117 protein-coding genes and 1 tRNA gene (2 of these 118 running past the window's edge) are annotated in these 111,425 nt (G+C 69.9%); 79 read left to right on the top strand and 39 right to left on the bottom strand.

What is annotated here, in order from left to right:
- On the top strand, positions 1-1,073 hold the final stretch of the coding sequence (gene topA, locus G9U51_RS06305) for a type I DNA topoisomerase (protein ID WP_166194806.1). It extends 1,657 nt beyond the left edge of the window; the window shows 1,073 of its 2,730 coding nt (coding positions 1,658-2,730); its start codon lies beyond the left edge, outside the window; its stop codon occupies positions 1,071-1,073.
- A 113-nt stretch (positions 1,074-1,186) separates the two neighbouring features.
- The gene (locus tag G9U51_RS06300) at positions 1,187-1,888 is read left to right on the top strand and encodes a hypothetical protein (protein ID WP_166194803.1); all 702 of its coding nucleotides are present in this window, start codon (positions 1,187-1,189) and stop codon (positions 1,886-1,888) included.
- Between the two features lie 54 nt (positions 1,889-1,942).
- Here G9U51_RS06300 and G9U51_RS06295 read toward each other — a convergent pair whose 3' ends face one another.
- A complete protein-coding gene (locus G9U51_RS06295; protein ID WP_166194800.1) occupies positions 1,943-3,286 on the bottom strand; it encodes a serine hydrolase domain-containing protein in 1,344 nt (447 codons plus the stop codon).
- Positions 3,287-3,408: 122 nt separating this feature from the next.
- Between G9U51_RS06295 and G9U51_RS06290 the strand changes: the two genes are divergently transcribed.
- Genes G9U51_RS06290 through G9U51_RS06275 form a run of 4 tightly spaced genes read left to right on the top strand, consistent with a single transcriptional unit; the run spans position 3,409 to position 7,683 of the window.
- Positions 3,409-4,251: a hypothetical protein gene (locus G9U51_RS06290; protein WP_166194797.1), complete on the top strand. Its 843-nt coding sequence runs from the start codon at positions 3,409-3,411 to the stop codon at positions 4,249-4,251.
- A gap of 32 nt (positions 4,252-4,283) precedes the next feature.
- Positions 4,284-4,922: a dTMP kinase gene (gene tmk, locus G9U51_RS06285; protein ID WP_166194794.1), complete on the top strand. Its 639-nt coding sequence runs from the start codon at positions 4,284-4,286 to the stop codon at positions 4,920-4,922.
- Complete coding sequence (locus tag G9U51_RS06280) at positions 4,919-6,070, top strand: DNA polymerase III subunit delta' (RefSeq protein WP_166194791.1); 1,152 nt, start codon at positions 4,919-4,921, stop codon at positions 6,068-6,070. The genes tmk and G9U51_RS06280 overlap by 4 nt, the downstream gene beginning before the upstream one ends.
- A gap of 11 nt (positions 6,071-6,081) precedes the next feature.
- On the top strand, positions 6,082-7,683 hold the full coding sequence (locus G9U51_RS06275; protein WP_166194788.1) for an alpha/beta hydrolase: 1,602 nt from the start codon (positions 6,082-6,084) through the stop codon (positions 7,681-7,683).
- Here the strand turns inward: G9U51_RS06275 and G9U51_RS06270 are convergent.
- The gene (locus G9U51_RS06270; protein WP_166194785.1) at positions 7,680-8,075 is read right to left on the bottom strand and encodes an NUDIX hydrolase; all 396 of its coding nucleotides are present in this window, start codon (positions 8,073-8,075) and stop codon (positions 7,680-7,682) included. The two genes, G9U51_RS06275 and G9U51_RS06270, sit on opposite strands and share 4 nt — an antisense overlap.
- 85 nt (positions 8,076-8,160) lie before the next feature.
- Here G9U51_RS06270 and G9U51_RS06265 point away from each other — a divergent pair.
- The 3 genes from G9U51_RS06265 to G9U51_RS06255 all read left to right on the top strand — a co-directional run bounded on the left by G9U51_RS06265 (position 8,161) and on the right by G9U51_RS06255 (position 8,999).
- Positions 8,161-8,237, top strand: a tRNA-Thr gene (locus tag G9U51_RS06265).
- 127 nt (positions 8,238-8,364) lie between these two features.
- Positions 8,365-8,580, top strand: a complete 216-nt coding sequence (locus G9U51_RS06260; RefSeq protein ID WP_166194782.1) for a type II toxin-antitoxin system VapB family antitoxin — start codon at positions 8,365-8,367, stop codon at positions 8,578-8,580.
- 173 nt (positions 8,581-8,753) lie between these two features.
- Entirely contained in the window at positions 8,754-8,999 is a 246-nt protein-coding gene (locus tag G9U51_RS06255) for a DUF433 domain-containing protein (RefSeq protein WP_166194779.1), read from the top strand.
- Between the two features lie 22 nt (positions 9,000-9,021).
- On the opposite strand, the gene G9U51_RS06250 is transcribed toward G9U51_RS06255, so the two are convergent.
- Both G9U51_RS06250 and G9U51_RS06245 read right to left on the bottom strand, forming a co-directional pair.
- Positions 9,022-9,789 (bottom strand): SDR family NAD(P)-dependent oxidoreductase, encoded by a 768-nt coding sequence (locus G9U51_RS06250; RefSeq protein WP_207948060.1) that lies wholly within the window; start codon positions 9,787-9,789, stop codon positions 9,022-9,024.
- Positions 9,786-10,358, bottom strand: coding sequence for an MFS transporter (locus tag G9U51_RS06245; protein WP_166194776.1), 573 nt, complete (start codon positions 10,356-10,358; stop codon positions 9,786-9,788). Before G9U51_RS06245 ends, G9U51_RS06250 begins: the two co-directional genes overlap by 4 nt.
- Before the next feature lie 171 nt (positions 10,359-10,529).
- Here G9U51_RS06245 and G9U51_RS06240 point away from each other — a divergent pair, with 171 nt between their 5' ends.
- Complete coding sequence (locus G9U51_RS06240; RefSeq protein WP_166194772.1) at positions 10,530-10,829, top strand: ArsR/SmtB family transcription factor; 300 nt, start codon at positions 10,530-10,532, stop codon at positions 10,827-10,829.
- Between the two features lie 212 nt (positions 10,830-11,041).
- On the opposite strand, the gene G9U51_RS06235 is transcribed toward G9U51_RS06240, so the two are convergent.
- Entirely contained in the window at positions 11,042-11,740 is a 699-nt protein-coding gene (locus tag G9U51_RS06235) for a DUF429 domain-containing protein (RefSeq protein WP_166194767.1), read from the bottom strand.
- Between the two features lie 122 nt (positions 11,741-11,862).
- On the opposite strand from G9U51_RS06235, the gene G9U51_RS06230 reads away from it, so the two are divergent.
- Positions 11,863-12,072: a hypothetical protein gene (locus tag G9U51_RS06230; protein ID WP_166194762.1), complete on the top strand. Its 210-nt coding sequence runs from the start codon at positions 11,863-11,865 to the stop codon at positions 12,070-12,072.
- Positions 12,073-12,086: 14 nt separating this feature from the next.
- Here G9U51_RS06230 and G9U51_RS06225 read toward each other — a convergent pair whose 3' ends face one another.
- A complete protein-coding gene (locus tag G9U51_RS06225; RefSeq protein WP_166194759.1) occupies positions 12,087-12,920 on the bottom strand; it encodes an alpha/beta fold hydrolase in 834 nt (277 codons plus the stop codon).
- Between the two features lie 97 nt (positions 12,921-13,017).
- Between G9U51_RS06225 and G9U51_RS06220 the strand changes: the two genes are divergently transcribed.
- The gene (locus tag G9U51_RS06220) at positions 13,018-14,334 is read left to right on the top strand and encodes an MFS transporter (RefSeq protein WP_166194756.1); all 1,317 of its coding nucleotides are present in this window, start codon (positions 13,018-13,020) and stop codon (positions 14,332-14,334) included.
- A 6-nt stretch (positions 14,335-14,340) separates the two neighbouring features.
- Here G9U51_RS06220 and G9U51_RS06215 read toward each other — a convergent pair whose 3' ends face one another.
- The 3 genes from G9U51_RS06215 to G9U51_RS17305 all read right to left on the bottom strand — a co-directional run bounded on the left by G9U51_RS06215 (position 14,341) and on the right by G9U51_RS17305 (position 17,302).
- Positions 14,341-14,655 (bottom strand): GNAT family N-acetyltransferase, encoded by a 315-nt coding sequence (locus G9U51_RS06215; protein WP_166194753.1) that lies wholly within the window; start codon positions 14,653-14,655, stop codon positions 14,341-14,343.
- Positions 14,656-14,762: 107 nt separating this feature from the next.
- Entirely contained in the window at positions 14,763-15,707 is a 945-nt protein-coding gene (locus G9U51_RS06210; protein ID WP_166194750.1) for a pirin family protein, read from the bottom strand.
- Positions 15,704-17,302 carry an isochorismatase family protein gene (locus G9U51_RS17305; RefSeq protein WP_235945556.1) on the bottom strand — a complete coding sequence of 533 codons (1,599 nt, stop codon included), beginning with the start codon at positions 17,300-17,302 and terminating at the stop codon, positions 15,704-15,706. Before G9U51_RS17305 ends, G9U51_RS06210 begins: the two co-directional genes overlap by 4 nt.
- Before the next feature lie 75 nt (positions 17,303-17,377).
- Between G9U51_RS17305 and G9U51_RS06195 the strand changes: the two genes are divergently transcribed.
- From G9U51_RS06195 to G9U51_RS06150, 10 genes are all read left to right on the top strand, one after another.
- Entirely contained in the window at positions 17,378-18,046 is a 669-nt protein-coding gene (locus G9U51_RS06195; protein WP_328823351.1) for a GntR family transcriptional regulator, read from the top strand.
- 68 nt (positions 18,047-18,114) lie between these two features.
- The gene (dacB, locus tag G9U51_RS06190; protein ID WP_166194747.1) at positions 18,115-19,521 is read left to right on the top strand and encodes a D-alanyl-D-alanine carboxypeptidase/D-alanyl-D-alanine endopeptidase; all 1,407 of its coding nucleotides are present in this window, start codon (positions 18,115-18,117) and stop codon (positions 19,519-19,521) included.
- A 22-nt stretch (positions 19,522-19,543) separates the two neighbouring features.
- On the top strand, positions 19,544-20,590 hold the full coding sequence (locus G9U51_RS06185) for a zinc-dependent metalloprotease (RefSeq protein ID WP_166194744.1): 1,047 nt from the start codon (positions 19,544-19,546) through the stop codon (positions 20,588-20,590).
- Positions 20,590-21,555, top strand: a complete 966-nt coding sequence (gene tilS / locus G9U51_RS06180; RefSeq protein WP_166194741.1) for a tRNA lysidine(34) synthetase TilS — start codon at positions 20,590-20,592, stop codon at positions 21,553-21,555. Before G9U51_RS06185 ends, tilS begins: the two co-directional genes overlap by 1 nt.
- 4 nt (positions 21,556-21,559) lie before the next feature.
- The gene (hpt, locus tag G9U51_RS06175) at positions 21,560-22,111 is read left to right on the top strand and encodes a hypoxanthine phosphoribosyltransferase (protein WP_166194738.1); all 552 of its coding nucleotides are present in this window, start codon (positions 21,560-21,562) and stop codon (positions 22,109-22,111) included.
- Positions 22,112-22,457: 346 nt separating this feature from the next.
- On the top strand, positions 22,458-24,491 hold the full coding sequence (gene ftsH, locus G9U51_RS06170; protein WP_171715543.1) for an ATP-dependent zinc metalloprotease FtsH: 2,034 nt from the start codon (positions 22,458-22,460) through the stop codon (positions 24,489-24,491).
- Entirely contained in the window at positions 24,469-25,056 is a 588-nt protein-coding gene (gene folE / locus G9U51_RS06165) for a GTP cyclohydrolase I FolE (RefSeq protein ID WP_166194732.1), read from the top strand. The genes ftsH and folE overlap by 23 nt, the downstream gene beginning before the upstream one ends.
- Positions 25,053-25,895 (top strand): dihydropteroate synthase, encoded by an 843-nt coding sequence (gene folP, locus G9U51_RS06160; protein WP_166194729.1) that lies wholly within the window; start codon positions 25,053-25,055, stop codon positions 25,893-25,895. Before folE ends, folP begins: the two co-directional genes overlap by 4 nt.
- Positions 25,892-26,773: a 2-amino-4-hydroxy-6-hydroxymethyldihydropteridine diphosphokinase gene (gene folK, locus G9U51_RS06155; protein ID WP_166194726.1), complete on the top strand. Its 882-nt coding sequence runs from the start codon at positions 25,892-25,894 to the stop codon at positions 26,771-26,773. The genes folP and folK overlap by 4 nt, the downstream gene beginning before the upstream one ends.
- Positions 26,770-27,258 carry a DUF3180 domain-containing protein gene (locus G9U51_RS06150; RefSeq protein ID WP_166194723.1) on the top strand — a complete coding sequence of 163 codons (489 nt, stop codon included), beginning with the start codon at positions 26,770-26,772 and terminating at the stop codon, positions 27,256-27,258. The genes folK and G9U51_RS06150 overlap by 4 nt, the downstream gene beginning before the upstream one ends.
- Here the strand turns inward: G9U51_RS06150 and G9U51_RS06145 are convergent.
- Together G9U51_RS06145 and G9U51_RS06140 are read right to left on the bottom strand one after the other, a co-directional pair.
- On the bottom strand, positions 27,252-28,322 hold the full coding sequence (locus G9U51_RS06145; protein WP_166194720.1) for a class I SAM-dependent methyltransferase: 1,071 nt from the start codon (positions 28,320-28,322) through the stop codon (positions 27,252-27,254). The two genes, G9U51_RS06150 and G9U51_RS06145, sit on opposite strands and share 7 nt — an antisense overlap.
- A 93-nt stretch (positions 28,323-28,415) precedes the next feature.
- A complete protein-coding gene (locus G9U51_RS06140) occupies positions 28,416-29,576 on the bottom strand; it encodes an NADH-quinone oxidoreductase subunit D (RefSeq protein WP_166194717.1) in 1,161 nt (386 codons plus the stop codon).
- A gap of 28 nt (positions 29,577-29,604) precedes the next feature.
- Between G9U51_RS06140 and G9U51_RS06135 the strand changes: the two genes are divergently transcribed.
- A complete protein-coding gene (locus tag G9U51_RS06135; protein WP_166194714.1) occupies positions 29,605-30,525 on the top strand; it encodes a hypothetical protein in 921 nt (306 codons plus the stop codon).
- Here G9U51_RS06135 and G9U51_RS06130 read toward each other — a convergent pair.
- Positions 30,515-31,462, bottom strand: coding sequence for an SAM-dependent methyltransferase (locus G9U51_RS06130; RefSeq protein ID WP_235945555.1), 948 nt, complete (start codon positions 31,460-31,462; stop codon positions 30,515-30,517). The two genes, G9U51_RS06135 and G9U51_RS06130, sit on opposite strands and share 11 nt — an antisense overlap.
- On the opposite strand from G9U51_RS06130, the gene G9U51_RS06125 reads away from it, so the two are divergent.
- From G9U51_RS06125 to G9U51_RS06105, 5 genes are all read left to right on the top strand, one after another.
- The gene (locus G9U51_RS06125; protein ID WP_166194711.1) at positions 31,461-32,327 is read left to right on the top strand and encodes a Rossmann-like and DUF2520 domain-containing protein; all 867 of its coding nucleotides are present in this window, start codon (positions 31,461-31,463) and stop codon (positions 32,325-32,327) included. The two genes, G9U51_RS06130 and G9U51_RS06125, sit on opposite strands and share 2 nt — an antisense overlap.
- Positions 32,328-32,338: 11 nt before the next feature.
- A complete protein-coding gene (panC, locus tag G9U51_RS06120; protein ID WP_328823349.1) occupies positions 32,339-33,217 on the top strand; it encodes a pantoate--beta-alanine ligase in 879 nt (292 codons plus the stop codon).
- Positions 33,214-34,089, top strand: a complete 876-nt coding sequence (locus G9U51_RS06115) for a DNA-3-methyladenine glycosylase family protein (protein WP_166193948.1) — start codon at positions 33,214-33,216, stop codon at positions 34,087-34,089. The genes panC and G9U51_RS06115 overlap by 4 nt, the downstream gene beginning before the upstream one ends.
- 10 nt (positions 34,090-34,099) lie before the next feature.
- The gene (locus tag G9U51_RS06110) at positions 34,100-34,270 is read left to right on the top strand and encodes a hypothetical protein (protein ID WP_207948107.1); all 171 of its coding nucleotides are present in this window, start codon (positions 34,100-34,102) and stop codon (positions 34,268-34,270) included.
- A gap of 74 nt (positions 34,271-34,344) precedes the next feature.
- A complete protein-coding gene (locus tag G9U51_RS06105; protein WP_166194704.1) occupies positions 34,345-34,680 on the top strand; it encodes a histone-like nucleoid-structuring protein Lsr2 in 336 nt (111 codons plus the stop codon).
- Positions 34,681-34,683: 3 nt separating this feature from the next.
- Here G9U51_RS06105 and ligD read toward each other — a convergent pair whose 3' ends face one another.
- Together ligD and G9U51_RS06095 are read right to left on the bottom strand one after the other, a co-directional pair.
- Positions 34,684-35,586: a non-homologous end-joining DNA ligase gene (gene ligD / locus G9U51_RS06100; protein WP_166194701.1), complete on the bottom strand. Its 903-nt coding sequence runs from the start codon at positions 35,584-35,586 to the stop codon at positions 34,684-34,686.
- Positions 35,583-36,530 carry an ATP-dependent DNA ligase gene (locus G9U51_RS06095; RefSeq protein WP_166194698.1) on the bottom strand — a complete coding sequence of 316 codons (948 nt, stop codon included), beginning with the start codon at positions 36,528-36,530 and terminating at the stop codon, positions 35,583-35,585. Before G9U51_RS06095 ends, ligD begins: the two co-directional genes overlap by 4 nt.
- A gap of 17 nt (positions 36,531-36,547) precedes the next feature.
- Here G9U51_RS06095 and ku point away from each other — a divergent pair, with 17 nt between their 5' ends.
- Both ku and G9U51_RS06085 read left to right on the top strand, forming a co-directional pair.
- Positions 36,548-37,345 carry a non-homologous end joining protein Ku gene (ku, locus tag G9U51_RS06090; protein ID WP_166194695.1) on the top strand — a complete coding sequence of 266 codons (798 nt, stop codon included), beginning with the start codon at positions 36,548-36,550 and terminating at the stop codon, positions 37,343-37,345.
- Between the two features lie 10 nt (positions 37,346-37,355).
- Complete coding sequence (locus tag G9U51_RS06085; RefSeq protein WP_166194692.1) at positions 37,356-37,871, top strand: arsenate-mycothiol transferase ArsC; 516 nt, start codon at positions 37,356-37,358, stop codon at positions 37,869-37,871.
- 10 nt (positions 37,872-37,881) lie between these two features.
- Here the strand turns inward: G9U51_RS06085 and G9U51_RS06080 are convergent, their stop codons facing one another.
- A complete protein-coding gene (locus tag G9U51_RS06080; protein ID WP_166194689.1) occupies positions 37,882-38,964 on the bottom strand; it encodes a hypothetical protein in 1,083 nt (360 codons plus the stop codon).
- A 162-nt stretch (positions 38,965-39,126) separates the two neighbouring features.
- On the opposite strand from G9U51_RS06080, the gene G9U51_RS06075 reads away from it, so the two are divergent.
- Complete coding sequence (locus G9U51_RS06075) at positions 39,127-41,691, top strand: ATP-dependent Clp protease ATP-binding subunit (RefSeq protein WP_166194686.1); 2,565 nt, start codon at positions 39,127-39,129, stop codon at positions 41,689-41,691.
- A 71-nt stretch (positions 41,692-41,762) separates the two neighbouring features.
- The gene (locus G9U51_RS06070) at positions 41,763-42,260 is read left to right on the top strand and encodes an amino-acid N-acetyltransferase (protein ID WP_328823348.1); all 498 of its coding nucleotides are present in this window, start codon (positions 41,763-41,765) and stop codon (positions 42,258-42,260) included.
- Here G9U51_RS06070 and G9U51_RS06065 read toward each other — a convergent pair.
- The 5 genes from G9U51_RS06065 to G9U51_RS06045 all read right to left on the bottom strand — a co-directional run bounded on the left by G9U51_RS06065 (position 42,257) and on the right by G9U51_RS06045 (position 46,876).
- Complete coding sequence (locus G9U51_RS06065; protein ID WP_166194683.1) at positions 42,257-42,610, bottom strand: MGMT family protein; 354 nt, start codon at positions 42,608-42,610, stop codon at positions 42,257-42,259. The genes G9U51_RS06070 and G9U51_RS06065 overlap by 4 nt on opposite strands.
- Before the next feature lie 10 nt (positions 42,611-42,620).
- On the bottom strand, positions 42,621-43,502 hold the full coding sequence (locus G9U51_RS17300; RefSeq protein ID WP_166194680.1) for an ABC transporter ATP-binding protein: 882 nt from the start codon (positions 43,500-43,502) through the stop codon (positions 42,621-42,623).
- Positions 43,499-44,173, bottom strand: a complete 675-nt coding sequence (locus G9U51_RS17295) for an ABC transporter permease (protein WP_328823347.1) — start codon at positions 44,171-44,173, stop codon at positions 43,499-43,501. The genes G9U51_RS17300 and G9U51_RS17295 overlap by 4 nt, the downstream gene beginning before the upstream one ends.
- A gap of 128 nt (positions 44,174-44,301) precedes the next feature.
- Positions 44,302-45,978, bottom strand: coding sequence for a peptide-N4-asparagine amidase (locus G9U51_RS17290; protein ID WP_166194677.1), 1,677 nt, complete (start codon positions 45,976-45,978; stop codon positions 44,302-44,304).
- Positions 45,979-46,069: 91 nt separating this feature from the next.
- A complete protein-coding gene (locus G9U51_RS06045) occupies positions 46,070-46,876 on the bottom strand; it encodes an ABC transporter permease (RefSeq protein WP_328823346.1) in 807 nt (268 codons plus the stop codon).
- A gap of 52 nt (positions 46,877-46,928) precedes the next feature.
- Here G9U51_RS06045 and G9U51_RS06040 point away from each other — a divergent pair, with 52 nt between their 5' ends.
- On the top strand, positions 46,929-47,453 hold the full coding sequence (locus G9U51_RS06040) for a gluconokinase (protein ID WP_166194671.1): 525 nt from the start codon (positions 46,929-46,931) through the stop codon (positions 47,451-47,453).
- Here G9U51_RS06040 and G9U51_RS06035 read toward each other — a convergent pair.
- Both G9U51_RS06035 and disA read right to left on the bottom strand, forming a co-directional pair.
- Positions 47,450-48,322: an HhH-GPD family protein gene (locus G9U51_RS06035; protein WP_328823345.1), complete on the bottom strand. Its 873-nt coding sequence runs from the start codon at positions 48,320-48,322 to the stop codon at positions 47,450-47,452. The genes G9U51_RS06040 and G9U51_RS06035 overlap by 4 nt on opposite strands.
- Complete coding sequence (gene disA, locus G9U51_RS06030; protein WP_166194668.1) at positions 48,319-49,395, bottom strand: DNA integrity scanning diadenylate cyclase DisA; 1,077 nt, start codon at positions 49,393-49,395, stop codon at positions 48,319-48,321. Before disA ends, G9U51_RS06035 begins: the two co-directional genes overlap by 4 nt.
- 848 nt (positions 49,396-50,243) lie before the next feature.
- Between disA and G9U51_RS06025 the strand changes: the two genes are divergently transcribed.
- Positions 50,244-51,920, top strand: coding sequence for an HNH endonuclease signature motif containing protein (locus G9U51_RS06025; protein WP_166194665.1), 1,677 nt, complete (start codon positions 50,244-50,246; stop codon positions 51,918-51,920).
- Positions 51,921-51,944: 24 nt separating this feature from the next.
- Here the strand turns inward: G9U51_RS06025 and radA are convergent, their stop codons facing one another.
- Positions 51,945-53,351 (bottom strand): DNA repair protein RadA, encoded by a 1,407-nt coding sequence (radA, locus tag G9U51_RS06020; protein WP_166194662.1) that lies wholly within the window; start codon positions 53,349-53,351, stop codon positions 51,945-51,947.
- 52 nt (positions 53,352-53,403) lie between these two features.
- On the bottom strand, positions 53,404-54,201 hold the full coding sequence (locus tag G9U51_RS06015) for a hypothetical protein (RefSeq protein WP_166194659.1): 798 nt from the start codon (positions 54,199-54,201) through the stop codon (positions 53,404-53,406).
- Between the two features lie 30 nt (positions 54,202-54,231).
- Between G9U51_RS06015 and G9U51_RS06010 the strand changes: the two genes are divergently transcribed.
- The 14 genes from G9U51_RS06010 (at position 54,232) to G9U51_RS05945 (ending at position 65,915) form a co-directional block, all read left to right on the top strand.
- Positions 54,232-55,158, top strand: a complete 927-nt coding sequence (locus tag G9U51_RS06010) for a Ppx/GppA phosphatase family protein (protein ID WP_166194656.1) — start codon at positions 54,232-54,234, stop codon at positions 55,156-55,158.
- A 6-nt stretch (positions 55,159-55,164) separates the two neighbouring features.
- Entirely contained in the window at positions 55,165-55,959 is a 795-nt protein-coding gene (locus tag G9U51_RS06005) for a sugar phosphate isomerase/epimerase family protein (RefSeq protein WP_166194940.1), read from the top strand.
- A 75-nt stretch (positions 55,960-56,034) separates the two neighbouring features.
- Complete coding sequence (locus G9U51_RS06000) at positions 56,035-57,582, top strand: circularly permuted type 2 ATP-grasp protein (protein ID WP_166194937.1); 1,548 nt, start codon at positions 56,035-56,037, stop codon at positions 57,580-57,582.
- Positions 57,582-58,508, top strand: a complete 927-nt coding sequence (locus G9U51_RS05995; protein WP_166194650.1) for an alpha-E domain-containing protein — start codon at positions 57,582-57,584, stop codon at positions 58,506-58,508. The genes G9U51_RS06000 and G9U51_RS05995 overlap by 1 nt, the downstream gene beginning before the upstream one ends.
- Positions 58,505-59,287 (top strand): transglutaminase family protein, encoded by a 783-nt coding sequence (locus G9U51_RS05990; protein ID WP_328823344.1) that lies wholly within the window; start codon positions 58,505-58,507, stop codon positions 59,285-59,287. Before G9U51_RS05995 ends, G9U51_RS05990 begins: the two co-directional genes overlap by 4 nt.
- Positions 59,288-59,309: 22 nt before the next feature.
- The gene (locus G9U51_RS05985; protein WP_456238025.1) at positions 59,310-60,263 is read left to right on the top strand and encodes a proline dehydrogenase family protein; all 954 of its coding nucleotides are present in this window, start codon (positions 59,310-59,312) and stop codon (positions 60,261-60,263) included.
- Between the two features lie 7 nt (positions 60,264-60,270).
- A complete protein-coding gene (gene proC / locus G9U51_RS05980; protein WP_166194646.1) occupies positions 60,271-61,089 on the top strand; it encodes a pyrroline-5-carboxylate reductase in 819 nt (272 codons plus the stop codon).
- 83 nt (positions 61,090-61,172) lie between these two features.
- Positions 61,173-61,715: a GNAT family N-acetyltransferase gene (locus G9U51_RS05975; protein WP_166194643.1), complete on the top strand. Its 543-nt coding sequence runs from the start codon at positions 61,173-61,175 to the stop codon at positions 61,713-61,715.
- Between the two features lie 93 nt (positions 61,716-61,808).
- Complete coding sequence (locus tag G9U51_RS05970; RefSeq protein WP_166194931.1) at positions 61,809-62,936, top strand: acetoin utilization protein AcuC; 1,128 nt, start codon at positions 61,809-61,811, stop codon at positions 62,934-62,936.
- A gap of 132 nt (positions 62,937-63,068) precedes the next feature.
- Complete coding sequence (locus tag G9U51_RS05965) at positions 63,069-63,269, top strand: helix-turn-helix domain-containing protein (RefSeq protein ID WP_166194640.1); 201 nt, start codon at positions 63,069-63,071, stop codon at positions 63,267-63,269.
- A gap of 99 nt (positions 63,270-63,368) precedes the next feature.
- Positions 63,369-63,467, top strand: a complete 99-nt coding sequence (locus tag G9U51_RS05960; protein WP_003792170.1) for a 30S ribosomal protein bS22 — start codon at positions 63,369-63,371, stop codon at positions 63,465-63,467.
- A gap of 102 nt (positions 63,468-63,569) precedes the next feature.
- Positions 63,570-64,553 carry an NAD-dependent epimerase/dehydratase family protein gene (locus tag G9U51_RS05955; RefSeq protein ID WP_166194637.1) on the top strand — a complete coding sequence of 328 codons (984 nt, stop codon included), beginning with the start codon at positions 63,570-63,572 and terminating at the stop codon, positions 64,551-64,553.
- Positions 64,546-65,646: a lysophospholipid acyltransferase family protein gene (locus G9U51_RS05950; protein WP_328823342.1), complete on the top strand. Its 1,101-nt coding sequence runs from the start codon at positions 64,546-64,548 to the stop codon at positions 65,644-65,646. The genes G9U51_RS05955 and G9U51_RS05950 overlap by 8 nt, the downstream gene beginning before the upstream one ends.
- A complete protein-coding gene (locus tag G9U51_RS05945; protein WP_166194634.1) occupies positions 65,646-65,915 on the top strand; it encodes a glutaredoxin family protein in 270 nt (89 codons plus the stop codon). The genes G9U51_RS05950 and G9U51_RS05945 overlap by 1 nt, the downstream gene beginning before the upstream one ends.
- On the opposite strand, the gene G9U51_RS05940 is transcribed toward G9U51_RS05945, so the two are convergent.
- A complete protein-coding gene (locus G9U51_RS05940) occupies positions 65,848-67,050 on the bottom strand; it encodes an MFS transporter (RefSeq protein ID WP_166194631.1) in 1,203 nt (400 codons plus the stop codon). The genes G9U51_RS05945 and G9U51_RS05940 overlap by 68 nt on opposite strands.
- A 182-nt stretch (positions 67,051-67,232) precedes the next feature.
- Here G9U51_RS05940 and G9U51_RS05935 point away from each other — a divergent pair, with 182 nt between their 5' ends.
- The 5 genes from G9U51_RS05935 to hemB are packed head-to-tail and all read left to right on the top strand — an operon-like array spanning position 67,233 to position 72,787.
- Positions 67,233-67,895, top strand: a complete 663-nt coding sequence (locus G9U51_RS05935) for a redox-sensing transcriptional repressor Rex (protein WP_328823341.1) — start codon at positions 67,233-67,235, stop codon at positions 67,893-67,895.
- Positions 67,892-69,175, top strand: a complete 1,284-nt coding sequence (locus tag G9U51_RS05930; protein WP_166194625.1) for a glutamyl-tRNA reductase — start codon at positions 67,892-67,894, stop codon at positions 69,173-69,175. Before G9U51_RS05935 ends, G9U51_RS05930 begins: the two co-directional genes overlap by 4 nt.
- The gene (gene hemC / locus G9U51_RS05925; RefSeq protein ID WP_166194622.1) at positions 69,172-70,182 is read left to right on the top strand and encodes a hydroxymethylbilane synthase; all 1,011 of its coding nucleotides are present in this window, start codon (positions 69,172-69,174) and stop codon (positions 70,180-70,182) included. Before G9U51_RS05930 ends, hemC begins: the two co-directional genes overlap by 4 nt.
- On the top strand, positions 70,179-71,801 hold the full coding sequence (locus tag G9U51_RS05920; protein WP_166194619.1) for a bifunctional uroporphyrinogen-III C-methyltransferase/uroporphyrinogen-III synthase: 1,623 nt from the start codon (positions 70,179-70,181) through the stop codon (positions 71,799-71,801). Before hemC ends, G9U51_RS05920 begins: the two co-directional genes overlap by 4 nt.
- 5 nt (positions 71,802-71,806) lie before the next feature.
- Positions 71,807-72,787 carry a porphobilinogen synthase gene (gene hemB, locus G9U51_RS05915; RefSeq protein ID WP_166194616.1) on the top strand — a complete coding sequence of 327 codons (981 nt, stop codon included), beginning with the start codon at positions 71,807-71,809 and terminating at the stop codon, positions 72,785-72,787.
- Positions 72,788-72,815: 28 nt separating this feature from the next.
- Here hemB and G9U51_RS05910 read toward each other — a convergent pair whose 3' ends face one another.
- Positions 72,816-73,364 carry a YceI family protein gene (locus G9U51_RS05910; RefSeq protein ID WP_166194613.1) on the bottom strand — a complete coding sequence of 183 codons (549 nt, stop codon included), beginning with the start codon at positions 73,362-73,364 and terminating at the stop codon, positions 72,816-72,818.
- 97 nt (positions 73,365-73,461) lie between these two features.
- Between G9U51_RS05910 and G9U51_RS05905 the strand changes: the two genes are divergently transcribed.
- Genes G9U51_RS05905 through G9U51_RS05870 form a run of 8 tightly spaced genes read left to right on the top strand, consistent with a single transcriptional unit; the run spans position 73,462 to position 80,128 of the window.
- On the top strand, positions 73,462-73,917 hold the full coding sequence (locus G9U51_RS05905) for a MarR family winged helix-turn-helix transcriptional regulator (RefSeq protein WP_166194610.1): 456 nt from the start codon (positions 73,462-73,464) through the stop codon (positions 73,915-73,917).
- A 38-nt stretch (positions 73,918-73,955) separates the two neighbouring features.
- The gene (gene hemL, locus G9U51_RS05900) at positions 73,956-75,290 is read left to right on the top strand and encodes a glutamate-1-semialdehyde 2,1-aminomutase (protein WP_166194607.1); all 1,335 of its coding nucleotides are present in this window, start codon (positions 73,956-73,958) and stop codon (positions 75,288-75,290) included.
- The gene (locus G9U51_RS05895; protein WP_166194605.1) at positions 75,287-75,934 is read left to right on the top strand and encodes a histidine phosphatase family protein; all 648 of its coding nucleotides are present in this window, start codon (positions 75,287-75,289) and stop codon (positions 75,932-75,934) included. Before hemL ends, G9U51_RS05895 begins: the two co-directional genes overlap by 4 nt.
- Positions 75,931-76,527: a TlpA family protein disulfide reductase gene (locus tag G9U51_RS05890; protein WP_166194602.1), complete on the top strand. Its 597-nt coding sequence runs from the start codon at positions 75,931-75,933 to the stop codon at positions 76,525-76,527. Before G9U51_RS05895 ends, G9U51_RS05890 begins: the two co-directional genes overlap by 4 nt.
- Positions 76,528-77,274, top strand: a complete 747-nt coding sequence (locus tag G9U51_RS05885) for a cytochrome c biogenesis CcdA family protein (protein ID WP_328823340.1) — start codon at positions 76,528-76,530, stop codon at positions 77,272-77,274.
- On the top strand, positions 77,274-78,893 hold the full coding sequence (gene resB, locus G9U51_RS05880) for a cytochrome c biogenesis protein ResB (RefSeq protein ID WP_328823339.1): 1,620 nt from the start codon (positions 77,274-77,276) through the stop codon (positions 78,891-78,893). The genes G9U51_RS05885 and resB overlap by 1 nt, the downstream gene beginning before the upstream one ends.
- 5 nt (positions 78,894-78,898) lie before the next feature.
- Complete coding sequence (gene ccsB / locus G9U51_RS05875) at positions 78,899-79,891, top strand: c-type cytochrome biogenesis protein CcsB (protein ID WP_166194599.1); 993 nt, start codon at positions 78,899-78,901, stop codon at positions 79,889-79,891.
- Positions 79,892-79,894: 3 nt separating this feature from the next.
- Complete coding sequence (locus G9U51_RS05870; RefSeq protein ID WP_166194597.1) at positions 79,895-80,128, top strand: DUF4229 domain-containing protein; 234 nt, start codon at positions 79,895-79,897, stop codon at positions 80,126-80,128.
- A 3-nt stretch (positions 80,129-80,131) separates the two neighbouring features.
- Here the strand turns inward: G9U51_RS05870 and G9U51_RS05865 are convergent, their stop codons facing one another.
- The 3 genes from G9U51_RS05865 to menE are packed head-to-tail and all read right to left on the bottom strand — an operon-like array spanning position 80,132 to position 82,754.
- Complete coding sequence (locus tag G9U51_RS05865; RefSeq protein ID WP_166194594.1) at positions 80,132-80,707, bottom strand: hypothetical protein; 576 nt, start codon at positions 80,705-80,707, stop codon at positions 80,132-80,134.
- Between the two features lie 10 nt (positions 80,708-80,717).
- Positions 80,718-81,602: a 1,4-dihydroxy-2-naphthoate polyprenyltransferase gene (locus G9U51_RS05860; protein WP_166194592.1), complete on the bottom strand. Its 885-nt coding sequence runs from the start codon at positions 81,600-81,602 to the stop codon at positions 80,718-80,720.
- Positions 81,603-81,644: 42 nt separating this feature from the next.
- Complete coding sequence (gene menE / locus G9U51_RS05855; RefSeq protein WP_328823338.1) at positions 81,645-82,754, bottom strand: o-succinylbenzoate--CoA ligase; 1,110 nt, start codon at positions 82,752-82,754, stop codon at positions 81,645-81,647.
- A gap of 25 nt (positions 82,755-82,779) precedes the next feature.
- Between menE and G9U51_RS05850 the strand changes: the two genes are divergently transcribed.
- Together G9U51_RS05850 and G9U51_RS05845 are read left to right on the top strand one after the other, a co-directional pair.
- The gene (locus tag G9U51_RS05850) at positions 82,780-83,520 is read left to right on the top strand and encodes an SDR family NAD(P)-dependent oxidoreductase (RefSeq protein WP_166194589.1); all 741 of its coding nucleotides are present in this window, start codon (positions 82,780-82,782) and stop codon (positions 83,518-83,520) included.
- Between the two features lie 4 nt (positions 83,521-83,524).
- Positions 83,525-84,313: an inositol monophosphatase family protein gene (locus tag G9U51_RS05845; RefSeq protein WP_166194587.1), complete on the top strand. Its 789-nt coding sequence runs from the start codon at positions 83,525-83,527 to the stop codon at positions 84,311-84,313.
- A gap of 57 nt (positions 84,314-84,370) precedes the next feature.
- Here the strand turns inward: G9U51_RS05845 and G9U51_RS05840 are convergent, their stop codons facing one another.
- The gene (locus G9U51_RS05840; protein ID WP_166194585.1) at positions 84,371-85,321 is read right to left on the bottom strand and encodes a prenyltransferase/squalene oxidase repeat-containing protein; all 951 of its coding nucleotides are present in this window, start codon (positions 85,319-85,321) and stop codon (positions 84,371-84,373) included.
- 9 nt (positions 85,322-85,330) lie between these two features.
- Entirely contained in the window at positions 85,331-86,338 is a 1,008-nt protein-coding gene (locus tag G9U51_RS05835) for an o-succinylbenzoate synthase (protein ID WP_328823337.1), read from the bottom strand.
- Positions 86,339-86,392: 54 nt separating this feature from the next.
- Here G9U51_RS05835 and G9U51_RS05830 point away from each other — a divergent pair, with 54 nt between their 5' ends.
- Entirely contained in the window at positions 86,393-87,079 is a 687-nt protein-coding gene (locus G9U51_RS05830) for a lysophospholipid acyltransferase family protein (protein ID WP_166194580.1), read from the top strand.
- Positions 87,080-87,090: 11 nt separating this feature from the next.
- Entirely contained in the window at positions 87,091-88,005 is a 915-nt protein-coding gene (locus G9U51_RS05825) for a 1,4-dihydroxy-2-naphthoyl-CoA synthase (protein ID WP_166194577.1), read from the top strand.
- Between the two features lie 500 nt (positions 88,006-88,505).
- On the opposite strand, the gene G9U51_RS05820 is transcribed toward G9U51_RS05825, so the two are convergent.
- Entirely contained in the window at positions 88,506-88,991 is a 486-nt protein-coding gene (locus tag G9U51_RS05820; protein ID WP_166194574.1) for a hypothetical protein, read from the bottom strand.
- 102 nt (positions 88,992-89,093) lie between these two features.
- On the opposite strand from G9U51_RS05820, the gene G9U51_RS05815 reads away from it, so the two are divergent.
- The 5 genes from G9U51_RS05815 to G9U51_RS05795 all read left to right on the top strand — a co-directional run bounded on the left by G9U51_RS05815 (position 89,094) and on the right by G9U51_RS05795 (position 92,260).
- A complete protein-coding gene (locus G9U51_RS05815) occupies positions 89,094-89,702 on the top strand; it encodes a histidine phosphatase family protein (RefSeq protein WP_166194571.1) in 609 nt (202 codons plus the stop codon).
- An 83-nt stretch (positions 89,703-89,785) separates the two neighbouring features.
- On the top strand, positions 89,786-90,412 hold the full coding sequence (locus G9U51_RS05810; protein WP_166194568.1) for a hypothetical protein: 627 nt from the start codon (positions 89,786-89,788) through the stop codon (positions 90,410-90,412).
- A 37-nt stretch (positions 90,413-90,449) separates the two neighbouring features.
- The gene (locus tag G9U51_RS05805) at positions 90,450-91,052 is read left to right on the top strand and encodes an HAD family hydrolase (RefSeq protein WP_166194565.1); all 603 of its coding nucleotides are present in this window, start codon (positions 90,450-90,452) and stop codon (positions 91,050-91,052) included.
- Between the two features lie 73 nt (positions 91,053-91,125).
- The gene (locus G9U51_RS05800) at positions 91,126-91,509 is read left to right on the top strand and encodes a cold-shock protein (RefSeq protein WP_166194562.1); all 384 of its coding nucleotides are present in this window, start codon (positions 91,126-91,128) and stop codon (positions 91,507-91,509) included.
- 1 nt (position 91,510) lies between these two features.
- The gene (locus tag G9U51_RS05795; RefSeq protein WP_166194559.1) at positions 91,511-92,260 is read left to right on the top strand and encodes a DUF3027 domain-containing protein; all 750 of its coding nucleotides are present in this window, start codon (positions 91,511-91,513) and stop codon (positions 92,258-92,260) included.
- Between the two features lie 7 nt (positions 92,261-92,267).
- On the opposite strand, the gene zwf is transcribed toward G9U51_RS05795, so the two are convergent.
- Positions 92,268-93,701, bottom strand: coding sequence for a glucose-6-phosphate dehydrogenase (gene zwf, locus G9U51_RS05790; RefSeq protein ID WP_166194556.1), 1,434 nt, complete (start codon positions 93,699-93,701; stop codon positions 92,268-92,270).
- A 14-nt stretch (positions 93,702-93,715) separates the two neighbouring features.
- Positions 93,716-93,940, bottom strand: coding sequence for a DUF2530 domain-containing protein (locus tag G9U51_RS05785; RefSeq protein WP_328823336.1), 225 nt, complete (start codon positions 93,938-93,940; stop codon positions 93,716-93,718).
- 54 nt (positions 93,941-93,994) lie between these two features.
- Between G9U51_RS05785 and G9U51_RS05780 the strand changes: the two genes are divergently transcribed.
- A complete protein-coding gene (locus tag G9U51_RS05780) occupies positions 93,995-95,470 on the top strand; it encodes an NCS2 family permease (RefSeq protein WP_166194547.1) in 1,476 nt (491 codons plus the stop codon).
- An 11-nt stretch (positions 95,471-95,481) separates the two neighbouring features.
- Here G9U51_RS05780 and G9U51_RS05775 read toward each other — a convergent pair whose 3' ends face one another.
- The gene (locus G9U51_RS05775) at positions 95,482-95,919 is read right to left on the bottom strand and encodes an adenylyltransferase/cytidyltransferase family protein (protein ID WP_166194543.1); all 438 of its coding nucleotides are present in this window, start codon (positions 95,917-95,919) and stop codon (positions 95,482-95,484) included.
- A gap of 37 nt (positions 95,920-95,956) precedes the next feature.
- Positions 95,957-97,597, bottom strand: coding sequence for a DNA repair helicase XPB (locus tag G9U51_RS05770; protein WP_166194540.1), 1,641 nt, complete (start codon positions 97,595-97,597; stop codon positions 95,957-95,959).
- 84 nt (positions 97,598-97,681) lie between these two features.
- Between G9U51_RS05770 and G9U51_RS05765 the strand changes: the two genes are divergently transcribed.
- Together G9U51_RS05765 and G9U51_RS05760 are read left to right on the top strand one after the other, a co-directional pair.
- Positions 97,682-98,614, top strand: coding sequence for a hydroxymethylglutaryl-CoA lyase (locus G9U51_RS05765; RefSeq protein WP_207948093.1), 933 nt, complete (start codon positions 97,682-97,684; stop codon positions 98,612-98,614).
- 60 nt (positions 98,615-98,674) lie between these two features.
- Entirely contained in the window at positions 98,675-100,639 is a 1,965-nt protein-coding gene (locus G9U51_RS05760) for a M13 family metallopeptidase (protein WP_166194537.1), read from the top strand.
- Here the strand turns inward: G9U51_RS05760 and G9U51_RS05755 are convergent.
- Together G9U51_RS05755 and G9U51_RS05750 are read right to left on the bottom strand one after the other, a co-directional pair.
- Positions 100,636-100,965 (bottom strand): nucleoside triphosphate pyrophosphohydrolase family protein, encoded by a 330-nt coding sequence (locus G9U51_RS05755; RefSeq protein WP_166194534.1) that lies wholly within the window; start codon positions 100,963-100,965, stop codon positions 100,636-100,638. The genes G9U51_RS05760 and G9U51_RS05755 overlap by 4 nt on opposite strands.
- A gap of 11 nt (positions 100,966-100,976) precedes the next feature.
- A complete protein-coding gene (locus G9U51_RS05750) occupies positions 100,977-103,130 on the bottom strand; it encodes a helicase-associated domain-containing protein (protein ID WP_328823335.1) in 2,154 nt (717 codons plus the stop codon).
- 49 nt (positions 103,131-103,179) lie between these two features.
- Here G9U51_RS05750 and G9U51_RS05745 point away from each other — a divergent pair, with 49 nt between their 5' ends.
- The 4 genes from G9U51_RS05745 to G9U51_RS05730 are packed head-to-tail and all read left to right on the top strand — an operon-like array spanning position 103,180 to position 107,513.
- Complete coding sequence (locus tag G9U51_RS05745; RefSeq protein WP_166194528.1) at positions 103,180-104,112, top strand: aldose 1-epimerase family protein; 933 nt, start codon at positions 103,180-103,182, stop codon at positions 104,110-104,112.
- Complete coding sequence (gene menD, locus G9U51_RS05740) at positions 104,105-105,850, top strand: 2-succinyl-5-enolpyruvyl-6-hydroxy-3-cyclohexene-1-carboxylic-acid synthase (RefSeq protein ID WP_207948059.1); 1,746 nt, start codon at positions 104,105-104,107, stop codon at positions 105,848-105,850. Before G9U51_RS05745 ends, menD begins: the two co-directional genes overlap by 8 nt.
- The gene (locus tag G9U51_RS05735) at positions 105,847-106,464 is read left to right on the top strand and encodes an FMN-binding negative transcriptional regulator (RefSeq protein WP_166194522.1); all 618 of its coding nucleotides are present in this window, start codon (positions 105,847-105,849) and stop codon (positions 106,462-106,464) included. Before menD ends, G9U51_RS05735 begins: the two co-directional genes overlap by 4 nt.
- 32 nt (positions 106,465-106,496) lie before the next feature.
- Entirely contained in the window at positions 106,497-107,513 is a 1,017-nt protein-coding gene (locus G9U51_RS05730; RefSeq protein ID WP_166194519.1) for an NADP-dependent oxidoreductase, read from the top strand.
- Positions 107,514-107,542: 29 nt separating this feature from the next.
- On the opposite strand, the gene G9U51_RS05725 is transcribed toward G9U51_RS05730, so the two are convergent.
- A complete protein-coding gene (locus G9U51_RS05725; protein ID WP_328823334.1) occupies positions 107,543-108,985 on the bottom strand; it encodes a DEAD/DEAH box helicase in 1,443 nt (480 codons plus the stop codon).
- Positions 108,986-109,289: 304 nt separating this feature from the next.
- Here G9U51_RS05725 and G9U51_RS05720 point away from each other — a divergent pair, with 304 nt between their 5' ends.
- Both G9U51_RS05720 and G9U51_RS05715 read left to right on the top strand, forming a co-directional pair.
- Positions 109,290-109,700: a hypothetical protein gene (locus G9U51_RS05720; protein ID WP_166194513.1), complete on the top strand. Its 411-nt coding sequence runs from the start codon at positions 109,290-109,292 to the stop codon at positions 109,698-109,700.
- A protein-coding gene (locus G9U51_RS05715) for an RHS repeat-associated core domain-containing protein (RefSeq protein ID WP_166194510.1) crosses the window boundary here: on the top strand, positions 109,697-111,425 show its 5' portion. 209 nt of this gene lie beyond the right edge of the window; 1,729 of the gene's 1,938 nt are visible here — the first part of the coding sequence; the start codon lies at positions 109,697-109,699; its stop codon lies beyond the right edge, outside the window. Before G9U51_RS05720 ends, G9U51_RS05715 begins: the two co-directional genes overlap by 4 nt.

Here is a 111,425-nt window from a genome sequence, read left to right as displayed (position 1 = left end):
GCCTGGTCGACTACGACTTCACCGCCTCGATGGAGGAGGGCCTGGACCAGATCGCCGCCGGCGACGAGGACCGGGTGGCCTGGCTGACCCGGTTCTACTTCGGCGACCAGGCCAAGACCGCCGAGGGCCTGCGCGAGATGGTCGACGACCTGGGCGAGATCGACGCCCGCGGCATCTCCACCATCCCGATCGGCGAGGACATCGTCGTGCGGGTCGGCCGTTACGGTCCGTATGTCGAGGCCCTCCAGGTCGACACCTCGACCGGCGAGGTCACCGGCGACCCGAAGCGGGCCTCGATCACCGACGACATCGCCCCCGACGAGATGACGCCGGAGAAGGCCCGCGAGTTGTTGGCCGCGGCCGACGACGACGGCCGGGTGCTCGGCACCGACCCCGAGAGCGGCCACGAGATCGTCGCCAAAGCCGGCCGCTACGGCCCCTATGTCACCGAGGTGCTGCCCCAGACCGAGGACGCCGCGCCCAAGAAGGGCAAGAAGGCGGCCGGTCCGAAGCCGCGCACCGCCTCGCTCTTCAAGGACATGGACCTGTCCTCGATCGACCTGGCGACGGCGCTGCGGTTGCTGTCCCTGCCGCGCGTCGTCGGCGAGGTGACCGAGGGTGAGGGTGAGGACGCCAAGACCGTCCAGATCACCGCGCAGAACGGCCGCTACGGGCCCTACCTGAAGAAGGGTTCGGACTCGCGCTCGCTGCAGACCGAGCAGCAGATCTTCGACATCACTCTGCCCGAGGCGCTCGCGATCTATGCCGAGCCCAAGCGCCGCGGCGCGGCGGCCAAGCCGCCGTTGAAGGAGCTCGGGCAGGACCCGGTCTCGGGCAAGCCGGTGGTGGTCAAGGACGGCCGGTTCGGGCCCTATGTCACCGACGGCGAGACCAATGCGACCCTGCGCAAGGGTGACGAGCCGGAGACGATCACCCCCGAGCGCGGCTTCGAGTTGCTCGCCGAGAAGCGGGCGAAGGGCCCGACCACCCGCAAGCGGGCGGCCAAGAAGACCGCCAAGAAGACCGCGAAGAAGGCGGCCAAGAAGACGGCCTCGCGAGCGGCGAAGAAATAGCCACCTGATCTTTGCCACAATGCCGCACGTTGGGGAGATCGCGGAACCAGCCAGGGGGACGACGCCGTCATACCGTCGATCCGCTGGGAACACAAAGGGAGAATCACGTCACCATGAACACCTCGCTCATTCGCCGCGTGGCCGCTGCCGGCATCGTCGCCGCCACCACGGTCGGCATGACCGCCTGCAATTCGGACAACACCGTCACCGAGCCGTCGTCGACGTCCAGCTCGACGACCAGCTCGTCGTCCTCGTCCTCGGAGACCAGCTCGGACACCAGCTCCTCGGAGACCAGCTCGGACACGAGCTCGTCGGACACCAGCTCCGACTCGAGCTCGTCGGACACCAGCTCGGATTCGAGCTCTGACTCCAGCTCGACCGCCGACAGCGGCCCGACCGACCCGTCGGCCAAGGACGCGAGCTTCAGCTTCGGCCAGCCGGCCGTCATCGCCGACTCCTCGCAGACCTTCCGGCTGACCGTCAAGAGCCTGAAGAAGGCTCCCGACTCGGTCTACAGCAGCACCAGCCTGAAGAAGGAAGACGGCACCGTCTACTTCATCGACTACGAGGTGACCCCGCTGAAGTTCGACAAGTTCTTCAGCAACACCACGGTCAACGGTCTGTTCCTCTACCCGACCTTCGACTCCTCGCAGAAGGCCAAGCGGCTGTATGGCGACGCGCCGGGTTGCTCGAGCGAGTCCAAGGAACTCAAGGTCGGTGAGACCGGGTCGGCGTGCTACGTCTACCAGGTCACCGGCAAGGAGGCCTCGACGGTCACCTACAACAACTACACCTACCGGCTGACCTGGAAGTAGGCGTCAGCTGCACCGAGAGCCGGGCCCGCGCGATCTGCGCGGGCCCGGCTTCGTTCAGCCGAGGGCGGTGAACGGTTGCGGGTCGCGAGTGAACTTGTAGGTCGCCCAATTCAGTTGTCGCACAGCGCCGTTCGCGTCCCGGTGCACCACGAGGCGCTCGCCCCTCTCGCGGCCGGCGATGGTGCGGAACTCGTCCTCGCCGTCGCGTTCGAAGCGCGACCATGGCGCGCTGTCGGGCGCCCGGTCCAGTCGCGCACGCAGTTCGCCCTCGGCGATGACGAAGGTGAAGCCCATCCCCTCGGAGAACCAGCGGCCGGTCAGGTCGACCAGATCCGCGGGCTCCAGGGTGCCGGGCATCCACGGCTCAGGCAGGCGCGGATCGTGCTGTGCGACATACGAACCGAGTCGTATGGCGGTCGCGTCCGGTCCCAGCGCGGAGGTGTTGTTCATCAGCACCCCGGCGCTGAGGCCGGGCTCGCGAGTGGAGAAGAAGCCGGTGATCGCACCGGGGAGCCCGCCGGTGTGACCGAACCAGATGTCGTCGTCCTTGCGGACCAGCTGGAAGCCCAGGCCCCACGCCGACTGCCAGCCGGCGTCGACCGGGATATGCGGCACGAGCATCTCCTCGAGGGTGTCCGGGGACAGGATCGAGGAGTCCGGGTCGAGCAGGAAGGCGTGCCAGGCGAGCATGTCGTGCAGGGTGCTGACGATTGCTCCGGCGGCGTCGGTGGCGCCCTTGTCGAGCACCGGCTCGCGCACCGGGACGTCGCTGAAGGGCGGCACGAAATATTGCGCGGAGTGCGGCGGCTCAAGGGCAAAACCGGTGCGGCGCAAGCCGATTGGGTCGATCAGCCGAGCCTTGATCGACTCGGCCCAGGGGCGTTCGTCCAGCCGGGCGATGACCTCGCCGAGCAGGGCGTAACACAGGTTGGAGTAGTGCCAGGTGCGGTGCGGCGGCAGCACTCGGGCCGCCTGGTTCCAGCCGTCGAGCAGTTGTGCGCGGTCGGGGAAGACCAGGGTGTCCCAGACGTCGCCGACGGGTTCGCGCTGCATGCCGCTGACGTGGGCGAGCATCTGCCGGATCGTCACCGCGCCGTGCGCCACCTCGGGCAGGTGCCGGTCAATGCGGTCCTCCAGGCCGAGGCGGCCCTCGTCGCGCAGCTGCATGATCGCCACCGCGGTGAAGGTTTTGGTGTTGGACGCGACCGGAAACTGGGTGTCACCGTCGAGCGGCACCGACGGGTCGGACAGGTCGGCGCTCCCGATCGCGGTCTCCCACTCCACCCTGCCGTCACGGCGCACCCCGGCGACGAAAGCCGGTGTGCGACTTGCTCTTTGGGCCTCGAGAGAGATGCGATCGAGGGCGGTCACCACGGTGTCGGGCAGGCTCCGGCTCATGCGGTTGACCCTACGCCCGGCCGCGGAACGTCACGCGCCCGTCATGTTGCCGTTCCCTTGTGGTCGATTCGGTCGCCGACGATCGGGTGTCAGACCACCAGTGGTGACGAGGAGGCCGGTCCATGGTGCTGCCTTTCGTCGAACCACGCCCGCTCCCGGAGTCGGGGCTGCGGGCCGTGGGTGATGTCGGAATCATCCGGCTGCACTGGCGAGCCCAAACGGGTGTGTGCGGCTACGAGGTCCACGGGGTCAGCGGAGCCGCGGGGGACTGGCGTCCCAGCCCCGGCACCCTCCTGGCCACCGTGGACGAACCGCGGTTCGCCCACCGCGGGCTCGGCGCGCTCGCCCAGCGGTGGAGCTACCGGGTCCTGCCGGCCGGCGTGCTGCCCTCGCCGCTGCCGCCCCCGCAGCCGGCCGTCTCGCGCACCTCGGTGACCGTGACCGGCATACCTCTGGCGACGGTGGGCAGCTTCGATGGCAGCGGACTCGAACTCGCTTTGGCACCAACGGGTTTCGTGCACTACCAGTCGACCTTCCCGCGCGACGTCGACTTCCGGCATGGCCTCGACCGGGCCGATGTGCGGTGGAGCTATCTGCAGCCCGGGCCGGACGACGCGTGGGCCGGCCGGCGGGGCCACCGCTTCCGGTTGCGCTTCGATTTGGACGAGGTGCCCGACCACGATGTCGACCTCGCGCTCTGGCTGGTGGATCGGCACCCGAGCCGAGCGGGCTCGGCGACCGTCAGCCTCAACGGCACCCGCGTCGACACGCTCTTCTTCGACGAGCCCGCGACCGCGCAGGTCGAAGGTGCGGTCCGCCCGGGAGCCGGCGCGGGTCCGGCATACCTCGAGCACCCGATCGGCCGCGAGCACCTGCAGCTCGGCGAGAACGTCCTCGACATCGAGAAGGACCAGGGCAGCTGGATCGCGTATGACGCGCTCGGCGTCTTCGGGCGGCCCCGCTGAGCCTGTCGGTCCCGCGGCCTACCCTGTCCCGTATGCCGTCCGCCTCGCCTGCCGCTGCCCGCGGACTTTTCGTGGTCTTCGAGGGCGGCGACGGCGCAGGCAAGTCCACCCAGGTCCGGCTGCTCGCCGACTGGCTGGCGCAGCAGGGGCGCGAGGTGGTCAGCACCTTCGAGCCCGGCGGCACCGCGCTCGGCAAGGACATCCGGCAGGTGCTGCTGCACGGTGATCACGTCGATGCGCGGGCCGAGGCGTTGCTCTTCGCCGCCGACCGCGCCCACCACATCGAGACCCTGGTGCGGCCCGCCCTGAAGCGTGGCGCGGTGGTCGTGCAGGACCGCTATCTCGACTCCTCGGTGGCCTATCAGGGTGCCGGGCGCGAGCTCGACGCAGCCGAGGTGCGCGGGCTGTCGTTGTGGGCGACCCGCGACCTGCTGCCCGACCTGACCGTGCTGCTGGACGTGGATCCCGTTGTGGCACAAGGGCGTCGGCAGCGTGAGTCGGACCGTCTGGAGCGCGAGGGTGAGGACTTCCAGCGCCGGGTGCGCGAGCACTTCCGCGCCCTAGCCGCGGCCGAGCCGGAGCGCTATCTCGTGCTCGATGCCACCGAGCCGCCCGAGGTGATCGCTGCCGCGGTGCGCGACCGGTTGGCCGGCCTGGTGAGGACGACATGAGCGTCTGGGCCGATGTCGTCGGCCAGCCCGAGGTGGTCGACGAATTGCAGCGGGCCGTCGACGACCCGGCCCGGATGACCCACGCCTGGTTGCTCACCGGGCCACCGGGGTCGGGCCGGTCCACCGCCGCGCGTGCCTTCGCCGCCGCCTTGCAGTGCCCGCAGGGCGGTTGCGGAGAGTGCCGCGAGTGCCGCACCGCGCTCGACGGCAGCCACGCCGATGTGACCGTGCTGGCCACCCAGGGGTTGTCGATCCAGGTCAAGGACGCCCGCGAGCTGGCCGCTCTCGCCCAGCGCAGCCCGCAGGTCGGACAGTGGCAGGTCATCATCATCGAGGACGCCGACCGGCTGACCGAGCGCGCCGCCGATGCTCTCCTCAAGGCGCTCGAGGAGCCGGTCGCCCGCACCGTGTGGGTGCTGTGTGCGCCGTCGCTGGAGGATGTCATCGTCACCATCCGCAGCCGGTCCCGGCACGTGCGCTTGCGCATCCCGTCGGTCGAGGCGGTCGCCGAGCTGCTCCACCGCCGCGATGGCATCGAGCTCGACACCGCCCGCGTCGCGGCCCGCGCCGCTCAGTCCCATGTCGGGCTGGCCCGGCGGCTCGCCCGCGACGAGGGCGCCCGCTCTCGTCGGCGCTCCACCCTCGCGTTGCCCGCCGGGTTGCGTGGGCTGGGCGACGCGCTGCGGGCAGCCGCCGACCTGGACACCCTGGCCAAGGAGGAGTCGGCCTCCTCCACCGGCGAGCGCGACGCGGCCGAGAAGGCCCGGCTGCTCGAACAGCTCGGTGCCGATCCGGCGGCACGCACGCAGCCGCCATACATCCGCTCGCAGGTCGCCGCGCTCGAACGCGACCAGAAGACCCGGGCGACCCGGTTGTCCCGCGACGTCATCGACCGCTCGCTGGTCGACCTGCTGTCGTTCTATCGCGATGCGCTGGTCGTGCAGTGGGGCGGCCCGGTCGAGCTGGTCAACGCCGACTTGCGGATGAGCGTGCAGGATCTCGCCAACGCGCTGCCGCCCGAGGCGCTGGTGCAGGCGATGGACGCGATCGGCACCGCGCGCGAGCGCATCGAGGCCAATGTCGCGCCGCTGCTGGCCCTGGAGGCGATGATGATCTCGCTGCAGGCCGTCGGCGCACCGATGACGTAGCGTTCGGGGGTATGCCGAGCTCTTCGCGTGTCGTCACCCTCGTCGCCGCCGCCGGACTCGCCCTGGCCGGGTGTTCCGGCGGATCGGGTTCCTCGTCGAGTTCCGCTGCGTCACCTACCTCCTCGGCGACCACCTCGTCGGTGTCCAGCGGTTCGTCGCCGGCATCGTCCAGCGCGACCGGCGGCGGGCAGAGCGACCCGGCGCTGGCCCGGTTCTACGACCAGAAGCTGCAGTGGTCGCAGTGCGGTGACGTCGAGTGCGCCAAGCTGACCGTGCCGGTCGACTACGCCGCACCGACCGGAGCGACGATCCAGCTCGCGGTCGACCGGGTGAAGGCCAAGGGCGGTGCGACCAAGGGGTCGCTGGTGCTCAACCCCGGCGGCCCGGGCGGTTCGGGCTATGACTATGCGGCCGCGGTCGCCGATCCGTCGATCGCCGATCAGGTGGTCGGGCGCGATGTGCGCGAGCAGTATGACGTGATCGGTTTCGACCCGCGGGGCGTGCAGCGCTCGGCCCCGATCACCTGCGTGTCCGACAAGGACATGGACAGCTATCTCGGCGCGGACCCGACGCCGGACGACAAGGGTGAGGAGCAGGCGCTCGCCACCTCGGCCAAGCAGTTCGGGCAGGCCTGCCAGCAGCGCGCCGGGGGGTTGCTCGGGCACGTCTCGACCGTCGAGGCCGCCAAGGACATGGACGTGCTGCGCGCCGCACTCGGCGACGACAAGCTCAACTATCTCGGCAAGTCCTATGGCACCTTCCTCGGCGCGACCTATGCCGACCTGTTCCCGAAGCGGGTGGGCCGGTTCGTCCTCGACGGTGTCGTCGCGCCGAACCTCACGCCGGACCAGACCAGCCTCGGCCAGGCCAACGGCTTCGAGACCGCGACCCGGGCCTACGTCAAGGACTGTGTCGCCAAGGGCAACTGTCCGCTCGGCTCGACCGAGGACGCGGCGATGACCCGCATCCAGTCCTGGCTGAAGCAGCTCGACGCCACGCCGATGCCGGTCTCCGGTCAGGGCGGTGTCACCCAGCTGACCGAGGGCTGGGCCACCCTCGGCATCGCCGATGCGATGTATGCGATCTGGCGCTGGCCCGACCTCACCGACGCCTTCCGGCAGGCGTTCAACGGTGACGCGAAGCCGATGATGATGCTCGCCAACGAATACGCCGATCGCAATCCCGACGGGTCCTACAACGGCAACACCATGCAGGCGATCAACGCCATCTCCTGCCTGGACCGCAGCGCACCCGCCGACCTCGGCCACTACGAGCAGGAGGCGACGAGCTTCGCCAAGACCGCGCCCACGTGGGGTCGGATGCTCGCGTGGGGCGGGATCATGTGCGGCCAGTGGCCGGTCAAGGCGACCGGCGCGCCGAAGAAGATCACCGCCGCCGGGTCGGGCCCGATCGTGGTCGTCGGCACCACGCGGGACCCGGCGACGCCATACGCCCAGGCCAAGGATCTCGCCTCCCAGCTGCAGAACGGGCACCTGATCACGTATGACGGCGACGGCCACACCGCGTATGGCGGCGCCAGCCGGTGTGTCGACCAGGCCGTCGACGCCTACCTGGTGAACGGCACGGTGCCGCCGGACGGGAAGACCTGCTAGCGGACGTGCTCGCGGACGACCTCGACGGTGAGCGGCGCGAGGTCGTCCGGCAGGTCACCGGCCGGGTCCAGCCAGCGCAGTTCCTCCAGCTCGGCGGCGACCTGCTCGACCGGCACGCTCGGGTGTTCGAACACCGACGCCTCGAGCCGGTGGTCGCGCTCGTTGGCGGCCCAGGTCCGCCATACGCCGAGGTCAACCAGGCGCGCGGGGTCCAGGTCGAGCCCGAGCTCCTCCTGGCATTCGCGCACCGCGGTCTGGGCCGGCGTCTCACCCGGCTCGGGCTTGCCGCCCGGCAGCATGAACCGGTCGGTGCCGCGCTTGCGGACGGTCAGCACATGGCCCCGCGCGTCCCGCAACAGCACGGCGCTGACGACGATGACGGGGTGCTCCACAGCCAGCGAGCGTAGGCCGCCGCTCGATTCGGACGCACGCCGGGCCGTGCGTATACTCGGTGCCGCTCCGCCGCAGGTGGGGCCTGCCGCTTTAGCTCAGTTGGCCAGAGCGATTCACTCGTAATGAATAGGTCGTCGGTTCGATTCCGACAAGCGGCTCCATCAGCGCCCGCCGGTCTCGGCGGGCGTTTTCCGTATGCCGGCGTTGAAAACCAGCCTCCTCGCCGGCGATGGGGTGGGTTCCGGCACGCCTATATCGTGATTCATACACCAGTGAGAGGGGCCGACGATGGCTGTGACCAGTGTCCATCTGGACGCTGAGTTGTTGAAGCGGGCTCGAGCGCTGACCGGCGAGCGGTCGAACCGGGCAGTCTTGGATCTGGCGCTGCGCCGGCTGATTGCGTCCAAGCAGAAGGCCGCGATGGTCGAGGGCATCGCGGAGCTAGCTGATGTGCCTGCCGAGATCGACGCGCCCGTGGTTACGCCGCAGCCAGCGGCCGACTGACCGACCATCTCGTCGACAACTCGGCGTGGGCCAGGCTCACCGCCAGGGACCCGGCCGTCACCACATTGCCCAAGTGACTGACCTGCAGCACGAGAACGTCGCGCCGTCGTCGTGACCCCTGCGACGGGTGTGATTGCGGTCTGGACGTAGAACTGCCCGGTTACGATGGCAGGGTGAGTCGCTTGGACCGCATCACCTCTGACCCAGACATCTGCCATGGGCAGCCGGTCGTGCGTGGGCTGCGCTACCCGGTGCAGATGCTGCTGGAGTTGCTGTCCTCGGGCATGACGTTCGAGGAGATCCTGGGCGACTACGAGGATCTGGAACGCGACGACCTTCTGGCTGCCTTGGAGTATGGCGCTGTAACCGTGGGTGGGCACACGGCCCAGCTGGGGAATGCCGACCTTCCGGGTCATTAGCCTCCACCAAACTCGGCGCGAATTAGGCGGTGACCCCGCCGTCAATCACGATGTCCTGGCCGACAACGAAAGAGGACTCGTCCGAGGCGAGCCACAGGACTGCGTTGACGATCTCGTCCACCTGTCCGACTCGACCGATGGGCACCACCGCGGCGAGCCGTTGAGCGCGGTCCTCCTCAGTCTCGCCCGGTCGCAGCGACATTTGGGTGGCAGTGGCGCCGGGGCTCACGGCGTTGATCCGGATGCCGTCACCGATGTGGTCAAGCGCCGCGACCGCGGTGAGTGCGGACACGGCCGCCTTGCTCGCCGCGTACGCCGCTACGCCGGGCCTCCGGCCGTGCGCGCCGATGTTCGATGCAGTGTTGACGATGACGCCGTGGCCGCGGGGCCTCATGACCGTAACTTCAGCCCGCAGCGCGTGGAAGACGCCGGTCAGGTTGACCGCCACGGTGTCCTCCCAGGTGCTGGTGTCCAGGTCGCCGAGCGGGCGCGGCGCGGGGAACACACCGGCGTTGTTGTGTGCGACGTCCAGGCGGCCGTGGGTGCGCACGACCTCCTCGACCAGTGCCTCGACCTGGCCCTCGTCGGTCACGTCGACCGCGATTGCGGCAGCGCTGCCGCCGGCGGCCCTGATGACCTCGACCGTCTCATCGAGGGCCTCCTTGCTGCGCCCGGTGACGACCGCAGTCGCGCCGGCTGCGGCGAAGGCCCGGGCGGTGGCCCGGCCGATGCCCGATCCGGCGCCGGTGACCAGGACTACACGGTCGGCGAAGTCATAGGTGATGCTCATGCGAGATATCCCATCTGGTTGCGACGTCCCAACCGAGCGGAAGGGACGAGGACGGCGAGGATCAGTGCGACGGCGAGGTATGCCGCGCCGCTGAGGTGCAGGGCTGAGGCGAAGCCGTCGGACGTGTCGGCGGCACTGGGCGCCGCCGTGCGGGCGTAGGTGATTGCGGTCGCGAGCGAAGTGATCGCGGCCAGACCGAACGTGGGGCCGGCTTCCATCACAGCGTTGAGAAGGCCGCCGGCGCGTCCGGCCGTCGTACCGTCCACGTCGGCCATGCCAACGACGGTGGAGGCGGCGAACATCACGGCCGCACCGCACGGCAGGACGAGCAGCCCTGGCAGCAGGACGACGTAGTCGTCGACCGCGATCCCGGTGCCGACCAGCCAGAGACCGACGGCGGTGAGCGCCGTGCCCGCCGGGAGGCCCCAGGGCGGGATGCCCGGGAGGCGCTTCACCACGCGGCTCGTCAGCAGGCTGGCGGCGAACAGAGCCGCGCCGATTGGCACGAAACCCAGCGAGGTCTGCAACTCGTTCCAGTTCAGCACTTGCTGGAAGTGCACCGCCAGCATGAAGAAGCTCGTCGTCACCGCAGTCGAGGCCAGGAAGACCGTGGACGCGAACCGTCGGTCGGGATCGGCATTGCCACGGTTGAAGACCTTGGCATTTCCATATTTCCGGAAGTGTAGAATCTCTCGAGAGCGCGGTCAATGAACTGATGACGACAGATGGAAGTACTGGTCATGGACACCATGCACACGGACAACGCTGACGAGCTCGCGGCGATCATGCGAGCACTCGCCGACCCTGTCCGGATCCGAATCCTGCGTCTCGTCGCTGACGCTGGCGAGCTCACCTGCTCTCCGCTCGCCGAGGCACTCGACCTGCCCCAGTCGACCCTGTCGCGCCACCTCCGGGTGCTGCGGGAGAGTGGGCTCGCCTACTCGCGCCCCGACGGCGCCCACCGCTGGGTGGGTGTCAACGCGGATGCCGTCAACGCCCGGCACCCCGGGCTGCTCGCCTCGCTCCTGGCTCTCGGCTGAATCCCAGTCGGATGCTCACGCACGAAGCGGGCGTGTATGCGCGGGACGATCCGCGGAGCGTCGCTACCGTATGAGGCATCTAATTCTCGGCCACCCAGGAGAAACGCCTGAACCCGTCCATCGCCGTCATTGGCGGCCTGGCTGCCGTGATCGAGTTCAGGAAGCGCGGGTTTGCCGTATGCCGGGGTTGCCGCCCTCCGAGGTCGATCAGGTCACGCCCAGATCACCGCGCAAGGCTCGTCGCCAATGGTCTCGGGGGTGGTTGGATACGACACCGCAGTGCCGGACGCGTATCGGGCGGCTGTCCAGGAGACGACGGCTGCGTCGAGCACATCATCGACCGCGGCCATCGCTCCGGCCTCCCCGACATCCGCGGGGAGAACGATGCCGACGGCGGCGAGTAGCGCCAGTCGTTCTTGGGCTCCGGACCAGGTCGACTTCGGGTGCTCCAATGGGTGACCCGCGATGGTCGCGAACGACACCTCGGGATGCGCTTCGATCACCGTCCGGTCGGTCGCCCGGGTCCACGTGTCAACCTCGAGGATTTTAGGGCCAAGCCGGTGCGCCTGCTGTGAGATGCCTTTGCCGGTAGCGGCCAAGGAGAGGGCGGTCGCCTCAGCGTGAGTAGCTGCCTCCAGGGCAGCCCTGATGGGCGTCCCGAAGACCGATTGCCAACGCTTCCCGACCAGCGACCTCGCCAGCCGGTCCGCCTCGCGCGGGCCCGACGTCGGCAGCCCGATGGGAATGTCGATCGCCACCACCGCCAACGGAGGACCGTCAGCTTCGGCAGTGGCTACGAGCTTGTCGATGGTCACCCCGAAATACACCCGCACATCGCTGGACGCGCCCACCCACCCCTTTGTGCAGGCGTCGACGCCAAGCACGCGCGGCGAGGGGGTGGATTCCGGCACGTCTACATCATGATTCATGCGCCAGCGAGAGGGGTCACGCTGGCTGTGACCAGTGTCGATCCGAACCCTGAGTTGGTATGCCGGGGTCGGCGTCCACAGACTCGCCGCGCACAATGGCTCCCGTGATCGCCGCACTCGCCGCCAAGCTGGACCAGCCCGACCACCCGATTGGGATGGGCCGACTGTTCGTGCTCATTGTGGTCGGCTTCGCCGTGCTGTTCATGGTGACGGTGCTGATCGGGCGCGTCCGCGACCAGAAGCGCGGCCCGCAGGAGCCCTTCGGCGAGCCAGTGCTGCTGCGCGACGACAAGCGGCGCGGCCGCAAGAAGTAGCCTGCCGGGCGGCCCTACAACGCCCGCCCGAGCACCGCGTCCGCCACCTCGGTCGCGTGCGTCTCGGGGATCCAGTGCCCGGCGTCCAGTTCCACGAAGCGGTAGTCCGGGCCGACATACGACGCAGTCCGCTCCGCCGCGTCCCGGCCGAGCGCGAAATCACGCGCACCCCACACATAGGTCGTCGGCACGGTGATCGTGGCGCCTGCGCTCTCCGGCGAGGAGGTGTTGCGCAGGAACGACAACGACGCCATCGCGCGATACCAGTTGAGCGGACCGGTGAGGGAAGACGGCGAGGCGAACCGGTCGGCATACTGCCTTGCGAAAACCTCCGGCAGACCGGTGCGGGAGAAGAGCTTCGGCAGACTGCGCGCGACCTGCCGTTCGGCGATCACCGGCACCTGGAAGCCCAGCATGTAGCGGCTGCGGCGCGCCTGGTCACCGTGCCGCATCGCCCAGACCATCGCGCTCGGGTGCGGCGTCGAGCAGACCGTCACCGACGCAACCCGGTCCGGTCGCATCCCAGCAACGCCCCACGCAACCGCGCCGCCCCAGTCGTGTCCGACGATGTGGGCACGCTCGTGGCCGGCTGCGTCGATGAGTGCGACAACATCGCGGACGAGCTGGGACATGCGGTAGTTGGACCGCCCCTTCGGCATCGCACCGGGGGAGTAGCCGCGCTGGTCGGGTGCGATGGTGCGCAGCCCGGCGTCGTTGAGCCGCGGGCGCACCAGGTCCCAGCACCGCCGGTCCTGCGGGAAGCCGTGCAGCAGCACCACGAGGTCCCCGCCCTCCGGTCCGCTGTCGGTGACGTCGAAGGTGAGATCCCCGTTGCTGTAGGTCTGCATGGGCACCAGCCTGACGTATGCCGCGCGCCCGCCGTGGTCGGTATCACCCCTTCCGTGGTCCGGAGCACCGTTTCCGCCGTGAGAAAATAGTGGAGCTATGGGATCGGAGTTGCGGTATCCGCTCGGCGGTCGCCGGGCCTGGGTGGTCTGGGCGAGCGCCATCGCCGTCTACGTGCTCGCGGTCTTCCACCGCACCTCCCTCGGCGTCGCCGGACTGCTCGCGGCCGACCGGTTCCAGATCAGCGCGGCCCAGCTCGCGACCTTCGCAGTGGTCCAACTACTCGTCTACGCCGCGATGCAGGTGCCGGTCGGTGCGCTGCTCGACCAATTCGGCTCACGGGTCATGCTCGTCACCGGCGCGGCTTTGATGAGCGCCGCGCAGGCCGGTTTCGCCTTCGCGCATAGCTTCGGCGCCGGCATTCTCGCGCGCGTCTTCGTGGGCATGGGCGATGCGATGGTCTTCGTCTCGGTCCTGCGGCTGGTGGCACTGTGGTTCCCGCCCGCGCGCACCCCGATCGTCACCCAGGTGACCGGCTGGGTCGGCCAGCTCGGTGCGATCGCCGCCGCGGGTCCGCTCGCCGCCGCGCTCAAACACCTCGGCTGGGAGCACTCCTTCCTGCTCGCGTCCGGCCTCGGGGTCGTGCTCGGGGTCGTGCTGGTCCTCGTCGTGCGCGACAGTCCGTATGCCGACCCGCACCGGGCGCAGGTGCAGATCCGGGGCGTGGCGCGTGCCGTGCGAGTGGCCTGGCGCCACCCCGGGACCCAGCTCGGGCTGTGGAGTCATTTCACCGCGCAGTTCAGCACCAACGTCTTCGCGATCATGTGGGGCTACCCGTATTTGACCAGGGGACAAGGGCTTTCGGCCGACACGGCCAGCCTGCTGCTGACCTTGATGGTGGTCGCGAGCATCGTGGCGAGCCCGTTTTATGGCGTCTTCGTGACGCGCTATCCCTACTCACGCTCCAGCCTCGTGCTCGGCACGGTCGCCGCGATGGTGACCGTCTGGACCGCGGTGCTCGCCTGGCCGGGCCGTGCCCCGCTGTGGCTGCTGGTCGTGCTGGTCGCGGTGACCGCCGTCGGTGGGCCGGGCTCGATGGTCGGCTTCGACCTGGCCCGCACCTTCAACCCGCCCGCGCGCCTCGGGTCGGCCACCGGCATCGTCAATGTCGGCGGCTTCTTCGCCGCGCTGTGCACGGTGCTGCTGATCGGGGTAGTGCTCGACCAGGTGGCACCCGGTGGCCCGGCGACCTACACCGTCGACAGCTTCCGAGCTGCGTGGTGCGTGCAATATCTCGTCTGGGCGATCGGGGTCGTGCAGATCATCCGCTGGCGCCGACGGGTGCGGACCATGATCGACACCGACGAGGACACCCCGGACCACCTGCGCCGGCGCGTCAGCCGACGGGTGGCCTGAACCCGGTCAGTCCTTCGCGGTCGACTTCGGGGCGCCGTAGACCAGCTCGACATACTCCGGGTGGTGCCCGATCCAGCCCTTGATGAACGGGCAGATCGGCAGCACCTTGCGCTGGCTCTGGTTGTCGCGCACATCGTCCAGCGCGAACCGGGCGAGCTTGGACCCGATGCCCTGACCCTCGAACTTCGGGTCGACTTCGGTGTGGGTGAAGACGATCAGCTGGTCGGTCAGCTGGTACTGCGCGAAGCCGGCGACCTCGCCGTCCACCAGCGCCTCGTACCGCTTCTCGTCAGGGTTGTTGCGGGTCTCAACGTCGCTCATCGTGTTCCTCTCGTGGTCTGTTTCTCAGTCACCCGCCGGGTTCCTTTTGGCGGGTTCCTCATCGCTCTGATCTGCCTCGCAGGCTCGGCAGTTCATTCGCTTGATCGTCACCCGCCGATACGCCCCAGCCGGTTGCGGGGGCGCAGACGGATCGGTGGGATCGGCGGGGCGGGGATGCGATCGACGGCCCCGGCATACCCCGGGACCTGGCCGAAGCGGTCGCTGCCGCGCTCATACTCCTCGCGGGCGGCGACGATCTCCTCGTGGCTGCGGCCCACGAAATTCCACCACATGACGATCTCCTCCTCGAAGGGTTCGCCGCCGAGCAGCACCACGCGCGCGGGCTCGTCGCCGGCGCTCAGGTGCAGCGTCGCAGAGCCCGGGTCGACGCAGCCGAGGTCTCCCCGGCTGAGCGGCGAGCCTTCGAGGGTCACCTCGCCACTGTCGACGAGGACGGCGTGCTCGAAATCGGTGCGCACGTCCAACTCCAGCGTGGCGCCCGCCGCGAGCCGCAGTTCGGCCCCGAGCAGCGGGGTGAAGGTGCGCACCGGCGAACTGCCGACGCCAGCGAGGTCGCCGAGGAAGACCAGCGCGGTGCCGGCATCACCGGGCAGCGAAACCTCCTGCGGCGCGTGATGCTGGAAGTCGCGCAATTGCTCGCGATCGGACTCCGGCAGCGCCACCCACAACTGCACGCCGTGCAGCCGCTGGGTGTCCGGCGTGGACACCTCGGAGTGAGCGATGCCGTGGCCGCCGGTCATCAGGTTCATCTCGCCCGGGCGCACGAAGGCGTGCACCCCGGCGGAGTCGCGATGCTCGATCGCGCCCTCGAAGAGCCACGACACCGTCTGCAGCCCGGTGTGCGGATGCGGCGGCACGTCCATGCCGTCACGGGCGGCGTCGATCACCTGGGTCGGTCCGTAGTGGTCGGCGAAACACCAGGCACCGACGAACGATCGGTCCTTGTGCGGCAGGGTGCGCCGCACCTCGAGCGAGCGTATGCCGCCCAGCGGCACGGTCCGCGGGGCCAGCACCTGCACCGCGTCGGTCATGAGCCGGAGTTGTCGAACTGGACGCCCTCGGCCTGGTCCAGCTGCTGCTTCTTGGGGAAATACCAGTTCATCACCGTGCGCAGGTTGTCGGCGTCGGTGCGCGCCCAGTTGCGCATCAGCTCCGCGCCGAAGGAGATCGCGGTGATCGGCTGCGCGCCGGCCGCGACCATCCGCTCGAGCGCCCGCTCGTGCGAGGTGGTGCTGATGCCGCCGACCGCGTCGGCGACGGGATACACGTCATACCCCTCGGCGAGCATGTCCAGCGTCGGGAAGGTGAGACAGACCTCGGTCCACAGCCCGGCGATCACGACCTTCTTGCGGCCGCTGCCCTCGATCGCGGCGCGGAAATCCGCGTCCTCCCAGGCGTTCACCCCGGTGCGGTCGATCTCCTGCACCCCGGGCAACTCGTCGCGGATCACCTGCGCGGTGCCCTCGTTGACACCGAGGTCGACGCCGACCGTCGACAGGACGACCGGGACGTCGTATGCCGTCGCCAGCTTGCAGAGCGCGATGACATTGAGGTCGATGCGGTCGCGGGAGGTCGAGGTGATGGTGTGGTACTGCTCGGGCTGGTAGTCGATCAGCGCGAGCACGCAGTTGGCGGGGTTCAGCAGGTGGTCGGTGGCCTGGTCGCGGACGGGCTCTTGCTCGGTCTTGGCCATCGGCATACCTCTCGGACGGGGACGGGACGGTGCTCGCTCAACGGTGCCATCCGGCGCACCTGGCGAGCAATGGGGTTCACCCTTGGTGGGTGCGACCAGTCGTTGCTCCAGGCTGCCGACTCCCTCGACGGTCGAGGTCAAGGTCTGGCCCGGCTGCAGATAACGCTGCGGTTCGCGGCCCATGCCGACGCCGTCCGGTGTGCCGGTGAAGATCAGGTCGCCGGGATAGAGCGTGATGACCTGGGTGAGGCCTTCGATGAGCTTGGCCACCGGGAAGAGCAGGCGGGAGGTGCGGCCGTCCTGCACGGTCTCACCGTCGAGCACGCAGGTGAGCGCGACGTCGTCGCGGTCGGCGAACTCGTCCGGGGTGACCACGACCGGGCCGGTCGGCGCGAACCCGGGGTGAGACTTGGCGAGGCCGAATTGCGCTGCGGGACCACGCAATTGGCCGATCCGTTCGGACAGATCCTGACCGCCGGTGAGCCCGGCGACATAGTCCCAGGCGTGGTCCGCGCTCACCTGGTGTGCCTGCTTGCCGATGACCACGACGAGCTCGACCTCCCAGTCGGTGTGGCCACCGTCGGGCAGCGTGACCTCGCCGACCGGCCCGGTCAGGCTGCTCAGGAACTTTGGGAAGACCGGTGGCAGGTGCTCCGGCGGCTCGAAGCCGGACTCGGCCGCGTGCGCGCCGTAGTTGAGCCCGATGCCGAGGATCTGCCGGGGCGCAGGTGAGGGCGGCCCGAGCTCGTCGGTGCGGTATGCCGTGCCCTCGGCCAGCTTGGCGCCCTGGGCCCAGGCGACCACCTCGGCCCACTGGTCGTAGACGCCGGCGAGGTCGGGGCCGAACCGGCCGTCGCTGGCCTGGTGCAGATCGACGGCTCGGTCGGGCGCGGTGACGATGGCGGCGCGGCCGCGCAGGTTGGCGAGCTTCATGCCGCACACCGTGTCAGGGGATCAGTCACCAATCAAGCCAATGTTCGAATGTTGGTCTCGGTAGGGTGAGGCCTCGTGACAGTGAGCAAGCTGCGGGCGAGCGCCGCCAGCGTGTATGACGGGCTGCGCGGCGACGTGCTCGGTGGCATCTTCCGGCCGGGCGAGCGGCTGAAGTTCGCGCCGCTGTGCGAGCGCTATGGCGCGAGTGTCTCGGTGGTGCGCGAGGCGCTCAGCCGCCTCGCCGAACAGGGTCTGGTCGAGGCCGAGCCCAATGTCGGCTTCCGGGTGCGGACGGTGTCGACCGAAGACTTGCTCGACCTCACCCGCACCCGCATCGAGATCGAATCGCTCGCGCTGCGCCGCTCGATCGCCGAGGGCGACGCGCACTGGGAGGCCCGGTTGCTCGCCGCCCACCACGTGCTCGCCGCGACCCCGATCGTTGCCGCCGAAGGGCCACCGCGGATGTCGGACGAGTGGGAGACCGCCCACGCGGCCTTTCATGCCGCCTTGCTCGAGGGTGGCGCGGGTCCGTGGCTGCGCTCGGTGGCGGCGACCCTGCGCGACGCTTCGGAGTTCTACCGCCGCCTGTCCCAGGTCCGCGCGCCCGGCCGCGACGAGGCGGCCGAACACCGCGCGATCCTCGACGCGGCGCTCGCTCACGACGCCGACCTGGCGGTCGAGTTGCTGCGCGCGCACTACGACCGGACGGCGCAGATCCTGCTGGGCTCGGTCGAGTTCGGCTGAGAGCCGGTCCAGCCCGCCGGGGTAACCTGCCCGTCGAATCTGGCCGGTCATCGTGCGGGGGAGGATGTATGCCGCGAGCTCGCGTCGTCGGCGCTGCCGCGACCGCGGTCGTCCTCGCCGTCGGTGGGTATGGGGTGCTCGACGCCTACGACGTCGTGCCCGGCATCCTCACCACCGCCGACGCCCCGCAACAGCCGGTGCCGCCCCCCGGCAGCACCACAGCCGGCCCGAGTGTGGCGCCGCCGGGACCGGCCGACGCTCCGTCGATCGCGCCGGCGGCGGCCGGCGCGGTGCCGGTGCCGGCGAAGGTCGTCGCCCAGGTGAAGTCGGCGCTGGCGGCCAAGGGCTTGCCGGCCAAGACGGCCCTCGTCGTGCGGGACGGCCAGACCGGGTCAATGCTGTTGGACCGCAACGGTTCCGCGGCGTGGACGCCTGCATCGATCACCAAGCTCGTTTCGTCGTGGGCGATCGCCAAGACGCTGCCGCTGGAGCAGACGCTCACCACCAAGGTGGTCGCCGGATCGCCGGGGCGCATCACCCTGGTCGCCGGCGGCGACACGGTGCTCGCGCCGGGCAAGGGTGATCCCAACGCCATCGCCGGCCATGCCGGGGTTGCCGACCTCGCCGCCCAGATCGCCGCCGCGCTGAAACGCCAGGGCAGCACCGCGGTCACCCTCGACCTCGACACGTCCTACGCTCCCGGCCCGCTGACTGCACCTGGCTGGGCGCCGGACTACCTGCAGCTGGGGTTCACCGCGCGCATTGCCGAGCTCGGTCTGGCCACCGAGCGCGAGCGTCCTCCGACACCGGCGGTGGCCGACCCCAACCGCAGCGTGGCGAATGCCTTGGTGAAAGCCCTTGCGGCACAAGGGATTACGGCCAAAGTCGGCGGCAGCGCGACCGCCGGCAAGGACGCGACCGTGCTCGGTGCCGTGCACTCTGCGCCGATCGCCGACCTCGTCGGACTGGCCCTGCAGGACAGCGACAACGCGATGATCGAATCGCTCACCCGGCAGGCGGCGTTCAAGGCCGGCGTCAAGGGCGACAGCGCATCGGTCACCGGCTGGGTGCTCAACACCCTTAAGACCGCGGGCTTCGACACCACCGGGGTGAAGCTCTCCGACGCCAGCGGGCTGTCGCCGGGCACGACGATCCCGGCCCGGCTGATCGGTGACCTGCTCGTCACCGGGACCACCGGCAAAGACCCGGCATACGCCGAATTGCTGTCGCGGCTCGCGGTCGGCGGCTGGAATGGCACGCTCCATGACCGGATCCTGTTGCCCGCGGGGGAGGTGCGCGCCAAGACCGGCTCGCTGCCCGGGGTGGCCTCGCTCGCCGGCACCGTGGTCGACCGCAGCGGGCGGGTGCTCGTCTTCGTGATGGTGCTCAACAGCGCGTCGAACGCGAGCCAGTGGGACCTGCGCGCCTACCTCGACCGGACGGTTGCGGCGCTGCAGTCCTGCGGCTGCAGCTGAGCGACGGCATACGGTGGTGCCCATGGCCGATGAGAAGTATGTCGACTGGGAGCTCGCGAGCCGCACCGCCCGACGGCTGTTGCCGGACGGGCCCAAGGTCTCCCTCGGTGAGGCGCACGCGACCGTCGAGGACCTGCGCGATGCCGCGCGCCGGGCCCACGATCCCGTGGCAACAACCGCCCAGCTCGACACCAGCGGCCGACCCGACAGCCCGGTGCATGTGGTCGACCGGGCCCACTGGATCGACGTCAACGTCGCGTCCATGTCGGCTCTGCTCGACCCGGTCGTCGACAAGATGACCGCCAAGCGCAAGGCCGGTGCCGCCGCCCGCGCAGTGAGCGCCAAGGTCTCCGGGGCCGAGGCCGGTGCGGTGATGGGGTGGGTGTCGACCAAGGTGCTGGGGCAATACGACCTGGCGCCCGACGGTCAGCCGAGCCTGCTGCTCGTCGCGCCGAATATCGTTGCGGCAGAACGCCAATTGAAGGTCGACCCGGCCGACTTCCGGCTGTGGGTGTGCCTGCACGAGGAGACCCACCGGGTGCAGTTCACCGCGGTGCCCTGGCTGCGCGAACACCTCGTGCAGCGGGTGCGCACGCTGATGGTCGACCTGGTGCCCGAGCCGGACGAACTGCCCCAACGGCTGCAGGAGATCCTCGGCCGGCTGCCCGAGGCGCTGCGCGAGGGGGGCACCGGCCTTGCCGACCTCGTCACCACCCCGGAGCAGCGCGAACAGCTCGCCAATGTGACCGCCGTCATGTCCCTGCTCGAAGGCCACGCCGATGTCGTGATGGACGACGTCGGCCCGCAGATCGTGCCGACCGTCGAGGAGATCCGCCGCCGCTTCGACAAGCGCCGGCAGGGTGCCGGTGCGGTCGACCGGCTGCTGCGCCGACTGCTCGGCATGGAGGCCAAGATGCGGCAATACCGCGACGGCGCGAAGTTCTGCCGGACCGTGCAGGACCGCGTCGGTGTCGAGGGGTTCAACGCGGTGTGGACCTCCCCGCAGACGCTGCCGACCGCCCGGGAGATCGAGGCGCCGCTCGCCTGGATCGAGCGCGTGCACGGCTGATGGCCGGGCCGCACCCCGCCGTCGCCGCCACCCGGGTCGCGGTGCGCCCGCTGCTCGATCATCCGGTGTTGGTGGCGTGCTCGGGAGGTGCGGACTCGCTGGCGCTCGCGGCAGCGGTGGCCTTCGAGGCGCCGCGTGCAGGTGTCGTCGCCGGAGCGGTCGTGGTGGACCACGGATTGCAGAACGACTCCGCCGAAATCGCCGAAACCGCTGCGGCACAATGCCGTTCGCTCGGCTTAGCGCCGGTGACTGTGTCCCGGGTCAGCGTCGGTGGCGCCGGTGGTCCGGAGGCGGCCGCCCGGTCAGCGCGTTACGACGCGCTGCACGCGGCGTCCGCCGCTCACGACGATGCGCTCGTGCTGCTCGGTCACACCCGCGACGACCAGGCCGAGTCCGTGTTGCTCGCGATGGCGCGCGGGTCCGGCATACGGTCCCTCTCCGGTATGGCGGCCGCCGGGCCGGGCGTGCTGCGTCGCCCTTTCTTGTCGGTCACCCGGGCGCAGACCCGCGAAGCTTGTCTCCACCTCGGGTTGCAGCCGTGGGACGACCCGCACAACGAGGACCCGGCATACCGCCGGGTGCGGGTGCGAAAAGCGTTGGGGGAGTTGGAAAGTCTGCTCGGCCCGGGGCTTGTCTCCGGTCTTGCGCGCACCGCCGCGCTGGCGCGCGAGGACGCCGACCTGCTCGACGAACTCGCGGCCGACGCGGCCGACCGGCTCGGTGCACCGCCGTGGCCGGTCGACGAGCTCGCCGCCCTGCCGCGGCCCGTCCGCACCCGGGCATGGCGGCTGCTGATGAACCGCTGCGGTGCCACGACGATGGATGTCTCCTCCACCCAGGTGGGCTGGCTGGACGAACTGATCACCCGGTGGCGCGGCCAAGGGGCGATCGACGTGGCCGGCGGCCTGCGCGTCGCGCGCACCGACGGTCAGATCACGGTGAGCCGCCCGCGTCGGCTTGAATAGCCCCATGGACTCCTCGCACATGGGCGACGACCTCGACCACGTCCTGTTCACCGAAGCCCAGATCCACGCGCGGCTGGACGAACTGGCCCAGGACATCTGGCGCGACTACGAGGGCAAGGACGTGCTGCTCGTCGGCGTGCTCAAGGGCGCGATCCTGGTGATGGCCGACCTGATGCGCGCACTGCCCGGCAGCGTGCCGATGGACTGGATGGCGGTGTCGTCCTATGGCTCGGGCACCAAATCCTCCGGCGTGGTGCGCATCCTCAAGGACCTCGACACCGACATCACCGGTCGTGACGTGCTCATCGTCGAAGACATCATCGACTCCGGGCTCACGCTCAACTGGATCCGCTCCAACCTGCTCTCGCGCAACCCCGCGTCGCTCGAGATCTGCACCCTGCTGCGCAAGCCCGAGGCCGCCAAGGTGCAGATCGACTGCAAATACGTCGGCTTCGACATCCCCAACGAGTTCGTCGTCGGCTACGGCCTCGACTACGACGAGCGCTTCCGCAACCTGCGCGACATCGGAAGGCTGGCGGCTCACGTGTATTCGTAGGTCGCTAGCGCTCCCTCACGAATACCCGTGAGCCGGCCGCCATTCCTTTGGCGGCGGTTCCTCCTCCGGACCGGGCTCGCAGGCTCGCCCGCCCGGCATCGTCACCCCCGCGCCCGGCTCACGTCTACTCCTGACTCGCAGGCTCGCTCACGGGCACCCGCGCGGGGCTCGCCAGCTCGCCCGCCCGGCATACGACGTCCCGAAATGGAACACCGCTTCGAGGCGGTGCGTTCAGTTTGCGAGAATGGCTCGATGGCCGACGCCCGCCAACCCCGGTGTAGCGTCGGCGAAGCCTGACGCATCACGCCCGAGCAGGAGGATCGGGGCCTTCGTGCCCCGCACATACATGAACGCCAAACGCCTCGTCCGCAGCCCCGCACTGTGGATCTTCGTCGCCGTGATGTTCGTCTTCATGTGGTTCTCCTTCGGCAATGTCGGCGGCTACCAGCAGGTCGACACCTCGGTCGCGCAGCAGTTGATCGCCCAGGACAAGGTCGCCTCCGCCAAGCTCACGCCCGACACGATCAACCTGACGCTGAAGGACAAGCAGGATGTCGCGGGCAACAAGGGCGTCGACAAGGTCCAGGCCAACTACGTCTCCGCCCGTGGCGCGCAGATGGTCGACCTGCTCACCAAGAACCCGCCGCGTGATGGCTTCACCGACGACCCGGCCAAACAGAACATCTTCGTCTCGCTGCTGTTCACCGTGCTGCCGCTGCTGCTGGTGCTGGGCGTCTTCTGGCTGATTCTGTCCCAGATGCAAGGCGGCGGCTCGCGGGTCATGCAGTTCGGCAAGTCCAAGGCCAAGCTGCTCACCAAGGACATGCCCAAGGTGACCTTCGCCGACGTGGCCGGCGCCGACGAGGCGGTCGAGGAACTCCACGAGATCACCGAGTTCCTCACCCAGCCCAAGAAGTTCCTCGACGTGGGCGCCAAGATCCCCAAGGGCGTGCTGCTCTACGGGCCGCCCGGCACCGGCAAGACCCTGCTCGCCCGCGCGGTGGCCGGTGAGGCCGGCGTGCCGTTCTACTCCATCTCCGGCTCGGACTTCGTCGAGATGTTCGTCGGTGTCGGCGCCAGCCGCGTGCGCGACCTGTTCGAGCAGGCCAAGGCCAATGCGCCCGCGATCATCTTCGTCGACGAGATCGACGCCGTCGGCCGCCACCGCGGCGCCGGCCTCGGCGGCGGTCACGACGAGCGCGAGCAGACCCTCAACCAGTTGCTGGTCGAGATGGACGGCTTCGACGTCAAGACCAATGTCATCCTGATCGCGGCGACCAACCGCCCCGACATCCTCGACCCGGCACTCCTGCGCCCCGGCCGGTTCGACCGTCAGGTCGCAGTCGAGGCCCCGGACATGGCCGGCCGTCACCACATCCTGCAGGTGCACGCCAAGGGCAAGCCGATGGCCAACGACATCGACCTGCTCGCCGTCGCCCGCCGCACCCCGGGCTTCTCCGGTGCCGACCTGGCCAATGTGCTCAACGAGGCCGCCCTGCTGACCGCTCGCTCCGGGGCGCAGATCATCGACAACCGGGCCCTGGACGAGGCGATCGACCGCGTCATGGCCGGCCCGCAGAAGCGGACCCGGGTGATGAGCGCCAAGGAGCGCAAGATCACGGCATACCACGAGGGCGGGCACGCCCTGGTCGCCGCGGCGCTCAACTACACCGACCCGGTCAGCAAGATCACCATCCTGCCCCGCGGCCGCGCCCTCGGTTACACCATGGTGCTGCCGGTGGATGACAAATACTCCACCACCCGCAACGAGCTGCTCGACCAGCTCGCCTACGCCCTCGGCGGGCGGGTCGCCGAGGAGATCGTCTTCCACGACCCGTCGACCGGTGCGGCCAACGACATCGAGAAGGCGACCGGCCTGGCCCGGCAGATGGTCACCCAATACGGCATGAGCGAGCGCGTCGGCGCGGTGAAGCTCGGCCAGGGCAACTCCGAGGTCTTCCTCGGCCGCGACATGGGCCACGAGCGCGACTACTCCGAGACCCTCGCCGGCGTCGTCGACGAGGAGGTGCGCCGCCTGATCGAGGCCGCGCACGACGAGGCCTGGCAGGCGCTCAACGACAACCGCGATGTGCTCGACAACCTCGTGCTCGAACTGCTCGAGAAGGAAACGCTCAACGCCGAGCAGCTCGCCGAGATGTTCTCGGTGGTGCGCAAGCGGCCGCGTCGTCAGGTGTGGCTGTCGAGCGACCGCCGGTTCGTGAGCGACCGCCCGCCGGTGCTCACCCCGGCCGAGAAGCGTGCCGTCGCCAATGGCGTCGACCTGGACAAGCTGGACAAGAAGCAGCAGGCCGAGGTGCACCCGCCCGAGGCGACCATCGAGATCCCGGACGGCGGGTATGTCGACCCACCCGGCCGTTGATCTGGAGCGGGCGACCGCCGCGGTCCGCGAGCTGCTGGTCGCCCTGGGCGAAGACCCCGAGCGCGAGGGACTGGTCGACACCCCGGGCCGCGTCGCCCGGGCGTATGCCGAGATGTTCGCCGGGATGCATCAAGAGCCCGCCGACGTGCTCAACCGCACCTTCGACGTTGATCACGACGAGCTGGTGATCGTCAAGGACATCGAGCTGTACTCCACCTGCGAGCACCACCTGGTGCCCTTCCACGGCGTGGCCCATGTCGCCTACATCCCGGCCCGCGACGGCCGGGTCACCGGGCTGTCCAAGATCGCCCGCCTCGTGGACGTCTTCGCCAAGCGGCCGCAGGTGCAAGAACGGCTCACCACCCAGATCGCCGACGCTCTGGTCACCCACCTGCGGGCGCAGGGCGTGCTGGTCGTCGTGGAGTGCGAGCACCTGTGCATGTCGATGCGCGGCGTGCGCAAACCCGGCGCGACCACCGTGACCTCAGCGGTCCGCGGCCAGCTGCGCGACCCGGCCACCCGCGCCGAGACCACCAGCTTGATGATCGGCCGACGGCACGCATGAGCCGCTTGCCGCAGCGACCGGGGGATCGGCCGCTCGTCATGGGCGTCGTCAATGTCACGCCGGATTCCTTCTCCGATGGCGGGCGCTGGCTGGACCCGGCATCCGCCATCGAGCACGGGCTCGCCCTGCTGCAGGAGGGCGCCGACCTGCTCGACATCGGCGGCGAATCCACCCGCCCCGGTGCGTCCCGCCCGGCCCCGCAGGAGGAGATCGATCGGGTCGTCCCCGTCGTGCGCGGGCTGGCCGCTCTCGGCGCGGTCGTCTCGGTCGACACGATGCGCGCGCAGGTCGCGACCGCCGCGCTGGAGGCCGGTGCCGCGATCGTCAACGATGTGAGCGGTGGCCTGGCCGATGAGGCGATGGCGGCCACGGTCGCCGCCGCCGGTGTGCCCTTCGTCGCGATGCACTGGCGCGGCCACAGCAAGGACATGCAGTCGCGCACCCACTACGACGATGTCGTCCAGGACGTATGCCGGGAGCTCGCGTCCCGTCGGGACGCGCTGTTGGCCGCCGGGATCGCTGCCGACCAGTTGGTGCTGGACCCGGGACTCGGCTTCGCCAAGACCGCCGCCCAGAACTGGACGCTGCTCGGCGCCATCGACACCTTCACCGCCTTGGGCCAGCCCCTGCTGGTCGGCGCCTCGCGCAAGTCCTTCCTCGGCACGGTCGGTTCGGTCGACGGATCGGTGGTGCCGGCCGACCAGCGCGACGCGGCCACCGCGGCGGTGAGTGTGTTGCTTGCCCAGGCGGAGGTCTGGGGCATCCGGGTGCACGAAGTGCACTCGACCCGGGCGGCCTGTGATGTGATCGCCCGGGTGCGAGAGGCGGGGCGCGGATGAGCGATCACATCGGCATCACCGGGCTGGAGGTGACCACCTGCCACGGCGTGCTGCCCGAGGAGAAGACCTCGCCCCAGCGGTTCCTCGCCGATATCGACCTCGAGCTCGACCTGCAACCGGCCGGCGCCACCGACGACCTGCAGCGGTCGGTGAGCTATGCCGAGATCGCCCAGGCCGCGGAGGCGATCCTGCGCGGCGCACCCGTCGACCTGATCGAGAACCTCGCCGAGCGCATCGCCACCATGTGCCTGCAGCGCCGCGAGGTCGAGGCCGCCACGGTCACCATCCGCAAGCCACAGGCCCCGGCCGGCGTGCCCTTCCACGACGCGGCGCTCGGCGGCCCGTCGGTGACGGTGCACCGGGCGCAGGACCGCCCCGTGGTCATCGCGGCCGGGGCCAATCTCGGTGACCGGCAGGCCACCATCGAGGCGGCGGTCCGCCTGCTCGGCCAGGTCGACGGCCTGACGATCATCGGCGTCGCGCCCTTTGTCGAGACCGATCCGGTCGGCGGCCCGGAGCAGCCGGACTATCTCAACACCGTCCTCGTCGGCCGCACCCGGCTGGCGCCATGGACGCTGTTGCGACACCTGCACCGGATCGAGTCCTACTTCCGCCGCGAGCGCGAAATCCGTTGGGGCGCAAGGACACTCGACCTCGACCTGATCCAGCTCGGCGATCCTGCCGAGGGCACCGAGTGGACCGTCGACGGCGACCTCCAGCTGCCCCACCCGCGCGCGACCGAGCGGGCCTTCGTGCTGCAGCCCTGGTCACGCGTCGACCCCGGCGCGCACGCGAGCGACGTGGACGGCCAGGTGCGCCCGGTGGTCGGCATACTCGAGCAGCTCGGGACCGATGGCGTGCGGGAGGCGAGGCGATGAAAAACACCGGGGTCGCGATCAAGCACGTCGTGCTCGGCGGGCTGATCGCCTTCGTGCTGTCCTTCGGCGGCCTGCGGCTGTGGACCTCGTGGGGTCACCCGATGCCGGATGTGTCGTGGTTTGCCGTGGCCGTGCTCGTGCTGATGGCCGCGGTGATGCTCGCCGGCGGCTGGCAGATCCGCGCCTATCGCCGGCACGAGTCGGTGCGCATTCCCTCACCGCAGCTCGCCCGCCGCACCCTGGTCGCCGGGCAGGCCTGCGCGTGGGTCGGCGCGATCATGGCTGGTTGGTATGCCGGACACGCGGCGGTCGACGCCCGTCATCTGGACTCCGACCATGCCCGGTCGATGCTGCTCGTCTCCGGCGTCGCCGCGCTGGCGGCGATCGCGCTGTCGGTCGTCGGCCTGCTCACCCAGCACTGGTGCCGGATCGACGAGGACGGCCAGGACGAGGACGACGACGCGGACGCGCTGCGGACCTACTGAGTCCGGGTGAAGCGGTGCGCCGCGAACTCGTGCATGCCGGAGCGACCGTCGCCCCACTCGGGGAACTGTGACATCCGCGCCTGCCGCACCAGGCGCAGGCCGCGACCGGTGAAGATCTCCTGCACATTGTGCGGGTACTGCCGGTGGGTGAGCCGCCCGTCGGGCTCGATGGTCAGCACCTCACGGGAGGTGCGCACCATCTCATCGAAGATGTGCGCCTCGTCGGGGTGGATGTGCTCGATGACCGCCATCGTGAAGACCAGGTCGAGGCTGTCGTCCGGCAGCAGCGGCAGTTGCTCGCCCGCCGGGCCGACGTGGATCGGCACGTCCGCCAGCTGCGGGTAGGTCTCGCGCAGCAGGTCGACCGCGTGCTGGTTGATCTCGATGCCTTGCAGGTTGTGGTAGCCCTGGTCGTGCAGATAGGCCAGGTTGCGGCCGACATTGCAGCCGACCTCGAGGATGCGCGCGTCCTTGGGCAGGTCCTTGATCAACTCGTGCAGGGCCTTGCTGCGCCCGACCTGCGCGATATAGGTCTGCGGGACATTGCCGACGGGCGCCGGCTGACGCCAGAACGCGTGCAGCGTGCTCTGCCGGTCCATCCGGCGGAAGATCTCCACCCGCGACGAGGTGCCCGCGGTGTCCCAGCTCGTCATCCCGCGCGAGGTCAAGGCCTCGGCCGAATCGCCCGCGGGTTGGGCCACCGCGCTCGCAGCGCGGATCAACTCGTCCCACTGCTCGGCGGTCAGGTCGAGCGGCCGATCGGTGACGACCAGGCTGATGCTGTCATCCGGCGCCGCCGCGGCGACCGCGGCCAGCCGGGCCGGGGCCACGACGCGGACATCCTGGTATCCGTGGGCGATCAGTGCGGTCGCGATCGGCGAGTCGCCGGCGGCGACCACGACGAGCGACGCGGTCCGCTCCATGCGCGGACGGGTCACATCGAGCATCGGCTGCACCCAGGGATGCGGAGCGCTCGCGGGGGCGTCGCTGCCACGGATCAGGCGGCCACGGGCGGACCGCAGCGCGCGTTTGGCGAGGGACGTGGATGCTGTCCGAGCGGACATGGCGAGTCTCCTGATCGCAGGCTGTGACGCAGCTCATTATTTCCCGACAGGACGCTCGACGAGCGGACCTCGAGTTCTCGCGCGCGTCGGGCGCTACTTGTCGATATCGCCGACGACGAAGAACATCGAGCCGAGGATCGCGACCATGTCGGCGATCAGGGTGCCCGGCAGCAACTCGCCGAGGACCGCGACATTGTTGAAGGACGCCGAGCGCAGCTTCAGCCGCCACGGCGTCTTGTCGCCGCGCGAGACCAGGTAATAACCGTTGAACCCCAACGGATTCTCGGTGGCGACATAGTCCCAGCCCTCCGGCACCTTCAGCACCTTGGGCAGCTTGACGTTGACCGGTCCAGCGGGCAGGGCGGCGAGCCGGTCCAGGCAGGCCTGGGCCAGGTCCAGGCTCACGTGCACCTGCTCGAGCAGCACCTCCAGCCGGGCGAGGCAGTCACCGGCCGAGCGCACCACGACGCGGCCGGGGCCGCCCGGGGCGAAGAGCTCGGCATACGCCAGATAGGGACGATCGCGGCGCAGGTCGACGTCCACGCCGCTGGCGCGAGCGATCGGCCCGGACACGCCATACGCCTCGATGAGCTCGGGAGAGAGCACGCCGACACCTCGGGTGCGCGCGCGCAAGATCTCGTTGCCGACCAGCAGTGACTCCAGATCGGGCAGCCGGCGGCGGACCGCCGCGATCGAGGCGGCGACCCGGCCGAGCCAGCCGGCGGGCAAGTCGTCGCGCAGGCCGCCGACCCGGCTGAACATGTAATGCATCCGGCCACCGGAGATCTCCTCCATGACCGCCTGCAGTTCCTCGCGCTCGCGGAAGGAGTAGAAGATCGGGGTGATCGCGCCGAGCTCGAGCGGGTAGGACCCGAGGAACATCAGGTGGTTGAGCACCCGGTTGAGTTCGGCGAGCAGGGTGCGGGTCCAGGTCGCCCGCTCTGGCACGTCCATGCCGAGCATCCGCTCGACCGTCAGGGCGACGCCGATCTCGTTGGAGAACGCCGACAGCCAGTCGTGCCGGTTGGCGAGCACCATGATCTGCCGGTAGTCGCGCACCTCGAACAGCTTCTCCGCGCCCCGGTGCATATAACCGACGATCGGCTCGGCGCGGCGAATTCGCTCACCGTCCAAGGTGATTCGCAACCGCAGGACGCCGTGGGTGGCCGGATGCTGCGGCCCGATGTTGAGCACCATGTCGGCGCTCGCCAGCCCGCCGGCGCCGACGCCGACCATGACTTCGCGCGCTGACATGGCGGCCAGTCTAGGTACCCTGAACGACGTGACTGATCACATGGGGGGAAACGCGCAGGGGCCGGGCGACCCGCAGAGCCGCTATTACGACCGCTACCTGCACGACGAGTCGCGCAATGGCGGTGGGCCGGGCAAGGGCTCGAACAAGGGCCTGATCATCGGCATCGGCGCGCTCATCGCCGCCTTGATCATCGCAGGCACGGTGTATGCCGTGACCTCCGGCGGTGACGAGCCGCAGCAGGCCCAGACCACGACCGGGCCGACCACGACCGCTCAGAGCAGCACGGAGAGAACCACCACGAGCGAGAGTTCGTCCACCAGCAGTTCCTCGAGCACCACCGACCCGGCGGCCGCGTACGGTCCGGCCACCCAGCCGGGCTGGAAGACGATCGTCGGCAAGGAGGGCACCGACGACGCGGCCTTCGACGTGCCGAGCACCGGCGACTGGAATTCCGCCAAGCTGGGTTATGTCGGCTGGACACCCGACAACCCGGACGACAAGTCGGTCATTGCGCGCTATGTCGCGCGGTTCGGGGAGGGCAACTGCCCGACGCTCAGCAACGACCAGCAAGGTTTCGTCGGCTTCATCGACATTGGCAGCCGCGACCTGGTCGACGCGGCCGAAGCCGTGGTGAACAACGCCGCCAACAACATTGCGATCAAGAAGGACAAGAAGACCTACGCAGCGCGCGGCACCGCGTCGACCAAGCAGATCACCGTCGGTCCGGGCAAGATCACCGCCGTGCAGTCCGAACTCACCGCGACCGTCGGCGATCCCGACTCCAAGAAATGTGACCCGGAGAAGGTCGATGTGCGGGCGGTCGCCTTCACCTCCAACGGTCACTCGGCGCTGCTCTTCCTCGCCCGCAACGCCGGCAAGAACACCAAGAAGGCGCTGCCGAACGACATCTGGGACAAGATCACCCAGTCCGTCCGGATCAAGAAGTGACCACCGTCGTCGCCCACCAGAAGCCGCCGAGACCCCAGGGATCGGTCGCCGCCGACCACGCCGACCGAGCGGCCAGCGCAGCCAGATAGCCGGCCGGGTCGGTGCGCGCCAGGCCGTATGCCGGGGCCGCCGGCGGCGAGAGCAACTCGGCGAACATCTCGCCCTGGGTCGCGAGCCGGGTGGCGCCGAGGCTGTCCATCGCGACATGGGCGGTGATATCGGTGCTGCCGTCGAACTGCGGCGGGCACACCACGCCGGCCCGGTAGCCGGCGAGCGTGCCGCCCCAGGGCCGGTCGCCCGCGAGGTGGCCGTAGTCGATCGCGAGCACCGCACCACTGCTCACCCGGGAGACCAGTTCGCCGTATGCCGCATCGCGCGGCCGCCCGACCTCGACCACCTCGCCGTCGGGCCACCAGCGCTCCGCCCATGCTCGGTCGGCGGCCTCGGCCAGCGGCCCGTCGGAGTCGTCAATCGTCAACTGCCGCAACGCTTTTGGGGTGCGGGTGAGCACCGGGCAGGGCACCACGTCGAGCCATTCGTGCGCGACGACGAGCGTCTGCTCGAGATCGCGCAGAGGATCGGGCAGCGCCGCGCCGCCGGGTGATTCCAGCCAGGCGATGCGCTCCGGCAGGCCGCCGGGCCGCGCCACGACATCGCACCCGGTGAGCACCAGATCCGGCCGAAGGCCGGCCAGCTGCCGCAACAGTTCACCCCGCCCGGCACCCAGGTCGAGGATCGAGGTGCAGGCGAGGCGGTCGGCATACGCCGAAATGGCTTGGGCGAGAAGCGAATCCACCCCGGGCACCCCCTGCACGGAGGTCGCGAAGTGGTCGGCGGGCGCCGAGCGGCGATAGAAGCCGTCCGGCCCGTAGAGAGCCTCACCCCAGGCCTGTTCGATCGTGCGCACCGCACTAGCGTGGGCGATCATGTCGGCCATGAACAATCCACCGAGCCTGCGCGTCGCCATCATCGGGTGCGGCAAGGTCGGCTCGGTCCTCGGCGCCGCCCTCGCCGCGGCCGGCCACGAGGTGGTCGCCGTCTCGGCTACGAGCGACGCCTCGCTGGAGCGCGCGGCGACCTTGCTGCCGGGCGTTCCGGTGCTGCCGATCCCGCAGGTGGCGCGCGCCGGGGAGGTGGTGCTGATGACCGTGCCGGACGACGCGCTCGGCCCCCTCGCGGCGGGACTCGCCACCGAGGGTGCCTGGGACGGCGGCCGACTTGTGGTGCACGCCAGCGGTTTTCACGGCACGGCAGTGCTCGAGCCGGTGCTGCACGCGGGCGGCGACGTCATCGCGATGCACCCGGCGATGACCTTCGCGGGCACGCCCAAGGACCTCGAGCGGATCAGCGGCACGCCCTTCGCGGTGACCGCCTCACCCGGTGCCGAACTCGTCGGGCAGGCCCTCGCGATCGACATCGGCGGCGACCCGTTCCTGCTCGCCGAAGAGGACCGGCCGAAATATCACGCTGCCCTCAGTCACGGCTCCAACCATCTGGTCACCCTCGTCGCGCAGGCCCAGCAACTGCTGCGCGAGGTCGGCATCGACGACCCGAGCCGGCTGCTGTCGCCGCTGCTGCAGGCCAGCCTGGACAACTCACTCGAGCGCGGCGACAAGGCGCTCACCGGCCCGGTGTCGCGGGGCGATGTCGCCACCGTCGCCGCGCACCTGCGGGTGCTCGCCGGCAGCGAGGACGTCGAGATGGCCTATCGTGCGATGGCGCGCGCCACCGCGATGCGCACCGCTCGGCGGCGGGCCATGCCTGCCGAATCCGTCCAGCCGCTGCTCGAGGAGCTGTCCTAGGAGGACGCCGTATGCCGATGACCGTCGCGCACACCCGTGACGAACTGCACCAGGCCCGGGCCGCGCTCTCCGGGACGGTCGGCGTCACGATGACCATGGGCGCCCTGCACGCCGGTCACGCCGAGCTGATCAAGCGCGCGCGGGAGGACGTCGACCACGTCATCGTCACGATCTTCCTCAACCCGCTGCAGTTCGCGCCCGGCGAGGACCTGTCGCGCTATCCCCGCACCTTCGACGACGACGTCGCCCTGTGCGAGGAGTATGGCGCCGCGCTGGTCTTCGCGCCGACCCCCGATGTGGTCTATCCGGACGGTGAACCGGGCATCCGCGTGTCGGCCGGTGAACTCGGCTCGGTGCTCGAAGGCGCTTCTCGCCCAGGGCATTTCGACGGTGTGCTCACCGTGGTCGCCAAGCTGATGCATCTCACCCGGCCGGATGCCGCCTACTTCGGCCAGAAGGATGCCCAGCAATTGCTGCTGATCCGGCGGATGGTGCGCGATCTGGATTTCCCGACCCGGATCGTCCCGGTGGCGACCGTGCGCGAACCCGACGGGCTGGCCCTTTCCAGCCGCAACACCTATCTGTCGCAGTCCGATCGCGAGGTCGCGCTGTCCCTCTCGCGCGCCCTGAACGCCGGTGCCGAGATGGCCGAGGCCGGCCCCGCTGCGATCCGCCGGGCGGCCCGTGACGTGCTCGTGCGGGAGCCGCTCGTGCTCGTCGACTACCTCGTGCTCGTGCATCCGACGACGCTGCAGGAGGTGCCGGAGTGGTATCGCGGCCCGGCCCTGCTCGCGGTCGCCGGCAAGGTCGGCACCACCCGCCTCATCGACAACCTGCCGCTGGTCGTCGGTCCGGGCGGTGGACCGCGTCCGGTCGCCGACGCGGAGTGAACCGCACCGGGACCGTGCGGCTGGCGTTCACCCCGCCGCTGCTGCCCGACAACCTCTTCGGTCACCTGGTCGCGACCGGCGTGCCCGGCGTCGAGGAATGGCGTGCCGGCGCCTATCGCCGCACCGTCCGGCTCGCCCATGGGCCGGCGATCGTCGCCCTGCGGCCCGGAGCCGAGCACGTCGAGCTCAGCTACGCGATCCACCCCAGCGACGATCTCGACGAGCTCATCGCCGTATGCCGCTTCCTCCTTGACCTGGACGCTGACCCTGGGCCCATCGACACCCGCCTGGCGCAAGACCCCCTGCTGGCGCCGTTGATCGCGGCGGCGCCCGGCCGGCGGGTGCCGCGCACGGTCGACCCGGCCGAACTGCTCGTGCGGCTGGTGCTCGGCCAGCAGATTTCCACCAAGGCCGCGCGCACCCACGCCGCCCGGCTGGTGCACGCCGCCGGCGACCGGGTCGAGGACCCGGGCGGCGGGCTCACCCAGCTGTGGCCGCGCCCGGAGGCGATCGCCGCGGTGGCCGACGAGGCGCTCGCGATGCCGGTCCGCCGTCGCGCGACCGTCCGTGCGGTGGCGACCGCGCTCGCCGACGGTGGCCTGCTCGACGGAGCGCTGGCGCAGGTGCGTGCGCGGGTGCTGGCACTGCCGGGGATCGGTCCGTGGACGGTGGAGAACCTCGCGATGCGCGGTCTCGGCGATGCCGACGCCTTCCCGGCGACCGACCTCGGCGTGGCCGCCGCGCTGCGTCAGCTGCACCGGACCGCGCGCGATGCCGAGCGGTGGCGGCCCTACCGGGCGTATGCCGTGCAGCACCTGTGGGCTCTCGGTGATCACGAGGTCAACGACCTGCCGGGGCCGCACGAGGCTTAGGGTGGACTTCGTGTGGCCCGCCATTTTGACCCTGCTGCCCACGATCGGGCTGCTCTTCCTGTTCTACGTCATCATGAAGCACATCATGGAGGGCGACCGCCGCGAGCGAATTGCGCAGCGGCAATGGGAGCAGGAACATTCCGACGAAATGTCGGCGGACAAGCGCGCCGATAAATCCTGAACTCCGCGCGATATTGGCGCAATAGTTCGTGCTAATCTCGGTCGGACAGACCATTCACGAACAGGAGTCACTGCATGGCACAGCGTGTGCAAATCCAGCTGGTCGACGACCTCGATCAATCCGAGGCCGACGAGACCGTGACCTTCGGCCTCGACGGCGTCACCTACGAGATCGACTTGTCGAAGGGCAATGCGGCCCGGCTGCGCGACGACCTGGCGACCTGGGTGGCTCACGGCCGCAAGGTGAGCGGACGCCGCGGCGGCAGCGGCGCGCGCCGTGGCGCCAGCGCCGGCGGTCGCGACGATCTCAACCGGATGCGCGAATGGGGCCGTGCGAACGGTTACCAGGTGAGCGACCGCGGTCGGGTTTCGGCGAAGCTGCAAGAGGCGTACGCCGCCGCTCACAAGTAAATCCTAGGTTTCGGTCAACGAAGCCATCAGATCGCCGAGATCATCGAGGCGGTCCATCACCTCGGTGATATCGAGCTGGCGCAGGGTGTCGGGTGCTCCGGCACCCTGTTCCATTTCCTCCCAGGTGCGCGGCGCCGCCACCGTGGGCCGATCCTTCCCGCGCATCGAATACGGGCAGATCGTCGTCTTGGCCGCGGTGTTCTGGCTCCAGTCGAGCAGGATCTTGCCTTTGCGCAATGAGGTCGTCATCTTCCACACGACCCGCTCGGGTTGGGCCTTGGTCAATTCCTGAGCCAGGGTGCGCATGTCGTCACGCACCTCGTCGCTGGTCGCCGATCCCGGCAGGGCGGCATACACCTGCAGTCCTTTGGAGCCGGAGGTGACCGGCACGGTGCGGTCGTAGCCGCGGTCGGCGAGCCGCTCGCGCACCAGCAGGGCGAGCTCGGCGCATTCGGGCAGGCCGGCCGGCGCGCCCGGGTCCAGGTCGACCACCAGCCGGTCCGGATTGACCGCATCCCCGTCCTGCACCCGCCACTGCGGCACGTGGAACTCCAGCGAGGCGAGATTGGCCAGATAGGTCAGCCCGGCCAGATCGTCCACCAGGGGGTAGGTGACCGAATCGCCACCCCCTCGGCTGCCGCTGGAGGCGAAGGTGACCCGGTCGAGCCAGTCGGGTGCGCCGGAGGGCAGGTTCTTTTCGAAGAAGCTGATGCCGCCCACGCCCTCGGGCCACCGGATCCGGGTGACCGGCCGGTGCGCGAGCTGCGGCAGCAGCACCGGCGCGACGGTCGCGTAATAGTGCAGCACCTCGCCCTTGGTCGTCTCCGTGGCCGGATAGAGGATCTTGTCCAGATTGCCGATCGCCAGCCTGCGGCCGGCGACCTCGACCTGCTGCTTGTCGTTCATCCCTCCTCCTTCGGTATGCCGAGGTCGGTCGGCGTGAAGTCGGTGCGCAGGCCCTGCCAGGTCGGCTGGCGCAGCCGCCCGCCGTCGCCGCGACCCAGGTGCTCCACCTCGGCCACCAGCTCGGGGCGCACCCACCGGGTGCCGACCCGGTCCTCGCGCGGCGGTGCCTCGCGCAGCGGGCACTCGTCGGTCTCCAGCGCCTTGAGCCGGGGAAGCAACGCCGCGCCGGTCGCACCGGCCAAGCCGGAGCCGACCCGGCCCCGGAAGACCAGCCCGTCGGCGGAGGGTGAGGCGACCAGCAGCGCGCCCAGCGCGGAGCCGCCGGTCTCCGGTCGCCAGCCGACGACGATGACCGAGTCGCGCAGCCGGTGCACCGACTTGCGCCAGTCCTCGCTGCGCACGCCCGGGCGGTAGATCGAGCCGACCCGCTTGGACACCACGCCCTCCAAGCCCTGAGCAGCGGTCGCCTCCATCAGGTCCACGCCGTCGGTGAAGACCGGCGGCACCTGCACCCAGCGTGAGCCCAGGCCGGCGCCCTCGAGCAGTTCACGACGCTGCGCCCACGGGCGGGTGGTCACCTCGCGACCCATCACCCGCAGCACGTCGAAGACGATCGCGGTGACAGGCGCGGACGCGGCGAGGGCCGCCGCCACCTGCGGTCCGGTCACGTTGAACCTTTCGGCGAGCGCGCCGAACGAGGGGCGACCCGCGGTCATGACGACGATCTCGCAGTCGAGCAACAGGTCGGCATACATCGTCAGGCCGGCCGCGGGGGCGACGATCTCGGGGAAGGCGACGGTCACATCACGTTCGGTGCGGGAGGTGACCCGCACGGCGCCGTCGCGCACGTCCAGCAGGGCCCGCATGCCGTCCCATTTGACCTCGTGCCGCCAGTCCTCGCCGGTCGGCACCCGCGATGCGGGTGTGGCGAGCATCGGGCGCATGGGGCAATCTTGCCCGTATGCGAGCCATCTGGAAGGGCGCGGTGTCGTTCGGACTGGTCAACGTGCCGGTGCGGCTGTACTCGGCGACCGAGAACCACGACGTGCAATTCCGCCAGGTCCACCGCGAGGACGGCGGCCGGATCAAATACCAGCGGGTCTGCTCCATCGACGGCGAGCAGGTGTCCTATGACGACATCGCCAAGGGCTATGAGACCCCGGACGGTCAGATGGTGGTGCTCACCGACGAGGACCTGGCCGATCTGCCGATCTCCACGACCAAGGAGATCGCGGTGGACAAGTTCGTGCCGGCCGACCAGATCGACCCCCTTTATCTGGACAAGTGCTACTACCTCGAGCCGGACAAGAGCGCGATCAAGCCCTACGCGCTGCTGCGCGAGGCGCTGAGCTCCACCGACCGGATGGCGCTGGTCACCGTCAGCCTGCGCACCCGGATGACGGTCGCGGTGCTGCGCGTGCGCGACGACGTGATCGTGCTGCAGACGCTGCTGTGGCCCGACGAGGTGCGGCCGGCGGAGTTCGGCGTGCTGGACGAGGAGCCGGCCGAGCCGAACAAGAAGGAAGTGCAGATGGCGCACCTGCTCGTGGAGTCGATGGCCGGTGACTACGAGCCGGAGGATTACACCGACGACTACGAGGAAGCGGTGAAGGCGGTCGTGCAGGCCAAGCTGGAGGGCGGCGAGGTCGCGACGCCGCCGGAGGCCGCCGACGACGATGGCCAGGTCATCGACCTGCTCGCCGCGCTGCAGCAGAGCGTGGACCGCGCCAAGAAGAAGCGCGGCGAGAAGACCGGCTAGATTGCCGTCCGTGCCCTCGCTGCTGTTTGTCTGCACCGGCAACATCTGCCGGTCTGCCTTCGCCGAGAGGTATGCCGCCCGCCTGGCCGGGCCGTCGAGTCCCTGGACTTTCGTGAGCGCGGGCACGCAGGCGCTGCGCGGAGCGGCGATGGACCCCCTCATGGTGGCGGAGCTGCAGGCTCGTGGTGGCTCGGCGGACGGCTTCGTCTCGCGCCAGCTGGCCCCGGAGCTGGTGCAGGGCGCGGACCTGGTGCTCGGGATGGAGCGGCACCACCGCACGGTGGTGCTGGACGACTTCCCGGCGCGGCTGCGCTCGGTCTACACGCTGCGCCAGTTCGGGCGCGGGGCCCGCTCGACGATCGCTCGGGGCGAGGATCTGCTGACCGAGGTGGCGGCGCTGAGGCCGCCGTCGCGCTCGGGCGACGATGTTGCCGACCCCTTCCGGCGCGGCGAGCGGGCGATGGCCCAGATCGCCGAGGAGATCGCGGCGGAGCTCGACGCCTGGGTGCCGCGCCTCGTCTCCTGACCGGCCTCGATCAACCGATCCGCTGCAGCAGGCCGTGCTGCAGCATCGCGCGCACCGTCTCGCGCACGATCCGGCCCGAGTCCGGGTGGGCGCCGAAGGTCTCCTCGCACACCTGCTCCAGTTCGGGCAGCTCGGTCGCCCGCGCGGTGGTCCGCCAGATCACGTCGCCGACGCCGGCGAGCCCGAAGGGATGGTTGCCGACGAGCACCAGCACGTTGTCCTCGTCGGCGACCGCGTCGGCATACGGGCCGCGCAGATAGAGCGCGAACTCCGGCAACTCCTCGTCCGCAGGTGTCGGCAGCGGCGTCGCCGGGGGACCGGCGGGATCACTCTGCGGCGGCAGGTCCTCGGCATACACCTCGGTCGCCGTCGAGGGGTCCATCGCCCGCTCGATCAGCGCCGCCGCGTCGGCGATCTCGCGATAGCGCAGCCGGACCGCCCCGCCGGTCTCCTGCAAGTGCCGGGCCAGGGTGCGCAGGGGCGCCGGCTGCGAGGGGAGGGCGGAGGTCTGCGGGATGAGCGCGAGCAGCGAGTCCACCAGCCCGACCGGCTCGAGGCCCGGCTCGCCGCCGAAATCGTCATCCCGCTCGAGCAAGATGACGCGGCCGAGCCGCAGCTGCCCGCGCGGCACGCCCAGGCCGAGCTCGTCCGGGCTGTGCTGATGCTTGGGCCGCCCCGCGCCGCGGATCACCGACAGCGGCTTGGGGTATGGCGTCACGGCGCCGTCCGCGTCGATCGCCACGGTCTCATCGGAGACATAACCCCAGCCCCGTTCGCACAGATATCTGGCCGCGGTGGTCTTGCCGGTGCCGGAGGCGGCGACCAGCGCGGCGACCCGGCCCTCGGCGTCGGACACGCCCGCGGCGTGCAGCATCGTCAGCCGCCCCGCCTGCTGGGTGATTGCCGCGACCGTGACCTGGGTGGTGAGCTCGTAGTCAGCGTCGGCGCCGCCGCGAGTCTCGATCGTCTCGGCGGGTTCAGGCCCGACGCCGTCGAGGCACCGCGACCACTGCTCGCGCAGCCTCGGCAGATCGTCCTCCGGCGCGCGCACCTCAAGCGAGACCCCCACCGCGCTCAACCTGAGCTTCCCCATAGCGCAGGATCGTAGGGCGAAAGTAAAGATTCGGTATAGCGGTTCGGCCGGAACAACCTCGGCATCGCTCGCGTTGTCCACCTCGAAGTTCGGTCGGCCCGCGCCAGGCGTGGTCGGTCCGACTAGCATCGTGAGTGATCAGCCAGAGCAGGGAGACATCTGATGTTCGAACGGTTTACCGACCGTGCCCGGCGCGTTGTCGTGCTCGCCCAGGAAGAGGCGCGCATGCTCAACCACAACTACATCGGCACGGAACACATCCTCCTGGGTCTGATCCACGAGGGGGAGGGCGTTGCCGCCCAGGCTCTGGAGAGCCTCGGCATTTCCTTGGAGGCTGTGCGCGAGCAGGTCCAGGAGATCATCGGCCCCTCGCACCAGACCCAGTCCGGCCACATCCCGTTCACGCCCCGCGCCAAGAAGGTGCTGGAGCTGTCGTTGCGGGAGGGCCTGCAGCTCAACCACTCCTATATCGGCACCGAGCACATCCTGCTCGGCCTGATCCGTGAGGGCGAGGGTGTTGCTGCGCAGGTGCTCGTCAAGATGGGCGCCGACCTGCCGCGCGTGCGCCAGCAGGTCATCCAGCTCGTGTCCGGCTACCAGGGCGGGCAGGGCGAGAAGGCCGGCGCCGGTGTCGGCGGCCCCAACCCGGAGGCCGGGACCCCGGCCGGTTCGTTGGTCCTGGACCAGTTCGGCCGCAACCTGACCCAGGCCGCGCGCGAAGGCAAGCTCGACCCGGTGATCGGGCGCGAGAAGGAAATTGAGCGCGTCATGCAGGTCCTGTCGCGCCGCACCAAGAACAACCCGGTCCTCATCGGTGAGCCCGGCGTCGGCAAGACCGCCGTCGTCGAGGGGCTCGCGGCCGACATCGTGCGCGGTGACGTGCCCGAGACGCTGAAGGACAAGCAGCTCTACACCCTCGACCTCGGGTCGTTGGTCGCCGGCTCGCGCTACCGCGGTGACTTCGAGGAGCGCCTGAAGAAGGTGCTCAAGGAGATCCGCACCCGCGGCGACATCATCTTGTTCATCGACGAGATCCACACCCTCGTCGGTGCCGGTGCTGCCGAGGGCGCCATCGACGCCGCGTCGATCCTCAAGCCGATGCTGGCTCGTGGCGAGCTGCAGACCATCGGTGCGACGACGCTCGACGAATACCGCAAGCACATCGAGAAGGACGCCGCGCTGGAGCGCCGGTTCCAGCCGATCCAGGTGGCCGAGCCCTCGATCCCGCACGCCATCGAGATCCTCAAGGGCCTGCGCGACCGCTACGAGGCACACCACCGGGTGACGATCACCGACGCCGCGCTGGTGTCGGCGGTCAACCTGGCCGACCGCTATGTCAACGACCGGCACCTGCCGGACAAGGCGATCGACCTGGTCGACGAGGCGGGCGCGCGCCTGCGCATCCGCCGGATGACAGCTCCGGCCGATCTGCGCGAGTTCGACGAGAAGATCGCGCACGTGCGCCGGGAGAAGGAATCGGCCATCGACGGCCAGGACTTCGAGAAGGCCGCCTCGCTGCGTGACGACGAGAAGAAGCTCATCGAGGCCAAGGCCAACCGGGAGAAGGAATGGCGTGCTGGTGACCAGGACGTCGTGGCCGAGGTCGACGACGAGCTGATCGCCGAGGTGCTGGCCGCTTCGACCGGCATACCGGTCTTCCAGTTGACCGAGGAGGAGTCGGCTCGCCTGCTGCGCATGGAGGACGAGCTGCACAAGCGGATCGTCGGCAACGACGACGCCATCAAGGCGCTGTCGCAGGCCATCCGCCGCACCCGTGCTGGTCTGAAGGACCCGCGCCGTCCCGGTGGCTCGTTCATCTTCGCCGGTCCGACCGGTGTCGGTAAGACCGAGCTGGCGCGGGCGCTCGCGGAGTTCCTCTTCGGCGACGACGACGCGCTCATCACGCTCGACATGTCCGAATACGGCGAGAAGCACACGGTCTCGCGACTGTTCGGCTCCCCGCCCGGGTATGTCGGCTACGAGGAGGGCGGCCAGCTCACCGAGAAGGTGCGCCGCAAGCCGTTCTCGGTGGTGCTCTTCGATGAGATCGAGAAGGCACACCCGGACATCTTCAACAGCCTGTTGCAGATCCTGGAGGACGGTCGCCTGACCGACAGCCAGGGCCGGGTGGTCGACTTCAAGAACACCATCATCATCATGACCACCAACCTCGGCACGCGTGACATCGCCAAGGGCGTCTCGCTGGGCTTCGCGTCCGGCAACGACACGGCCACGTCATACGAGAAGATGAAGGCGAAGGTCAACGAGGAGCTGAAGCAGCACTTCCGCCCCGAGTTCCTGAACCGTGTCGATGACACCATCGTCTTCCCGCAGCTGAGCGAGGCCGAGATCGTCCAGATCGTCGACCTGATGGTGGCCAAGCTGGACGAGCGCCTGAAGGACAAGGACATGGCGATCGAGCTGACCCCGGCGGCCAAGAAGCTGCTCGCCAAGCGCGGCTATGACCCGGCCCTGGGTGCGCGCCCGCTGCGTCGCACGATCCAGCGCGAGATCGAGGACGCCCTGTCGGAGAAGATCCTGTATGGCGAGCTCGCCTCCGGCGAGATCGTCCTGGTCGACACCGACGGCGACGGCAAGGACGCGACCTTCACCTTCCGCGGCACGCCGCGCGCGACGGCTCCGGACTCCCTCGAGGCCGAGACCGCCGCGATCAGCGAGGGCGGCTCGTCCTCGGGTTCGGGTGAGGTCAACCTCGACAAGGACTGAGTCCTGCAAACGCGGGGGCCGGGTGGTGAACGCCACCCGGCCCCTTCGTCATCTGTCGATATCGTGCGCGCGTGAGCTTCCTGATCCGCCCCGCGACGGCGCATGACGTGCGGGCCATGCGCGAGATCGTCCGGCCGTATGTCGAGTCGCGCGCGATCGTGCCCAAGCCGGCGGTGTCCTATTACGAGTCGGTGCAGGAGTTCCTGGTCGCCGAGCGCGATGGCGAGCTGGTCGGCTGCGGCGCGCTGCACGTGATGTGGGAGGACGTGGCGGAGGTGCGCACGCTCGCAGTCTCGCCGGCGGTGCGCGGGCTCGGAGTGGGGCATGGGCTGCTCGCCCAGTTGCTGGACCGGGCGCGAGCCCTCGGTGTCGAGCGGGTCTTCTGCCTCACCTTCGAGACGGAGTTCTTCGCCGCGCACGGCTTCGAGGAGATGGACGGCGCGCCCGCCGAGCCCGAGGTGTATGCCGAGCTGCTGCAGTCCTACGACGAAGGTGTCGCCGAGTTCCTCGACCTGGACCGGGTGAAGCCGAACACGCTCGGCAACACCCGGATGCTGCTGACCTTCTAACCACTGACTCCCGGCAACGGCCCGAGCTCTGCCTCGGCGGCGTTCGCCACCTCGGCCAGGTCGGCGCGGAAATCCTTGATGCGACAACCCAATTCGTTGGGTTTGACGGTGATGCCCTCCTCCGCCCAGATCGCGAATCCCTCGTCGCGCAGGTGGCGCGGCAGGTCGCCATACGAGCTGGTGATCCGCCACCACGGCAGCTCGTCCTCCGGGCGGCTGGCCGCCATGATCTGGCCGACCTGGCGCGGGTTGATCAGCAGCATGCCGGCGATGTCGCCGTAGCTGACGACCCGGCCGGGCGGCACCAGCCGGGCGATCGTGTGGACCTGCTCGCGGACGACCTCGTTCATCGGGCCTCGTTCATCGCGCCGCGGAGTAAATCCGCCGCACGACGTCCTCGATGTCCGGCTCCTCGATCGACAGATCACGCACCTCCGCGCGCTCACTCGCCTGCGCCAAAACCGTTGCGGCAGTGACCTTTTCGGCGTCGAACGGGATCCTTTGCCGCGTCCCGTCGGCCAGGTCCACCACCAGCACCCGCTGGGCGCCGACCGTGCGGGACAGGCCGGCGAGCGAGCCGTCATACGCCAGACGGCCGTGGTCGACGACGAGGACGCGCTCGCAGAGGCGCTCGATGTCGCCCATGTCGTGGGTGGTGAGCAGCAGGGTGGTGCCGTGGCGGCGGCGTTCGGCGACCAGGAAGTCGCGCAGCCGCTGCTTGGACAGCACGTCGAGGCCGATCGTCGGCTCGTCCAGGATGATCAGTTGCGGCGAATGCAGCAGTGCCGCAGCGACTTCCGCGCGCATCCGCTGGCCGAGGGACAGTTGCCGGACCGGGGTCGAGAGGAACTCGCCGAGCTCGAGTTGCTCGACGAGTTCGTCGCGGCGGGCGGTGAGTTCGGTGCGGCCGAGGTGGTGGATCGCGCCGAGGATCGTGAACGACTCGGCCGTCGGCAGATCCCACCACAGCTGCGAGCGCTGGCCGAAGACCACGCCCACGCGGCGGGCGAGTTCGCGCCGCTGCTTCAGCGGGTCGAGTCCGCAAGTGCGCACGCTGCCGCTGGTCGGCACGAGGATGCCGGTGAGCATCTTGATCGTGGTCGACTTGCCAGCACCGTTGGCACCGATATAGCCGACGGTCTCGCCCGGCTCGACCCGGATGTCCAAGTGGTCGACGGCTACCAGCTTGGGCTTGCCGCGCCGCTTGAATTCCCTTGTCAGCTGGTCGGTTTCGATGATCACCCGCCACCCCCTTGATAGTGCCGCACCCCGAACCGCCAGAATGCCAGGCCGAAGATCCAGCTCCACGCCGCGAAGAGCGGTGTCGTCCAGGCGAGCCACGCGGGCAGCCAGGACGGCCCCGGCAGGCCGAGCAGGGCGAGCGTCGGGACATAGGCGGTGATCGCCATCGGGAAGATGAACCCGAAGACCACCTTCAGCGGCTTGTTCCAGACCGAGGCGGGCTGCGTCGCAGCATACCGCCCGCCGTAGACGAAGGCGTTGGTGAACTCCGCCCCGTTGACGAGGAAGAACTGCGCGCCGGCAGCCCAGACGTAGACCGCGCAGTAGATCGCGGTCGAGCAGATCATGGTCATCGCGAGCAACCCGACGGTGGCCGCGCTCCAGTGAATGTCGTTGAGCCACAGCGCGATCACCATGCTGGCGAGTCCGACCGAGGCGCGCGAGAGCCGTCGCAGGGAGATGTCGCTGGTGATCAGTTGCAGCAGCAACGGCTGGGGTCGCAGGTAGAACACGTCGAGCGTGCCCTGCCGCAGGTAGGTCGGCAGCGAGTCCAGGTGGCCGAAGAACATATCGGCCAGCGAGAAGCAGACATCGGCGATGCCGAAGACCAGCAGCACCTGGGTGAAGGTCAGCCCGCCGAGCGCCTTGACGTTGTGGAAGACCAGCCACACCTCGGCGAGTTCGACGAAGCCGACGAGGAACGAACTGCCCAGGTCGATCAGGAAGTTCGCGCGATAGCTGCGCTGGCTGCGCAGCCGTGAGCCGAGGACCGCCCGGTAGGCGGTGAGATCGGAGGTGGTCAGCGGCCCTGCTCCTCGTCGACGGTGAAGTAGCCGTTGACGGCCTCGAGCGTGTGCCGGTATGCCGAGCCGTCCGTGCGTGCGGTGTAGACCTGCTTGCTGTGGGAGCTCGCAGTGCGCTGCTCACGCGGCACGCCATACAGCCAACTCGCTTGTCCGGTAAAGGTATTCGTCGTCGTCAGACCCGGCTGGGGCCGGCCGTAGACGGTCGACTGCTCGTCCCGGTTGATGCCGATCGTGAGGTCGGTGGTGATGTCGTAGGCGTCCGGGATGCCCGGGTGCGGCAGGAAGGTGATGTAACCCTTCTTGGACCAGTCGAGCGCGGTGGTGGCGACCGAGGGCTTGCGGTTCTTCTCGGCGGAGGTGACGACCTGCTTGTCGGACCAGTTCGCGTCGAGGTCGTCCCGGCTCTCCCCATCGGTCCAGGTATGCCGGGAGGCATTGGTGAGTGTGCGCTGCACGGTGGTGGTGACCCGCCCGCGTGCGGTGTCGACCCACCCGGTCGCGGTGAAGCTGCGGCGCGCGTCCATGGTGACCGAGCCGGCGTTGTCGTTCTGGCCGGTGACCTGGGACCGGATCGCGGCGGGTGAGCCGCTCGTGCTGACCAGCTGCGCGGGGAGCGTCCGGCCGAGCGGGTCGGTCCACACCTGCATCACGGCGGCGAGGCTCCACCCGGATCCGTTGCTCGGGCCGCCCGCGACCTGGACGCGCACCTCATGGGCCTTGCCGTCGTTCAGCACCCCGACGAAGGGCGTGAGGTCGTACTCCAGCGGTGCCATGTTGAATGCGCCGGGGGAGGGGATGTTGTACCAGAGAAAGGGGTTGGACCAGCCGCCCGTGTAGACATACGCGATCGGCAGCGCGGCACCGGCGAGCTTGCCGTCGATCAGCACGTCGACCTCGCGATACGGCAGCCCGTCGGGGCAGGAGTAGCCGGTCGAGGCCGGAGCCGAGGTGTCCCAGAACTCCTCGCACCCGCCGCCGGAGCCGGTGGCGTAGACCTGCGCGGTGACGCGTTCGCTGCTGCGCGGGGCGGTGATGGTGCCGACCAGATCGCCGCTCTCGGATCGTGTGCCGGCGAGTGGCAGCACCTGATCGGCGGTGCTGGCCGCCTTGACCGGGCCCTGCGCGATGTAGAAGTCGATGGTGACCTTGACGTTGAACACACCGGTGTAGGTGTCGTTGACGACATTGCCGATCGCCATCGCGCTCGTGCCGCTCTTGGTGAGCACTGGCAGCAGGTCGGTGACGTCCTTCTCGGTGTGCCAGGTGATGCCTGCCGCGCTCGGTTCCGGCGTCGAGGTGGTGAGCACCCGCACGCCGTTGATGTCCAGGCGGCCGAGCCGGTCGTATTGCCGTCCCTTGACCGAGCCGTCGAGCTTGAGCACGGCCTTGGCGTAGCCCTTCGTGCCGCAGGTCGGCGCAGTGTAGGGCGTCTTCACCACATCGAAGTTGTCGAAACCGTGGGTGAGCACGGTGACCGAGCAGGACGGGGTGTTCGGCACCGGGACCGGCTGCTCCGCGGTGCGCGGGCTGTCCCAGGTCGGGCCGAAGGTGGCGGGCGGGTTGCTCGTCACCGGGCCAGTGTCGGCCGCGGCGGACGAGGTGACGGCGAACGGCGCGACGGCAAGCGCGAACGCGGCGGGCAGGAGTATGGCGGGGTGACGGTTCGGCATACCTGGAACGTAGTCCTCAACGAGCTATCTGGCTAAGCTCCGCGCCCGGGTCCGGTCCTCGCTGCGCTGCGGTTCCTCCCCGGGCTTTCGCTTAGCCGCCCTGTATCTCTACCTTGCGACGACCCGCCAGCGTCAACACGTGGCCGAGCACCGCGGTGACCAGCAACCACAGCAGCTGCACTCCGAGCAGCGCGTAGGCACCTGAACCGGTGACCCGGCCGGAGACGATGTCGATCGGGAACATCATCATCGACGGGAACGGCGTCGCCTGCGCGATCGCCAGCAGCCAGCCCGGGAAGAACGAGATCGGCACGAACAGCCCGGCGAAGAAGCCCGACACCACCATGTAGAGCACCTGCACGCCGCGCGTCTCCACCAGCCAGAAGCCGGTGGTGTTGAGCGCGTATGCCGTGGTCGCCGAGATGACAAAACCCAGCAGGAGCGACACCACGCCCAGGAGGTAGGGCAGGGGGGTAACCGGCATCGTCATACCGACGACGAGCGCGCCGATGGCGACCGACGGCAGCCCGCGCGGGAGCAGGGCGTAGACCGACTTGCCGACCTCGGTGGCGACCTGACCCCACTGCACGTTCATCGGCCGGGCGAAGTCGATCGCGATGTCGCCGGTCTTGATCCGGTCGGCGAAGGCGGTGCGGCCGTTGAGGTTGATCGAGCCGAGCAGTCCCTGCGACAGCCAGATGTAGGCGCTCATCTCGCCGATGTCGTATCCCTGGATCTCACCGCCCGCCGCGCGCACGGTGGCGAGCAGCATCGCGACCTTGAGGAAGCCGAAGGTGGTGTTGGCGACCAGTCCGCCGAACATCGCCAGGCGGTAGGTCGACTGCTGCCGGATGCCCGCGAGGAAGAGGCGCCAGTAGGGCGCGAGCGTCGCAGGCACAATCGGCGAAGCTACCGTGGTCGCCGGATGTCTGCAATGAAAGTGTGAGGTCATGGCCGCTGCGAACAACGTCTCCGTCCAGTCGATCATCGTGATGGGGGTGTCCGGGTCTGGCAAGACCACGCTCGCTGAGGGCATCGCCCGACGGCTGGGCTGGATGTATGCCGAGGGCGACGACTTCCACCCCGCCGCGAACGTCGCCAAGATGCGGGCCGGCATACCGCTCACCGACGAGGACCGGTGGCCATGGCTGCGGCAGATCGGGGAGTGGATCACCCAGCAGGAGAAGTCCGGCCGCAGTGCCGTCATCACGTGCTCGGCGCTCAAACGCAGCTACCGGGATCTGTTGCGGGAGAACCGTCCCGGCGTCCGGTTCCTCTACCTGGACGTGCCGCGTGAGGTGCTCGCGCAGCGGCTGGCCGAGCGCAAGGGCCACTACATGCCGGCGTCCTTGCTCGACTCGCAGCTCGACACGCTCGAAGCGCTCCAGCCGGACGAGCCGGGCGTGGTCGTGCGCGCGCACGGTTCGCCCGAGGATGCGCTCAACGATGCGCTCGCGGCGCTTGGCCTCGACTAGCCGGGCAGCGCAAAACGGCCGTCGTCGAGCGGCTCGACCAGACCGTCCTCGATGAGCCCGGCGAGGCACCGATCCCGTTGTGCCGCAACGTCCCACGCGGCGTCGAGGCTCACGCGCTCGACCGGGCCGTGAGCCTCGCGTAGCACCTGCAGCAGCCGTCCGCGCACCTGCCGATCGGTGCCCGCCCACTTCTGCCCCTTCCGCGGTGGACCGTCGTATGCCGGGGCGCCGGCGAGTTGCCAGGCACACATCGACCGCACCGGGCAGCGATCGCACGCCGGGGTCCGCGCCGTGCAGATCAACGCGCCGAGCTCCATCACCGCGACATTCCAGGTGGCTGCGTCGGTGTCGTCTTTGGGGAGGAGCTCGGCCGCCAGCTTGGTCTCGGCTGCAGTCAGGGTGGCCGCCGGCAGGGGTTCACCACTGACGAGGCGGGCTTCGACGCGCCGCACATTGGTGTCGACCACGACCGTTCGCACGCCGAACGCAAAGGCCGCCACCGCTGCCGCCGTATAGGCGCCGATGCCCGGAAGTGATTGCAGCACAACGGGATCCGATGGAACCTCACCGTCGTGCTCATCGCGTATGGCGGTCGCCGCCGCATGCAGCCGCAGCGCACGACGTGGATAGCCCAGGCGTCCCCAATGCCGCACCGCATCACCTGGAGCGGCATTCGCCAGGTCGGTCGGCGTCGGCCAGCGCGCCATCCACTCCTCCCAGACCGGCTGCACCCGAGCCACTGGAGTCTGTTGGAGCATCACCTCCGACACAAGCACACCCCAGGGCGAGCGGTCGGCGCGGCGCCACGGCAAGTCGCGCCGCGCTCCGGCATACCAGGAAAGGATCGCCTCGTGCAGCTGCTCGTTCACACGTAACGTTCGAGCAGGCTCGACTCGGCGAGGCGGGCGAGGCCCTCGCGGACGGCGCGGGCGCGCAGGTCGCCGACGCCGTCGACGGCCAGCAGTTCGTCGGGGTCGGCCGCCATCAGCTTCGGCAGCGTGCCGAACTGGCCGACCAGCCGGTCGATGATCGCGGCGGGCAGGCGGGGCACCTTGGACAGCAGGCGATAGCCCGACGGCGTCACAGCGAGGTCGAGATTGTCGCCGACGACCGGATAGCCGAGCGCGCGTGTCGGGGCGGCCAGATCGAGCAGGTCGGTGGCGCTCAGCTCGGTGAGATTGGCCATCGCTTCTTCGACCGAGGTGCCGGTGCGGTCGGCGCCGGCATAGTCGCGGATGAGCAACTCCCGGTCGTCGTCCAGGCCGGACGCGAGTTCGTCGACCTGCAGCGAGATCAACCGGCCGTCGACACCGAGCTCGACGACATAGGCGTTGATCTCGTCCGAAATTCGCCGCACCATCTCCATCCGCTGCAGCACGGCGGCAACATCGCGGACGGTGACCAGGTCCTCGATTTCCAGCGCGGAGAGGGTGCCAGTGACCTCATCGAGGCGGACCTTGTAGCGCTCGAGCGTCTGCAGCGCCTGGTTGGCGCGCGACAGGATCGCGGTCGAGTCCTCCAGCACGTGCCGCAGGTTGCCGACATAGATCGCAATGATCTGCATCGACTGGCTGACCGTGATCACCGGGTAGCCGGTCTGCTTGGCGACCCGCTCAGCGGTGCGGTGCCGGGTGCCCGACTCGCGCGTCTCGATCGAGGGGTCGGGCACGAGTTGCGTTGCGGCGCGGACGATTCGGGTGAGGTCCTGGTCGACAACGATCGCGCCGTCCATCTTGGCCAGCTCGCGCAGACGGGTCGCCGACAACTCGATGTCGAGCGGGAAACCGCCGGTCGAGATCTCGTCGACCACCCGGTCGCTGCCGAGCACGATCAGCGCGCCCGTGCGCCCACGAAGGATCCGCTCGAGCGCCTCGCGCAGCACGGTTCCGGGAGCTGCGGCGGCCAGGGTCTCGTGCAAAATCTCGTCAGGGGTGCGCTCCACGGTGGTCACTGTAGGTGACGAGCCGCCGCCATCGGTGGACTCGCCTGTCCGTCCGCTCCCTCAGCCGGTATGCCGGGTGCTCACCTGTCGCATCCGTAGGTGATTTTCGCCGCCCGACCAGTCACGTCGTCGTCTACACCCGTAGTAGAGGAATCTGGCGGTTATAGCGACCACTTTCCGCCCCTCCCGCTCGCGCAGTCGTTTTCTCGTTCCTGGCGAGTTATCGAGCGGCGACTCTTTGCCGGACGAGCGGCGAGTTTTGGTCGCCCGAGCGGGCACCAATCACCGGCCGAGCGGCGAGTTTTCGTTGCCCGAGCGGGCGCCAATCACCGGCCGTGCGGCGAGTTTTGGTCGGCTGGCGGTGGCCTCTCATGCTCTACATCCGTAGTAGAGAAATGTGGCGGTTATAGCGACCCCTCTGGTCGCGCGCTCCTACCACCTTGTCCGCCCGCCCCACCAGGGCGGCGACTCGCGCGAGCAGCGGGCCAGAACGCCGAGCCGTGTGGGTCCCCAGGGGGACTGGCCGGTGGGCCGGCCGATCCGTTAGTCGTCATCGGCAGCCTCAGTGCCTGCCTGCCGGACTGCCTGCCTGCCGATCCGGCTGCCGTGAGCTCACCTCGCGTTCGCTACACCCGTAGTAGAGGAATGTGGCGGTGATAGCGACCACTTCCCGGCCCTTCGGGCGGAGGTTCTGTCGTTCCGGAATTGGGTGCCGGTCGCGGCCGTCAAAAAGCACACACGGGACCACGCTAACCGGCACCACTGACAGCCTCGAATGTTCGCTCTCAGCGTAAATAAAACCTGTGAAAAATGCTGACAGTGTCCCACCGGGCAGCTAGAATAGAAACATGTTCGAAGCGCGTGAGAACACCCCGACGCCAGGGCCGGAACCGGCCGCCGGCGCGGACAGTGCGCGCTCGAACAACACCAACAACACCTCCGCCACTGCGCCGCACGCCATGTCGGACGCCACCTCCGCACCCGCCACCGCGGCCGCCCCGACATGTGATGGGGCGTTGTCGGCGCCGACCGCTGCGGAGTTGCGCGCCTTGATCGAGCGGTTAGCTGCCCTGGATGAGGTCAGCTTGAGTGTGTCCCCGCCCACCGACACTGCCGACCCCGCTGATCCTGGTGCTGCCGCTGATTCGGGCGCCCCGGATCTGACGGGTGCGGTGCTGGTGGAGGCGATCACGGTGTTGGAGCGGGTGAAGAACGCGTGCGCGGCCGCGCAAGCCCGCCTGGCCGTGGACTTGGACCGGGTGCAGACCGGCCGGGACCAGGCCCGCGGGCTGGATGAGCAGGTGAGCCGCCGGTCGGTGGCCGCGCAAGTCGGGTTAGCCCGGCGGTGTTCCCCATCCCAGGGGCGGCGCCTGCTCGGGGTCGCTGAGGCGTTGGTGGACCGGTTACCGGGCACGTTGGCGGCGATGACGCGTGGGGAATTGTCCGAAGACGCCGCCGCGCAGATCGCCCGGGCGACCGCGCACACTTCCCGGCACACCGCAGGAGTGGTGGATGCCCGGTTGCACGCCGAAGGGTGCACCCGGTGGGCGGCCCGGCGGGTCGGGCGACGCGCCCGGGCCCTGGTCGATGAACACGAACCCGGTGCGGCCGCACACCGGCACGCTGCGGCCGTGACCCGGCGGCGGGTCAGCGTGCGGGACCTGGGTGATGGGATGGCCGCGTTGACCGCGATCGTGCCGTTCACCGAAGCCGTCGCCGCGAAATTCGCGGTACGCGATGCCGCCGCGGCCGTGTACGCCACCCAGCCCGGGCAGGTGCCCGAAGCCATGGGTGGCACCCGGCGCACTAGGGCGCAGATCGAAGCCGACCTGTTCATCGAACGCCTCACCGGCCGGAACCCCGTCACCAGTGGGTGCGACGTGACCATCGGGGTGCTGATGACCCCCGACACGCTGGTCGGCGCGAGCAACACCCCCGCGAGGGTCGAGAACATGGGCACCCTGCCCGGGATCCTGGCCCGCAAACTCGCCGCGACCGGCACCACCCGACCCACCGCGAGGCCGCCCGGTGTCGATATGCCAGCCTCGGGCTCCCCACCTGACGATCGGGAGTACCGGGCGTCCAGGGCGTTGATCCGGCGGTTGTTCACCGACCCCGACGACCCCGACCTCGTGCGAGTCGAATCCACCTCGAGGACCTTCACCGGGCTGCTGCGCCAAGCGATCAGCCTGCGCGACGAAGTGTGCCGCACCCCCTACTGCGACGCCCCCATCCGCCACATCGACCACATCCGCCGCCACACCGACGGCGGACCCACCAGCATGGACAACGGCCAAGGCCTGTGCGCCAGCTGCAACTACCTCAAAGAACACCCCGACTGGCACACCCGACGCGACACCCAAGACGACAGCGACAGCGGCAGTCGGCGGCATACCGTCAGCACCACCACCCCGACCGGACACGCGTACACCAGCACCCCACCACCCCTGCCACTCCCCACCATCAATCCCCGGCAGCACAGCGACCTCGAACACCGCATCTTCCAGATGATTACCGCAGCCTGAAAACGCGGGCGGGCGCAACGACTTTCACGACTGCGCCGAGGTCCTCCCCTGGCTGTCGACCGGCCGACCCGGGCTGTCGATCAGCCGGACGGCGGTGGCGATGTCGGTGACCTCGCGGACCGTCATACCGGCTGGCGGGGAGCCGTCGAGGCAACCGACCGGGATGATCGCGCGGGTGAAGCCGACCCGTGCCGCTTCGGCGAGGCGACGCGAGACACCACCGACCGGGCGGACCTCCCCGGCAAGACCGACCTCGCCGACGGCGAGGGTCTGGGCAGGCAGAGGCCGGTCCAACGCAGAACCGGCCATCGCGAGCGCAAGCGCGAGATCGGCGGCCGGTTCGGCGACGCGGACGCCGCCCACGGTCGAGACATAGCAGTCCGACTGACGCACCTGCGACAACCGCGCATGCCGCTCGAGCACGGCCAGGATCATCGCCGTGCGCGACGACTCGACCCCGCTGGTGGTGCGACGCGGCGAACCGCCAGCGCCTGGCGCCACCAGCGCCTGCACCTCGGTCACCAACGGCCGCCGCCCCTCGAGGGTGACGGTGACGCAGGTGCCGGCGATGGGTTCGGGGGAGCGACTGAGGAAGAGCCCGCTGGGATCGGGCAACCCGACGATCCCCACATCGGACAGGTCGAAACAGCCGACCTCGTCAGTGGGACCGAAGCGGTTCTTCACCGCCCGCACCATCCGCAACCTCGAATGCCGCTCACCCTCGAACTGCACGACGACGTCAACGAGATGCTCCAGCACCCGCGGACCGGCGATCGAGCCGTCCTTGGTGACATGCCCCACGAGCAGCACGCTGATGCCGCGCTCCTTGGCGATCTGGATGATGCTCGCCGCCACCTCGCGGATCTGCCCGACATTGCCGGGCGCGCCCTCGATGTCAGCCGAGGCGATCGTCTGCACCGAGTCGATGATGAGCAGCGTCGGTTTGACCTGATCGACCTGCGCGAGCACGGTGGCCAGATCGGTTTCGGCCGCCAGATAGAGCGTGCGCGCCAGAGCCTCGATGCGCTCGGCCCGCAACCGCACCTGCGCCGCCGACTCCTCACCGCTGACGTAGAGCACCTGCCGGTCCTCGCGGGCCGCGCGCGCCGCCACGTCCAGCAGGAGGGTCGACTTGCCGATGCCGGGTTCACCCGCGACGAGCACGACCGCGCCGGTCACCAGACCCCCGCCCAGCACCCGATCGAACTCGCCGACCCCGGTCGGGCGTGCACTCGCCCGGGTCGCGTCGACCTCGCCGATCGGTTGCGCCGGCCGGGCCACGTGCGCGGCGGGCGTCGTGCGCGGCTTGACCTCGCCCACCTCGGCGACTGTGCCCCAGGCCTGACATTCGCCGCAGCGACCCACCCACTTGATCGCGGTCCAGCCGCACTCCGTGCAGCGGTATGCCGGGGTCGTCCGTTTGCTCGCCATGCGCGTCAACGTAGACGCCCGCACCGACAGCCATCGTCGGGCCAGGCGGTTGCTAGCGCTGAGCCCGCCTCTGGGCCGCAAGCGTTGCCGGGTGCACGAGCAGCGGCAGCAGCTTGCGGTCGCCGGATTCGCGGGCCGCGCGCACCCCGGCGAGATGCGCCTCGCACCGGCGGCGCAGTTCGGCATACGCTTTCTTGCCCATCAGCGAGACCAGCTCCGGCTTGTTGGACACATAGACCGGCTCCCGACCGACATGCGCCTCGGGGTTGCCCGAGCAGTACCAATCCAGGTCGTGCCCGCCCGGCCCCCAGCCGCGCCGGTCGTATTCGCCGATCGAAATCTCCAGGTATGACGTGTCGTCGGCCAGCTCGACCGTGCGGAAGGTCCGCCGGATCGGCAGCTGCCAACACACATCGGGCTTCATCGTGTGCGGCGGCTTCCCCTCGGCCATCGCGTGCTGGTGCAACGCACACCCGGCACCAGCGGGAAAGCCGGGCCGGTTGAGGAAGATGCACGCGCCCTCGACCACGCGGGTCTTGGTGGCGTCGTCCTCCTTCTGGGTCCAGCCGGCCTTGGAATGCCCCTCGTCGTAGAACTGCCACTCGTCCGGCCCGAGCTCGCGCGCGACATCGCGGACCAGCTTGAGGTCCTGCTTGCCGGTGAAATGCGCGCCGAGCGTGCAGCAACCGTCGTCCGGCCGGGTCTCGTAGATGCCCTGGCAGCCGGCACCGAAGATGCAGGTCCAGGAGGAGGTCAGCCAGGTGAGGTCACACCGGAAGCGCTCGTTCTCATCCTCGGGATTGTCGAACTCGACCCAGACGCGCGGCGTCTGCAGGGGTGACTCACTCACGCGCGCATTCTTGCCGATAGCCTCGGTGACATGCGGCTCGGTGTCATCGACGTGGGCTCCAACACGGTTCACCTGCTCGTGGTTGACGCTCACCGAGGCGCCCACCCGCTGCCGGCGTTCTCCCACAAGCGCGAGCTGCGGCTGTCGGAGCACACCACCGACGAGGGCCTGATCGACCCCGAGGGCGCGCGCCTGCTGGTGGAGTTCGTCGCCGAATGCCAGACCATCGCCGACGACCACGGCATCGAGGACCTGCTCGCCTTCGCGACCAGCGCCATCCGCGAGGCACCCAACGGCGACGAGGTGCTCACCGCGGTCCGCACCGAGGCCGGCGTCGATCTGCAGGTGCTCGACGGTCCGGCCGAAGCCACGCTGACCTTCCTGGCCGTCCGCCGCTGGTTCGGCTGGTCGGCCGGCCGGCTGCTGGTCGTCGACATCGGCGGTGGCTCGCTCGAACTCGCCGTCGGCATCGACGAGGAGCCCGACGCCGCCGTCAGCCTGCCCCTCGGTGCCGGCCGGCTCACCCGCTCCCTGCCCGGTGATCCGCCCGACCCGGCCGCGATCAAGGCCCTGCGCCGGTCGATCCGCTCCGATATCGCCCGCAGCCTGCGCGATCTCACCAAGGTCGGCGCGCCCGATCATGTCGTCGGCACCAGCAAGACGATCCGCTCGCTCGCCCGCGTCTGCGGCGCGGCCCCGCGCGACGAGGGTCCGTATGTCGAGCGCACCCTCGCCCGCGAGGATCTGCACGGTCTCGTGCACCGCCTCGCCGGTATGCCGGCCGCCCAGCGGGCGGAGTTGCCCGGCGTCTCCGCCTCCCGCGCGCGACAGTTGCTGGCTGGGGCGATGGTGGTCGAGGCGGCGATGGACCTGCTCGACGTCGACCAGTTGGCTCTGTGTCCATGGGCGTTGCGCGAGGGTGTCATCCTGCGCCGCCTGGACTGGCTCGAGGCCTGAACGGTGGTGGTGCGGGTGCCGGACGCTGCTGTCGCCCTGTCGACGGCCTCGGTCTATCCACTCGGGGTGGCGGGGGCTTTCGACCTGGCCGAGCGGCTCGGCTATGACGGCATCGAGGTCATGGTCTGGACCGAGACGGTCAGCCAGGAGGCCGGTGCGCTGAGCCGGTTGGTGGACCACTACGGCATACCGATCGTGTCGGTGCACGCGCCGACTTTGCTTCTGACACAACGGGTTTGGGGGCCAGACCCCTGGGTCAAGGTGGACAACTCGATCCAGCTCGCTCAGGAGGTCGGCGCCTCGACCGTGGTGGTGCACCCACCCTTTCGCTGGCAGCGCGACTATGCCGCCGAGTTCGTCGAGGGCGTCGCGCAGCGCGAAGCCGACACCGGCATCCACGTCGCGGTCGAGAACATGTTTCCCTGGCGGGCGCGTGGCCGGGAGATGCAGGCCTATCTGCCCCACTGGGACCCGGTCGGCGAGGACTACCAGCACGTCACCCTCGACCTGTCGCACACCGCCACCGCCGGCTCGGACGCCGTGCAGATGGTGCGCGATCTCGGGCCACGGTTGTCGCACCTGCATCTCGCCGACGGCCTGGGCTCCTTCAAGGACGAGCATCTGGTGCCCGGGCGGGGTGGTCAGCCGTGCGCCGAAGTGCTGGAAATGCTTGCGGCACAAGGGTTTGACGGATCCATCGTGGTCGAGGTTGGCACCCGCAAGCTCACCGACGAGCAGCGCGAGATCGACCTGGCCGAAGCGCTCGCCTTCGCCCGTCTGCACTTTGCCTCGTCGGCCTGACCCGCGGTTCGCTACGGTCAGCGTGTGAGCGCGATTTTCGACGGATATCAGCCGCGCCCCGCGACCTACGACGAGATGTTCCAGGCGCAGGAGCAGGTGCGTGGGGCGTATGCCGGTGTCCAGCGGCAGGTGCAGGGCCTCACCCTGGCCGACCTCAGCGCTCGGGCGGAATACCTCTCGCACACCTACCTCGACCAGGGCGTCACCTTCGACCTCGGTGGCGAGGAGCGCCCGTTCCCCATCGACATCGTGCCGCGGCTCATCGATAACCAGTCCTGGCAGGCCGTCGAAACCGGTGTGGCACAACGGGTTGCGGCGCTCGAGGCCTTCCTCTCCGATATCTACGGCGAGGGTCAGGTCTTCAACGACCGGGTCATCCCGCGACGGGTGGTGACGAGCAGCCCGCACTTCCTGCGCGTCGCCAAGGGCGTCGAGCCGCCCGGCAAGGTGCGGGTGCACGTGGCCGGCATCGACCTGATCCGGGACAGCGACGGCACCTTCCGGGTGCTCGAGGACAATGTCCGCATCCCGTCGGGGGTGTCCTATGTCATGACCAACCGCCGGGCGATGTCGGCCGCGCTGCCGGAAGCCTTCGCCCACCACCGGATCCGGCCGGTCTCGCAATATCCGGGCAAGCTGCTGGCGGCGCTGCGCGCGTGCGCCCCCTCCGGCGTCACCGACCCGACCGTCGTCGTGCTCACCCCGGGCGCCTACAACGCGGCCTATTTCGAGCACGCGTTGCTCGCCCGGCTGATGGGCGTCCGATTGGTGGAGGGCCGGGATCTGCTCGCGCAGGGCGGTCGGGTGATGGTGCGCACCACGCACGGCCTGTTCCCGGTGCACGTCATCTATCGCCGGGTCGACGACGACTTCCTGGATCCCGTTGCGTTCCGGCGGGATTCGGTGCTTGGCGTCCCCGGCCTGCTCAACGCGGCGCGCAGCGGCAATGTGACGATCGCCAACGCCGTGGGCAATGGCGTCGCGGACGACAAGCTGGTCTACACCTACGTGCCCGACCTCATCCGCTACTACCTCGGCCAGGAACCGATCCTGCCCAATGTCGACACCTGGCGGATGGAGGACCCCGAGCACCGCGCCCAGGTGCTCGACCGGCTGGACGAACTCGTCCTCAAACCGGTCGACGGTGCCGGCGGCAAGGGCATCGTGATCGGCCCGCGCGCCACCAAGGCCGAGCTCGCCGACCTGCGCGCCCGGCTGCTCGCCGACCCGCGCGGCTGGATCGCTCAGCCGGTCGTGCAACTGTCCACCGTGCCCACCCTGGTCGGCGACCGGCTCGCACCGCGCCATGTCGACCTGCGCCCGTTCGCGATCAACGACGGCGAGAAGGTCTGGGTGTTGCCCGGCGGCCTCACCCGCGTCGCCCTCCCGGAGGGCGAGCTCATCGTGAACTCCTCCCAGGGCGGCGGCTCCAAGGACACCTGGGTGCTTGCGGCCGAGCCGACCGACACCCAGATTCAGGTGCAAAGCGCCGCCGAGGGTGCGGTGCTGCACCCCGGCCTGCGGGCCGGGCGGATGGGTCAGGCGCAGACCCCGACCGGGATGGTGCAGTCCATGGGCGGCATGACCCAGGTCCTCGGCACCCCCTTCGGAAGCGAGCACTGATGCTGAGCCGGATCGCCGAGGCGCTGTTTTGGATCGGCCGGTATGTCGAGCGCGCGGACGCCCTCGCCCGCCTGCTGGACGTCTATCTGCAGCTGCTGGTGGAGGACCCGGTCATCGACCGCGAGGCCACCTGCCGGTCGATCTTCGCCGCGATGGGCGCCCAGCACGACGGCGTCAACGATCCGGACGCGGTGCTGCGAGTTCTGTTGTGGGACAGCACATCTCCCAGTTCCATCGCCTTCGCACTGGAGACCGCCAGGGAAAACGCCCGGCGCTCCCGTGAGGTCGTCTCGACCGAGCTGTGGGAGGGCCTCAACACCACGTACTACATGGTGAGCAACTGCCAGCTGTCCGGCCCGCGGCCCGCCGACGGCTTCCGGCTGGTGCGGGAGCGCGCCAACCTGATCACCGCGCTCGCCGACCAGACCCAAAGCCACGACGACGGGTGGCAGTTCATCGTCCTCGGCCGCAGCATCGAGCGCATCGACATGACCTCGCGGATGATCCAGATGACGACCTATGCCACCGCGCCGTCCGCGTCGTGGCTGCTCACCTTGCGTGCTTGCGGTGGTGCACACGCCTTCACCCGCACCTATCGAGCGATCGAATCGCCCCGCGCCGCAGCCGAATTCCTGCTGCAGGACCGGCTCTTCCCGCGCTCGATCGCCTACTCGCTCGGCCAGGCGGCGGCCTGCCTCGAGGTGCTCGACCCCCGCCAGCGCCGGGTGGGCTTCGGCGGCGACGCCGCGCGGATCATCGGACGCGCTCGCGCCCGGATGGACTATCTGTCGCTCACCGAGCTGTTGTCCGACCTGGCGGGGGAGATGAGCGCCCTGCAGAGCATGTGCGGTGAGGCGACCGAGGCGGTCGCCCACCGCTACTTCGAGGGCGCAGTCGCCCCCGAGTGGTTGGGAGGCCCCCTGTGAGCGTCACCCTCCGGCTGGTCCACCGGGCCGGCTATACCTACAGCGGGCCGGCGACGGCGTCATACAACGAGGCGCGCATGGTCCCGCGCAGCACGGCGGGACAGACCGTCCAGCACACGCGGCTGGAGATCACACCGACCCCCTGGCAGGAGAGCTGGACCGACTATTTCGGCACCCGCGTCACGACCTTCGAGCTGCACGAACCGCACGACGCGCTCACCGCGGTGGCGACGAGCACCGTCGAGGTGGACCGCAAGCCCGTCGACGGCCGGCGGCTCACCTGGGAGCAACTCACGGGCAGCGAGGTCACTGACGACCTCGAGGAGTTCCTGGCGATCGGCGACCGGTGCGAACCCGGGCCGGAGCTGCGCGCGGCCGCAGCCGAGCTCCGCGGGGCCAGCGCGACACCGGCGCAGTTCGTCGCAGCGGTGCTCGACCAGGTGCGCAGCGGGGCTAGGGCGAGCAAGGATCGCGCCCACGTGGTCATCGGCATGCTGCGCAGCCAGGGCGTGCCGGCCCGGTTCGTCGCCGGTTACGTCCTGCCCGACCGCGACGCCGCGATCGGCGACGTGCTCGACGGTGAGGCGCAGGCCTGGATCGAGTGGTGGGACGGCGCCTGGGTGGCGGTCGACCCCGTCAACGGTCGTGCGCCGGACGACTTCTACATTGAGGTGGCGCATGGGCGGGACTACACCGACGTGGTCCCTCTGCGGGGCATCTTCACCGGCACACCGGGCAGCAAGATGGTCGTGACCGTGGAGATCTCACGCCTGGCCTGACAACGACGGAGGCATCCCACCCGTGATCGATCCCAAGGCCGTCCTCCGGCAGAGTCTGCTCGGCGTGAGCCGCAACAAGGCGGTCCGCACGACGATCACCCAGGCGCCCGTCAGCCGCAGCGTCGTTGCCCGTTTCGTCCCCGGCGAAACCACCGACCACGCGGTCTCGGCCTGCTCGCAACTGGGGAGCGACGGACTGCTCGGCACCATCGACTTCCTCGGCGAGGACACCCTCGACCTGCAGCAGGCCCAGGCCACCCGCGATGCCTACCTCACCCTCCTCGCCGAGCTGGCCGAGTCCGGCCTGACCGAGAACGGGCGGTTCGAGGTGAGCGTCAAGCTGTCCGCGATCGGCCAGTTCCTCGGCGCCGACGGCGACCGGATCGCCCTCGACCATGCCCGCGTCATCTGCGAGGCCGCGCAGCTCGCCGGCACCACGGTCACCATCGACATGGAGGACCACACCACCACCGACCGCACCCTGGAGTCCGTGCGCGAGTTGCGCACGGACTATCCCTGGGTCGGTGCGGTGCTGCAGGCCTACCTCAAGCGCACCGAGGCCGACTGCCGTGACCTGGCCACCGAGGGCAGCCGGGTCCGGTTGTGCAAGGGCGCGTATGACGAGCCCGCGTCGGTCGCCTTCCAGGACAAGGCGGAGGTCGACCTGTCCTATGTCCGCTGCCTCAAGGTGCTGATGGAAGGCGACGGCTACCCGATGGTCGCCAGCCACGACCCGCGGATCATCGCCATCGCCGGCTCGCTCGCGACCCGCACGCTGCGCACCCCGGACACCTTCGAATACCAGATGCTCTACGGCATCCGCCCCAAGGAGCAGCGCCGCCTCGCCGCGACCGGCGCGCAGATGCGCGTCTACGTCCCGTATGGCGATGAGTGGTACGGCTACCTCATGCGCCGGATGGCCGAGCGCCCCGCCAACACCGCCTTCTTCCTGCGCGGACTCGCGACCCGGGGATGATGGTCGTATGACGACCGCGCGCGACCACTCGCCCATCGCCCTGCTCGGGGCCGGAGTGATGGGCGAAGCCCTGCTGTCCGGCCTGCTGCGCGCCGGCCACCCCGCCCGCCTGGTGACGGTGTCCGACCGCAACCCCGAGCGCACCGCCCAGCTGAAGAAGGGCTATGGCGTGCGCGTCGGCAGCACCGCCGACGCGGTGGCCGGCGCCGACACCGTCGTGATCGCGGTCAAGCCGCAGGACATGACGACGTTGCTGCGCGATGTCAGCGACCACCTGCGCCCCGGCACGCTCGTGGTCTCCCTGGCGGCCGGCATCACCACGACCTTCCTGCAGGACCGGCTGCCCGACGGCACCCCGGTCGCCCGGGTGATGCCCAACACCCCCGCCCTCGTCGACGAGGGAATGGCCGCGGTCAGTGCGGGCACGCACTGCGACGAGGCGCACGTGCAGATCGCCACCGACCTGATGCGCGCCTGCGGCCGGGTCGTCGCCGTGCCGGAGCACTACCAGGACGCGGTCACCGCGATCAGCGGCAGCGGACCGGCATACATCTTCTATGTCGTGGAGGCGATGATCGAGGCGGGCGTGCTGCTCGGGCTGCCGCGCGCCACCGCGACCGAGCTCGTGGTGCAGACGCTCTACGGCGCCGCGACGATGCTGAAGGAGACCGGCACCCACCCGACGGTGCTGCGCGAGCAGGTCTCCTCGCCCGGAGGCACCACGATGAGCGCGCTGCGCGAGCTGGACGACCACAAGGTGCGCGCGGCCTTCCTCACCGCGATGGAGGCCGCCGCCCGGCGGTCGGCCGAACTCGCGCAGGGTTGAGCCTGCTCGTTAGGGTGTGATCGCCGATCTCGGCACTGCCCCTGCCTGACGGGGTTCCAGGCATGCATGGAAAGGTGTGCAGCATGAGCGACATCACGGTTCGCCTCCTGGGCGATGAGGACTGGCAGACCTATCGGGACGTCCGCCTGGCCGCGCTCAAGGAGTCGCCCGAGGCGTTCTCCGCCTCCGCCGCCGAGGAACAGCAGTATGACGAGGAGCTGTGGCGCCGCCGCATGCAGCGCTCCACCCGGCTGGTCGCCCAGGACGGCGATGACGTCGTGGGCGTGGTGTCGGTGGGTGGCTTCGAAGCCGAGGACGCCGACGACCGGGTGGCCGAGCTGTTCGGCCTGTGGGTCAACCCCGACCTGCGCGGCAAGGGCGTCGCCTGGAAGCTCGTGCAGGCCGGCGCCGAGCAGGCCAAGGCCGACGACTACGGCCACCTCGTCTACTGGGTCGCCACCGACAACGGTCGCGCCGTGGCCTTCGCGAGCAGCTTCGGCTTCCGCCCTACCGACGCCCGGCGCACGATGAAGCACGCCAGCCCCAACGCCCCGGACGACGAGGAGATGGCGATGGTCTACCCCCTCGGCGACGACCCCGGTGCGGTGCCGAACTCGCTGCAGTAGAAGGGTTTTCGCGCGGTGACCGCCAATGGTGCGCCGGTCCAGCTGATCTGGGACCAGGCGTTCACGCGCTATGACTTCGGCGCTCACCACCCGATGAACCCGCTGCGGCTCGACCTCACCACCCGGCTGGCGCGCTCGCTCGGCGTGCTCGATCACCTGCAGGTCGTCCCGCCCGTGCTGCCCGACGACGTCGACGCCATGCTGCACCGCGTCCACACCCCCGAGTTCGTCCGGGCGGTCAAGGCGGCCTCGCTCGACCCGGCGAACGCCGACGAGTCCTACGGGCTCGGCACCGAGGACGACCCGGCCTTCCGTGGCATGCACGAATCGTCCGCGCTGATCGCCGCCGCGACCGTCCAGGCCGCCCAAGCCGTATGGCGGGGCGAGGCGGCGCATGTCGTGAACTACAGCGGCGGACTGCACCACGCGATGCGGGACAAGGCGTCCGGCTTTTGCATCTACAACGACGCGGCGCTCGGCATCGACTGGCTGCTGCGCAATGGCGCCGAGCGGGTCGCCTATCTCGACCTGGACGTGCACCACGGCGACGGGGTGGAGCGGATCTTCTGGGACGACCCGCGGGTGCTCACGATGTCGGTGCACGAGACCGGCCGGGTGCTCTTTCCCGGCACCGGTTTCCCCGGCGAGATCGGCGGTCCCGGCGCGGAGGGTATGGCGGTCAACCTCGCCCTCCCGCCGGGCACCGGCGACGCCGCCTGGCTGCGGGCCGTGCACGCGGTGATCCCGCCGGTGGTGCGCGCCTTCCAGCCGCAGATCCTGGTCACCCAGCAAGGCTGCGACAGTCACTACTCCGACCCACTCGCGCACATGGCGTTGTCGGTCGACGCACAGCGGACGGCATACGAGACGATGCACGACCTGGCCCACCAGGTCTGCGACGGCAAGTGGATCGCGCTCGGCGGTGGCGGCTACGAGCTGGTCGACGTGGTGCCCCGCGCGTGGTCCCATCTCACCGCGATCGCCGCCCATCAGCCGGTGGAGCTCACCACGCCGGTGCCGGCCGATTGGCGCGAGCACGTGCAGGAGATCGTCGGCCGGCCGGGGCCGCCTCGGATGGGCGACGGCGTCGCCGACAACGGGGTGGTCTGGTATCGCTCGTGGGCGCTCGGCGCCGACCCGGAGGACGCGGTCGACCGGGCGGTGATGGCGACCCGGGAGGCGGTCTTCCCCCACCACGGTCTCGACATCTGGTTCGACTGAAAAATCGGCGCCCGCTCGGCGTGTCGACTGGACGAGTTGCCCCCAGTACTTTCCACAGAGGCCCCACAGCCCCTAGTCTGCACCCCAGACAACATCCGTCTCAGCAAAAAAAGCCCGAAAGGCCCGGTGCCCATGGAGCAAGAGCGCCAGCTCGGCGAGGTCACGTTCATGACCGTCGCCGAGGTCGCCGCCGTGATGCGCGTGTCGAAGATGACCGTGTACCGGCTCGTGCACAGCGGGGAGTTGCCTGCCGTGCGCGTCGGGCGTTCGTTCCGGGTGCCCGAGGATGCTGTCGACACCTATCTCAAGCAGTCCTATATGGGCACCGCCTGAGCGATTTTGGGCCGGTTCGACCTCCTGCCGTAAGCTAGGAGGAGTGCCTCGTGGCGCCTCCGACCAGCATTCGATCACCAGTAAGGACACCGACGACGCATGGGTTCCGTCATCAAGAAGCGCCGCAAGCGCATGGCCAAGAAGAAGCACCGCAAGCTGCTGCGCAAGACGCGCCACCAGCGTCGCAACAAGAAGTGACGTCCACGTCGTGAACGCTTCGGCCCCGGAGTCCTCGCACTGAGGACGCCGGGGCCTGCTGCATCATAGGATCGGCGCGCTGCGGCAAGGGAGGGGCAAGCAATGGGCAAGGTGGTCCTGATCACCGGTGTGTCCCGGCTCGTCGGCGGTATGACGGCCCAGCGCCTCAGCCTCGACCCGGACATCGACCGGGTCATCGCGGTCGACGCGGTGCCGCCCACGCACTCGATCGGCAACGCCCAGTTCGTGCGTGCCGACATCCGCAACCCGATGATCGGGCGCATCATCGCCCACGAGAAGGTCGACACCGTGCTGCACCTCGGGGTGATCATGACGCCGCGGCAGGCCGGCGGCCGCACCTCCCAAAAGGACATCAACGTCATCGGGACGATGCAGTTGCTGGCCGCCTGCCAGCGTGCGGAATCCCTCCAGCGCTTGGTCGTGAAATCCTCCTCGGCTGTCTACGGCTCCTCCCCGGGGGACCCGGCGATGTTCACCGAGGAGATGCAGGCCCGGCATACCCCGGTCGGGGGGTTCGGCAAGGACTCGGCCGAGGTCGAGAACTACGTGCGGGGTTTCGCTCGCCGCCGCCCGGACGTGCAGGTGTGCACGTTGCGGATGGCCAATGTCATCGACCGCTCGCTGCGCACCCCGCTCGCCGACTACTTCTCGATGCCGGTGCTGCCGGTGCCGCTCGGCTTCGACGGCCGCTTCCAGGTGCTGCACCTCGAGGACGCGCTCGAGGCGCTGCGCACCGCCGCGCTGTCCTCGCTCGGCGGCACGATCAATGTCGCGGCGGACGGCATACTCACCGTGCGCCAGGCCGCCCGGATCGCGCGCAAGCCGTTCGTGCCGGTGCTGCCGTTCACCGCGGCTGCCGTGCAGCAGGTCGGCGCCCGGCTCGGCCTCGGCCAGTTCGACGCCAACCAGATGCCCTTCTTGTGCTTCGGCCGCGGCATGGACACCACCCGGATGCGCACCGACCTTGGCTTCGAACCCGCCATGACCACCCGCGAAGCGTTCACCGACGTCTTCGCACCGGCCGCGCGTCGCGCGGCTGTCGCGATGGGAGCACAGCGTGGCTGACCGGCCCCCCAAGAAGGTCACCTCGACCGCGACGCCGTCGGCGGCGGCCAAGCGCGCGGCGAGCGCCGCGGCCAAACGCGCCAAGAAGTCCCAGCATCCCTCCGGCGGCGGCCGCCGGTTGCAGGTGGTGCCCGATCCGCCCGAGGTCGAGCCGCAAGCCTCCGGGAGTGGCCTGCCGGTCGACCCCGAGGCTTTGGTGGCGATGCTCGTCGGCGTCTTGCGTGCGGCCGGCAGCTCGGCCGGGCTGACCGGCGAGGACCTCGAGCGACGGGTCGCTCAGGCGCTGGCCTTCCTGCGCCGCCGGATGACCGGCGACTATGTCGTCGACGAGTTCGGCTTCGACGAGGACTTCACCGAGAACGTCTGGCTGCCCCTGCTGCGGCCGCTCTACAAGCGATGGTTCCGGGTCGAGGTGCGCGGCATCGAGAACATCCCGGACACCGGCCGAGCACTCATCGTCGCCAACCACAGCGGGACGATGCCGATCGACGGGCTGATGACCCAGGTCGCGGTGCACGACACGCACCCCCAGCACCGCTTCGTGCGGATGCTGGGCGCCGACCTGGTCTTCCAGAGCCCGTTCGTCGGCGAGCTTTCGCGCAAGTCCGGCGCCACGCTGGCGGCCAACGCCGACGCCGAGCGGCTGCTCGCCCAGGACGAACTCGTCGCCGTGTGGCCCGAGGGATTCAAGGGCATCGGCAAGCCGTTCAGCGACCGTTATCGGCTGCAGCGCTTCGGTCGGGGTGGTTTCGTTTCCGCCGCGATCCGCACCGGCGCCCCGATCATCCCGTGCGCCATCGTGGGCGCCGAGGAGATCTACCCGATGATCGGCAACGCCAAGAGCATTGCGCGGATGTTCGGCTTCCCGTATTTCCCGCTCACGCCCACCTTCCCGTGGTTCGGCCCGCTCGGGCTGATCCCGTTGCCGAGCAAGTGGATCATTGAGTTCGGCGCCCCGGTCGAGACCGCGGGGCTCGGTCCGGCGGCCGCCGACGACTCGCAGCTGCTGTTCGATGTGACCGACCAGGTGCGCGAGACGATCCAGCAGTCGCTCTACGCCCTGCTGATGCAGCGCCGCTCGGTCTTCTTCTGATGCAGGTCACGCTCTACTCGCGCGAAGGCTGTCACCTGTGCGAGGAGGCGCTGGAGGTCGTGCGGGCCGAATGCACCGCGGCGGGGGTGCCGTGGCAGGTCGTCGACATTGCGGACGATCCCGTGCTGCAGCAGCGGTATGCCGAGCTGATCCCGGTCGTGCTCGTCGACGGCCGCGAGGTGGGCCACTGGCGGATCGAGGTCAGCGCGTTGCGGCGGGCGCTGCGGCCGCGGTGGTGGCAGCGTGGCGCCGCGCGCTCTCGGCGATGACGGCCGACACCACGGCCGCGCCGGCGCCACCCACCAGCACCCACGACGGGTCGAACCGCTCCGACAGCGCCGAGATCGTGGTCGGCGCGAAGAAGCCGAGATAGGTGAGGCAGTAGAACACCGCGTTGGTCATCGCCAGCTCGCCCAGGGGCGTGGTGTGCTCCACCCGCACCAGCCCGCCCACCAGGTTGAGGCCGTAGCCGGCACCGAGCACCACGCTCACCAGGATCGTCAGCCACAGCAGGTGCTGGCGCGCGACGACTGCGAGGCAGAGCAGGCCGACGACCGTCGCCGCCATGCCGAGCAGGGTCACCAGCCCGGGATGGCGGGCCTCGATCCGCCGGGCGGGTTGCTGCACGAGCACGCCGGTGCCGAGCGTCAGCGCCGCGGTCAGCCCGAGGAAGACCAGCTCCCACCCGGCCAGGTCGGCCTCGAGGAAGGACGGACCGACCAGGAAGCCGACCGTCGCGCAGGTGAAGACCCAGGGCGCCATCGGCGCGATCCGCCACCAGAACTGCCCGCTCCAGGCCGTATGCCGAGCGCGCATCGTGCCGCTGCCAGGAACCGCGACCGGTCGCGCCGGTTGGGGCGCCGACCAGACGAGCGCCCCGGCGACCAGCATCAAAGCGATGTGGACGGCATACGGCAGGACGGTGGGCGCGGGCAGGAACTGGGCGATCAGCCCGCTCGCGAGCGGCCCGGCGCCGAAGCCGGCGGACATCGACATGGCCGCGCGGCGGGCGCCGGTGCCAGTCGGCGCGTCGAAGGACAGCTCCTTGACCCAGGTGGTGGCCGGTGCCATCGAGGCGCCCATCATCAGTCCGTAGATCGCCCGGCCGACGAAGAGCGCCGCCGGACTCTGCGCGCCGGCGGCGAGGATCGCCGAGGCCACGATCGCGCCGACGACGACCGGTCGCAGCACCGCCCGGTGCCCGAATCGGCCGGACAGCCGGGCGGCGACGATCAGCGCGGGGATGAGACCGATGACGTAGGCGGCGAAGATCGCGGTGACCGTGGTCTGGCTCAACCCGTCCTCGCGGCGGTAGACCGGCAGCAGGGCGGAGAACTGGTTGGCGCCCCAGCCGATGGCGAACAACGTGAGGGCCACGCGCGTCCAGGAACGGTCGGTGGGCATCCCAACGGCATACCAGAGGGTGGGGAGCGCGGGGAATGCGGGGTGCCGTTAGCACGTTTTGCCCTCTGACGCGACTTTGTGCCGGTGTTCACAAGCGCCTACAGTGCCGGGGGTCAAGCACCCGGTGCGTCGAGTCGTTTGGTATAGGCCCCGCACCGCACGCCGAAGGAGTTCGAGCGCCCGTGTCCACTGCGCCCGCACCGCGGCGGGAGATCCCCGACGCGACCGTGGCCCGGCTACCGGTCTACCTGCGGGTGTTGCGCACTCTTCTTGCGGACGGCGTCGATGTGGTGTCTTCCGAAGAGCTCGCCGAGGCGGCGGGCGTGCGCTCCGCGGGTCTGCGCCGTGACCTGTCCTATCTCGGGTCGTATGGCGTGCGCGGTGTCGGTTACGACGTGGCGCGGCTGGCCGATGAGATCGCTCGCGAGCTCGGCCTCACCCAGGACCGGTTCGTCGCGATCGTCGGGATGGGCAACCTGGGCCACGCCCTGGCGGCCTACAGCGGCTTCGCCACCCGAGGGTTCGAGGTGCGCTGGCTGGTCGACAACGACCCCGCCATCGTCGGCACCCAGATCGCCGAGCGGTGCGTGGTCGCGCTGGAGGAGCTCACCCGGCAAGACCCCGACGGTCTCATTGTGGTCATCGCCACACCGCCGGCCCAAGCCCAGGATGTGGCCGATGCCGTCGTGGCGATGGGTGTTCGGTCCATCCTGAACTTCGCCCCGTGCGTGCTGACCGTCCCCGACGGTGTCGAGGTGCGCAAGGTGGACCTGGCGACCGAGCTGCAGATCCTGGCCTTTCACGAGCAGCGCGGCCGCGACGACCTGCGGGAGGTGAACCCATGAGCCTGATCGCCCTCGGCCTGTCCCATCGCAGCGCGCCGGTGGAGCTGCTCGAGCGCGCGTCGCTGACGCCCGAGCGCAGCGAGCTGATCGATCGTCAGCTGCGTGCGGCGGAGCATCTGCACGAGTGGATGGTGGTGTCCACCTGCAACCGGGTCGAGATCTACGGCGATGTCGCGACCTTCCACGGCTCGGTCGTGCAGATCACCGATGCCCTCGCCCAGGCGACCGGTCTCAGCGTCGACGAATTGCGCGACTCGCTTTATGTGCACTTCGAGGACCGCGCGGTCGCGCATCTGTTCTCGGTCGCCGCAGGCTTGGACTCCCTCGCCGTCGGTGAGGCACAGATCCTCGGTCAGCTGCGGACCGCGCTGCGGCTCAGCCGCGAGCACGGCCACATCGGCCCGGTGCTGGAAACCGTTGCGCAGCAAGCACTTCGGGTCGGCAAGCGGGTGCACGCCGAGACCGAGATCGACACCATCAGCCGCTCCCTCGTGCACCGCGGACTCGACGTCGCTGCCGCCGAACTCGGTGACCTGAGCCGGGTGCGTGCCGCGGTCGTGGGCGCCGGTGCGATGAGCGCCCTCGCCGCGCACACCCTGACCCGCGCCGGCATCGGCAGTCTGACGATCGTCAATCGCACGCGGGCCAACGCCGAGCGCCTGGCCGAGGCGACCGGCGCTGCCGTGCGCGACTGGGCCGAGCTCGACCTGGTGCTCAGCGAGGCACAGCTGGTGGTCACCTGCACCGGGGCGGTGGGCCATGTGCTGAGCGCCGACCAGGTGATCGCAGCGCACGGCCAGGCCCGGCAGGTCTATGTCGACCTCGCGCTGCCCCGCGACATCGAACCGGGTGCCGACGGCGTGCCCGGCGTGAGCATCGTGTCGCTCGAGCGCTTGCAGCAACTCGATGCGGGTGCGGGCGCCGAGCGCCTGGCCGGCGTCGAGGACCTGGTCACCGGTGAGGTCGCCGAATTCCTCGCCTCCCGCCGGGCCGCGACCGTCGGGCCGACGGTGGCCGCGCTGCGGGCGTATGCCGCCGACGTGGTCGCCGCCGAGCTCTCCCGCCTGGACGGGCGCACCACCTTGTCCGAGAGCGACCGGGCCCAGGTGCAGCTGGCCGTCCACCGCGTCGTGGAGAAGCTGCTGCACACCCCGACCGTGCGGATGAAGGAACTGGCGAGCGGCGACCAGGACTACGCCGCGCTCGTGCGCACCCTCTTCGACCTCGACCCGCACAGTTCGCGGGTCTCCCAGATCCCTCCGGGGGTGAGCGGCGTATGACGATCCTGCGCCTCGGCACTCGCCGGTCCGCCCTCGCCACCACCCAGTCGGGTTGGGTGGCCGATCGGCTCCGCGCGGCCGGCCACCAGGTCGAGCTGGTGGAGATCACCACCCACGGCGACGTGAGCACCGCACCGCTGGCGACGATCGGTGGCACCGGCGTCTTCGCCGCGGCCATCCGCCAGGCGCTGCTCGACGGCGAGGTGGACCTCGCCGTGCACTCGCTGAAGGACCTGCCGGTCGCACCGCACCCCGGCCTGGAGATCGCCGCGATCCCGGTGCGTGAGGACGTGCGCGACGCGCTCGTCGCCCGGGACGGGCTGACCCTCGGCGAACTTCCCGCGGACGCGGTCGTTGGCACCGGCTCGCCGCGCCGGGTCGCCGCGCTCAACGCGCTCGGCCTCGGGCTGCGGGTGCAGGACCTGCGCGGCAATGTCGACACCCGATTGCGCCGGGTCGCCGAGGGTGACCTCGACGCGGTGATCCTCGCCTGCGCCGGGCTGCGCCGCCTCGGTCTGCAGGAGCGCATCACCGAAGCGATCGACCCGCTGCAGATGCTGCCCGCACCGGGCCAGGGCGCCCTCGCCCTCGAGATCCGCAGCGACGACGATCAGGCGCGCGCGGCCGTCATACCGCTGGACGATCCGGACACCCGCGCGGCCGTGACCGCCGAACGCGCGCTGCTCGCCGGCCTCGGAGCCGGCTGCTCGGCGCCGGTCGGAGCGCTCGCGGAGATCGTGGAGGAGATGGACGGCTCGCTGCACGTCTCCCTGCGCGGCTTCGTCGGCGCGATCGACGGCAGCCTGGACCTGCGCCGGTCGGTGACCGGCCCCATCGAGCGCGCCGAGGACCTCGGCCACGAGCTCGCCCGCACCCTGCTCGAGGACGGCGCCCGCGCGGTGATCCCGCGCTCGGAAGAGCCCGAGCGACCAGCCGGAGCCAGCAGACCTGGCGGCCCCCAGAACACCTCGTCATCTGTCCACAACGACCTGGAGCAGAACCTGTGAGCACCACCACCAAGATCCCGGCCAGCATCGCCTTCATCGGGTCCGGCCCCGGCGACCCCGGGCTGTTGACCCTGCGCGCCGCCGAGCTGCTGGGTCGCGCCGATGTCGTCGTCACCGACACGGTCGCCCGCGAGGACTTCCTCGCCGCGCACGTGCGCGAGGACGTCGAGATCGTCGACGCCAGCCACGGCGACACCGGGGCGCCCCTCACGGTCGCCTCGCGCGCCAAGCTGATCGTCCGCACCGCCAAGGCGGCGGCCCGCGCCGACCGCGGCACCCTCGTCGTGCGCCTCATGGACGGCGACCCGGCGACCTTCAACGGCCTCGCCGAGGAGGCGCTCGCCTGTCACAAGGCCGGCTTCTCGTTCGAGATCGTGCCGGGCGTCAGTGCCGTCTCGGCCGTCCCGGCGTATGCCGGAGTTCCGTTGACCCAGAACGGTTCTCGCGCCATCCACGTGCTCAGTGCGGGTGACAGCAAGATCGACTGGTCGCGCTCGGCCGATGACGCGACCACGGTCGTGCTGCTCGGCGCGCTCGACTGCCTGCGTGACGGGCTGACCAAGCTGGCCGCCGCCGGCCGGTCGGAGGAGACCCAGGTCGCCCTCACCGTCTCCGGCACGACGATCCACCAGTCGACCATCACCTTCACCCTCGCCGAGGTGGCCAAGGCGACCAAGGCCATCGCCACCGACCGCCCGGTGGTGGCTGTCGTCGGCGCGCCCGTCGCCCTGCGCGAGCAGTTGTCGTGGTGGGAGCGCAAGCCGCTCTTCGGCTGGAACGTCCTGGTGCCGCGCACCAAGGACCAGGCCGGCTCGATGGTGCACCGCCTGGCCGACTTCGGTGCGACCAGCGATGTCGTGCCGACCATCTCGGTCGAGCCGCCGCGCACCCCGCAGCAGATGGAGCGGGCGATCAAGGGCCTGGTGACCGGTCGCTACGAGTGGATCGGTTTCACCTCCGCCAATGCCGTGCGCGCCGTGCGCGAGAAGTTCGTCGAATACGGCCTGGACGCTCGTGCCTTCGCGGGGCTGAAGATCGCCGCCGTCGGCGGGGTGACGGCCGAGTCGCTGCGCGAGTGGGGCCTCGAGCCCGACCTCGTGCCGAGCGGTGAGCAGTCCGCCAAGGGTCTGCTCGAGGAATGGCCGGAGTTCGATGAGGTCCTCGACCCGATCAACCGGGTCTTCCTGCCGCGCGCCGATATCGCCACCGACACCCTCGTCGCCGGCCTGCAGGAGATGGGCTGGGAGGTCGACGACGTGACGGCATACCGCACGGTGCGGGCCGCCCCGCCGGCGCCCGAGGTGCGCGAGGCGATCAAGACCGGCAAATTCGACGCGGTCTGCTTCACCTCCTCCTCGACCGTGCGCAACCTGGTCGGTATTGCTGGCAAGCCGCACGCGACGACCGTGGTCGCCTGCATCGGTCCGGCGACCGCCAAGACCGCCGAGGAGCACGGCCTGCGCGTCGACGTGATGGCGAGCGAGCCGACCGCCGAGGCGCTGGTCGAGGCGCTCGCCGACTACGGCCGCTCGCTCGCGCTCGCCGCCGAAGAGGCCGGTGAGCCGCTGCGCCGCCCGAGCGAGAAGAAGGCCACCTCGCGCCGCAAGGCGAAGGCCTGACCCGGATGTCCCTGCGTCCTGGCGCTCCGCGGCCGCGACGACTGCGGCAGAACCCTGCCGTGCGCCGCCTGGTCGCGCAGACCCGGCTGCACCCGGCGGACCTGGTGCTGCCGATGTTCGTCAAGGAGGGGCTCGCCGAGCCCGCTGCGATCGGCTCGATGCCCGGCGTCGTCCAGCACACCATGGACTCGCTCGTGGTCGCCGCGACCGAAGCCGTCGAGGCCGGCGTCGGGGGCCTGATGCTCTTCGGCGTGCCCGACAAGCGTGACGAAATCGGTTCTGGCGCAACGGATCCGGACGGCATCCTCAATGTCGCGCTGCGCCGGTTGCGCTCCAAGCTCGGCAACGACACGGTGCTGATCGGCGACCTGTGCCTGGACGAGTTCACCTCGCACGGCCACTGCGGCGTGCTCGCCGCGGACGGCTCGGTCGACAACGACGCGACCCTGCGGCGGTATGACGAGATGGCCCTCGCGCAGGCCGAGGCGGGCGCGCACATGATCGGCATGTCCGGGATGATGGACGGCCAGGTCGGCTCGGCGCGGGTCGCGCTCGATGAGGCCGGGCACCTCGACACGATGATCCTGGCGTATGCCGCCAAATACGCCTCGGCGGCCTTCGGGCCGTTCCGGGAGGCCGTGGACTCGGCGCTGCAGGGTGACCGCGCGACCTACCAACAGGACCCGGCCAATGCGACCGAATCGCTGCGCGAGGTTCTGCTGGACCTCGCGGAGGGCGCGGACATCGTGATGGTCAAGCCGGCGTTGCCCTATCTCGACATCATCGCCCGGGTCGCGCCCGAGGTGGACGTGCCGCTGGCGGCCTACCAGGTGAGCGGCGAGCTGGCGATGATCGAGGCGGCCGCCGCCAACGGCTGGATCGACCGCGACCGGATGATCCGCGAGACGCTCACCTCGATCCGGCGCGCCGGCGCGCAGATCATCGCGACCTACTACGCAACGCAGATCGCCCGCACCCTTCGCTAGAAGGGGCGGGCGATCGGGCGGGGATTGCTCAGGCCTTGACGAGCTCGATGTCGAGCAGGATCTTGACCTTGTCGCCGACGACGGCGCCGCCGCCCTCGAGCGGCATGTCGATGGTGACGCCGAAGTCCTTGCGGTTGATCTCGGTGCTGGCCTCGAAGCCCGCACGGGTGCCGCCCCACGGGTCGGAGCCGACGCCACCGAAGTCGAGGTCGAAGCTCACCGGACGGGTGATGCCCTTGATGGTGAGGTCGCCGACGAGGGTGTCGGCGGTCACCTGGGTGGCCTTGAAGGTCATCGTCGGGAACTTGTCGATCTCGAAGAAGTCGTTGGTGCGCAGGTGGTTGTCGCGGTCGGCGACACCGGTGTTGACCGACGCCATCTGCACCACGGCGTCGACCGTGGTGTCGGCGAGCTGCTCACCGGTGTTGACGGTGACGGTGAAGTCCTCGAACTTGCCGCGGACCTTGCTGACCATCAGGTGCCGGACGGTGAAGGCGATCTCGCTGTGCGCCGGGTCGGCGTTCCAGGTGCCAGCGGTCAGGCCGGGAAGGACGGAGGTCAGGGTCTGTTCGGTCATCGAAGCTCCTTGGGAAGCGGTAGTGATGTCAATTGACACCATGGCATAAGATGGTTGAATGTTCAAATATTCCGGGCGCGGCGTATCCTTGCCGGTCATGACAGGGGAGACGCCATGGCTGACTGACGCGCAGCAGATCGCTTGGCGCAACTATCTGCGCGGAGCACGCGCGCTCGAAGTCCGCCTCGACGCCGAGCTGCAGGCTCGGTCGGGCATGTCGCTCGCCGAATACGAACTGCTGTCGATGCTGTCCGAGGCGCCGAGCCGGCGGATGCGCATGAGCGCGCTCGCCGACATGGTCATCCAGTCCCGCAGCCGGGTCACCCACACCGCCAACCGGTTGCAAGAGCGTGACTGGGTGCGGCGGCAACCGTGCGCCAACGACGGCCGCGGGGTCGAGCTCGTGCTCACCGCCGCCGGTCTCGCCGCGGTGAAAGACGCCTCCGATGTGCACGTGCGCGGCGTCCAGGAGCACCTGATCGGCCAGCTGAGCGCCGAGGAGTTCGCCACCGTCGGCAACGCGATGGCGAAGGTCCGCGCGGGCCTCACCTGAGCGCGGCCCCGGCATACGGCCTTGCGACAATCGAGGGTATGACGGACCGCACCACCCAGCCCACCGCACGTTCGACCGCGCTGCTTGAGCGCGCCCGGACGGTGATCCCCGGAGGGGTCAACTCACCGGTGCGCGCGTTCCGCGCGGTCGGGGGCACACCGCGGTTCATGGCGTCGGCCACCGGACCGTGGCTGACCGACGTCGACGGCAATCGGTATGTCGACCTGATCTGCTCGTGGGGGCCGATGATCCTCGGGCATGCCCACCCGCAGGTCGAGGCCGCGGTGCGGGAGGCGGCCGGCCGGGGTTTCTCCTTCGGCACCCCGAGTGAGAACGAGGTCGCGCTCGCCGAGGAGATCGTCGCCCGCGTCGAGCCGGTGGAGCAGGTGCGGCTGGTGAGCTCGGGGACCGAGGCGACGATGTCGGCGCTGCGGCTGGCGCGCGGCGCGACCCGGCGCAACAAGGTGGTGAAATTCGCCGGCTGCTATCACGGGCATGTCGACGCCCTGCTGGCTCAGGCGGGCTCGGGGGTGGCGACCTTCGCGCTGCCGGACTCCGCGGGCGTGCCCGAGTCCAACGCACACGACACGATCGTGTTGCCCTACAACGATATTGCCGCCCTGGAGACCGCGTTCGCCGAGCACGGCGCCGAGATCGCTTGCGTCATCACCGAGGCCAGCCCCGGCAATATGGGTGTGGTCCCGCCGCAGCCCGGCTTCACCGCCGCGATCCGCCGGCTGACCCGTGAGCACGGCGCGCTGATGATCAGCGACGAGGTCATGACCGGCTTCCGCTGCAGCCGCGCCGGGTGGTTCGGCCTGGAGGGGGAGCAGGACGGCGCGCCCGATCTGTTCACCTTCGGCAAGGTGATGGGCGGCGGTTTCCCGGCGGCGGCCTTCGGCGGTCGCGCCGACCTGATGCGGTTGCTCGCGCCGGAAGGCCCGGTCTACCAGGCCGGCACCCTGTCCGGGAACCCGATCGCCACCGCCGCCGGCCTGGCCACGCTGCAGGGCTGCACCGACGAGGTCTACGCCCGCCTCGACACCGTCGCCCACGCGATCGCCGGCGGTGTAAGCGAGACCTTCACCGCGGCCGGCATACCTCATGTCATCCAGTGGGCCGGCTCGATGTTCTCGGTCTTCTTCCGCGACCAGCCGGTGCGGTCGTATGCCGACGCCCAAGCCCAGGACACCGCGGCCTTCGGGCGCTTCTTCCACGCGATGCTCGAGCAGGGCGTGCACCTGCCGCCGAGCGCGTTCGAGGCGTGGTTCGTGAGCGCCGCGCACGACGACCAAGCGGTCGAGCAGGTGCTGCGGGCGCTGCCGGCAGCGGCTCGGGCGGTCACAGCTTCGGATGCGACACTCGGCGCATGATCCGGGCGCAACAGACCGTCGTCCACCTGGTGCGGCATGGCGAGGTCGACAATCCCCGGCGCGTTCTCTACGGCCGGATGCCGGGCTTTCGGCTGTCCGCGCTCGGCCGCCAGATGGCCGCGCGCCTGGCCGACCACCTGCGCGGCAACGACATCACCCATCTGGTGTCCTCGCCGATGGAGCGCGCCCAGGAGACGATCGAGCCGCTCGCCGAGGCGCTGCACCTGCCGGTGACGCTCGACGAGCGGGTCATCGAGGCGGGCAATGACTTCGAGGGGCTGACCGTCGGCGCCGACCCCAAGCAGTTGCTGCGGCCGCGGATGTGGCCCAAGCTGATCAACCCGCTCACGCCCTCGTGGGGTGAGCCGTATGCCGAGATCGCCGCCCGGATGGGGGACGCCGTCGCCGACGCGCGGGCTGCCGCGAGCGGCCACCAGGCGGTCATCGTCAGTCACCAGTTGCCGATCTGGACCCTGCGGCAGGACCTGGAGGGCAAGCGCCTCTGGCACGACCCGCGCCGGCGGGAGTGCGCGCTGGTCTCGATCACCTCGCTGGTTTACGACGGCGACCGACTGGTCGCGGTGCAGTATGCCGAGCCGGCGGCGGACCTGCTGCCGATGGCCACCAAGGTGCCGGGCGCATGAGGCGCACCCGGATTGTCGCCACCGTCCTGGCGGCCGGCGTCGGACTCGGCGCGGTCGCCGGCTGCTCCAGCGACCCCAACTCGGTGGCGGCTCAGGCCGCCAAGGGCGACGACAAGGGCTATATCGCCGGCGATGGCACGATCGCGCAGGTGCCGCCGGACCAGCGCGGCGCTCCGGTGCAGGTCAGCGGCACACTGCTGGACGGCCGGCCTTGGTCGCTTGAGGAGGCCAAGGGCAAGGTCGTGGTGCTGAACGTGTGGGGTTCGTGGTGCGCCCCGTGCCAGACCGAGATCCCGCAGTTGCAGGCCGCTTGGGCGGGCTGGCAGCGGGCCAAGGCCCCGGTCCTGCTGATGGGCCTGGACCAAAAGGAAGGCCCGGAGTCGGGCAAAGCGCTGCTGAAGGCCAAGAAGGCGACCTATCCCTCCCTCGCCGACGACGGGGGAGCGGCGCTGCTCGGCCTGCAGGGCAAGGTCTCCAGCTATCCGACCACCCTCGTGCTCGACCGCCAGCGCCGCATCGCAGCCCGGGTGTCCGGACCGGTCACCACCGCCACCATCACCGCCCTGGTCGACGACGTGCTCAAGGGCAAATAAGTGTTGTCCTCTCCCGCATCGATCGTCATGCACGGCAGCCTTCCGCTGGCCGTGGCGCTCGCGCTCGCCGCCGGGGTGGTGTCCTTCGCCTCGCCGTGCGTGCTGCCGCTGGTGCCGGGGTTCCTGGGCTATGTCACCGGCCTCACCGATGAGCGTCGCCGCACCCGATTGGTCTGGGGCGCAACGCTTTTCGTGCTGGGGTTCAGTCTGGTGCTGGTGGGCTTCGCGGCCGCTTGGGGGTGGCTGACCACGGTGGCCTACGGCCACCGCGACCTGATGACCCGGCTCAGCGGGGTGCTGGTGATCCTGCTCGCCCTGGTGTTCCTCGGTTTCATCGGCCAGCGCGGCATCCCGGTGCGGTGGCGGCCGAAGGCGGGCCTGGTCGGTGCGCCCTTGCTCGGTGTGGCTTTCGGTCTGGGTATGACGCCGTGCATCGGCCCGGTCTACGGGGCGATCTTGAACTTGCTCAACCCGATCGGTGGCGAGGGCGGGGTGAGCCGCGGGATGACGCTGGCGGTCGCCTACAGCCTCGGCCTCGGGGTGCCGTTCGTCCTGATCGCAGCCGGCTGGTCGCGGGCCGAACGCGCCTCGCGATGGCTGCGCGAGCGGCACCGCGTCATACAACTGGTCGGCGGTGGCCTGATGCTCGCGGTGGGGGTCTTGATGGTCGCCGGCGTGTGGACCCACCTGGTGGCCTGGGTGCAGACCCAACTGGTCGGCTCCGGCGGATTCGAGACGGTGATCTAGTGACCTCGACCAAGGACGACACCAAGGCCGTGGTCACCCAGCCCAAGCTCGGCGTGCTCGGCGGGTTGCGGTGGTTCTGGCGCCAGCTGACCTCGATGCGCACCGCGCTCTTCTTGCTGCTGATGCTGTCGGTGGCCGCGGTGCCGGGCTCGATCTTCCCGCAGCGCGGCATCAGTGCCCAGCGGGTGACGACTTATCTCGACCAGCACAAGACCGCCGGCCCGATCCTGGACAAGATCGGTCTGTTCGATGTCTACACCACGCCCTGGTTCGCGGCGATCTACCTGCTGCTGGTGGTGTCGCTGCTCGGCTGCGTGATCCCCCGAATTCGCTTGCAGGCCAAGACTCTTCGCGCTCCCGTGCCGAAGGTCCCGCGGCGGTTGTCCCGGCTGGCCGGCCATGTCGAGCGGGAGGTGGCCGCCCCGCCACAGGAGGTGCTGGCTGCGGCGCGCGCGGCGTTGTCGCGGCGGCGCTACCGGCTGCGCGAGGACGCCGTCGCCGAGGGTGCACCACTCGAGCTCGCTGCCGAGGGCGGCCGGATGCGCGAGACCGGCAACCTGCTGTTCCACCTGTGCCTGATCATCGTGATCATCGCGCTCGCCCTGGGCCGCCTGCTCGGCTGGCGGGGTGACGTGATCGTGCCGGTGGGCTCGTCCTTCTCCTCGGTGGGTGCGCGCTATGACACCCTGCAGCCCGGCGCCTGGGTCGACACGGCGAAATTCGAGCCGTGGTCGATGAAGGTCAACAACCTCGACGTCGAGTTCGAGGACCAGGTCGACCCCAGCTCGGCCCAGTGGGGGCAGCCGCGGCATTTCACCGCCTCGGTGACCACCAGCCTGCCCGGCCAGGCACCGCGGCAGCGCACCCTCGGCGTCAACTCACCGCTGGCGATCGGGGGCGCCTCGGTCTTCCTGCTCGGCAATGGCTACGCGCCCCGGGTCACGGTTCGCGACGCCAAGGGCACTGTGCTGTATGACGAAGCCACGCCCTTCCTGCCCCAGGACAACACCTATCGCTCGGTCGGGGCGATCAAGGTGCCGGCGGCGTCACCGAAGCAGCTCGGCTTCTTCGGCTTCTTCCTGCCGACGGCCGCGTTCAGCAAGACCCAGGGCCCGGTCTCGATCTTCCCCGACACCCGCGCCCCGGCGCTGGTGCTCGGGCTCTACGAGGGCACGCTGTTCCCGGGCGGGCGACCCCAGTCGGTCTACACCCTCGACACCGCGTCGATGTCCCAGGTCAAGGATACCAAGGGGCAGCCGCTGCGGATCCTGCTGCGGCAGGGCCAGACCTACCAGTTGCCAGGCGGGCGGGGCTCGATCAGTTTCGACAACGCCCCGCGCTGGGCCGGGCTGTCGATCCGCTCCGACCCCGGCAAGATGCCCGCGCTCGCAGGCGCCCTGTTGGGGCTGCTCGGCCTGGTCATGTCGATGTCCTTGCGCCGGCGCCGGATCTTCCTGCGCGTGACGCCTGAGGGTGCCGGCTCCCGGCTGCAGATCGGCGGGCTGGCCAAGGGCGACGACCCGCGGCTGCAGGTCGCGCTCGAGCAGCTGGCGGACACCATCGGCGCGCGCGCCGCACCCCCACGTACCCTGGATCCAGCGTCCGAGCGAAAGAAGTGACCTCCATGACCACTCTGGCCGCGGCCGACGCCGCGAACCCGAGCCTGTCGATGACCTCCGGCCACCTGCTGTGGTCCTCGGCGGCCGTGCTCGCCCTGGCGATGCTGGCTTTCTGCGTCGACCTCGCCGGTGGCCCGGGCCGGGAGGCGCGCGCCGCCGCCCGGCGCGAGCAGGCGGCCACCGCTGTCGCTGCCGACGGTGGCGACACCGCCGTCCTCACCCAGGTCGAGGCTCCGGCCGAGGTCCCGGAGAAGCGGCAGTGGGCCGGCATCGGGATGTCGCTGGCCTGGCTTGGCACCTTCCTGCTGCTCGGTGCGGTGCTCACCCGCGGCCTGTCGGTGATGCGCCCGCCGCTGGGCAATATGTACGAATTCGCGCTCGCCGGCTCCTCCTTCGCGATGGTCTGCTACCTGCTGTGGTCGCTGCGGCGCGACGTGCGCTGGCTCGGCGCCTTCGTCACCGGCGCGGTGGTGCTCGTGCAGATGGCCGCGGCCCTGATCTTCTACACCGCCGCCTCCCAGCTGATGCCCTCGCTGCAAAGCCCGTGGCTGTCGATCCACGTCACCGTGGCCACCTTGTCGGTCGGCCTGTTCATCCTGGCCGCCGCGGTGCACCTGCTGTATTTCCTGCAGGCCAAGCGCGAGGACGGTGGCCTGCGCCGCTTCGGCTTCCTGCGCTCGGTGCCGGACGCGGCCACGCTCGACCGGACGGCATACGGCGTCTTGATCGTCGCCTTCCCGCTGTGGACCTTCACCTTGATCGCGGGGGCGATCTGGGCGGACAAGGCCTGGGGTCGTTACTGGGGCTGGGACCCCAAGGAGGTCTGGACCCTGGTGATCTGGGTGCTGTATGCCGCCTACCTGCACGCCCGGATGACCGCGGGCTGGTCGGGCCGCAAGGCAGCGTGGGTCGCGATGGCCGGCTTCGCCTGCGTGCTGATCAACTACGGCATCGTCAACGTGTACTTCGTCGGTCAGCACTCGTATTCGGGGATGTGAGGCGTGCGCTACACGCTGCTGCGCATCCTGCTGTTCTTCGGGGTGCTCATCGTGTGCTGGTTCCTCGGGCTGCGCGGCTGGCCGCTGCTGCTGATCGCCGCGGTGGCCTCCTCGATCGTGTCGCTGGTGGCCTTGCGCGGGCCCCGTGAGCAGTTCGCCGCGCAGATCGAGCAACGGGTGGCGGACAAGCGGCTCAAGGCCGACCAGCACCGCACCCTCGAGGACGAGGACGAATAGCGCTTAGCGCGGAGCAACCTGCTGGGCGTAGCCGCGGACCTGCTCGACGACCTGCTCGGCCGGGGCCGGCAGCCGCAAGGGCGGCACGGTGAGGTCGTAACCGCCGGACATATCGCGGGTCCACCGCATCACGGCCGGCACCCACACCGCCGGGTCGCCCTTGGCCGGCGGGCACCCGAGCATCCGGCCGGCCTTCGCGGCGCGCCGCATGCCTTTCAGGCCGGATTCGGACAGCGAGGCCGTCCACTGGTCCAGGTCGCCGATGCGCACCCCGAGGCCCGGCATGGGCCGCGGGCCACCGGGGATCATCGCGACACCGATGGACTCCACGTTGTGCCAGGGCAGCGGGTCGGTGCCGACGATCTGCAGCGCCGTCGGCGTGCCCCGGACGACCGTGCGGTCTCTGAGTTGCTTGTAGGCCGCGAACGAGCCGAGGACACCGAAAAACAGGATCCCGAGGATGCCGAATGGCGCGTACTCGCTGAAGAGCGTCACGACCGAGGCGAGCGTCATCACCACCACGAGGACGATGAACAGCACGACCTTGCGGGCCGGGGTGCGCAGGACCAGGTCGGGCATGGTGGACCTCTCAGCCGAGACGGTAGGTGAGATAGAGACCGAGGCCGAAGAGCACGCCATACAGCAGGGACGCCAGGCCGCTCGCGGACAGCGCGGGGATCAGGTCGCGGCCCCGGGCGCCCTCCAACACCCGCTTCATCGCGGGGACCGCCGGGAGCAGACCGAGGGCGCCGATCGCGGCAAACGGGTGGATGAAGGCCGTCACACCGACGCAGGCCAGCGCCACCACGAAGAAGGCAACGAAGAGCGCTCGCGTCGCGCGGTCACCGATGCGCACCGCCAGGGTGCGCTTGCCCGCCGCAGTGTCACCGGGGATGTCACGCAGGTTGTTGACCACCAGGATCGCGCAGGCGACCGCACCGACGCCGACCGCGCCGAGCACGCTGGTCGCGTCGATCCGGTGCGCCTGGGTGTAGGTCGTGCCGAGGGTGGCCACCAGGCCGAAGAAGCAGAAGACGAAAACCTCACCCAGGCCGAGATAGCCGTAGGGATTGTTGCCGCCGGTGTACTTCCACGCCGCCCAGATCGAGGCGATGCCGACCAGGATCAGCCAGAAGGTGTTGCTCAGCGCCACCAGCGCGAGCCCGCACATCGCCGCCCAGAAGAAGCTGATGAAGGCGGCCAGCTTGACGTTCTTGGCGGTGGCCAGGCCCTGTCCGACGAGGCGGACCGGCCCGACCCGGCTGTGGTCGGTGCCGCGCACGCCATCGGAATAGTCGTTGGCGTAGTTCACCCCGATCTGCAGCAGCACCGCGACGAGGAGGGCGAGAACGGCATAGCCCGGGTTGGCGTGCTTCATCACGTATGCCGAGCCGGTGCCGACCGCGACGGGCGCGACGGCTGCGGGCAGGGTGCGGGGCCGGGCTCCGGCGGTCCATTGCTGGAGGGTGGCCATGGCTGCGCCGTGCTCCTTGCTGATCGGGTGGTCGGGGGCTCGCTAAGTTTGCCACCCGGTCGCGGCAGCCAAGGCACGACGGTCCGGTTTGCCCGGCCCTCGCAGCGGCAGGGCGGCCAGGTTGAGCAGCCGTCGCGGCAAGGCGTATGCCGGCAGCTGGTCGCGTAGCGCTGCCCGCGCCGCGGCCGTGGTCCACGGGTGGTCGGCGACCACGGCCAGGCCCACCGCGTGTCCCCATTCGTCGTCGGGCAGCCCGAGGGCGCATGCCTCGTGGACGCCCTCCAGGGTGCGGGCGGCCTCCTCGACGACGCGGGGTGCGACCTTGAGACCGCCGGTGATGATCAGATCGTCGGCGCGGCCGAGCACGCGCAGCCTGCCATCGGTCCCGAACTCGCCGAGGTCGCCGGTGCGGAAGCCGCGCGGAGGCCCGTCCTCGAAGGCCGCCGCGGTGCGCTCCGGATCGCCGAGATAGCCCTGGGCGATCGTCGGTCCCCGCAGCACGATCTGACCGTCGTCGAGGCCGATCGTGGTGTCTCGCAACGGGATTCCGTCATAGACGCACCCACCGGCGGTCTCGCTCATGCCATAGGTCGTGAGCGCGCGCACGCCGGCGTCGAGGGCCTCGGCCAGCAGCCGCGGGTCGGTCGCCGCCCCGCCGATCAGCACGCCGTCGAAGGACAGCAGCGCCGACCGGCCAGCGTCGTCGGCCAGCAGCCGGCGCAGCTGGGTGGGCACGATCGCGGTGTAACGCCGCGGTCCGTCGAGCCCCCCGGTCGCCGCCACGAACTCCGCCTCGGACCACCGCTCGAGCACGATCGGCTGGGTCCCGGCGCGGATGCTGCGCACCAGCACCTGGGTGCCGGCGATGTGCTGCGCGGGCATCGGCAACAGCCACACTCCCGGGCCGCCGAGCCGCTCGTGCGTGGCATCGGCGCTCGCGATCAGGTTGTCCCTGCTGAGGATTGCCCGCTTCGGGGTGCCGGTCGAGCCGGAGGTCGACACCACGAGTGCCGTGCCGTCCGGCACCTCGTCCGGCAGCATCGGCGCGGTCCCGGTGAACGGAGCGAGCGCCGGGCCGCCGCCGTCAACAGCGGCAGCCAGCGCGTCCCGATAACCCGGCCCGCTCACGTCATACGGGATCAAACGCGTCACGACCGGCAGCCTAGGCTGGGGACCCGTGAGCAGACGACTGGCAGTGGTGACCGGGGCGAGCAGCGGGATCGGACGGGCGTCGGCGCGACGGCTGGCGGCCGACGGCTTCGAGGTGATCTGTGCGGCCCGGCGCACCGACCGGATCGAGGCCCTCGCCGCCGAGATCGGCGGCCGTGCGGTGACCTGCGATGTGACCAAGGCCGAGGACATCGCGCGGCTGGCCGCCGAGACCGGCGACCGGCTGGACGTGCTCGTCGCCAATGCGGGCGGCGCCTTCGGCACCGAGACCGTTGCGGAGGCTGATTTCGACGACTGGCGCGCGATGTACGAGACCAACGTCATCGGCGTCGCCGCCTCGATCCAGACGCTGCTGCCCGCGCTGATCGCGGCACATGGCGTGATCATCACCATCGGGTCGTATGCCGGCCACGTCGCCTACGAGGGCGGCGCGGGATACACCGGCGTCAAGCACGCGGTGCGCGCGCTGATGCAGTCGCTGCGGCTGGAGGTCTTCGACCAGCCGGTGCGGGTGTGCGAGATCGACCCGGGGCTGGTGCACTCCGATGAGTTCTCCCTGGTGCGCTATCGCGGCGACGCGGCCAAGGCCGAGGCGGTGTATGCCGGGGTCGTCGATCCCCTCCAGCAGGAGGATGTCGCCGAATGCGTGGCGTTCGCGGCGAGCCGGCCGGAGCACGTCAATATCGACCCGTTGATGGTCCGGCCGAGGGCCCAAGCCGCGGTGCACAAGCTGCACCGGCATAGTTGAGGCCATGGACAACGACGCGGTCCTGGAGCTGCTCCAGGAGGTCGCCGCCACCATCGTCACCCCACGTTTCCGTTCGCTGCGCGCGGACCAGATCATGGAGAAGAATCCCGGCGACCTGGTCACCGTCGCCGACCGGGAGGCGGAGGTCGAGATCACCCGCCGGCTGCAGGCGGCCTATCCCGATGCGCTGATCGTCGGGGAGGAGGCGGTGTCGGCGGATCCGTCGATCCTGCAACGGGTTTCGGGAGTCGACCACTGGTTCACCGTCGACCCGATCGACGGCACCAAGAACTTCGTGCACGGCTCGCCCGACCATGCGCTGATGGTCGCCGAGATGCGCGGCTCCTCGGTGATGCGGGCGTTCATCTGGCAACCGGAGCACCAGGCGGCCTATGTCGCCGAGCGCGATGCGGGGGCGACCCGCAATGGTGTCGCGCTGCCTTCGATTCCGCGGTCGCCGGACGACCTGCACGGTCGCACCTCGCGCCGGGCGATGCTCGGCAAGCGCATCGGTGGCCTGCCCGCGCTCGATCTGTCCTGGGTGTGCTGCGGGGTGGACTATCCGCATATCGCCGAGGGCGACGCCGACTTCCTGCTGTATGGCGGGTCGATGCCCTGGGACCACGCGCCGGGTTCGCTCGTGCTCACCGAGGCGGGCGGCGTCGTGGGCTATGCCGACGGGTCGGCATACGACCCGACCTCGCTGCAGACGCCGATCATCGCGGCCGGCGACCGGGCGACCTACGAGCGAGTGTGCTCGGCGCTCGCCGACGACACCGCCTGGACCGCCTAACCGCGAAACGTCAGTAATGCATCGCGAAACGTCAGTAATGCATCGCGAGACGTCACGTCAGGCCCCGTCAGACCACCGCAGCACGCGCAGCGCGCGCAGGGTGATCCAGCGGCTCGGGCTCCCCTCGGCCTCCAACGCGAAGTGCACCAACCCCGGGTGGGTGGCGCCGAGCAGCCAGCGGCCATCCGGCTGCTGCGCCGCTCGCACCAGCTCGATCGCGTCGCCGAGTCGCGGATCGGGCGCGCCGCCGAGCGAGCGGAAGTAATCCAGGCCCCACAGCAGGTCGTAATGCCACTGGGTGGGGAAGGCGAACCGCAGGAACTCCTCGTCGGCCACCTCGCCGGTGCTCAGCCGCCGGAAGAGGCCGCGCTCGAGCAGATATTCCTCGCCGCGCTGCCGGGCCTCGCTCACTTCGAGGCTGCCGCCGGCCCGTTCGTATTCCGCCAAGCCGTCGAGCACGCAGATCGTCGAGTGGTATGACGACCGGGTCGAGCCGCGCTCGGCCTCGCAGTTCCAGCCGCCATCCGGCAGCTGCTCGCCGATCAGGCGCTGCACGAGCGGAGTCATGTCGACACCACCGAAGTAGGCACCGAGCGCGACCGTGCCGCCGTTGATGCACGGCTCGACCTCGCCGTCGAAGAAGGGCTCACCGGCATACTCCCAGCGCGCGTGCTCGCGGACACCCTCGACGGCGGCGCGCACCCGCGGGTCGGCGGGGTCGATGCCGAACTCGCGCAGCAGCCGCAGGGTCGGCAGCGTCGCGGTCCACGGCTGCGCGTCCGGATCGCCGGTGACTTCGGGCGAAGGCTGCCAGTCCTCCCCGGGGAAGCACGCGCCGTCGGCCCACTGACCGTTGACCTGCAGGTCGAGCAGCCGCCGGCCCCAGCCCTCGGTCGCCACTCTCGCGCGCTCGGCAGCCACCTCGTTTGCGGGGGCGTCGGTGAGATCGCGCATCACCTGCCAGCGGATCGCCGGGTCCGCGTCGAGCAGCCATTCAGTCGTCGTCATGGCCGCAGGTTAGGAGCCGTTGCGGACGGTCGCCTTCCAGATCGGGTATGCCGCGCGCACCCGCTCGCGCCACCAGTCTGCGCGGTCGGTCGGTGCGGCCCACCGTGCGACCAGCGCGGGATCCACCTCGGGACGTATGACGGGCAGCGAACCTCCTTGTGGCACAAGCGAATCGGTCACCACATCACCCTCGAACAGCTCGATGGTGCCGAGGCCGCAGGCGTGTTCCAGCCTCGGAAGGGCGGCGGCCAGCGCCACGCCGGCGGCCATGCCGACGCTGGTGTCGAGCGCGCTCGACACCACGACCGGCAGGCCGGCCTGCTGGGCGACGGTCAGCGCAGGCCGCACCCCGCCCATCGGCGCGACCTTGACCACCGCGATGTCGGCGGCGCCGAGCCGGGCCACCCGCAGCGGGTCGTCCGCCTTGCGGATCGACTCGTCAGCCGCCACCGGCAGGTCGATCCCGTTGCGCGCCAATGACATTCGCAGTGAGGCGAGCTCCTCGACCGAGGCGCAGGGCTGCTCGGCATACTCCAGGTCGAAGGCCGAGAGCCGGCCGAGCGCGGCGAGCGCGTCGTCGACCGACCAGCCGCCGTTGGCGTCCACCCGCACCTTCGCATCGCGGCCCATCACCTCGCGCACCGCGGCCACCCGGGCCAGGTCGTCAGTGAGCGACTGACCCGCTTCAGCGACCTTGACCTTCGCGGTGCGGCAGCCGTCATACCGCGCGATCACGGCCGGCACCTCGGCCGCGGACACCGCCGGCACGGTCGCGTTGACCGGCACCCGATCGCGCACAGGAGGCGGCCACCCGGCATACGCCGCCTCGATCGCGGCACCCAGCCAGCGGGAGGCTTCCGCTGGGCCGTACTCGATGAAGGGTGCGAATTCGCCTGTGCCACAAGGGCCGTCGATGATTGCAACCTCGCGATAGGTGACTCCGCGAAACTTCGTGTTCAGCGGCAAGCGGACCACGCGGAGGGTCGCGAGCAGATCGTCGAGGGAGGGCAGAGGCACGCTGTCGATGGTAGGACGGTGGCGCGCGACGCCGCTGGCCCGCACGATAAGCACATGCGACCAGACCGACTCCTCAAGCACGCCGCGGGCATCGCGGTGGTCTGGCTCGGTTCGCAGCTCGCGCATCGCGTGCGGTTTGGCATCAGCGACGCGATCCCGTCGGACGGTCCGGTGATCATCGTCGCCAACCACCTGACGACGACCGAGCCGCTGGCGGTCGCGCGGCTGGTGCTGGGGCACCGGCGGTTCCCCCATTTCCTGGCGATGCGCGAGGTGTTCAGCTGGCCGGTGATCGGCTGGCTCGCTCGGGGCACCGGCCAGATCCCCGTGGCGCGGGGCACGGCGTCCGCCGCCGAGGCGCTCGCCGGTGCGAGCGAGCAACTCGCCGCCGGTCGCGTGGTCGCGCTCTATCCCGAGGGTCGCCTCACCGACGCACCCGACCAGATGCCCGGCCCGGGCCGCACCGGCGCGGCTCGCCTCGCCCTGCTGCATCCCGCCGTGCCGGTGATCCCGGTCGGCACGTGGGGTCCGAAGCAGGGGCGAGCACACCGGTGGCACCGGCATACCGCCTGCTTGTGCGTCGGCGAACCGGTCGACCTCAGCGCGTATGCCGGCCGCACCGACGAGCGGGCCGCGCAGGAGGCGACCGCGGTGATCATGGCGGCGATCCGCGCCCAGGTCGTGCGGGCGCAAGGCGAATATCGACGACAGCGCCGCCTCGCTGCGCTGCAGGCACACTAGGGTCGGACATCGTGACCGACGCTGACCAGCCCTTCGACGCCTCCCAGTGGGATGAGGTCGAGGGTTTCGACTTCACCGACATCACCTACCACCGCGCCAAGGACCTCGGCTGCGTGCGGATCGCCTTCGACCGGCCCGAGGTGCTCAACGCCTTCCGGCCGCACACCGTCGATGAGCTCTATCGGGCACTGGACCATGCGCGCCGCACCCCTGATGTCGGCGTGGTGCTGCTCACCGGCAATGGTCCGAGCGAGACGGGCAAGTGGTCGTTCTGCTCCGGTGGCGATCAACGCATCCGCGGCCGCAGCGGTTATCAGTATGCCGACGGCGACACCGCCGACACCGTTGACGAGCGCCGGGTCAAGGCCGAGGGTGGGCGGTTGCACATCCTGGAGGTGCAGCGGCTGATCCGCACCATGCCCAAGATCGTCATCGCGGTCGTGCCGGGCTGGGCGGCCGGCGGCGGTCACTCGCTGCACGTGGTGTGCGATCTGACGATCGCCAGCCGGCAGCACGCCCGGTTCAAGCAGACCGACGCCGACGTCGGCAGCTTCGACGCGGGCTACGGGTCGGCATACCTCGCGAAAATGGTCGGGCAGAAGTTCGCACGCGAGATCTTCTTCCTCGGGCGCACCTACACCGCCGAGGACATGCACCGGATGGGCGCGGTCAACCTCGTCGCCGACCACGCCGAGCTCGAGACCGAGTCGCTCCAAGCGGCGCGCGAGATCATGGGCAAATCGCCGCAGGCACAACGGATGCTGAAGTTCGCGTTCAATCTCACCGACGACGGGCTGATGGGTCAGCAGGTGTTTGCCGGCGAGGCGACCCGGTTGGCGTACATGACCGACGAGGCCGTCGAGGGCCGCGACCAGTTCCTGCAGAAGCGCGACCCCGACTGGTCGCCCTTCCCCTGGTATTTCTGAGCCGCCTCACTGGCGCAAAACGCCCAAGTGGGCGATCGGTGCCTCGTTCGCGCGGCGGCGGTGACACAAAACGCCCAACTGGGCGATCGGTGCCTTGTTCGGGCGGAGCGGCTGGCGCAAAACGCCCAAGTGGGCGATCGGTGCGGGGTCCGGGCGGCGGGGGTGACGCAAAACGCCCAAGTGGGCGATGGGTGCCGAGTTCGGGGCGGCGGCGGTGACACAAAACGCCCAAGTGGGCGATCGGTGCCTTGTTCGGGCGGTGCGGCTGGCGCAAAACGCCCAACTGGGCGATCGGTGCCGGGTTCGGGCGGCGGCGGTGACGCAAAACGTCCAAGTGGGCGATGGGTGCCGGGTCCGGGCGGCGGGGGTGACACAAAACGCCCAACTGGGCGATCGGTGCCTTGTTCGGGCGGCGGCGGTGACACAAAACGCCCAACTGGGCAGTGAACGCGACGAGGGCACCCGGATGGTCCCGGGTGCCCTCGTCGGTGTGCTTCTGGTCAGCGCAGCCGGTCGTCGCGGGGGAGGTCGCCCCGGCCGTCGCGGTGCGCGGCGTCGCCATAGCCCGCGCGCGTGTCGTCGGGGTAACCGGCACGGTGGTCGTCGGCGTAGCCCGCGCGCGAGTCGGTGGCGGCGCGGTCGTCATACCCACGGTTGTCATACCCACGGCTGTCGGCGGGAGCGACCTGGTCACGCTCGCGGGCCGCTTCGCGGTCGCTGAGCGCACTGTCGCGCTCGCGCACGAGCTCCTTGCGCTCGCGGCGGCGGCGCAGGCCGCGCTTGCCGCCGGCGACGAAGGCGCGCGTCGCGGCCCAGACGAGCGCCAGCGCGATCGCACCGGCGACGAACATCGTGAGCGGGCTGACGTTGAGGTCGATGCCGAGGATCGACTTGTCGATCGATGGTCCTGAGGTCCCTCCGGCGAAGATCGCCCACAGGGTCAGCAATGCGGCCAGGATGAGCAAGAAAACACCGAGAACGGCCATGAACGAAACTCCTTGGTCGATGGTGGGACTGGTTCCAGGTTAGGGCGCCACCAGGGGCTTGCGGGTGTTTGCGAGGTGTGGCGGGCGCTACCTTTTGCCACCATGACGACGCGACTGCTGGTCACCCGCCACGGTGACGCGGACTATCCGGTCCGCGGAGTGCTGTCCGATGAGGGTGGTTGGCTCACCGACAAGGGCAAGGCCCAGGTCGACGAGCTCGCCCGCTCGCTGACCGGCCGTGGCGTCACCGGCGTCTACTCCTCCACGATGCAGCGGGCGGTCGAGTCAGCCCGGCGGGCTGCCGCCATCCTCGGAGTGTCCGCGCAGGTCGTCGACGGCCTGCAGGAGTACTCGGTCGGGCAGTATGCCGGTCTGCCGTATGGCGATCCGCGCCCGCAACAGGTCTTCAACGCCTGGCTGGCGGGTGACCTCTCCCAGGGATTGCCTGGCGGGGAGACCGGGCAGCAGGTGGTGGACCGCTACCGGATCGGTCTGGACGAGGTCGCCGACGCCACCGCAGACGGCACCGCCCTGGTCTTCAGCCACGGCGGGGTGATGTCCCTCGTCATACCTCGGCTGTCGGTCAATGTGCGCGACGACCTGGCGGCTCAACGCTTCCTGCCCAATTGCGTGCCGGCCGAGGTCGAGGTCGACGGCGAGCAATGGCGGGTGATCTCCTGGCCGGGCTCGACCGATAAGTCGGTGGTCTGAGGGGATGAACCAACACCTCGCCTGGCGCGTCGCAGTGCGTGACAATGAACCGGCGCACCGTGCGCCAGGGGAGGAGCACAGCCGTGGAACCCAAACGCAAGGGCCGCGCGATGACGATCATCGGCGCGATCATGTTGGTGTTGGCCCCGATCATCTTCTTCGGTGGCACCTTCATCGGTGTGGCCGGTCTCGCCAACGAGTTCAAGAACTACCAGCCGCTCGACCCGGGGGCGAGCGTGCAGGCCGACGGCAATGTGCGCCAGGACATCTACGCGGCCGGCAGCTCCAGCACCTCCACCACAGAAGCGTCCGACTGCACCGTGACCGGTCCGCAGGGTGAGGTGTCGGTCAGCGGACCCAACTCCTCCACCAGTTATTCCTCCGGTGACACCTCCGCCACGAAGATCGGTTCGTTCACGCCGCCGGAGACCGGCAGCTACACCGTCGACTGCGGCACCCAGGTGCGGGTGCTGCCCCAGGCGGTGTCGGACAAGGTCACCCAGAACATCCTCGCCTCGATCGGCTTCGCCTTCGCCGGTGCTCTCGTGCTCGGTGTCCTCGGCCTGATCCTGCTCATCATCGGCATCATCCGCTGGACGGGCTCCAACAAGGCACGCAGCCAATGGCGGATGCAGCAGCAGGCCGCTCAGTGGGGCGGGTATGGCGGCCCCGGCGGGTATGGCGGTCAGCCGCCCTATAACACCCGCTGACGCAGGCGCACCGGGGTCGGCATACGGTGCGATCACCATGAGCACCATCGGTTTCGACCTCGACATGACCCTCGTCGACTCCCGGCTCGGCATCGCCCGCTGCATGCAATCGGCGATCCGCGCGCACGGCGGTGACGCGACCGAGGAGGAGTTGTGGCCGCTGATCGGCATCCCGTTGCGCGACACCCTGGCCCACTTCCTGCCCGCGCCGGTCCTGGAGGACGCGGCGCGGCAGTATCGGCGCGAATATCCCTCGATCGCGGTGCCGATCACGACCGCGCTGCCCGGGGCGGCCGCGCTGGTGAGCGGGCTGCGCGCGGGCGGTCACCGGGTGATCGTGGTGAGCGCCAAGGTCGCCGACGCCGTTCGGCAGGTGCTCGACCACGTCGGCATCCCGGTGGATGAGATCGCCGGCGGTGTCTTCGCCCACGACAAGGCCGCACCGCTGCGCGACCGCGCCACCATCGCCTATGTCGGTGACCACGAGGGCGACATGATCGCCGCGACCGACGCCGGGGCGCTCGGCGTCGGCGTGCTCACCGGTCCGCACGATGAGGCGCGGTTGCGAGCGGCCGGCGCGCGGGTCGTCATACCGTCGCTGACCGCGCTCGGGCCGGATCCGGACCGGTGGGTCCGCTGAATTGGATTCGTGAGGCGAGCCGCGGAGGCGTTAGCCTTGCGCGGCAGTATCTCGACGAACGAGTAGGTGGATCGTGCCCAGCGGCAAGGTGAAATTCTTCGACGCGGACAAGGGCTTCGGCTTTGTGTCCGGCGACGACGGGCAGGACGTCTTCCTGCCCGCGCGAGCGCTGCCCGCCGGCACCACCACGCTCAAGGGTGGCACCCGGATCGAATACTCGGTGGCCGAAGGCCGCCGCGGCGCCGAGGCGTTGTCGGTGCGCGTGCTCGAAGCCGCACCCTCGCTGGCCGCCCGTCACCGCAAGCCCGCCGACGACATGGCCGTCATCGTCGAAGACCTGATCAAGCTGCTCGACGGGGTCGGCAACGGCCTGCGCCGCGGCCGCTATCCCGACTCCCGCAACGCCGGCAAGGTCGCGGCCGTGCTGCGCGCCGTCGCCGACGACCTCGAGGCCTGAGATGCCTGCGGTGAAGCCGGACAAGGTGCTGCTCGACGCCGTCGAGCTGGCGCGCGAGGCAGCGATCGCCATTGCGCCGAGCGCGGACTCGGTCGGCGAACATCTCGGTGGCGAGATGCTCGGCGAGCGCCTGGCGATGCACTCCTTCGCGTGCACCGACAAGGGTTATGTCGGCTGGCATTGGGCCGTGTCGGTCGCCCGGGTGCCGCGCGGCAAGGTCGCCACGATCTGCGAGACCAATCTGCTGCCCGGCGACGCCGCGGTGCTCTCGCCCGAGTGGCTGCCGTATGCCGACCGCCTCGCCCCTGGCGATCTGCGGCCGGGTGACGTCACGCCATATGTCGAGGCCGACCCGCTGCTGGAGGCGGGTTATGAGGCCACCGGTGACGAGGACGTCGACCAGATGGCGATCTTCGAGCTCGGGCTCGGCCGCCCGCGTGTTTTGTCAGCCGAGGGGCGCGACGCCGCGGCCACCCGGTGGTATGACGGCGAGCACGGCCCGGGCGCGTCCGTCGCCGCCCAGGCTTCGGGCGCGTGCTCGACCTGCGGTTACTTCCTGCCGATGCCGGGCGCGCTGCGGGCGGTGTTCGGGGTGTGCGCCAACGAATGGTCGCCCTCGGACGGCCAGGTGGTCTCGCTCGACCACGGTTGCGGCGCGCACAGCGAGGTGGACGTCGCCCAGCCCAAGCCGGAGCAGATCGACCCGCCGGTCCTCGACGACTACGCCCTCGAGATCACCACCGGCGGCTGACCGGCCGTCAGGACGTCGGCTCGCGCCACTTGCGCTCGAACGGCAGCCGCCAGGCGGCCGGGGCGATCAGCTGGTGGATCTGGTTCGGACCCCACGAGCCCGGTTCGTAGGGACGCACCGGCGGCGGGTTGTCGAGCAGCGGCTGGCTGATCTCCCACAACCGCTCGATGCCCTCGGCCGTGGTGAACAGCGTGTGGTCGCCGCGCACCGCGTCGTAGATCAGCCGCTCGTAGGCCTCCAGCACCGCGTGCGCGCCGGTCGACTCGTTCATCGCGAACTGCATCGACAACTTGTCCAGCCGGAAGCCCGGGCCGGGACGTTTTCCGTAGAACGACAACGACATTCGCGCCTTGTCGGCGAGGTCGAAGGTCAGATGGTCCGGCCCGTGCTGGGAGACGCCGGACCCGGCGGGGAACATCGACTTGGGCGGTTCGCGGAAGGCGACCGAGATGATCCGCTGGCCCTCGGCGAGCTTCTTGCCGGTGCGCAGGTAGAACGGCACGCCCGCCCACCGCCAGTTGTCGATCCGGCACTTGAGCGCGATGAAGGTCTCGGTCTCCGACTCCGGCGCGACGCCCTCCAGCTGGCGGTAACCCTGGAACTGGCCACGCACCACATCGCCCGTGGAGATCGGCAGCATCGACCGGAAGACCTTGTTCTTCTCCTCGGTAATCGCTTCTGGCTCAAGGGAAGTCGGCGGTTCCATGGCGGTGAACGCGAGGATCTGGAACAGGTGGGTGACCACCATGTCGCGGTAGGCGCCGGTGGACTCGTAGAAATTCGCGCGGGTCTCGATGCCGAGCGTCTCGGGCACGTCGATCTGCACATGCTGGATGTTGTTGCGGTGCCAGATGGGCTCGAACAGGCCGTTGGCGAAGCGGAACGCCAGGATGTTGAGCGCCGCCTCCTTGCCGAGGAAGTGATCGATGCGGAAGATCTGGGATTCATCAAAGATCTCGTGCAGCGCGGCGTTGAGCTTGCGGGCCGAGGCGAGGTCGGTGCCGAACGGCTTTTCCATCACCACCCGGCTGCGGTCGGCCAGCCCGGCGTCCTGCAACTGCTGTATGACGGACAGCGCGGCCTTCGGGGGCACCGACAGGTAGTGCAGTCGGCGGGGGGTCTCGGTGAAGGCCGACTCCGCCTCCTCGACCACCTTGCGCAGCGCGTCCGGGCCGGCATCGGAGCGCACGAAGTAGAGGCGCTCGGCGAAGGCGTCGGTGTTCTTCTCCACATCGGGGTGGGAGGAGAACTCGGCGATCGACTTGCGGGCGAAGTCGATGAACGACTCCCGGTCGAAATCGTCCAGCGAGGTGCCGACGACGCGCACGTCGTTGAGCAGACCGCTGTTGAACAGGTGCAGCAGCCCGGGCAGCAGTTTGCGGCGAGCGAGGTCGCCGGTGGCACCGAACAAGATGATGGTCGTCGGACGATCCGCAGCCATGTCCCTACCTTCTCTCACGCGCTCGAAGCGTTGCCGCGGCCCCGCCATACATAGAGATAACCCAGACCGCCGAGGATCAGCCCGCACACGCAACTCCACGGCCACCACTGCCGCGCGCCGGTGTGCAGGGCCGGGACGGCCAGGGTGAGCACAAGCGCGAGCGCCCAGACGCCGAGGCCGACCAGGATCAGCCGCAGGACATCGATGCGCATCGGCTCCGGCGGGGCGGTGTTGGTCACGTCACCCAGGCTAGCCATAGCGGGAAGGCTCGCCGCAGCCCTACGCTCGCGCTCATGTCGAGCAGCACCGCCGCCCCGTCCAGCGCCCTCGATCGCTACTTCAAGATCAGTGAGCGCGGGTCCACCGTGGCGCGCGAGATCCGGGGCGGCTTGGTCACCTTCTTCACGATGGCCTATATCGTCGCGCTCAACCCGCTGATCATCGGCAGCGTCAAGGACGGCACCGGGCACTTCCTCGGCGGCAGCACCGACAAGCCCAACTTCGCGCTCGTCGCGGCGTGCACGGCCCTGGTGGCCGGGGTGATGTCGATCGCGATGGGCGCCATCGCCAACTACCCACTGGCGATCGCAACAGGCTTGGGGCTCAACGCTTTTGTCACCTTCGGGGTCGCCGCGCTGCCCAACATGACCTGGCAGGCCGCGATGGGTCTGGTGGTGCTCGAGGGCGTGGTCATCCTGGCCTTGGTGCTGTCCGGCTTCCGGGTCGCCGCGTTCAAGGCGCTGCCACCGCCGATGAAGACCGCGATCTCGGTGGGCATCGGCCTGTTCATCGCCTTCATCGGGGTGTTCGACGCCGGCTTCGCCCGGGCCGCGCCCGCGACGCCGGTGCAACTCGGCATCGACGGACGGCTGCAGGGCTGGCCGATCGTGGTGTTCATCGTCGGCTTCTTCCTGCTGGTCGCGCTCTACGTGCGCCGGGTGAAGGGCGCCATCCTCATCGCGATCATGGGCGCGACCGTGCTGGCCATCATCATCGAGTCGATCGCCAATATCGGCCCGCGCTTCGGACCCACCGGCAAGCTGCTCAACCCGCGGGCCTGGGGGCTGAACGTGCCCGAGGTGCCCAGCTCCGTCATACAGACTCCGGACTTCTCCCTGATCGGGCAGGTGGACCTGTTCGGCGGCTTCGCCAAGGCGGGCGTCATCGCCGCGGTGCTGATCGTCTTCTCCCTCGTGCTCGCCGACTTCTTCGACACGATGGGCACGATGGTCGCGATCGGCGCCGAGGGCGGCCTGCTCGACGAGAACGGCAACCCGCCGGACACCCAGAAGATCCTGGTCGTCGACTCGGTCGCGGCGGCCGCGGGTGGTTTCGGCGGCGTCAGCTCCAACACCGGCTACATCGAGTCGGCCTCCGGTGTCGGCGAGGGCGCGCGCACCGGCCTGGCGGCGATCGTCACCGGCGTGCTCTTCCTGCTCACGACCTTCCTCGCCCCGCTGGTCGAGGTGATCCCCTACGAGGCGGCGACGCCCGCGTTGGTCTTCGTCGGCTTCTTGATGATGCGTCAGGTCGATGAGATCGACTGGAAGAACGTCGAGATCGCGCTGCCGGCCTTCCTCACCATCGTGCTGATGCCGTTCACCTACTCGATCACCGTCGGCATCGGCGCGGGCACGCTCGCCTATTTCGCGATCAAGATCTTCCGCGGCAAGTGGCGCGAGATCCCGGTGGTGCTGTGGATCATCTCGGCCTGCTTCATCGCCTATTTCGCGATCGACCCGATCCGCCAGCTGACCGGCGTCTCCTAGGCGACGACCGGCTAGGACTCGGCGCCGAGGGCCTGGTTGATCCGGGTCGAGGAGTCGGCCTTGGCGGTGCCGCCGGCGTCGAACACCATGGTGATGCCGTGCTCCTCGCAGACCGCGGCCTCGGGCACCGCCTGAGACGAGTCGCGGTCACCACCGTTGGCGAAGATGAGGTCGTCGCCCGGGTATTGCCCGGCCACCATCGCCAGGGTGCGGATGATCGTGGGGTCCTCGTCGATCGACAGGATGACGGTGTCGACCCCCTTGAGAGCACGCATCAGCCGCAGCCGGTTGCTCTCATCGAGGATGATCTTGCCCTTCTTCAGCAACTGCTGCCGATCGTTGTTGACGATCACGATCAGCCGGTCGCCGAGTTTGGCGGCCGACTCGATCATGTCCAGATGCCCCCCGTGCAGTGGATTGAAGTAACCACTGACCACTACCACCTTCATGGCAGGCGAGGATACCGGGCGCTCGTGGTGAGCCGGATCACTCGTCGAGATCGTCGGCGTCGACGATGCGGTAGGCGTAGCCCTGCTCGGCGAGGAATCGCTGCCGGTGCGCGGCGAACTCGGCATCGACGGTGTCCCGGGTGACCACGGTGTAGAAGTGCGCGGTGCGGCCGTCAGCCTTGGGCCGCAACACCCGGCCGAGCCGTTGCGCCTCCTCCTGGCGGGACCCGAAGGTGCCGCTCACCTGGATCGCGACGCTCGCCTCGGGCAGGTCGATGGAGAAGTTGGCCACCTTGCTCACCACGAGCAGGGAGATCTCGCCCTCGCGGAAGGACTGGAACAGCTTCTGCCGTATGCCGACCGCGGTCTCGCCGGTGATCAGATCGGCACCGAGCCGTGCGGCCAGTCCCTCGAGCTGGTCGAGATATTGGCCGATGACCAGCGTCGGCTGGCCGCGGTGCTGCTCGACGATCCGCTCGACCACCTCGTCCTTGACCGGGGCGCTGGAGGCGAACCGGTAGCGCTCGTCCGGCTCGGCGGTGGCATAGGCCATCCGCTCGCTGTCGGACAGGGAGACCCGCACCTCCACGCAGTCCGCGGGGGCGATATAGCCCTGGGTTTCGATGTCCTTCCACGGCGCGTCGTAGCGCTTGGGCCCGATCAGGCTGAAGACATCCTCTTCGCGGCCGTCCTCGCGCACGAGGGTCGCGGTGAGCCCGAGCCGGCGCCTCGCCTGCAGGTCGGCGGTCATCCGGAAGATCGGGGCTGGGAGGAGGTGCACCTCGTCATACACGATCAGGCCCCAGTCACGGGCGTCGAGCAGCTCGAGGTGCGGGAAGACGCCCTTCCGTTTGTGGGTGAGCACCTGATAGGTCGCGATGGTGACCGGGCGGATCTCCTTGCGAGCGCCGCTGTATTCGCCGATCTCGTTGTCGGTCAACGACGTTCGCTTGAGCAGCTCGTCGCGCCACTGGCGGGCGGAGACGGTATTGGTGACCAGGATGAGCGTGGTCGCCTTGGCCGCGGCCATCGCGCCGGCGCCGACGAGTGTCTTGCCGGCACCGCAGGGCAGCACGACGACCCCCGACCCGCCATGCCAGAAGCCCTCGACGGCCTGCTGCTGATAGGGGCGCAGCGACCAGTCCTCCTGGCGCAGGTCGATGTCGTGGGCCTCACCGTCGACATAACCCGCCTCGTCCTCGGCCGGCCAGCCGACCTTGATGAGCTGCTGCTTGATCGCGCCGCGCTCGGAGGGATGCACCAGCACGGTGAGGTCGTCGATCCGGTCACCGACGAGCGGGGCAATCTTCTTGTGCCGCAACACTTCTTCGAGCACCGGCTTGTCGTCGGAGACCAGGATGAGCCGCCCGGCGTCGTCCTTGCGCAGGCTGAGCCGGCCGTAGCGCGACATCGTCTCGGCGACGTCGATGAGCAGCGCCTGCGGCACCGGATAGCGGCTGTAGCGGATCAGCGTGTCGACCACGCCCTCGGCGTCGTGGCCGGCGGCACGGGCGTTCCACAGCCCGAGCGGGGTGATCCGGTAGGTGTGGATGTGCTCGGGGGCGCGCTCCAGCTCGGCGAACGCGGCGATCGCGTGTCGAGCATCCTGCGAGAGCGGGTGATCGACCTCGAGAAGCACGGTCTTGTCGCTCTGGACGATGAGGGGTCCGTCGGTCATCTTGCTCCCTGCCGCTGAAGACTGCCGAGAGGGTAACGATCCGCGGCGGGGCGGCATTCCAGCCGGGGTGCGAGGATGAGAGCCATGTCACTGCCGATGGTGGAGCCGATGGCCGGGTTGCCGGACCGCATCACGATCTACGAGGTCGGTGCGCGCGACGGTCTGCAGAACGAGAAGGCGGTCGTCCCGACCCCGGTCAAGGCCGAGTTCATTCGCCGTATGGCGGGTGCCGGGCTCTCGAGCATCGAGACCACCTCGTTCGTGCCGCCGTCGTGGATCCCGCAGCTCGCCGACGCACCGGCCCTGCTCGATGAGTTGGGCGCCGTGGGCACGGGTCCGACGCGCCCGGTGCTGGTGCCCAACGAGCGGGGTCTGGACAACGCGATCGCGGCCGGTGTGGGTGCCATCGCCGTCTTCGGCTCGGCGACCGAGACCTTCGCCCAGCGCAATCTCAACCGCTCGGTCGAGGAGTCGCTGCAGATGTTCGCGCCGGTGGTCAAGCGGGCCAAGGACGACGGGCTGTGGGTGCGCGGTTATGTCTCGATGTGCTTCGGCGACCCTTGGGAGGGACCGGTGCCGATCGAGCAGGTCGTGTCGGTGTGTGAGCGCCTCATGGCGCTCGGCTGCGACCAGCTCAGTCTCGGCGACACGATCGGGGTGGGCACGGCCGGCCACGTCATACGGCTGCTGGAAGCGTTGGCGGACAAGGGAATCGGCCCGGAGCTGATCGGGGTGCACTTCCACGACACCTACGGTCAGGCGCTCGCCAACACCCTCACCGCGTTGCAGCACGGGGTCACCGTGGTCGACGCCTCGACCGGGGGCCTGGGTGGGTGCCCCTACGCCAAATCCGCCACCGGCAATCTGGCGACCGAGGACCTGGTGTGGCTGTGCCGCGGCCTCGGCATCGAGACCGGGGTGGACCTGGACGCGCTGGTGCAGACCAGCGGCTGGATGGCGCAGCAGCTCGGCCGGCCCTCGCCGTCGCGCGTGGTGCGCGCGCTCGCCGGGGCCTGAGCGGCGCGCGCGGGTCGGGGATAGGTTGAGGCCAAGCACAACGACATCCCAAGGAGCACCATGCCGGCCGAAGCCCCGAAGTCGGGAATCATCGCCACGCTCGATCCGTCGATCCGCCCGCAGGATGACCTGTTCGGTTATGTCAACCACCAGTGGGTGAAGGACACCGAGATCCCGAGCGACCGCGCGCGCTACGGGACCTTCGACCGGTTGCGTGAGCAGTCCGAGCAGGCCGTGCGCCAGATCGTCGAGGCGGCATCCTCCGGAACCGCCGAGGACGGCACCGAGGAGCGCAAGGTGGGCGACCTCTACGCCTCGTTCATGGACACCGAGGCGATCGAGCGCCTCGGCAGCACACCCCTCGACGCACCCATCGAGCGCATCCGCGGCACCAAGAGCGTGAGCCAACTCCTCGGTGTCGCAGGCGAACTCGCGCGCACCGGGGTCAGCGGAGCGGTCGTCTTCTATGTCACCGCCGACGCGAAGAACCCGCAGGAGTATGTCGTCTACCTCGAGCAGGCGGGCATCGGTCTGCCGGACGAGTCCTACTACCGCGAGGAGAGCTACGCCGAGGTCCGCGACGCCTATGTCGCCCACATCGCCCGGCAGGCCGAGGGCCTCGGTTTCGAGGACCCGCAGGGTTTCGCCGAGCGGGTGATGGAGGTCGAGACCCGCATCGCCCGGCAGCACTGGGATGTCGTGGCCACCCGCGATGCGATCAAGACCTACAACAAGCACACGCTCGCCGAGCTCAAGGAGCGCGCGCCCGGCTATGACTGGGACGTCTGGCTGGAGGGGCTGCAGGCGCCCGGCGGATCGTTCGCGCAGGTCGTCGTGCACGAGCCGTCATTCCTGGAGGGGCTGTCCACGGCGCTGCAGGAGATCGGGCTTCCGCTGTGGCAGGACTGGCTGGTATGGCGAGTGGTGACCTCGCTCGCGCCATACCTGAACGAGCAGGTGGTCGACGAGAATTTCGACTTCTTCGGCAAGACCCTCTCGGGCACGCCGCAGCTGCGCGAGCGGTGGAAGCGCGGCGTCGGCCTGGTCGAGGACGCTCTCGGTGAAGCGGTCGGCAAAATCTATGTCTCGCAACACTTTCCGCCGCATGCCAAGGAACGCATGCTGCAGCTGGTGGACAACCTGGTCGAGGCCTACCGGCGCGATTTCGACGACCTGCCGTGGATGAGCCCGCAGACCCGGGAGAAGGCGCTGGACAAGCTCGGCAAGTTCCGCACCAAGATCGGCTATCCGGACAAGTGGCGCGACTACAGCGCGCTGGAGGTGCACCGCGACGACCTGGTCGGCAATGTGGCCCGGGCATCGGCCTTCGAGGTGGACCGCGAGCTGGGCAAGATCGGCGGCCCGATCGACCGCGACGAGTGGCTGATGAGCCCGCAGACGGTCAACGCGTATTACCACCCGATGATGAACGAGATCGTCTTCCCGGCCGCGATCCTGCAGCCGCCGTTCTTCGACGCCGATGCCGACGACGCGGTCAACTACGGCGGCATCGGCGCGGTCATCGGGCACGAGATCGGCCACGGCTTCGACGACCAGGGGTCGCGCTTCGCCGGCGACGGCAGCCTCACCGATTGGTGGACGCCGCAGGACCGGGAGCGCTTCGATGCGTTGGCGCAGAAGCTGATCGAGCAGTTCAACCAGGAGGAGCCGGCTGACTCCCCGGGCACCAAGGTCAACGGCGGGCTCACCGTCGGGGAGAACATCGGTGACCTCGGCGGTCTCACCATCGGTTACAAGGCCTACCAGATCGCCCAGGAGACCGCGCCCGCCCCGGAGCTCGACGGGCTCACCGGCGACCAGCGGTTCTTCATCGGCTGGGCGCAGGTGTGGTGTGGCAAGGCGCGGCCGGAGGAGGCCAAGCGGCTGGTCGCGATCGACCCGCACGCGCCGATGAACTGCCGGGCCAATGTGGCGCGCAACCTGCGGGAGTTCCAGGAGGTGTTCGGCGTGGCCGAGGGCGACGGGATGTATCTCGCGCCCGACGACCAAGTCCGGATCTTCTAACGGTTGTCACCGCTGCCGCCGAGCACCGCGCGCTGCTGGCGGTCGGCGAGCTTGGCGATATTGACGCTGCCGACCTCCTCCAGTGGTATGCCGAAGTGGTCGGCGATGACGGCGACATACCAGAGGGTGTCGCCGAGTTCCTTGGTGAGATCGGCGCGGTCCCACGCGGTGAAGTCGCTGTCGCGGTCGCGCACGATCTTCTTGGCCTTCTCGGCGATCTCCCCGGTCTCACCGACCAGGCCGAGCAGCAGGTGGAAGACCTCGTTGTGCTTGTCGCGCGGCGCGGCCGTGCGCAGCGCCGCCTGTTGGTAGTCGTTCAGCTCCACGGCAGGCAACTCTAGGCGGGCACGACGCCGGTGATGCGGTGGACCGAAAAGCTGCGCCTGGTGTCGCCGACCAGGCCGGTCGTGCGGCCGCCGTCGACCCGCTCGGGGTGGAAGAGCGCGCGCTTGAGATCTCCTGATGCGTCGACGAATCCGATCCACACCGGCATCCGGTCGGCCGCGGCTTCCTGCAGGATCGACAGGGTGTCGCTCGGCTCGGTGTGCGGGATGCGCGGCTCTCCGGGGCGGGCTGCCTCGGCGGACCGCTGCTGCGCGCTCATCAGCCGCTCGACTAGGGCGGACGCGGCGGCGCTGTCGGTCGACCGGGTGACCACCGGCGCGGGCGGAGCCGGGTTGGGAGCGCGGGCGCTGTCCTGCCTGGTGGTGACGAGGACCCCGCCGTCGGAGGTCTCGGCCAGGGCGCTGTGTCCCGCCCTTGCCAGCAGGTCGAGCAGGGTGGCGGCCGGCATCCGGCTGACGAGCACGCCAGGCGCGAGGGAGCGCAGGCCGAGCGCGCCCAGGCTCGGGTCGGCGAGCAGCGTCGCCACGAGGGCGGGATCGTCGCAGCGCAGATAGCTGCCTGCGGCACCGACACGCAGCCGACCGTGGCGGCGGGCGACATCGTCGATGAGATAGGTGAGCGGCTGCGGCAACGGAGTGAGGCTCGCGGCGGTCAGTCGCTCGCGCAATTCAGCGGCGTCGATGCCGGAGTCCAGGGCGCGCCGCACCGAGTCCTCGTCGAAGCGGTAAACCGTTGCGCCACCACGGGATTCGACCTCAGCGGAGCACTGGAGGAGGCGGTGCAGCGAGTCGTCGGGCGGCCCCGGCACCACCGCGGTGAGGTCGGCCTGCACCATCATCCGGTCCACCGTCGCGGGCAGCAGTTCATCGAGGTCGACGTCGTCACCCGCCACGATCGCGCGACCGGCCGACGACAGCGCGCCATGCGCCACCAGACCCAGCCAGCTCGCTTCGCGCAGCACGACACCAGTGTGCGTCGGGGCACCCGGCGGCAGCCGCAACGGCCGCGACCAATGCAGCAGCGCATCGAGCGAACCCACGCTCGGGGCGAAGTCGACGGGCAGGCGGCCGAGCACGGTGAGCACGTCGTGCCGACGGGTGCGCATCAGCGGCCAGGACGCCTCCGGACCGAGGACGTTGACGACCGTGCCCGCCTCGGTGCGGGAACCGGCCAACGAGGGTGCACGCACGGTGCGCCACCAGGCGTCGGCCAGCTGGCGCCAGCGCTCACCGCGGGAGGCCTCCAGCCAGTCATCGAAACCCCGAGTGGGCAGGAAGGACGGCTCAGCCTGCCGGTCGTCGGCGAAAAGCCCTGCGGCACTAGCGATTTCGAGCACGAACGCGACATGCTCGGTGTCCAGCCCGAGTGCTGACGCGGTGCGCCGGTGGTCGCGCACCGACAACCCACCCGAGCGCAGCACCCGGGGCGGGTCCTCAGCCCACAACTGTGCGACGCTCTCGACCTGCCAGAGCAACTCCGTCGCGGCCATGCCGGCCGTGGCATCCACCTGCTGCACGATCTGCCCGGCCGGCTCGGGTGGGGTGAGCCCATCGGCATACAGCACGCCGCCGCGCACGTGCAGGGCGACGGCCCGCGGCACGACGACCGTGTTGTCGTCCTCCCGGACGACCAGCTCGGCGTCAACGAGAGCCGGGATCCCTTCTGCGACAACGCCTTCGACGGTGGCGCGCGGATGTTGCCAGGCGAGCCGGTCGAGCAGACGGCGCGCCTCGTCGGGCAGGGCGGCATACCGCTCGGCCAGATCGGCCGGGGCGGGAAGGTCGGGACCGAGGGAGGCCGGGAAGGGCAAGATCTCGCCCACTGCCCGCGAGGGCACCCGGCCGTCCGGGCTGTCCCACACGAGCGCGCGATCCCACAAGTCCTCGACGACGTCGGCGATATCGGCACCGCCGAGCAGAGCTGCGGCGTCGGTGGGAGAGACGAGCAACGCCTCCAGCACGCGCAGCCGGTCGGCGGGCAGTGCTTCTAGCGCTCGCGCCGTGCTGCCCCTGGTCGCCGCCCGCGCAGCGAGCGCCGTCACGTCGGCGGGGGCGGGGTGGGCGACATCGGGGCGCAGCACGATCAGCCGGGTCAGCTGGTCGGCGCTGCGCGCACGGATGTCGTCGGCGAAGCTGCGGGCGGGCACCGGCCCACGGTAGTCCGCGAGCCGTGCGGCGGTGTGCTGCGATGGGGGTATGACGACCGACAGCCGCCCGCTCGCCCCTCCCGTCGCGCCGAGCGGGACCCAGTGGACCCTGCAGGCGCACGACCAGGAGCTCACCGTGGTCGAGGTCGGCGGCGGCATCCGCAGCTACGCCCGCGGCGGCCGGGAGGTGCTGTATGGCTATCCGGTCGAGGCGAAGGCGGACGCCGGACGCGGTCAGCTGCTGATGCCCTGGCCCAACCGGGTGCGGGACGGGAGGTTCAGCTTCGGCGGTCGCGACGAGCAGCTCGCGCTGTCCGAGCCGGCCCGCGACAACGCCAGCCACGGGCTGGTGCGCTGGGCGAACTGGCGGTTGGTCGAACGGTCGGCGGACAGCCTGGTCGTGGCGCACACGCTGCTGCCGCAGCAGGGCTGGGACTGGCCGTTGGACCTCAGCTGTCGCTACACCCTCACCGAGACCGGACTGGTCGTCGAGCCGTCCGCGACCAACCTCGGCACCGAGCCGGCACCCTTCGGTTTCGGCGCTCACCCCTATCTCACCGCCGGCGAGGCGCGGGTGGACGACCTGCAGCTCACCCTGCCCGCCGACACCGTGCTCGAGGTGGACGACCGGCTGATCCCGACCGGGCAAGCGTCGGTGCCGGCCGAGCTCGACTTCCGCGCGGGCCGCCGCATCGAGGGCACACAACTCGACCACGCCTTCACCGACCTCGCCGGCGAGCGTTGGGAGATCACGATCGCGCACGGCGACCGGCGGGTGACGCTGTGGGCCGACGGCACGGCATACCCCTTCGCTCAGGTCTTCACCGGTGACTCGCTGCCCGGTGACCGAGCTCGCCGCACCGGCATCGCGGTGGAGCCGATGACCTGCCCGGCGAATGCGCTCGCGACCGGCGATTCGCTGATCGTCTTGCAGCCGGGTGAGCGGTGGGGCGCGCCGTGGGGCGTGCGGGAGGATGCCTGACGTGAATCCCTCCCTCGCGCTCGCCACGGTCGTCGTGGACGAACTCATCCGGCACGGCGTGCGGGATGTCGTGCTCGCGCCCGGCTCGCGGTCGGCACCCCTGGCGTATGCCGTCGACGCCGCCGCCCGGGAGGGCCGGCTGCGGTTGCACGTGCGCGTCGATGAACGCTCGGCGGGATATCTGGCGCTCGGGATGGCCAAGGTGACCCGCGTGCCGGTGCCGGTGATCACCACGAGTGGCACCGCGGTCGCCAACCTGCACCCCTCGGTGCTGGAGGCCGCGCACGCGTCGGTGCCGATGCTGCTGCTCACCGCCGATCGGCCGCCGGACCTGCGCGGCGTGGGCGCGAATCAGGCGACCGACCAGGTGGGCGTCTTCGGCGGCGCGACGCGCTGGTTCCACGAGTTCGGGGTGCCCGAACGCCGCGTGGGTCAGAACGGCATGTGGCGCTCGATCGTCGGGCGGGCGGTCGCCGAATCGACCGGTATGCCGGCCGGTGACGCCGGGCCGGTGCATCTGAACGTGCCGCTGCGCGAGCCGCTGGTGCCGACCGAGGACGAGCCGGAGTGGCCGGAGTCGCTCGATGGCCGGCCGCGTGGCGAGACCTGGCTGTCGTTGCGAAACCCCTTGAGCCACAAGCAATCCGTCGTCTCCGGGCCGGTGATCGCGCCGGTGCCCCGCACTCTGGTGGTGCTCGGTGACCTGCCCGACCCGGCTCAGGCGGCGCAACTGTCCGCGCTCGCCGACGCGGCCGGCTGGCCGGTGATGGCCGAACCCTTCGGGCAATACCACCGGGGCCGGGCGACTCCGCACGGAGCGCTGATCCTGCGGGCGGAGGATTGGCTGGCCGCGCACCTGCCCGAGCGGGTGCTCGTCGGCGGCCGGCTGACCCTCGACCGGCGGGTGGCCGCACTGCTGCGCCACCCGGACGTCGAGGTCGAGATCGTCACGCCGGGCACGTCCTGGCCCGACCCGGGCCATGTCGTCAGCCGGGTGCACCGCTGGGAGGACATCGAGCGCAGCCACACCGCGGTGAGCTCCTGTGTCGATCGGGCCTGGGGCGCCGCCTGGCGCACCGCCGGCGGGGTGATCGGGCGCGCCGTCGGACCGGTCGTGGAGGCCAGCTGGCCGTCCGGGCCGGCCGTCGCTCGCACCATCGCCCATGCGATGCCGGAGAACAGCGGTCTGTATGTCGGGCCGTCCAACGCCGTGCGCGACCTCGACCTGTCCCGCGACCCGCATCTGATCGCCAAAGGCGTTGTCTCCGTGGGCAATCGGGGTCTGGCCGGCATCGACGGTGTGGTGTCGTCGGCGATCGGGATGGCGTTGTCGCGGCCGGGCGCTCCGGCATACGCCCTGATGGGGGACCTGACCTTCCTGCACGACGTGAACGGGCTTCTGGTGGGTGAGGGCGAGACCCGGCCGGATCTGACGATCGTGCTCGTCAACGACGACGGCGGCGGGATCTTCGGCACGCTGGAGCCCGGGCAGAAGGGGCTGTCCGAACCCTTCGAGCGGATCTTCGGCACGCCGACCGGGGTGGACTTCGAGCAGGTCTGCGCGGCCCGTGGGGTGCCCTACGAACTGGTCGGTGACCAGGCCACCCTGAAGGAGCGAATCGCCAATCCTGGCAAGGGGATTCGCGTCCTGGAGGTCAAGGTGCCGCGCACCGGTCAGCGTGAGCTGCTCGAGCTGATGGGTCGCACCGCCGCGGACGCGCTCAAGGACTCCGCATGAGCTATGTGCCGCATTTCAACCGGGTTGAAGACGAGGCCGAGATCCGGGAGTTCGTGCGGGACCGGTCGGTCGCGACCCTGATCACCGCCGGTGCCGACGGCGTGCCGGATGCGACGCTGCTGCCGATCGTGTGGGACGGCGACGAGGCCATCGCCCATGTCGCGCGCGCCAACGACCACTGGCGACGGATCGCCGACGGCGCTGCCGGGCTGTTCGTGGTCCAGGGGGTTGACGGCTACGTCAGCCCAGGTTGGTATGCGAGCAAGCGCGAACACGGCAAGGTCGTGCCGACCTGGAACTACTCGGCGGTGCACCTGCGCGGCCCGGTGACCGTGCACGATGACGCCGACTGGAAGCGCGCCGCGGTGTCGCGCCTCACCGCCGTCCACGAGGCATCCCGTCAGCAGCCGTGGGCCGTCACCGACGCGCCCGAGCAGTACGTCGAGGGGCAGCTCCGCGCGATCGTCGGCATCTCGATGCGGGTGGAAACCGTTGATGCCAAAGCGAAATGGAGCCAGAAGCGCTCGGACGAGGATCGCGCCGGTGTGGTCGCCGGGATGCGAGCCGATGGTGCGGTGGACGCGGCCGACCACACGCAGACCGGCCGGCTCTGATCAGGCGAGCACACCCGGCATACCGTGGCCTCATGACTGACACCACCCGCGTCGTGCTGGCGCAGCGCCCGCACGGCGAACCCACGGACAGCGACCTGGTCGTCGAGCAGGCGACCCTGCCGGACCCCCAGCCCGGGCAGGCGCTCCTGCAGACGCTCTATCTCTCGCTCGACCCATATATGCGCGGACGGATGAGCGACGCGAAGTCCTATGCCCCGCCCGTCGAGATCGGCGGCACGATGGTCGGCGCGACCGTGTCCCGCGTGATCGATTGTCCCGCAGGCGAATTCGCGCCTGGCGACATCGTGCTCGGGTATGGCGGGTGGCAGACCTACTCGGTCGAGCCGACGTCCTATCTGCGTCGCCTGGACCCGGAGCAGGCGCCGGTGACCACCGCCCTCGGGGTGCTGGGGATGCCGGGCATGACGGCATACGCCGGTCTGCTGGAGATCGGCCGCCCGCAGGCAGGGGAGACCGTCGTGGTCGCGGCTGCGACCGGGCCGGTCGGGTCGGCGGTCGGTCAGATCGCTCGAGCCAAGGGCGCCCGCGCGGTGGGCATCGCCGGCGGCCCGGAGAAGGTGGCCTATCTGCGCGAGTTGGGTTTCGACGCGGCGGTCGACCACCGGGCGCCGGACTTCGTCGAGCAGCTCGCAGCGGCTACGCCCGACGGCATCGACGTCTACTTCGAGAATGTCGGCGGCGCGGTCTTCGACGCGGTCTTCCCGCGGATGAACACCTTCGGGCGAATCCCGGTGTGCGGCTTGGTGTCCGGCTATAACGCGACGGAGTTGCCGGACGGTCCGGACCGCGTCGGCTGGCTGATGAGCCAGGTGCTGCGCAAGAGCTTGACCGTGCGCGGCTTTATCCAGAGCGAGTTCGCCGACCGGCTGGCCGATGACTTCCAGCAGGACATGAGCGGCTGGATCGCCGACGGCACGGTCAAATACCGCGAGGACATCGTCGACGGTTTCGACAACGTGCGCGACGCCTTCCGCGGCCTGCTCAAGGGCGGCAACTTCGGCAAGCTCGTCGTCAAGATCGCCGACTGACCGTCAGCGGCTGGCTGACGCGGTGCGGCTCAGCCGCGTCGGCCGGCGCGCGATCGAGACGAGAAGGCCGCAGCGCCGCCGCCGGATCGACCGGATGCCGCCGGCCGCTGGGTGGAGGCGCCGGAGCGGTTGTTCGCCCGCGGAGCGTTGTCCGAGCGCGGAGCCGCATTCGACCGCGAGCCGCTGCCAGAGCGGCGGCCGGACTGGCGGCCCCGTCCGGAGCGGCCACCGGTGGACCGCTGCTGCCCATTGCCCGAAGTCGCCGCACCGGGGGTGGCGAACGCACCGGGGAACGCGCGCTCGCCGGGCGCGAGCTCGGTCAGCAGCGGGTGGGCGGCGTCGACCTTGGTGGTGACCGGCTTGACGCCCGCCTTGCGGGTCAGGTCGCGCACCTCGCGGGTCTGCGCGTCGGTCATCAAGGTGACCACGGTGCCGGAGTTGCCGGCCCGGGCGGTGCGACCGGAGCGGTGCAGATAGGCCTTGTGCTCGACCGGCGGGTCGGCGTGAATCACCAGGCCCACGTCGTCGACGTGGATGCCGCGGGCTGCGATGTCGGTGGCGACCAGGGTCGGCGCGGCGCCGCTGTGGAAGGCGTCCATGGTGCGGATGCGGGCGTTCTGGCTGAGGTTGCCGTGCAACTCCACCGCGGGGACGCCGTGCGCGTTGAGTTGCCGGGCGAGCTTCTTGGCCCGGTGCTTGGTGCGGGTGAAGACGACCTTGCGGCCCGGAGCGGCGGCGAGGTCGACGAGCACCGGCAGATGCGCGTCCTGGGTCACTTGCAGCACGTGGTGGCTCATGGTGCCGACCGGCGACTGGGCCGAGTCGGCCTCGTGGGTCACCGGCGCGGTGAGGAAACGCTTGACGAGGGTGTTGATGCCGGCGTCCAGGGTGGCCGAGAAGAGCATCCGCTGGCCGTCGCGAGGCGTGCGGTCGAGGATGCGCTTGACTGCGGGCAGGAAGCCGAGGTCGGCCATGTGGTCGGCCTCGTCGAGCACGGTGATCTCGATGGCGTCCAGCGACAGATGTCCCTGGGCGATGAGGTCTTCCAGGCGACCGGGGCAGGCGACCACGATGTCGACACCGCGGGCGAGGGCACGCACCTGCGGGTTCTGACCCACGCCACCGAAGATGGTGGTCGAGGTCAGACCCAGCGGCGCCGCGAGCGGCGTGAGGGCTTCGTTGATCTGGGTGGCGAGCTCGCGGGTCGGGGCCAGGATGAGCCCGCGCGGGCGCTTCGGCGCCGAGCGCTTGCTCTTGCCCGCCAAGCGGGTCAGCGCAGGCAGCACGAAGGCGTAGGTCTTGCCCGACCCGGTGCGGCCGCGGCCGAGCACGTCTCGGCCGGCGAGGCTGTCCGGCAGCGTCGCGGCTTGGATCGGTGTCGGCTCGGTGATGCCTCGGTCGGCAAGGACGGCCACGAGGGCGTCGGGGACGCCGAGTGAAGCGAAAGTGGTGGGGTGGGTGTCATGGGACACGCGAAAAACTCCAGACGGTTGAGTGCGGCATCCTGCCGGCGCGCTGGGGGCCGACGATGCTCGTCGGCAATGGAAGCCAGCTTCTCCTCGGTTGCGGCCCATCGGCATCGGCAACGTGCAAGGAGCGGATCCGAGGCAGAACGGCGCGGATCTCTGAGTTCACCCTAGTGCCTCGGCCACAGTTGTCCGAATCGCGGTCGGCGCGAGTGGGCCGTTCAACGCCGGGATTCGTCATTACGATCAGACGATGATGCCTCTCGTCGACTCGGGACTGCGCCTTGGTGCTGCGGTTGCGGGTCGGTCCTTGTCGGTGCTGATCAATCAGCTCTACGGGCGGGGTCGGCCCCGTCCCCTGCACCCGGTGGGGGTGACTCGCGACGCCACCTGGCTGGTGCATTCCGACCCTGAAACACCGGTCGGCGTTCCGATCATCGATGACGCAGGCTCGCGGCCGTGCGTGCTGCGGCACAGTCGCGCGATCGGGCTGCCCGCGGGTGCCCCGGACATCGAAGGCCTCGCGGTGCATCTCCCTGGCCCTGGTGGCGGCGATCTGTTGTTTGCCGGCACGGGCGACAGCCCGTTGGGTCGGCACGTCTTGGTGCCGCGCGTGGCAGAGGGCTCGTGCTCGACGCTGATCCCGATGCGCACGACCACCGGGCCGATCCTGCTGCGCATGACACCAGCTACGACACTGGTGGCCGGGTCGCGTCGGTGACGGACCCGACCGGCACGGTGACTTACGCCTATGACGGGACCGACGCGGCCGGGAAGACCGATCGGCGTGGGCTGGTCACCACCCTCACCGTCACCCGTGCCGGGTCCGGGGGCGCGCTGACCTACCAGGGTGCGTATGACGAGGCGGGGACGCTGGTGCGCCAGGATCTGCCCGGTCAGGTCACCGCCACCGTCACCACGAATGAGTTGAAGCAGCCGGTCGGGCAGGCGTATGCCGGGCAGATCACCCCGGTCACCGCGACCACCGACCCGAACACCGGTGAAGTGACCTGGACCCCGGGCACCCCGACCACCGGCACCTGGCTGGCGTGGAGCATCGACCGGGACGGGCTGGGCCGGATCGCCCGCGAATACACCGGCGCGGGTGCCGGGTTCGACGGCGACCCCGGCATCCCCGCCGACGGGGACACCTCCCACATGACTGTGGGCAACGGGTCCGCGTTCGACCGGGCTTACACCTACGACCCGGCGGGCCCGTTGACCAAGGTCACTGACCGGACCGCGACCGCGGGCAGCGGCCCGCTGGAGCCGTCCGACCCGGCCGCCCCGAGTGCGCCGTGTCAGGTGCGCACCTACGGGTTCACCACCAATGGGGCCCGGTCCACCTTGAAGGTCGACACGCACGCTGATGGTGACTGCGCGTCCACCACCGGGGTCACCAGCACCAGCATCGGGTACAGCTACGACAGCGCGGACCGGTTCACCGCCGCCGCCAGCATCAACGGCACCACCGCTGGGGCCTATGTCTATGACGCGCTGGGACGGCAGACGATCATCCCGGGCAGTGACGCCCCCGGTGGTGGGTCGGCGGGGAACATCACGTTGACGTACTACGCGGACGACCTGCCCGCCTCCGTCAGCCAAGCCGGGGTGGCCACCAGTTTCACCCTGGACAGTGCCGGGCGCCGGGCCACGCAAAGCACCACCGGGGGCCCGAACGGTGGCACCAGCATTGACCGGCATTACGGGGACGACTCGGACAACCCCGCCTGGGAAACCACCACCCCCGCCACCGGGGCGGCCTCGACCACCCGGTTCACCCCGGACATCAGCGGGGACCTCGGGGCGATGATCACCGACACCGGGGAGGTCACGATCGCGTTGGCCGACCCGCACGGGGACAACGTCACCGCGATCAGCATCCCCGCGGCCACCACCAGTGGCACGGCATGTGTCGGGATCACCGGGTGGAACAGCTACACCGAATACGGGCAACCCACCGCGGGCACAAGCACCGACCCGACCGTGACCGGGCCGCTGGGGTACGGGTGGCTCGGCTCCAACGAACGCGCCACCGGACCCGACACCGCCGGCCTCACGTTGATGGGTGTCCGCTACTACAACCCTGCCACCGGCACCTTCACCGGCCCAGACCCCATCCCCGGCGGTAACGACACCAGCTACGGCTACCCCAACGACCCCACCAACAAGGACGATGTTTCGGGCTTGTCCTGGGCGATTGAACGCATGGGGGGCGCCTATGGAGGATTCGCGGGAGCACGCGCAGGTAGGCCAAGTATCTCGGTAAACGGTCGAATCATAACCGGGGTGTCAGGAATCGCTCTCGCCAATCTACTAAAAAGGATCCCGCGACCGGGTGGGCCGAAGCGGTTCAAGCGATATCAAGTCTACGAGATCCAGTACCAAGAAAGGGTTCCAGGGGGGCGTTACCGTTACCTCACGTGGAAGTATGGCATTACCGGTG

Origin of the sequence: Metallococcus carri, assembly GCF_011440275.1 — a bacterium.
Classification (GTDB): Bacteria; Actinomycetota; Actinomycetes; order Actinomycetales; family Dermatophilaceae; genus Metallococcus; species Metallococcus carri.
Note: the sequence above shows the minus strand (reverse complement) of the source record. Positions and strands in the feature narration are given on the sequence as shown.

Bases quoted from the DNA above. Each gene is read 5' to 3' on its own strand.
- G9U51_RS06300 (WP_166194803.1), top strand. From the start codon at position 1,187: ATGAACACCTCGCTCATTCGCCGCGTGGCCGCTGCCGGCATCGTCGCC.
- G9U51_RS06295 (WP_166194800.1), bottom strand. From the start codon at position 3,286: ATGAGCCGGAGCCTGCCCGACACCGTGGTGACCGCCCTCGATCGCATC.
- G9U51_RS06290 (WP_166194797.1), top strand. From the start codon at position 3,409: ATGGTGCTGCCTTTCGTCGAACCACGCCCGCTCCCGGAGTCGGGGCTG.
- tmk (WP_166194794.1), top strand. From the start codon at position 4,284: ATGCCGTCCGCCTCGCCTGCCGCTGCCCGCGGACTTTTCGTGGTCTTC.
- G9U51_RS06280 (WP_166194791.1), top strand. From the start codon at position 4,919: ATGAGCGTCTGGGCCGATGTCGTCGGCCAGCCCGAGGTGGTCGACGAA.
- G9U51_RS06275 (WP_166194788.1), top strand. From the start codon at position 6,082: ATGCCGAGCTCTTCGCGTGTCGTCACCCTCGTCGCCGCCGCCGGACTC.
- G9U51_RS06260 (WP_166194782.1), top strand. From the start codon at position 8,365: ATGGCTGTGACCAGTGTCCATCTGGACGCTGAGTTGTTGAAGCGGGCT.
- G9U51_RS06250 (WP_207948060.1), bottom strand. From the start codon at position 9,789: ATGAGCATCACCTATGACTTCGCCGACCGTGTAGTCCTGGTCACCGGC.
- G9U51_RS06245 (WP_166194776.1), bottom strand. From the start codon at position 10,358: ATGCTGGCGGTGCACTTCCAGCAAGTGCTGAACTGGAACGAGTTGCAG.
- G9U51_RS06240 (WP_166194772.1), top strand. From the start codon at position 10,530: ATGGACACCATGCACACGGACAACGCTGACGAGCTCGCGGCGATCATG.
- G9U51_RS06225 (WP_166194759.1), bottom strand. From the start codon at position 12,920: ATGCAGACCTACAGCAACGGGGATCTCACCTTCGACGTCACCGACAGC.
- G9U51_RS06220 (WP_166194756.1), top strand. From the start codon at position 13,018: ATGGGATCGGAGTTGCGGTATCCGCTCGGCGGTCGCCGGGCCTGGGTG.
- G9U51_RS06215 (WP_166194753.1), bottom strand. From the start codon at position 14,655: ATGAGCGACGTTGAGACCCGCAACAACCCTGACGAGAAGCGGTACGAG.
- G9U51_RS06210 (WP_166194750.1), bottom strand. From the start codon at position 15,707: ATGACCGACGCGGTGCAGGTGCTGGCCCCGCGGACCGTGCCGCTGGGC.
- G9U51_RS17305 (WP_235945556.1), bottom strand. From the start codon at position 17,302: ATGAAGCTCGCCAACCTGCGCGGCCGCGCCGCCATCGTCACCGCGCCC.
- dacB (WP_166194747.1), top strand. From the start codon at position 18,115: ATGCCGCGAGCTCGCGTCGTCGGCGCTGCCGCGACCGCGGTCGTCCTC.
- G9U51_RS06185 (WP_166194744.1), top strand. From the start codon at position 19,544: ATGGCCGATGAGAAGTATGTCGACTGGGAGCTCGCGAGCCGCACCGCC.
- tilS (WP_166194741.1), top strand. From the start codon at position 20,590: ATGGCCGGGCCGCACCCCGCCGTCGCCGCCACCCGGGTCGCGGTGCGC.
- hpt (WP_166194738.1), top strand. From the start codon at position 21,560: ATGGACTCCTCGCACATGGGCGACGACCTCGACCACGTCCTGTTCACC.
- ftsH (WP_171715543.1), top strand. From the start codon at position 22,458: ATGAACGCCAAACGCCTCGTCCGCAGCCCCGCACTGTGGATCTTCGTC.
- folE (WP_166194732.1), top strand. From the start codon at position 24,469: ATGTCGACCCACCCGGCCGTTGATCTGGAGCGGGCGACCGCCGCGGTC.
- folP (WP_166194729.1), top strand. From the start codon at position 25,053: ATGAGCCGCTTGCCGCAGCGACCGGGGGATCGGCCGCTCGTCATGGGC.
- folK (WP_166194726.1), top strand. From the start codon at position 25,892: ATGAGCGATCACATCGGCATCACCGGGCTGGAGGTGACCACCTGCCAC.
- G9U51_RS06150 (WP_166194723.1), top strand. From the start codon at position 26,770: ATGAAAAACACCGGGGTCGCGATCAAGCACGTCGTGCTCGGCGGGCTG.
- G9U51_RS06145 (WP_166194720.1), bottom strand. From the start codon at position 28,322: ATGTCCGCTCGGACAGCATCCACGTCCCTCGCCAAACGCGCGCTGCGG.
- G9U51_RS06140 (WP_166194717.1), bottom strand. From the start codon at position 29,576: ATGTCAGCGCGCGAAGTCATGGTCGGCGTCGGCGCCGGCGGGCTGGCG.
- G9U51_RS06125 (WP_166194711.1), top strand. From the start codon at position 31,461: ATGAACAATCCACCGAGCCTGCGCGTCGCCATCATCGGGTGCGGCAAG.
- G9U51_RS06130 (WP_235945555.1), bottom strand. From the start codon at position 31,462: ATGGCCGACATGATCGCCCACGCTAGTGCGGTGCGCACGATCGAACAG.
- panC (WP_328823349.1), top strand. From the start codon at position 32,339: ATGCCGATGACCGTCGCGCACACCCGTGACGAACTGCACCAGGCCCGG.
- G9U51_RS06105 (WP_166194704.1), top strand. From the start codon at position 34,345: ATGGCACAGCGTGTGCAAATCCAGCTGGTCGACGACCTCGATCAATCC.
- ligD (WP_166194701.1), bottom strand. From the start codon at position 35,586: ATGAACGACAAGCAGCAGGTCGAGGTCGCCGGCCGCAGGCTGGCGATC.
- G9U51_RS06095 (WP_166194698.1), bottom strand. From the start codon at position 36,530: ATGCGCCCGATGCTCGCCACACCCGCATCGCGGGTGCCGACCGGCGAG.
- ku (WP_166194695.1), top strand. From the start codon at position 36,548: ATGCGAGCCATCTGGAAGGGCGCGGTGTCGTTCGGACTGGTCAACGTG.
- G9U51_RS06080 (WP_166194689.1), bottom strand. From the start codon at position 38,964: ATGGGGAAGCTCAGGTTGAGCGCGGTGGGGGTCTCGCTTGAGGTGCGC.
- G9U51_RS06075 (WP_166194686.1), top strand. From the start codon at position 39,127: ATGTTCGAACGGTTTACCGACCGTGCCCGGCGCGTTGTCGTGCTCGCC.
- G9U51_RS06065 (WP_166194683.1), bottom strand. From the start codon at position 42,610: ATGAACGAGGTCGTCCGCGAGCAGGTCCACACGATCGCCCGGCTGGTG.
- G9U51_RS17290 (WP_166194677.1), bottom strand. From the start codon at position 45,978: ATGCCGAACCGTCACCCCGCCATACTCCTGCCCGCCGCGTTCGCGCTT.
- G9U51_RS06040 (WP_166194671.1), top strand. From the start codon at position 46,929: ATGGCCGCTGCGAACAACGTCTCCGTCCAGTCGATCATCGTGATGGGG.
- G9U51_RS06025 (WP_166194665.1), top strand. From the start codon at position 50,244: ATGTTCGAAGCGCGTGAGAACACCCCGACGCCAGGGCCGGAACCGGCC.
- radA (WP_166194662.1), bottom strand. From the start codon at position 53,351: ATGGCGAGCAAACGGACGACCCCGGCATACCGCTGCACGGAGTGCGGC.
- G9U51_RS06010 (WP_166194656.1), top strand. From the start codon at position 54,232: ATGCGGCTCGGTGTCATCGACGTGGGCTCCAACACGGTTCACCTGCTC.
- G9U51_RS06000 (WP_166194937.1), top strand. From the start codon at position 56,035: ATGTTCCAGGCGCAGGAGCAGGTGCGTGGGGCGTATGCCGGTGTCCAG.
- G9U51_RS05995 (WP_166194650.1), top strand. From the start codon at position 57,582: ATGCTGAGCCGGATCGCCGAGGCGCTGTTTTGGATCGGCCGGTATGTC.
- proC (WP_166194646.1), top strand. From the start codon at position 60,271: ATGACGACCGCGCGCGACCACTCGCCCATCGCCCTGCTCGGGGCCGGA.
- G9U51_RS05975 (WP_166194643.1), top strand. From the start codon at position 61,173: ATGAGCGACATCACGGTTCGCCTCCTGGGCGATGAGGACTGGCAGACC.
- G9U51_RS05970 (WP_166194931.1), top strand. From the start codon at position 61,809: ATGAACCCGCTGCGGCTCGACCTCACCACCCGGCTGGCGCGCTCGCTC.
- G9U51_RS05965 (WP_166194640.1), top strand. From the start codon at position 63,069: ATGGAGCAAGAGCGCCAGCTCGGCGAGGTCACGTTCATGACCGTCGCC.
- G9U51_RS05960 (WP_003792170.1), top strand. From the start codon at position 63,369: ATGGGTTCCGTCATCAAGAAGCGCCGCAAGCGCATGGCCAAGAAGAAG.
- G9U51_RS05955 (WP_166194637.1), top strand. From the start codon at position 63,570: ATGGGCAAGGTGGTCCTGATCACCGGTGTGTCCCGGCTCGTCGGCGGT.
- G9U51_RS05945 (WP_166194634.1), top strand. From the start codon at position 65,646: ATGCAGGTCACGCTCTACTCGCGCGAAGGCTGTCACCTGTGCGAGGAG.
- G9U51_RS05940 (WP_166194631.1), bottom strand. From the start codon at position 67,050: ATGCCCACCGACCGTTCCTGGACGCGCGTGGCCCTCACGTTGTTCGCC.
- G9U51_RS05930 (WP_166194625.1), top strand. From the start codon at position 67,892: ATGAGCCTGATCGCCCTCGGCCTGTCCCATCGCAGCGCGCCGGTGGAG.
- hemC (WP_166194622.1), top strand. From the start codon at position 69,172: ATGACGATCCTGCGCCTCGGCACTCGCCGGTCCGCCCTCGCCACCACC.
- hemB (WP_166194616.1), top strand. From the start codon at position 71,807: ATGTCCCTGCGTCCTGGCGCTCCGCGGCCGCGACGACTGCGGCAGAAC.
- G9U51_RS05910 (WP_166194613.1), bottom strand. From the start codon at position 73,364: ATGACCGAACAGACCCTGACCTCCGTCCTTCCCGGCCTGACCGCTGGC.
- G9U51_RS05905 (WP_166194610.1), top strand. From the start codon at position 73,462: ATGACAGGGGAGACGCCATGGCTGACTGACGCGCAGCAGATCGCTTGG.
- hemL (WP_166194607.1), top strand. From the start codon at position 73,956: ATGACGGACCGCACCACCCAGCCCACCGCACGTTCGACCGCGCTGCTT.
- G9U51_RS05895 (WP_166194605.1), top strand. From the start codon at position 75,287: ATGATCCGGGCGCAACAGACCGTCGTCCACCTGGTGCGGCATGGCGAG.
- G9U51_RS05890 (WP_166194602.1), top strand. From the start codon at position 75,931: ATGAGGCGCACCCGGATTGTCGCCACCGTCCTGGCGGCCGGCGTCGGA.
- ccsB (WP_166194599.1), top strand. From the start codon at position 78,899: ATGACCACTCTGGCCGCGGCCGACGCCGCGAACCCGAGCCTGTCGATG.
- G9U51_RS05865 (WP_166194594.1), bottom strand. From the start codon at position 80,707: ATGCCCGACCTGGTCCTGCGCACCCCGGCCCGCAAGGTCGTGCTGTTC.
- G9U51_RS05860 (WP_166194592.1), bottom strand. From the start codon at position 81,602: ATGGCCACCCTCCAGCAATGGACCGCCGGAGCCCGGCCCCGCACCCTG.
- G9U51_RS05845 (WP_166194587.1), top strand. From the start codon at position 83,525: ATGGACAACGACGCGGTCCTGGAGCTGCTCCAGGAGGTCGCCGCCACC.
- G9U51_RS05840 (WP_166194585.1), bottom strand. From the start codon at position 85,321: ATGACGACGACTGAATGGCTGCTCGACGCGGACCCGGCGATCCGCTGG.
- G9U51_RS05830 (WP_166194580.1), top strand. From the start codon at position 86,393: ATGCGACCAGACCGACTCCTCAAGCACGCCGCGGGCATCGCGGTGGTC.
- G9U51_RS05820 (WP_166194574.1), bottom strand. From the start codon at position 88,991: ATGGCCGTTCTCGGTGTTTTCTTGCTCATCCTGGCCGCATTGCTGACC.
- G9U51_RS05815 (WP_166194571.1), top strand. From the start codon at position 89,094: ATGACGACGCGACTGCTGGTCACCCGCCACGGTGACGCGGACTATCCG.
- G9U51_RS05805 (WP_166194565.1), top strand. From the start codon at position 90,450: ATGAGCACCATCGGTTTCGACCTCGACATGACCCTCGTCGACTCCCGG.
- G9U51_RS05795 (WP_166194559.1), top strand. From the start codon at position 91,511: ATGCCTGCGGTGAAGCCGGACAAGGTGCTGCTCGACGCCGTCGAGCTG.
- zwf (WP_166194556.1), bottom strand. From the start codon at position 93,701: ATGGCTGCGGATCGTCCGACGACCATCATCTTGTTCGGTGCCACCGGC.
- G9U51_RS05780 (WP_166194547.1), top strand. From the start codon at position 93,995: ATGTCGAGCAGCACCGCCGCCCCGTCCAGCGCCCTCGATCGCTACTTC.
- G9U51_RS05775 (WP_166194543.1), bottom strand. From the start codon at position 95,919: ATGAAGGTGGTAGTGGTCAGTGGTTACTTCAATCCACTGCACGGGGGG.
- G9U51_RS05770 (WP_166194540.1), bottom strand. From the start codon at position 97,597: ATGACCGACGGACCCCTCATCGTCCAGAGCGACAAGACCGTGCTTCTC.
- G9U51_RS05765 (WP_207948093.1), top strand. From the start codon at position 97,682: ATGTCACTGCCGATGGTGGAGCCGATGGCCGGGTTGCCGGACCGCATC.
- G9U51_RS05760 (WP_166194537.1), top strand. From the start codon at position 98,675: ATGCCGGCCGAAGCCCCGAAGTCGGGAATCATCGCCACGCTCGATCCG.
- G9U51_RS05745 (WP_166194528.1), top strand. From the start codon at position 103,180: ATGACGACCGACAGCCGCCCGCTCGCCCCTCCCGTCGCGCCGAGCGGG.
- menD (WP_207948059.1), top strand. From the start codon at position 104,105: ATGCCTGACGTGAATCCCTCCCTCGCGCTCGCCACGGTCGTCGTGGAC.
- G9U51_RS05735 (WP_166194522.1), top strand. From the start codon at position 105,847: ATGAGCTATGTGCCGCATTTCAACCGGGTTGAAGACGAGGCCGAGATC.
- G9U51_RS05730 (WP_166194519.1), top strand. From the start codon at position 106,497: ATGACTGACACCACCCGCGTCGTGCTGGCGCAGCGCCCGCACGGCGAA.